Origin of the sequence: Pseudomonas baltica (genome assembly GCF_014235765.1) — a bacterium.
GTDB classification, from domain to species: Bacteria; Pseudomonadota; Gammaproteobacteria; order Pseudomonadales; family Pseudomonadaceae; genus Aquipseudomonas; species Aquipseudomonas baltica.
Window position 1 is genome coordinate 1,087,041 of the sequence record NZ_JACMYH010000001.1, and the last position, 113,220, is coordinate 1,200,260.

Below are 113,220 nucleotides of genomic sequence, written 5' to 3' on the forward strand. Positions count from 1 at the left end.
CCATGGCCTATACCGTCTGGATGTGTGCACTGTGGGGTGTGCTGATGCCAGCGGTGTATATCGCACGTCGTGGCGCGCGCAGCCTGTTCGCCTGGCGGCCTGGAATGGCGACTGCTGCAGCCGGCGGGCTGGTCTCGCTGCTGGCCTACGGTATCGTCATTTATGCCATGACCGATGCTCCCATGGGCATGGTCTCGGCACTGCGTGAAACCAGCGTGCTGTTTGCCGCGTTGATCGGTTATTTTTTCCTCGGTGAAAGCCTGACCGTGCGCAAGGTGCTGGCGTGTACGGTGATCGCGTTGGGTACGGTGATCATCGGCTGAGCGCGCCAGGTCAGCGCCCCTGTGCAGGCCCCTCGAATGGCAACAACTCCACCACCCAATCGATGAACACCCGCAACTTCAAACTGATGTGTCGGTTGGACGGATAGGCGATGTACATCGGCATGGTATCGAGCTGCCAGTCCTGGAACAGCGGAACGAGCTCGCCGCGGGCCAGTCCCGCCCTGGCCATGTACCCCGGTAGCCACAACACCCCCATTCCGGCCAGACCGGCAGCCAGGTAGGCATTGCCGTCGTCGACCGAAAGCACCGGCTGGCCGCGCACCGTGATGCTCTCGGCGGCACGGTGCAGGGTGTAGGCCAGCGCCCTGCCCGTGCGCGCCCAGAGGAAACCGATCACACGGTGATGCGTGGCGTCGAGTTCGCTGGGATGTTGCGGCGTGCCGAGCCGGTGCAAATAACCAGGTGAGGCATAGACCCCCAGTTGCAGATCACCCAGGCGACGCGCCATCAGCGATTGATCGGTCAGCTCACCGCCGCGCACGACGCAGTCGACGTTCTCGCCGATGATATCGACCATGCGGTCGCTGACGCCCATGTCGATCTGGATATCCGGATAGCGCCGATGAAAGTCGGGCATGGCCGGCATCAGCACATGGCTGGCGAACGGGCTCGGTACGTCTACCCGCAGCCTGCCGCGCGGCGCGATCGCGGCGCTGGAAAGGCCGGTTTCGGCATCGTCCAGATCGGCCAGCAGGCGTATCGCCCGCTCGTAGTAGACGGCACCGTCGGCGGTGACGTTGACCCTGCGCGTGGTGCGGTTCAGCAGCTTCACCCTCAGGCGCGCTTCGAGCTGCTGCACCAACTGGGTCACGGTGGTCTTGCTCATGTGCAAGGTCTGCGCCGCGCGGGTGAAGCTACCCGTCTCCACCACTCGCGCGAAGGCCTGCATGGCATCGAAACGGTCCATCGGCACCTCGTCTTGACTGGCCATTGTTTGGAAAACCCAAACAGTCCTGGTCAGACTTGCCCGTTTATGCAGCCCTGGCAAGCCTCTACCGTGGCTGCACGATAGATGACGGGTCACCCGGCCCGCCCCAGGAGGCAATCCCATGACCCAGCGTGACGTCGTTTTTCCAGTCGGCCGCCAGGCGCTTTATGAGCGCAACCGCTACTCCCCCGCCGTTCGCAGCAATGGCCTGCTGTTCGTGTCTGGCCAGGTCGGCAGCCGCGAGGACGGCTCGCCCGAGCCCGACCTGCGGGACCAGGTGCGCCTGGCATTCCAGAACCTCAACGGCGTATTGCAGGCGGCCGACTGCACGTTCGATGACGTGGTGGACGTCACGGTCTTCATCGTCGATCCGCAGTCCAGGTTCGAGACCATCTGGGAAGTGGTGCCCGAATACTGGGGACAGGCGCCCTTCCCCAACATCACCTGCGTGGGCGTTACCTGGTTGTATGGGTTCGATTTCGAGATCAAGGTGATAGCGAAGCTGCCGCCGCAAAGCTAAGTCGCTCGAAAACTCCACACGATTTCCACGACATGCTCGCAGATGACCAGACAGTTCAGGCACAGTGCGGTCGGGTCTGGTCTACCATAGGACGGGCGCAGGCAATGCGCCAGTCGCGAAGCCTGCATCCGCCCACTCATTCGCCCAAGAGAACAGCATGCTGATTTCCGCAGTCCTCAACGGCCAGCCCTTGCTGCTGGCAGAGCACCCTGAGCCGATGCTGCCGTGGTGGAGCTTCACCAAAACGGTGCTTGCCGCCACCGCACTGACCCTGGTCCGTGACGGGAGGCTGGACCTGGACGAGCCGTTGACGGGCAACGACTACACGTTGCGCCAGCTGCTGCGCCATGAGGCGGGATTGGCAGACTATGCCGAGCTGGCCGAATACCATACCGCCGTCGCCAACCATGAGCCGGCCTGGTCGGCACAAGAGATGCTGCAGCGCTTGCAGGCCGATCGGCTTCGCTACAGCCCTGGCTCGGGCTGGCGTTATTCCAACGTCGGCTACCTGATGGTGGCCAGGCTGATCGAACGCACTACCGACCTGCCGCTGGCCGATGCAGTGCACGCGCGCGTGCTGTTGCCATTGGGCATCGCCAACGTGCGTTTCGCCACCGCTCGAGCCGATCTGCAGCAAGCCTGCACCGGCCTCGCCACCTACGACCCAGGCTGGGTGTATCACGGCTTGCTGATCGGCCCGCTGTCACAGGCCGTGCTGTTGCTTCACCGTCTGTTCAGCGAACACCTGCTGCCTGGCGACTTGCTGCAGGCGATGCAGGAAACGCACACCCTGGGCGGCCCGATTGCCGGCAGACCCTGGCGGGCACCGGGCTATGCATTGGGGCTGATGCGCGGTCCGGTGGACGGCGGTGTGGTGTTGGCAGGGCATACCGGCTGCGGGCCCGGCAGCGTCGTCGCGGTGTACCGAGGTTGCCTGGGTGACGTCTGCGCCAGTTATGCAGCGTTCGCCCAGGACACTCGCGAAGGCGCTGTCGAGGCCTGCGTCGTCGAGCACATCTGCCGCCATCTCAACGGCTGAAGCGTGCTCGATCGACGCTCGGCGTCCCCTCAGCTCTTCAGACCTCTTCGTCCTGAAAGGCCTCTTCGCGCTTCTTGCGAAACGCTGGCAGCACCATCATCACCAGCAGAATGGCGGACGCGGCGAAGAGCACGGCACTGATGGGGCGCTCGATCAACACGATGGGGTCACCCTGAGAGATCAACAGCGCGCGGCGCAGGTTGGTCTCCAGCAACGGCCCCAGTACGAAGCCGAGCAACAGCGGCCCGGGCTCGCACTTGGCCTTGCGAAACAGATACCCCAGCAGACCGAAGATGATCACCAGGGCCACGTCGAAACCGCGGTTGTTCACGCTGTACACGCCGACGCAGCAGAACAGCAGGATGGCCGGAAACAACAGACGGTACGGTACCCGCAGCAAACGCACCCAAAGGCCGATCAATGGCAGGTTGATGACCAACAGCATGACGTTGCCGATCCACATGCTCGCGATCAGCCCCCAGAACAGCGCCGGTTGGTTGGTGATGACCGACGGGCCGGGGGTGATGCCGTGGATCATCATGGCCCCGAGCATCATTGCCATGATCGAGTTGGACGGAATGCCCAGGGTCAGCAGCGGAATGAACGAAGACTGCGCGCCGGCGTTGTTGGCGGCTTCCGGTGCGGCCACCCCTTCGACCAGGCCTGTGCCGAACTTCTCCGGGGTCTTCGACATCTTCTTTTCCAGGGAATAGGCACTGAAGGCGCTCAACGTTGCACCGCCGCCCGGCAGTACACCGAGAAACGTCCCCAGCGCCGTGCCCCGCAACGTGGCCGGCCAGGCCCGGCGGAAATCCTCACGGGTGGGCCACAGGCGCGTGATCTTGCCGGCCAGTGAGGTCTTGGCCTCGCCAGACTCCAGGTTGACTGCGATCTCGGCGATGCCGAACAGGCCGACCGCGATGACCACGAAATCGATACCGTCGTACAGGTCGGTGCTGCCGAATGTCAGCCGGGTCGAACCGCTGCTCACGTCGATGCCGATCATGCCCAGCAACAGACCGATGCAGACCATGCCGACGGCCTTGATCACCGAGCCGCTGGCCAGGATGGTCGCCGCCAACAACCCGAACACGGTCAACGCAACATACTCGGCAGGGCCGAATGACAGCGCGAACTTCGACAGCAGCGGCCCTGCAACGGCCAGGGCCACGGTCGCCACGGTGCCAGCGAAGAACGACGCCAGCGCTGCGGTGGCCAGTGCCGCGCCAGCTCTGCCCTGCTTGGCCATGGCATGGCCGTCCAGCGCCGTGACGACCGCCGAGGCTTCACCCGGCAAATTGACCAGAATGGCTGTGGTCGATCCCCCGTATTGAGCGCCGTAGAAAATCCCTGCCAGCATGATCAGCGCGGCTAGCGGCGGCAGGAAGTAGGTAATCGGCAGCAGGATCGCCACGGTCGCTGTCGGGCCGATGCCCGGCAGGACGCCGATCAAGGTACCCAGCAGCGCACCGATCAGGCAGAACGCCAGGTTGGTCGGGCTCAACGCTTCGGAAAAGCCCAGGTACAGCGCGTCGAACATGTCCATCAGAAGGGCCCCACCGGCATTTGGACGTCGAGTCCGTAGATGAATACGAGCAGCCCGAACAGGGTCAGCACGGTACTGGAGATGAGCACCTCGCGGACCCGCCACGCTTTGTCGGCCATGCTGCCGAAAATGATCAACCCTGCCGCGGCGATGACGAACCCGGCCAGCTCGGCGGCCAGGGCGAACCCGCCCACCGCTGCCAGCAGGATCAACAGCGGTCGCAGCTTGACCGGGTCGATCGACTCCACCTGTTTGAACAATCCCATGAGCCCCACGACCAAGCCGAGGATGATGATCAGCGAGCCGATCATCAGCGGCATGAACCCGGGCCCCATCATGGCAGCGCTGCCAGCCGGCAGGTCGCGCGTGGACCACAGCACCAGCCCGCCGAGGCCGATGAAGATCGCGCTGGCCAGCAGATCGGGGCGGTTGCCCCGTGCGGTCAAGCTCATTTCACCCATGGCGACGCGCTCCAGAGCTGCTGGAAACGCTCCGTCTGCGCAGGCATCTGGGCCGCCCAGTCCTCACCGGACAGGTAGGCGATCGGCAACGACAAGTCCTTGGCCTGCTTGAGAAAGGCCGGATCCTCAAGCACCTCCTTGACGGCCACGGACATGCGCGCGGCAATCTCCACCGGGACTTTGGCAGGCGCGGCAATGCCGCGCTCGGAGGTCATCACCAGGTCGACGCCCTGCTCCCTGGCCGTGGGCAGGTCGGGTTCCTGGGGCATGCGTTCGGCGGAAAACTGCGCCAGCACACGGTACTTGGTGTCATCGCTCAGCTCGCTGATGTTCTGGCCGGCCGCGCTGATGTGTCCGCCCATCAAGGCGGTGCTGGACTCCGATGCGCCACCGAAGGGAACGTGGGTCAGCTCGATGCCTGCGAGCTGGTCCAGTTGCACAATCATCAGGTGATCGTCGGTGCCCACGCCGGAGGTACCTACCGACAGCTTGCCGGGTGCGGCCTTGGCAGCCTGGATGAAATCGTTGAGGGTTTTGTAGGGCGAATCGTTGGGCACGGCAAGCACGGTGGGGTCGTCGACGATACGTGCCACCGGGCGAATGGAGTCGGCCGCATAGCCCACCTTGCGCTGCACTCGGGTGCTGAGAAAACCGGGGGTGTTGATGAACGCGAAGGTGTAGCCATCGGGCCGTGCCTTGCTCAATGCGGTGTAGGCGATTTCGCCAGCGGCACCGGGCCGATTGACGATGACGACTTTCGCCCCGAGACGTTTTTCCAGGTACGGCTGCATGGTGCGCGCCATCACGTCGGTGCTGCCACCGGGCGCATAGGCCACGAGAAATTCGATTGGACGGTCTTCCGGCCAGGCCGCGTGAGCACTGAACGAGCTCAGGGCCAAACCCACAAGCGTTGCGGACAAAACGGATGTGCAGTGATTCATGAAGTGTTCCTCTGTTGTTTTTATCTGAGGCAACAAGCGTGTTCGGGGCGTATCTGTCAGCTTTTTCGGTTGATGCACGTAGGCAGGGTTTCGAATCTAGCAGAATAGAACGCCATTTTAAAAGCGATTAATGACTGGCGGACAGCCAGTGCTTCACGCAGGTGAACGCATGCATCATGCCTGACCCGGCAGCACGCAACCCTTGGCCTTGAGCGCCGCGATCACCCACGTGCGGTCATTGCTACCCTGCGCGATCTGCTCCATCTGCTTGTGCTCGGCGGCGTACTTGGCAGCCGCCCGCGCGTACACCTGCTCGACATGCTCGAAGGGCACACACAGCAAGCCGTCCTCATCGCCGATCACCAGATCGCCGGGCTCCACCACCATGCCGTCGATGGCGATCGGAACGTTGACCTCACCGGGGCCATCCTTGTACGGCCCGCGGTGGGACACACCGGCGGCGAACAATGGAAAGTCGCCTGAGGCGATGTTGGCGGCATCACGAATGGCGCCATTGATGACGATTCCCGCCACTCCGCGCTTGATGGCGTAGGCGACCATCATTTCGCCGATCAGCGCATTGGTCAGGTCGCCACCGGCGTCGACCACGATCACGTCGCCCGGCTCGGCGATGTCCAGTGCGTAGTGCAGCATCAGGTTATCGCCAGGCCGCGCCTTGACCGTCAGCGCCGGTCCGGCCAGCACGCCTTGACGGTGCATGGGCCGCAGGCGGGCGCCAGCGGCGGTCATGCGATTCATCGAATCGCTGACGTTGGCCACGGGAAGCTCACGGAAGCGCTCGACCCATTGCGGGCTCACGCGGCGTGAACGTTGCACAACCTGAAAACCGATGCTCATGTGACATACCTCTGCTTGGTGTTATTCGATGTCATGGATAGGTGGCGTTTTTTTAGAATTGCATTTCATAAATGCCAAATCAACACCCAATTCAATCTATCCTGCAGAGGAGCAAGACTTTATTTTCAGAATTATCGCAACGCCGTTTCATTATGATAGATTCGAGTGCCCATCGAGACCTGGTCGCACACCGCGTCCCGGCTGGAACCACTCACACATAAAAACAAGGTATTCACGATGCCCCGCACCGTCTTGCTGACCGGTCCCGAACTTGCCCCCGAGGCCATGCGCCTGGCCGCCGCCGAGGGCCTCAGGATCATCGCCACCCCGCCCTATCTGCCCGAGACCGAGCTGCTGGCGACCATCGCGAGCGAACAACCCGACGCAATCATCGTCCGCCAGGGCCAACTGACTCGGGCAATGATCGACGCTGCGCACTCGCTGAAAATCATCGCCAAGCACGGCGTGGGCTATAACACCATCGACATCCAGGCGGCTGCCGAGCGAGGCATTCCCGTCACCATTGCCGCAGGGGCCAACGCGCAGTCGGTGGCCGAACATGCATTTGCCCTGATGTTCAGCGTCGCGCGGCAGACCGCCCGGCTGGACGCACGCCTGCGCGCCGGCCATTGGGACAAGTCATCGGCCAACGGCATCGAATTGTTCGGCAAAACCCTGGGGCTGATCGGCCTGGGCGCTATCGGCAGCATTCTGATGGACCTGGTGGCGCCGCTACGGATGCGCGTCAAGGTCTACGACCCCTACCTGCGTGAGCTGCCGCAGCGGACCCATGTCGAGCGCGAAGAAAACCTCGACCAGCTGTTGGCCGACAGCGATGTGATCAGCCTTCATTGCCCGCTGACCGACAGCAACCACCACCTGATCGGTGCGGCGCAATTGGCGCGCATGCGCCCGGGCAGCGTGCTGATCAACACCGCGCGCGGCGAGCTGGTGGATACCCAGGCGTTGGTGGAGGCATTGAAACAAGGGCAGATCGCCGGTGCCGGGCTGGACACGTTCAGCCCCGAGCCGCCGCCTGCGGACAGCGCGCTATGGGACCTGCCGACGCTGGTCGCCACGCCCCACGTCGGCGCCAACACCAGCGAAGCACGCGACCGGGTGGGCCTGGTGGCGCTGCAGCAGATTCTGGCCGTCTGGAACGGTGCGCAGCTGGACCCACGCTGCGTGGTCAACCGCCACCTGCTGGGCCATTGATCGTCGTCGGGCGCTGCCGATGAAGGGCGGCCCTGCGAGGAACGCTATTGGGCGGCGGTTGGCTCAGCGCTGGATGCCTGCTCGTCCGCCGGCTTGAAACCCAGACTGCGCATGAGGTCGCGCGCGGTGTCGAAGAGCAGCGCCCAGTGGCTTTCGGCCGCTTCTTCGGTCAGCCGGCTGGCAGGTCCGGAGATCACCAGCGCGCCCATCAGCTCGCGCTGCGCGCCATACACCGGCAAAGCAATCGACGCGGCGTGTGGGTCGGTAGCGCCCTTGGAGAAATAGGGTTTGTCCAGCGACGTGCCGATCTGTACCGGCACGCGCAATGCCTGTGCCCCCGCCGCTTCGTCCATCGGGCGCATGTCGCCGGGCTGCAGGTTGAGCCTGAGCCGATGCGCCGAGTTCACCCGGAACTGGCACATTCGGTAGGCGCCGTGGCGCACGTAGAACGAGGCGGTCTCGCCGGTTTGTTCAGCCAACAGGTGCAGCCGGGGCATCACGTGGCGCTCCAGGTCCAGCGCCTCTTGATACACCGCGTTCAGCCGCATGACTTCGCTGGCGAGCTGATAGCGTCCGTCGGCCATGCGGGTGATGTAGCCATGGTCTTCCAGCGAAACCATCAGCCGCATGATGGTGCTTTTGATCAGCCCGGTACGGTTCACCAACTCGACCAGACTCAGCGCCGTGTCGCCGATGGCGAACGCGGAAAGCACCGTGAGCACCCGATCGGCCGAAGCGACTCCATTTACCGCCGGACGCGGGCGCGCTTTTACCATCAGACAATCCTCAGTGGCGATCCCCCGACCAAGCTGGCGGGGCTGCGCGTCATTATCCGACAACCACCGTATGGCGGCTACAACTGAGCGCTGCGCATTTCGCCGCTGACACAATTCCTTAACCGCCTTGCCTGTAGGGTACCCCTGCAGCCACCGGGACTCACCTCAAGGTGGCTGTGGTGACATGCCGTCTGCATCTGTGCAGTAGCAGCGAATCAGACATTAATCCCCTCAACAAGGAGAGACACCATGAGCACCACTACCCCAGCAGCAAGCACCAGCAGCGCCGACGCAGCGATCGAGAAAATGACCGCTGCCTTCGACTCGGCCATCGAGAAATCGGCCAAGGTGACTGAGATCACCACCGAGAAGAAGTCCGAGCTCGACGCCGCCAAGCAGCGTCCGCAGAACTGATTCGCTGGCGGGTGGCGTGCTGCGCCATCCGCCCGTTCTTGTCGACGCCGAGTGATGAATGCCTGTGATTGCTGCACACCGCTCCCTGCCACTGACTGCCCACCCCCTTCTTCCCGAGCTCAACGTGCTGAGCGGCCCCCATGCCGGTGCGGTCGTCGCGCTCGAAAGCAGTGTCTGTCGCATCGGCGCCCATGAAGACTGCGACATCGTCCTGCGCGACCCCCAGATCCATGCAACCCATCTCACCGTGCACGTACACCGGCGCTTCCTGGCGATCGAGGCCACCGGCGGCGATGTCATGGTTGGCGACGTGCGCGTTGCCCAGGGCCACGGCTACCGCTGCAGCCTGCCGGTGCAACTGAGCGTTGGCCACACCGCCCTGCGCCTCTCGCATCCACCCGGCAGCGAACCACCGCGCTCGGCAGCAACCGCTCGCTGGACGCTGCTCGCCATGGCGTGCCTGCTGATCGTTGTCGGCTACCTGTGGCGGCCATGGACCGAAGCAGCCCCAGCGCTGGCCGTCGACGGCGCTGCGCCGACTGCCGATGCCCGGCCTGCAATCGCCAGCGCACAGCCTCAGGCACTGGCTGCGCTGCGCGAGCGTCTGGATCAAGCCGGCCTGCAACCGTTATCCATCGAAACCCAGGGCAACACGCTGCGGGTCAGTGGCCTGGTCGACAGTGATCAGCGCACCCGCTGGATCGAGGTACAGAGTTGGTATGACCGGACCTGGGGCAATGCGCCGGTGCTGCGCAACGACGTGCTGCCAGCACCGCCGCTGGTGCCGCCGCGGGTGCATTTCCAGGCGGTCTGGCTGGGCCCGCAACCCTATGTGCTAGGCGAGCGCGGCGAACGCCTCTACCCCGGTGCGGCGCTGGCCGATGGCTGGGTTCTGCAGCGTATCGAACACGATCGGCTGATTCTTGCCCGCCAGGGCAAGGAATTCGAGTTGACCCTATGAATCTGCGGGCCAGGCGGGAGCGAGCGGCATGAAAGTCGAGGCGCGCAAAGGGCCCGATCCCACGGCCGGCAGCCTGCGCAGCGAGCCGGTGCAACCAGCCGCCGCCAGTGCCGCGACGGCTACCCGCGAGGCCTTCGAGAAAGCCATTCGCAACCGGCGTGCCGATATCGGCAAGTCGCTGCGCGGACGGCTCGAGCAGCTGACTCAGGTTCAGGTTCAGGACCCGACGATATTCAGCCCGCACCGCACCGCGCAGATTCTCCAGCACCTGATCGACGTCATCGTGCCGCACTTGGGCGCCGATGCGGAAACCGAAACGGTGGCGCTGGCGTTGCTGCACGAAGAGATGCAACTGCAGCGCGACATCGAGGCCCACCTGGAAGCCGGCGCTGACCATGACGGCTGAACGCGAGCTGCCAGGCGAGATGGACATGAGCCCCGCGGCGCCGTCGCCGCGTGACTGCGCCCAGTGGCTGCACAGCCGCGGGCAGTCGTATGCACGCAGCGGCCAGGAGCGACGTGGCCTGACCTACCTGTTGATGGCCTATCGCATCTGCCCGGACGACATCCATATCCTGCGCAGCCTGATCGCCTTGTTCACTCAATCGGGTGACGGACGCCGGGCGCTCAATGCACTCGACTACCTGATCGGCCTGGAAGGCGAGCACCCCTGCCATGCGCTGCTGCGCAGCCGCGCCCTGTGGGTCAGCGGCGATCATGCCGGCGCACGCGAGTGTTTTTCCCGTCACCTGCTGGGGCCTGCCCCGCCAAGGACTTCGAACCCATGAACCTCGCCCCACTCAACCGCCTGGCGCTGTTGGCATCGCAGCGCAGTGACGTGGTCATTGCCGCCTTCATGATGCTGGCCGTGGTGATGATGATCATTCCGTTGCCGACGATCATGGTCGACGCGCTGATTGCGGTGAACATCGCCTTCAGCCTGCTGGTGCTGGTAGTGGCTTTCTACGTTTCGCGTTCGGTGGATTTTTCCGCCTTGCCGCCGATCATCCTGCTCAGCACCCTGTTGCGCCTGTCGCTGTCGATCACCACAACGCGCTTGATCCTGTTGCAGGGCGACGCCGGCGAGATCGTCGCGGCCTTTGGCGAGTTCGTGATTGCCGGAGAGGTGGTGATCGGCCTGGTGGTGTTCCTGATCATTACCGTGGCCCAGTTTCTGGTGATCACCAAGGGCGCCGAGCGGGTCGCCGAGGTGGCCGCACGCTTCACCCTGGACGCCATGCCCGGCAAGCAGATGAGCATCGACAATGATCTGCGCAACGGCGATATAGAGCCGGCGCAGGCCAAACAGCGGCGCTCCCTGTTGGAGCGCGAGAGTCAGCTGTACGGGGCCATGGATGGGGCCATGAAGTTCGTCAAGGGTGACGCGATCGCCAGCCTGGTGATCCTGGTCGTCAATCTGCTCGGCGGCATGGCCATCGGCATGGCCAAACGCGGGCTTTCGTTCAGCGAAGCCAGCCATACCTATTCGCTGTTGACCGTCGGCGATGGTTTGATCGCGCAGATCCCGGCACTGCTTATCGCGGTCGCCGCCGGCATCGTGGTGACCCGCGTTGCCAGCGATGACGACCAGGACCTGGGCAGCGAGATCATCGGCCAGCTGGGCTCGAACCAACGCGCATTGACCCTGACCGCCGTTATCCTGCTGGCAGTGGCGTTCATTCCCGGTTTCCCTGCGCCGGTGTTCGTGGTCATCGCGGCGATCCTGGGCGCCGCCGCATGGGCCCTGCACCGGCGCCAGGCGCGCCATGCCCTGACCCAGAGCGTGCCCGCCACGGCAATCGATCAGTCAGGTGCAGCCGGTGCCGCCGCTTCGGTGGAACGCTTGCCGGAGCCGGTGGAGCCCGAGCGGCGCATCATGCTGCGGGTCGGCCAGACCCTGGCCCTGCACCTTACTGCGGACGAACTGCGCGAGCATGCCGAGGACGCGCGCCAGGCGGTGATGCAGCAACTGGGCATCGAGCTGCCCGAGGTGGGAACGCGGATCGATCCCGGTATGGCCGCCGATCAGTTCGCGGTCCTGCTCGAAGGCATTCCGATCAGCGCCGGTCCGTTGCCTGCCGCCCACCTGTGGGTGCGCGACGATCCGCTGCACGTGCAGTTACTCGACGTGGAGCCGCAGTCCGCCATGGCCTTGGTGGGGCGCAGTGACACGCTGTGGGTCGACCAGGTTCACCGCGAGGCGCTGGAACAGGCCGGCATCGGCTTTCATGGGCTGGAACAGGCGCTGGGGGCGCACCTGCAGACCGTGTTGACGCGCTACGCTGCGGACTTCATCGGCATCCAGGAAACCCGCCGCCTGCTCGACCGTATCGAAGCCGACTATCCGGAGCTGGTACGCGAAGCCCTGCGGCACACTTCGCTCCAGCGTCTGGCGGACATCCTGCGCCGCCTGCTCGACGAGGGTATCGCCTTGCGCAACCTGCGTGGCCTGCTCGAGGCCTTGGTGGAATGGGGCCCGCGCGATCTCGAACTGCATGTACTGAGCGAACACGCCCGCGGCGCGCTGGCACGTCAGATCTGTCATCGCTACGCCGACGAGCACCGGGTCATCGCCGCCTTCGTCCTCGCCCGACCTGCCGAGGACGCGATTCGCCAGGCGCTGCGGCGCACCGAAGCAAGCCGCAGCGCCGGCCTGCCGGAAGCGCTCGGCCAGGCGCTGCTGGAGCAATTGCGTCAAGCGTTCAACCGCACGGACGACGACTTTCAAGTGGTGTTGATGGTGTCGGCCGATCTGCGCCGCTATCTGCGCCAGTGGCTGGTGCGCCACGGCCTGGAAATCCCCGTGCTGTCCTATCAAGACCTGACCCGAGAATTCACCTTGCATACATTGCGCTCCATCGCCCTGCCCGGCAGCCCTGCGGCTGCGCTTGCTGCTCCCGATGCAGGAGTCCTGGCATGAACCAGCTGTCGATGCCCACCCGCCGGCTGCGTGGTCTGCTGCGCCGAGTGCCGTGCGCCGGCGCATGGCTGGCGCTTGCGCTGGCCGGGCCGGCACAGGGGATGAACTTCGATCCGACGCCCAGTGAAACGGTGCAATTGAGCGTGGGTGAAGGCCGCATCCTGCGCTTTGCCGCGCCCGTGGAATCGGTGTTCATCGCCGACAACGCAATAGCCGACATTCGCATCGTTTCGCCCGGCGTAGCCTATGTGTTCGGCAAGACGGACGGCCAGACCAACCTGATTGCCCTGGACGCCCAGCAAGCCTCACAGGGTAGCGTGGGCGTGAGCGTCCGCCCGCCGATCGGCACAGCGCTGCAGCAGCACAACCCGGACAATCAGGTGCAGGTTCGCAGCCAGGGCAAGCGCTTGCTGGCCGACGGTGCGGTGGCCGACATCGACAGCGCCATCGAACTCAACGCCTTGCTGGTCAGCAGCGCAGCGGCGGGCGTGCCGCCGATCAACGCCGCGACCTACAACGGCTCGCCCCAGGTCAATATCCGTGTGCGCTTTGCCGAGGTCTCCCGCGAGCAGTTGCTGCGCTACGGGGTCAACTGGAATGCCCTGATCAACAGCGGCTCGTTTTCCTTCGGCCTGATCACTGGCGGCCCGCTGGCCAGTTCGGCAGTGGCCGGCGCTACCAACCTGTTGTCGGCCGGGTTCAACTCCAGCAGCGCCAGCGTCGATGTACTGCTCGACGCCTTGCAGAGCAACGGCTTCCTGGAAATCCTCGCGGAACCGAACATCACCGCTCTGAGCGGGCAGACCGCCAGCTTCCTGGCCGGTGGAGAGATTCCCGTGCCCGTCCCGGTCGGCAACCAGTTGATCGGCATCGACTACAAGTCGTTCGGCGTTTCCTTGCAGTTCACCCCGACCTTGCTGCCCAACAAACGCATCGGCCTGCAGGTCCGACCGGAAGTCAGCAGCCTGTCGACCACCAGCCAGGTACAGATCAGCGGGTTCAGCGTCCCCAGCTTCCAGGTCCGCCGGGCCGACACCCGGGTCGAAGTCGGCAGCGGGCAAACCTTCGCCATCGCCGGACTGTTCCAGCGCAGCAGTTCGCAGGACATCGACAAGCTGCCGCTGCTGGGCGACGTACCGGTGCTGGGCAATCTGTTCAGGTCCAAACGCTTCCAGCGCAGTGAAACCGAACTGGTCATCCTGATCACCCCCTACATCGTCGAGCCGGTGGCCGACCGCAGCCTGGCCACACCGCTTGACCCTGCCGGCGACAACCCGGCCTGGCGGCTGGCGGGAGGCAACGTTGCGCTCACTGCCCACACGGAGTTCGGCTTCTATGTGGACTGAACCTGTGGGGCGTAAACCTGCGTGGACTCATCGTCGATGGATGGCCTGCTGCAGAACATTGGCCTGTGTCGCGTCCCTGCTGATGCTTGGCGGGTGCGCCACCGACCTGGAAAGCGCGGACGACTCCGTGGATTACTTGCAGCTGCGCGACGATCCGTCGACGGGCGCTGCGCGCACCGTGCCGGCAGCGTGCACGGGTGCCGATAACATCGCAGGCCGCGCGCGCTTGCCGCTGGGGTGTGCCAATGCCTTGAACCTGCAGCGGATGGTGCAAGACACCGGCGACCTGCATCGGGGGCAAGCCATGGGGCCGACCCTGGCGGCGCCCGTTGGCCGCGCCGCGCAACAGTACCTGCTTGGGGAAACGGCCGATCTGGAGCGCAGGCGCGAGCTGGAGCGTGAACGTCTGGCCGCGCCGGCGCCCTGATATTCAGCGCGCCTGGCGCGCGAGAATGCCGAGGGCGCGAGCGCGGTCGGCCGGATCCTGCAGCACCTTGATGGCCCGTGCCTTGCCGATCAACGCCATCCGCTCGCTTTCGCTCAGGTCGGGCAGTTCGGCAGCAATGCGCTGCTCCTGACCGGCCAGGGTCAGCACCAGGAGTTGCTGACGCAGGTGACTGGGACGTGCCAGTGGCGAGCGGACCACCTGTGCCATGCGTTCGACGGCCTCGTTCGGCTGACTACCAAGTGCATGAGCCAAGGCCAGGTTGGTACTGATATCCAGGTTCTGCGGGTCCAGCTCATGGGCCTGGCGCAGCGCGGCGATGCCCTGCGCCTGCCGGCCCGCGAGCATCGCGGCAGTACCCAGGCGATTGTAGGCAGTGGCCGTGCCGATCAGCGGTGCTGCCTGTGCAAGGGTGTCACTGGCGCGACTGACTTCGCCGCTCTGCAGCAACGCGGTGCCCAGGCCCAGCAGCGCCCGCGGCTCCTTGCTCTGGTTGACCAGCACGCCACGGAAAGCCCGCGCCGCGCCTTGAGGATCGCCGCTGGCCAAACGCGCTTCACCCAACTGCAACATGACCTCGGGCGCCTCCTGGGACAGTACGGCGGCACGCTCATAGAGCGCCACTGCCGAAGAAGGATCGCCGCGACGATCGACCTCGGCCGCCAGTTGCATCAATCGCGCGCCGTCATCGCTGGGCGGTGCCTGCGTGGCGCAGCCGCCTAACAGCACGCAGGCCGCCGCCAGTGCCGTGATCGGCAGAGACTTTCCAGGTCTTGAAAAACCCACTACACCCCTCCCCTGAATGCTGACAAAGGGCTGAGTGAACCCTACCCAGATGACAGTCCGGTGACAACACGCACTTGCATGGGGTGCAAGGCTTGCAGTGCGTGGCGCGTTTGCCGACCGTCACAAAAACGCAAAGTGCGCGCGGCTACACTCGGCCCGTTCAAACAATCGGCAGGAACGCACAGCGCATGAGCCAGCACGGCCCAGACATCATTGCCAGATCCCGTCAGCGCTCGCCCGGCACGCCGGGGCTGCTCAGCGTATTGGTGATCCTGGGCATGCTGGCCGGGCCCAGCGCCTGGGCCGCAACCGATGCTGCGCCGGCCTGGGCCGCGCAACCCTATCCGTACCTCATCATCGACCAGGATGTACGGGGCGTGCTGCAGGAGATGGGCAGCAACCTCGGTATCGCGGTGGTCATCGCCGACGCCGTCAAGGGCAAGGTTCGCGGCAAGGTGCGTGGCGACAGCGCCGCCGATTTTCTCGCCGCGTTGAGCACCGCCAACGGGCTTGGCTGGTACTTCGATGGCAGCACGCTGTTCGTCGACAGCGCCAACGACACTGCGGCGCGCACCTTCGACACCGGCACGCTGTCGGCCGCTGCGGTTCAGGGCGCGCTGGCCCCGCTGCTTGCCGGAGGCCCGCGCGCCCGGCTGAGCGTCGATGCCAGCGCGAGCACGGTGCGCGCGGCCGGCTCGCCAGGCTACCTGAGCCTGATCGACGGGCAACTCGCCGCCCTGCGACCGCCCCTGCGCCGCACGGCCGCTGCCCAACCTGCGGCCGGCAGTGTGCGGATCTTTCGTGGCGGCGCCGAGACCCAGGTGGTCTCGGGCCTCAACTGAGTTCACCCCGCCCTCGGGCTCACATGCAAGGAGAACGACCATGGCTACAAACGCTATCGATCCGAACCTCGACCCCTCTGCCGGCACGGACGGCGAAGCGCAATTCAACGCCGCGCTGGACAGCTCCATGGAACTGAGCGACGCCGAGTTCACCGATCAGTTGGTCAGCGGCGCGGTCACCGTGGCCGGCCAGATGATCATCATGCCCAAGGCCAACGAAATGCTGAACGAAGCGATGTCCGACGAGTGATTGCGTCGCGCTGAACCTTCCCATCGTCGAACAGGAGCCTGACCATGCTGCCCATTGCCGCCACCGCCGTACCGGCACAGCCACCCATCGCCGATGCAGTGGGCACCGGCCAGGTATCGCAGAACCTTTTCGAGCACATGGCCCGGCAACCCGCCGTCGCCCCCACCGGCACCAGCCCCGCGCAGTTGGGGGCCGGTGTTCTGGACAACCTCGACGGCTTCTTCAATCGCACCCAGCGCTTCTCCGAGCGCGCCGCCGACCTCGGCGCCAGACAGACCGACCCTGCGGCGGCCGGTCACCCGACCCCGGCGCAGGCCGCTGCCGACCCGCAACTGCAAAAAGTCGTGGAGTCGTTGAGCCTGATGTTCGATCACTCCATCGAGACGCAGATGGTGGTGCGCGGTGCCACCCAGGTGTCCGGCGCCGCCAACACCTTGCTCAAGGGTCAATGATGAACCTTACGCCTTTCTCGATACTGCCTGTCTCGATACTGCCTCTGCCGATACTGCAGCGCACGACACGCCGCCTGCTGGCCATCGTCCTGCTCGCCTGCCTGATGCAGGGCTGCAAGACCCAGCTGTACACCAATCTCAGCGAGCGCGAGGCCAACACCATGGTCGCTGCGCTGTTGCACGAAGGCATCCCCGCCGACCGCGTGGTGCAGAAGGACGGGCGCTTGACCGTCAACGTGGCGCAGGAGCGCTTTGCACAAGCCATGGCGATCCTGGAACAGGCCGGCCTGCCGGAGCAGACCTTCGCCAGCATGGGCGAGGTGTTCAAGAGCAACGGCCTGGTTTCGTCGCCCACCCAGGAGCGCGCCCAGCTGATCTACGCGTTGAGCGAGGAACTGGCGCACACCGTATCGCAGGTCGACGGCGTGGTCTCGGCCCGAGTCCACGTGGTGCTGCCGGACAACGATCTGCTCAAGCGCAACATCACCCCCTCTTCGGCCTCGGTGTTCGTACGCTACGAAGCCGGGCTGGACATCAATGCACTGATACCGCAGATCAAGACGTTGGTCGCCAATGGCATTTCCGGGTTGGGCTACGACGGCGTCTCGGTCATTCCCGTGCAGGCCGCCGCCCGCGAGCGCGCACGCCAGGCACCCGCGTTTTCCTCGGTCATGGGTATCTGGGTGCTGGACAGCAGCCAGACCCGCGCTGCAACCCTGTTCGGCGTGATGCTGCTGGCCATCGTGGCGCTGGCTGGGGTGCTGGGTTATGTGCTGTGGCAGGCACGTCAGCCGCGCAGCTACGCCTTGGTGGACGGCACATGAACGCAGCGGAACGCACGATCGCCGCAGCCGAGCATGAACGCCGCTGGCGAACCTTTACCGCCCGCCCCCTGCACAACGTGCACCGGGCACGTCTGCAGGCCTGCTTCGACAACCTCGACCTGCCCGCCGCCACCCTGGACGCGATGCTGGCCCAACCGCGCCTGCGCGAGCGGCTGACGCGCATGCTGGAGCGACGCTTTGCCTTGCAACCCCTCGAGGCGCTGCACGCCCCGGCGGCCGAGGATGTCCCGGTGGCCACCCTGGACAGCGCGCAACTCAGGCAACTGGCGCGTCGCTGCGGGGTGGTGTTCTGGGCCGAGGCGCTGGTTCGGGAAATTCGCGCACCGGCAGTACGTGCGCTGCGCGAGCACTTCGGTGATGCGCTGTTCGAATTGGCCCTGGCCGAACATGCCTTGGCTTGCCCGCTGGCCAGCCACGAGCTGCCGGCTTCTCTCGAGGAACTGGACGCTGTGGTCGAACGAGATGGCCAGGCCTGCGTCAACGCCTGGCTGGCCGAACAACCTCGCGCACTGGCCGCCTGGTACCGATTGAAAATCGATGACCCGGCCGCCGCCACGCCGATTACTCCGCGCATCGAACAGTACGGGCCAATGATCGTGCGGCGGGTAGTGCGCAGCGATCCGCCGACCCAGGGGGGCATGCATGAGTGAAGCCAGCCCATTGCCAACCCCTGGCAGGCGCATCGTGCGCGCCGACGAAGCTGCGCACTGGATCGACGGCCAACGGTATTTGCAGAACGCCCGCGAGCAGGCCCGACACCTGCTCGAGCTGGCCGAGCGGCAGGCCCAGGACCTGCGCACTGCCGCCCGCGCCGAAGGACTTGCCGAGGGCCAGGCGGCGGCGGGTCGACAGCTGGTCGAGACCGCTGCAGCCGTGGAGCGCTATCTGGCCACGGTGCAGGTGCAGCTGGCCGAGCTGAGCCTGACACTGGTTCGCCAGGTACTCGACGACCTTGACGCCGCGCCCCTGATCGCCCAGCTGTGCCAGCGCGCCCTGCACGACTTCCGCGACCAGCAGCAACTGACCCTGCGCGTGCCGCCGGCTCAATTGGCGCCGGTCACGAGTTTGCTGGACGGGCTGCTCGGCGTGGTACAGGTGCAGATTCAGGTTCAGGGCGATGCCAGCCTGGGGCCGCGACAGGCCACGCTGTCGAGCCCGGCCGCGCTGGTCGACCTGGACGTCGACGAGCAGTTGCGCGGCCTGCGCTTCGCCCTGGGTCTGCCAGCTGCCCCTGCCAGCAGCGGAGCTGCCCGATGAGCGCGGTACTCGACACCGTGCTGCCAGAATTGCTCGCGCGGGCCACGACTGCCATACCAAGACCGATGCGCGGCAAGGTGCGGCGGATTCGCGGAATCATGGTCTACGCCAGCCTGCCAATGGCCCGCATCGGTGAGCTGTGTTACCTGCGCGATCCCCTCGACCAGCGTCTGGTCGCGGCCCAGGTCATCGGTTTCGAAGGCGACGAAGCCCTGCTCACGCCGATCGGCGAGCTGCAAGGCATGTCCACCCGCTGCGAAGTGATCCCCACCGGCGCGCCCCTGAAGGTCAGCGTGGGTGAGCATCTGCTGGGACGGGTCATCGACCCGCTGGGCCACTTTCTCGACGGCCCGGCCCCGCCTCTGGCGCCAGGGCCGGCACGTCACTACCCGGTGCATGGCGAGCCGCCGGCGGCGTTCTCGCGCAGCCTGATCGAGCAGCCGCTGGCCCTGGGTATCCGCGCCATAGACGGCCTGCTGACTGTCGCCCGTGGCCAGCGGGTGGGCATATTCGGCGAGCCGGGGGTGGGCAAATCGTCGCTGCTGACCAGCATCGTGCGCGGCACCGCCGCCGACGTCATCGTGCTGGGATTGATCGGCGAACGTGGACGTGAAGTACGCGAATTGCTCGACGTCCAGCTCGGCGCGCAGGCCCGCGCACGCACCGTCGCCGTGGTCGCTACCTCCGACCGTCCAGCCATGGAGCGGGTCCAGGCGGCCCACGTGGCAACCAGCATCGCCGAATACTTCCGGGACCAGGGCCTGCATGTGCTGCTGTTGATGGACAGCATCACGCGCTTCGCCCGCGCCCAGCGCGAGGTCGGCCTGGCAGCGGGCGAACCGCCGACCCGGCGCGGCTTTCCACCTTCGTTCTTCGCCGCCCTGCCGCGCCTGCTGGAGCGCGCGGGACCGGCCGCGCGCGGCAGCATCACCGGCCTGTACACGGTCCTTACCGAAGGCGACGGCAGCCAGGATCCGGTGGCCGAAGAAGTCACCTCGATCCTGGACGGGCACATCGTGCTCAGCGCCGCCCTGGCGCAGAAGAACCACTTCCCGGCCATCGACATACTGCGCAGTCGCAGCCGCCTGATGGACGCCGTGGTGCGGCCGCTGCAACGCCAGAGCGCGGCGCAGATTCGTCAGTCCATGGCGCTGTACGCCGATGTCCAGCTGTTGTTGCAGGTGGGCGAGTACAGCGCTGGCAGCGATCCGCAGACCGATGCGGCCATCGCGCGGCAGGGGGCTATCGAGCGATTCCTGTGCCAGCAGGCCGACAGTTGCAGCGACTATGAACAAACCGTGCGTGCGCTGCTCGAGTTGCTCGAGTGACCGGCGCCGAGCGCCTGCAGGCGCTGCTGCGACTGCGCGAGTTGCGCGAACGCAAGGCACGGATGGCTGCCGCCCGCCAGGCGCGCAGCCGCGACGAGTTGGAGCAGCGGATAGAAACCCTGACCCAGGCGCACTGCCTGCACAGCGAAGCCCTGGCCCGCCGCGACGCACGCAACGGCGCGGCGCTGCTGGGTGAAGTCGTCGATCATTGGCAGGTCCAGCGCTACCAGCAGCAGGCCTCCGAGCGGGTTCACCTGGATCGGCAATTCGCACAGCAGTTGCAAGCCCTCAGCGAGCAACGGACCCAGGCGCACGCTCACCTGGAAACCCTGCGGCAGCAGCGTCAACAGCACCAGCGACAGTGTCAGGCCATGGCCCAACTGCTGGCACAGGAAGTCCGCCAGATCCGCCTGCGCGTGCAGGGGCACGCCGAAGCGGAAGCAGAAGATCGGCCCGGGCGCTTGCCCCATGGGTGACGTCCGCCCGATCCGCCCCGCGCAGGCATCGCCAGCGCCGGTGTTGCCACAACAGGTGCTTGCGCATTTCCCCCGGGTCGATGCCACTGCCTGGGAACTGATCAATCAATGGTTGCACCCGCGCGCCGTCATCGAGTTCGCGCTGGGCGGTCATGCCTGCCAACTGGCCGTGCGCGCCTGGCCCGAGGCGCTCGACGAGCGCCTCGACGTCGCCTTCAGCCTCGGCCAGGACGCGGGCGCCCTGTACCTGCCCATGGGCTTGCTGGACAGTGCGTTTGGCACCGAAACGAGCACCAGCCTGCAACAGGCCTCCCCGGAACAGCGTTGCCTGCTGCTCGAGTACCTGCTGCTCGACCTCGTCGAAGCCCTGGAAAAACTGACCACCCAGCCCCTGCAGTGCGTCCCTGAACCGCTCGCGGAGAATACGTTGCCGGTGCGCCTGGGATTGGCCGTCAGCCAAGGCGCGTGGCACGCCACCTTGGGTCTGGCGCTCGACCCGGGCGCCGCTCAACGTCTGTTGGCCCTGCTCGATACCCAGGTACCACGCGTGCCGGAGCACCCTGGCTGGCTACCCCTGCCGGTATCGGTCGCCTGCGGCTGGCAGCGGCTGTCCCTGGACGAACTGTACAGCCTGGCGCCGGGCGACGTGGTCATGCTCGATCGACCTTGCGAAGGCGTGCTGGTAAGCATCGCCGAGCGCCTGCACGCGTTTGCCACGCTCATCCCCGGCGGCCTGCGCCTGGACGATTCACCGTCGCCGGCTTCCTTTCCGTTCCTTTCGCCTTCCTCAGGAGAATCCACCATGGCGCAATCCCCCGACCACCTTGCAGCGCATTTGCCCGTCACCCTGGTCTGCGAAGTCGGGCACCTCGAAGTGACGGTGCAGACCCTTGGCGCACTGGTCTGCGGCAGCGTGTTGCCCCTGCCGGACCGAGAGGGTCAGCAGGTCATGCTGCATGCCAATGGCAAAGCCTTCGGCCAAGGCGAACTGGTCACCCTGGGCGAAGGCCTGGGGGTGCGCTTGACGAGCCGTGCAGCCCATGAATGAGCTGCAACCCAACCTGATCGAAATCATCATCGTGGTCTCCACCATCGGCCTGGTGCCGTTGGTGGTGGTCACCATGACCGGCTTCCTGAAGATCTCCGTGGTGCTGTTTCTCATCCGCAACGCTTTGGGCGTGCAGCAGACGCCGCCCAACCTGGTGCTGTACGGCATCGCGCTGATTCTCACCGTCTACATCACCACGCCGCTGGTGGGGGAAATGCTCCACCGCCTCGAAGCCCAGCCCATCAGCCTGCAGAGCGTGGACGGCATTCGCGAAGCCGGCGACGTGCTGCGCGCACCGTTGCAGGCGCACCTGTCGCGCTACGCCAATCCGGATGAGCGCGCGTTCTTTCTGCAGGCGACCGAGAGTATCTGGTCGGAGGAAGCCCGCGCCGATCTTCGCGAAGACGATCTGGTGGTATTGATCCCGGCGTTCGTCAGCTCCGAGCTGACCCGTGCCTTCGAGATCGGCTTTCTGCTCTACATCCCGTTCCTGGTGATCGACCTGATCGTCTCCAACATCCTCATGGCGATGGGCATGATGATGGTATCGCCGACGCTGATCTCGATCCCGTTGAAGATCTTTCTGTTCGTGGCCGTGAGCGGTTGGTCGCGCCTCATGCACGGACTGATCATGAGCTACGGCGCATGAACGTCGACCACCCCCCCTCGCGAGGTAGCAGTCATGGGCCAGGACATCTTCCTGACAGTGATGAAAGACGCGCTGATGACCGTATTGCTGCTGTCGGCGCCAGCGTTGCTGGTGGCCATCGTGGTCGGCTTCGGCGTCGGCCTGGTCCAGGCGCTGACCCAGATCCAGGACCAGACCCTGCCGCAGGCGATCAAGCTGGTCGCGGTCATGCTGGTGCTGCTGGTGCTCGGTCCACTGCTGGCGAGCCAGGTGGTAAACCTGGCCGGGCAGATGCTCGACAACTTTCCCGCGTGGACACGTTGACGGTGGCCCATGCTCGGTGAGCAACTGACAGGTTTCTTCGACCTCGCCTACCCCCTGCTCAGCGCCTTCGGCATGGCCGTGGCCCGCGCCCTGGGCATGATCATCATCACCCCGGCGTTCAATCGGCTGGGCCTGACCGGCATGATCCGCAGCGCGGTCGCGGTGGTGGTGTCGATTCCGATTGCCCCGGACATCTTCATCGCCCTGGCAGGCGAGCAGGCGCCGTCGACCCTGATGTTGATGGCGCTGCTGATCAAGGAAATGGTGATCGGCGTGGTCATCGGGTTGATCTTCGGTATCCCTTTCTGGGCCGCCGAAGTCGCTGGCGAGCTGATCGACCTGCAACGTGGCTCGACCATGGCGCAGCTGCTCGATCCGCTGAGCTCGGGCGAATCGAGCGTCACCTCGACCCTGCTGAGCATCACTTTGATCACGCTGTTCTTCATGTCCGGCGGGTTCACCCTGATGCTCGACGGGCTGTACCGCAGCTACCAGTTGTGGCCGGCACTGGCGGCGGCGCCGGCACTGGGCGAGAACAGTGTCATGGAGATCGTGGGCGTGCTGGACAAGGTCATGCAGACCGGCGTGCTGATGATCGCCCCGGTGGTGATCGCCATCCTCACCGCCGACCTGCTGCTGGCCTACCTGGCACGCATGGCGCCGCAGTTGCACGTGTTCGACCTGTCGCTGTCGGTGAAGAACCTGCTGTTCTCGTTCCTGATGGTCGTCTATGTCAGCTTCATGATTCCCTACATGCTCAGCCAGCTGGGCGCGATGCGCGGCTGGTTCGACGTGGTCGAGTCGACGGTGCAGGCCGGCCTGCAGACAGGTGCGCCGTGAGCGAGCAACCCAGCGAAGAGAAGTCACTGCCCGCCTCGCAGAAAAAACTGCGCGATGCGCGCAACAAAGGCCAACTGCCGAAGAGCCAGGACATGGTTACCGCCATGGTCATCCTGACCTGCAGCCTGTACCTGATCAGCGTCGCCGAAGGCCTGCAGCAACGTTGCATGGCCTTCGTCGAGCTGGTTGCCCAGGTCTGGAGCGAACCGTTCGCCAGCCTCTGGCCGCGGGTGCAGAGCACTGCGGTGGACCTGCTGCTGAGCGTCACCTTGCCGCTGCTGGCGGTGACGGTGGTGACCGTGGTGCTGAGCAACCTGGTGACCATGGGCGGCCCGGTGTTCAGCGCCGACCCGATCAAGCCCGAGTTCGAGCGCATCAGCCCGGTCGCGGGGTTCAAGCGCATTTTTTCGCTGCGCAGCCTCATCGAGTTGCTCAAGGGGCTGTTCAAGCTCGGCGCGTTGACCGTCGCCTTCGTCCTGGTATATCGCGCCGGCATGCAGAGCCTGATGCAGTCCTCTGGCTGCGGCGCCGAATGCGTACGAGCCTCGTTTCTGCAGATGTTCCAGCCGCTGCTAGCCACCCTGATCATCGCCTTCCTGTTGGTGGGCGGGCTGGACGTGCTCATGCAGCGGTGGCTGTTCGGCCGGGAGATGCGCATGACCAAGAGCGACCGCAAGCGCGAGACCAAGGACAGCGACGGCGACCCACTGATCCGCCAGGCACGCCAGCGCCAGCGCAAGCAGATGCATGCGCTGGCCACCAAGCGCGGTCTGCACAACGCCACGCTGGTGATCGGCGAAGCGGGCCAATGGGCGGTGGGCCTGCGCTACATCCGCGGCGAGACACCGGTGCCGGTGATCGTCAGCAGGGCCGATGGGCAGGAATCGGCGGCGATGCTGGAACAGGCACGCGCGCTGGGCATCGCCCATGCCGTGAACGCACCGCTGGCACGCCGCATTGCCGTGCGTGCGGCCGGCGACGCGGTACCGGATGCCACGTTCCAGGAAGTGGCCGACATTCTGGTCGGTGCACGGCTGATCTAGGCGGTGACCCAAAAGTTAAACACTCGGGCTGTACGGTGGACATTCGGCGGCTGTCTCGCTGTCGCGCCGCGCTCATTCACCTCACAAGGAAGCAAGCCGATGACCGATACCCTTCAGCCTGCCACGTCGACCGATCCGGTCGCACCGCAAACCAGTCCCGAGCTGACCTTCGATGCCTTGATCGCGATCGCCAAGAGCATCGCCCAGCAGCAGCCCAAGCCCCTGCCCATCGAGAACCCCGCAACCCGGGAGATGATCGAGCTGCAGGAAAAACTGCACGACGCCAGCGTGCTGCGCACTGAAGAGGCGCCGAGCCTGGATCAGGTACGCACCATCGAACGTGACCCCAGCAACCCGGACGTGCTGATGGTGTACAAGCATGACGACAGCGTGGTGGTGGTTACCCGCGAGTTGACTCCAGAGGCGTTCGATACCCTGGACGACATGGGCAAGACCCTGGACGGCATCAAGACCAGCGAAGACGAAGGTTACCAGCAGGTCAAGGACAACCCGTTCACCGACGCCGACATCGACGGCGCGACCATCGGGGTCAAGGACGAGGTCGGTCCGGGCCTGGTTCGCGCCGAGGTGTTCGATGCCGACGGCGGCAGTCGCAAGGTCATCGTTTCCAAGGAGAGCAATCCGCAGCTGTATGAACGCTTCGTGGCCGTGGATGAAGGCCGCCGCAACGACGACGGCAAGATAGACGATGCGCGCAAGGAAGCCGACCTGCCGGCCATGAGCGAACTGGATGCGGGCAATCTGGAGACCGGCACGGTCGACCCCAACGATGCGAACCGCAAGCTCACCGTCAGTGAGCAGACCTGGCAGAACCTGATCGCGCAATGGAAAACCGGCGTGGAGGACGGCAGCATCGGCAAGGATGACGACCGCGCCAAACTCTACACGGCGTTGCGCGCGCAGGCCGCCAGTGACGGCGGGCTGGACATGGTGGTGCTGGACATGTCCATGGGCCAGAGTACCGCCAAGGTCAGCGGCGACGATCTGTCGTCGATCATCGACCGGGTCAAGGTCGACGAACGCACGGCCGAACTGTTCGGCGCCGAAAGCGTGCAGAAGGATTTCCAGGCGCAGCAGGCCAAGTCCCTCGACGCCCTGCCGGACAAGACTGCGGTGCGTGAAAAGCTTGAAAGCATGGCGTTCTCCGAAGACTACTCGCGCTACATCGCTGACCTGAAGAACAGCGGCAAGGAAGGCCTGGCCGAAGCCGACATCAGCAAGACCTACGCCGCCCTGGCCGCCTTCGATCCAGAAAAGGCCGCACAGTTTTCCCAGCACATGATGATCGACGCGACCACCATGGACCTGGACAAGCTGCTGGCCGATCCGTCGGGAATCAACGACCAGAACACGGCGCTGGCCACCCAGGATACGATCAAGACGCTGCTGACGGCCTTGAAGAAAGGCGGCGTGGACATCCCTCGACGTACCGTGGAAACCGAACGTTTCGTCCAGGAATTTCTCGGCAACAAGCAAACCGCCAAAACCTTCGCCAGTGCCTTGAAGGAACTGGGTGCCACGTTCAGCCAGAACGGCACGGTGACCCAGACCGATATCGAGAAGGTCATGGGCAAGGACGTCTACAAGACCCTCGGCGAAGGCGCCCATGGCAGCATGCTGCGCACCCTGAGCGAGCTCAACGGCAACGGCGTGCTGGGATCGGCCGGCGGACTGATCTCGCTGGCCTCGGGTATCTACCAGCTGGTCGGCAAGGGCGGCAGCCTGGCCGATACCCCGGAAGAGCGGCTAGCCATCGCCAAGGACATGGTCAGTGTGCTCGGCGCCGGCCAGCACTTCGTCAATCTGGGTTCTAATATCGTCGACAGCGTGCGTGGCACTCAGGTCAACCAGATGCTGGGCCTGGACAAGTCGCTGCCGCAGATCTTCGGCAAGGACCAGCCCCAGGGCGGCGGGCGGCCGTTCAGTGTGGTGGAAGGCGACCTGAAGAAGCTGTTCGAGGACTTCAATGCAGCCGTCGATGCAGCGCCGATCGACGACAAGAAGAAGCTGGCGGAAAAGCTCAACCTTTCCGAAGACAACATGAAGACCTTGACCGAGGGCTTCCGCGACGGCTTCGCCAAGAATCCCGGGCTCAATGGCAGCACGCCCAGCACCCGCGCGGTTTCCGCGTTCCTGCGGATCATGGACGCCGGCGCCAATACCTTCACCGGTGTGGCCGATCTGGTGCTGGGCGGCCTGAAGATCAAGAGCGGGCTCAACAGCAACGACCAGACGGTCGTCGCACAGGGCGCGATCACCGTGGCCGCCGGGGCCTTCAACGTAGCCGGCGGGGGTGCGCAGATGGCCGCGCTGGTGGGTTCCAACGTGGCCAGGGCGTTGACCGGGCCACTGTTGTGGGCCGGTGCTGCCCTTACCCTGGCGCTGACGCCGTTCCTGATCGTCGAAGACATCAAGCACAACAACCGCATGGATGACCACCGCGATGACCTGCAAGGGTTGTTTGCCGACCTGTCCGAGCAGGGCTTGCTGACCGAAGACGGCGACAAGCGCTTCGAATTCCTCGACACCTACATGTACAACTACGGCCAGCGCGACGCGCCCGACGATAAAAGCATCTTCGAGTATCGCGACGGTGAGTACGAGTTCTACGCCGAGGAAGGTCATCTGCCGGAAGAAGGCTTCGACGACGTCAAGCATGACGACTACAAGGGCGACGGCGAAAACCTTGACACCCGCCTGGACCGCGTAGGCTGATCGCGCACCGACCGCCCCTGCGCAACCCGTAGGAGCGGTCACCGGCCGCGAAAGCCGTTATGCGGTATGCCTGATGCACCGCAGCACCCCCTTCGCGGCCACGGACCGCTCCTACGTTCGATCGCGTCCCCACTGTAGGAGCGGTCACCGGCCGCGAATGCCGTGACGCGGTATGCCTGATGCAACGCGGTGCGCCTTTCGCGGCCACGGACCGCTCCTACGTTCGATCGCGCCCCACTGTAGGAGCGGTCATCGGCCGCGAAAGCCGTGACGCGGTATGCCTGATGCAACGCGGTGCGCCTTTCGCGGCCACGGACCGCTCCTACGTTCGAGCACGGTCCGTTTTTCTCCAGGCGAACCCCTGAGCGGGATGCTTTTTCGTTGTTGTCTGGGTAACGAACGACGATGCTGCGGTGCTGCTCAGCCAAGTCCCGGCGGCAGCGGATGAAGGTCTGCGTTACGCCCCGCCTTCGCCACCTGCCCCGGCATTTCATGCCCCAGCAGCGCTGGCAAGGTGCGAGAAAGGTCGAGCAGACGGGGCAGATCGATGCCGGTGGGAATGCCCATCTCCTCACACAGGTTCACCAGATCTTCGGTGCAGATGTTGCCCGAGGCGCCCGGCGCGAACGGGCATCCGCCCAACCCCCCGAGCGACGCATCGAAGCGCCGCGCACCGGCTTCGTAGGCAGCCAGGACGTTGCTCAATCCCAGCCCGCGGGTATTGTGGAAATGCAGGGTCAGCGCTTCGGCGGGCAACTGTTCCAGCACCCGCCGGACCAATGCGTAGACCTGGCGCGGGTTGGCCATGCCCGTGGTGTCGGCCAGGGTCACGCCCTGCATGCCGAGCCGCTGATAGGCATCGACCAGGTCCATCACCACGCGTTCATCGATGGCGCCTTCGAACGGGCAGCCGAAGGTCGTGGCGATAGTGCCATTGAGGCTGACCGACGTACCGCGGGCCAGCTCGAGCACTTCGGTGAAGCCTGCCAGGGATTGTTCACGGGTCATGCGCATGTTGGCGCGGTTGTGGCTCTGGCTGGCCGACAACACCAGGTTGAGTTCATCCGCCTTGGCGACGAGCGCGCGCTGCGCCCCCTTGAGATTGGGGATCAGCGCCACGTAGGTCACACCCGGCTGGCGGGCGATGCCATGGAACACCTGTTCGCCATCGCGCAGGGCTGGAATGGCCTTGGGCGAAACGAAGGAACCGGCCTCGATGCGGCTGAAGCCCGCCAGCGAAAGCTGGTCGATCAAGGCAATCTTGTCTGCGGTGGCAACCCAGATCGGCTCGATCTGCAGACCATCACGGGGCGCCACTTCCTGAACGACGAGACGTTGCGAGTAGTCGTTTATCACTGCACGATCCCCTCATCCTTCAGGCGCTGGATAGCGCTCTCGCTCAGGCCCAGCTCGGTCAGCACGGCCTGGGTATGCTGCCCCAGGCTGGGCCCCTGCCAATTGACCACACCCGGCGTGGCGGAGAGCTTGGGCACGATGCCGGGCATTTTCGTTGCCACGCCACCGGGCAGCTGCGCATCGAGAATCATGCCGCGGGCCTGATAATGCGGGTCGGCGACGATATCAGCGACCGAGTAGATACGCCCGGCAGGCACCTCGGCGCTTTCCAGTGCCTGCAACACATCCTCGATAGGGCGCTGGGCGCTCCAGGCGCTGATGGCGCCATCGAGCAGGTCGCTCTGCGCAGCTCGGCCATCGTTGTGAGCGAACGCCGGGTCATCGCCCAGATCGGCTCGACCGATGGCGTTCATCAGGCGCTTGAAAATGGGATCGCTGTTGCCCGCGATCACCACATAACCGCCATCGGCAGTGGGATAGGTATTGGACGGGGCGATACCGGGCAAAGCGCCGCCGCTGCGCTCGCGCACATGGCCGAGCATGGCGTACTCGGGCACCAGGCTTTCCATCACGTTGAAGACGCTTTCGGCCAGGGAGACATCGACCACCTGACCGTCACCCTGACCGGTCTTGACCCGCAGCAACGACATCAGCGCGCCCATCACCGCATGCATGGACGCCAGCGAATCACCCAGGCTGACCCCCACCCGTGCCGGCGGTGAGTCCGGGTGGCCGGTGGTGTAGCGAATGCCGCCCATGGCCTCGCCGATCGCGCCGAAACCTGGCCGGTCGCGGTAAGGGCCGGACTGGCCATAGCCGGAGATGCGCACCAGCGTCAGCTTGGGGTTCAGCGCATGCAAGACGTCCCAGCCCAGGCCGAGTTTCTCCAGGGCGCCGGGACGTAGGTTCTCGATCAGTACGTCGGCGCTTTCGGCCAGTTGCTTGACGATCTCGATGCCTTCGGCAGACTTGAGGTTCAGCGCCAGAGATTTCTTGTTGCGCGATTGCAGGTACCACCACAACGAAGTGCCTTCGTGGAGTTTTCGCCACTTGCGAAGGGGGTCGCCCTGCCCCAGGGTTTCGATCTTGATCACCTCGGCACCGAACTCGCCCATCATGCGCGCAGCGAACGGCGCAGCGATGAGGGTTCCGATCTCGATGACACGGATTCCGCTAAGAGCAGTCATGGGGCAGCCTCGATGTCTGTTGAAAAAAGGATGATCTGCGACGCGGCGCAGGAGACATGGCGCGCCACTCAGTCCTGATTGACGCCCTCGGTCAGTTGCTGGTCCTCGCCGAGGAAACCGCCGCTCTGGTGCTGCCACAGCCGTGCATAGATACCGTTTTTCGCCAGCAGCTGGGCATGGGTGCCCTGTTCGAGAATGCGCCCCTGGTCCATGACGATGAGCCGGTCCATGGCGGCGATGGTCGACAGGCGGTGGGCAATGGCGATCACGGTCTTGCCCTGCATCATGTGATCGAGGCTTTCCTGGATGGCCACTTCGACTTCCGAGTCCAGCGCGCTGGTGGCCTCGTCGAGCAACAGGATCGGCGCGTTCTTGAGCATCACCCGTGCAATCGCCACGCGTTGGCGCTGGCCGCCGGACAGTTTGATGCCCCGCTCGCCTACCAAGGTGTCGTAGCCACTGTGGCCCTGGCGGTCGCTCAGCTGGCTGATGAACTCATCGGCCTGGGCGCTGGCGGCCGCACTGCGCACCTGCTCGTCGGTGGCATCGGGACGCCCATAGGCGATGTTGTCGCGAATGGAGCGGTGCAGCAGCGAGGTGTCCTGGGTCACCATGCCGATGGCGCTGCGCAGGCTGTCCTGGGTTACATGGGCGATGTTCTGCCCATCGATGCGGATCTCGCCACTGTCGACATCGTAAAAACGCAGCAGCAGGTTGATCAGCGTCGATTTGCCCGCACCCGAGCGCCCGACCAGGCCGATCTTCTCGCCCGGGCGGATGTCCAGGCTCAAACCGTCGAGCACCTGGCGTTCGCCGTTGTAGTTGAAGCTCACGTTGTCGAACGTCACCGCCCCGCCGGAAGTCGTCAGAGCACCTGCGTCGGGCGCGTCCTGCACCTTCGCCCCACGGGTCAGCGTGCCCATGCCATCCTGCAGCGTGCCGATGTTTTCGAACAACGAGGTCATCTGCCACATGATCCAGTGCGACATGCCGTTGATACGCAGCGCCATGGCAGTGATCGCCGCGACGGCGCCGGTCCCGATCTCGCCCAGGTGCCACAGCCACAGCGCGTAGCCACCGGCCGCCATCAGCAGGCCGACCACCAGCGCCTGGTTGACGATCTCGAACTGGCTGACCAGACGCATCTGGCGGAAGCCGGTGTTCTTGAAGTCTTCCATGGCCGCACGGGCGAAGTGCGCCTCGCGGTTGGAGTGAGAGAACAGCTTGACCGTGGCGATGTTGGTGTAGGCATCGGAAATGCGTCCGGTCATCGACGAACGGGCGTGGGCCTGCTCTTGCCCGACCTTGCCCAGGCGTGGCACGAAATACAGCATGGCCAGGCCGAACAGCACCAGCCAGGCCACGAACGGCAGCATCAGCTTGGGTGCGAAACCACCGGCCAGAGCGATGATGGCGATGAAATACACGCCGATGCCCGGCAGGATCTCGATCAGGGTGAACAGCACGTCGCGCACGGCCAGGGCGGTCTGCATCACCTTGGTGGTGACCCGCCCGGAAAATTCGTCGGAGAAGAACGACAGGCTTTGCCGCAGCATCAGCCGGTGGAAGTCCCAACGCAGCCTGAGCGGCAGGTTGATCGCCAGAATCTGGTGCTGGACCATGGTGCGCAAGGCGACCAGGGCGATGCTGCCCACCATCACCAGGCCCATGCCCCACAACACGCGGCTTTCCTGGGCAGCGGCATCGCCGCCCTGCTGCCAGGTGGTGAGCAGGTCGACGACCTGGCCAAGAAAGGAAAACAGCCAGGCTTCATAGACCGACACCGCAGCGCTGAGCACCGCAAATGCCAGGATATAGCCGCGCGCACCGCGCGTGCAGGCCCAGAGAAAACGGGCCAGGCCATCGGGTGGCGGCGGTACTTCATCGGGTGGGAAAGGGTCGAGCCTTCGTTCGAATGCACGAAGCATGGGGGTCTCCATCGGAATCAAGTGGCGCAGATTCTGCCACTTAATGGCGCACTCGTGGGTCGCGATGGGCGGCTTTGCGAAGAACGGTGCATTCGGCAAGCGCGCGCGGGGTGCAATCCACTAGCTCGCCAGGGCCTTCAATCCCCAGAGCACGGCCATTCCGACGGCCAGGGTCAGCACCGTGCTCTTGAACTTCCAGGCGACCACCGCGGCTGCGATCGCCGCCGGAATCTGCGGATTGTCCAGCACCGGTGCACCCTGTCCGTTCGGGTAGATCACCGCCGGCAGCACCAGCGCGGCGAGGACGCTGGCTGGCACGTAGCGCAAGGCGCGACTGAGCAGCTCGGGCATGCGCCAGCGGCCGTGCAGCTCGACGAAGCACAGACGCATGGCGAAGGTTCCCACGCCTACGGCAACGAACAGCGCCCACAGGCCCAGGTCGCTCACGAGGCTCGCTCCTCGGGGTCGGCGCCAGCGCGCGAGGCGACCCGGTCGCGCCAGGTTTCGATGGCGAGGCCCGCAGCGATGCCACCCACCGCAGCGATGACCAGTCCAAGGTTGTAAGGCAGGTTCACCGCCAGCACGGCGAGCACCCCGCCTACCACGGCCGCGCCCAAGGTCGCCGGGCTGCGGATGCCAGGCACCAGCAGCGCCAGGAAGGACAAGGGTATGGCGAAGCTCAACGACCAGCTCTGCGGGATGCTCGCGCCCAGGTACACGCCTGCCAGTACCGACACCTGCCACGCCAGCCACATGCCCACTGCGGTGCCAGCGTAGTAATGGTGAGCATGGCGGCCCAGTTCGCCGCTGTCGAACTTCAGCGTGCACAGCGCGTAGGCCTGGTCCGACAGCAAATAGCACAGCGGCCAGGTCCAGCGGCGTGGCAAACCGTGAAAATGCGGCGCCAGCGACGCGCTGTACATGATGAAGCGCAGGTTGATGATCAGTGCCGTAGCGACGATCGCCACGGGCAGGACACCGACGTGCAGCAGCTGCAACGCGACCATCTGCGCTGAACCCGAGTAGAAGAGCAACGTCATGCCGATACTGGTGCCCGGCGACAGACCCAGTTCGACCGCCATCACCCCAGTGACCAGGCCGAACGGAATCACCCCAGGGGTCAACGGCAGCAGTGCACGGATGCCCTGGATGAACGCTTGGCTTGCACTCGGGAAAGGCATTCAGGTTCCTCGGCTGGGTGTGATCTCTGGCCTCAGCAAGACACTTCGCTTGCGGCCTCTGCGACGGCAGCGGCACCGCCTTCGTGCTCGATCCACTCGATCAGTCGTTCGCTGGCCATCGGCGGAGCAATGAAGTAACCCTGCCCCTCGTCGCAACCCCAGCCTTTCACTGCGTCGAAACTGGCCTGGTTCTCGATGCCTTCGGCCACCACCTTGTAGCCCAGACGCTGCGCCAGATCAATGAGTGTGGTGACCAGGCGACGATCCTTTTCCTGGCTTTCGATGTCCTTGAGCAGCGAACGGTCGAGCTTTACCGAGGTGGCAGGCAGTTCGCGCAGGTAGGTCCAGTTACTGTAGCCGGTGCCGAAGTCATCGATGGATATCTCGATGCCCAGCGCACGCAGGCGTGTCAGCTGGTTCCGGCATTCGGCCGGGTTCTTGATCAACGCGCCTTCGGTGAACTCGATCTCCAGGGTCGCAGCCTCGACGCCATAGCGTTCCAGGGTCTGGATCAGCCGGTCGGTGAAAGCCGGCCCCTCCAGATCGCAAGGGCTGATATTGATCGCGACCTTGAAGTCGTAGCCTGCATCCCGCCAATGCCGGGTCTGCTTGATGGCGGCCTCGACCACCCAGACGCTCAGCAGCCGGATCAGGTCGGTCTTCTCCGCCAGCGGGATGAATTCGTCCGGTCCTATCGGCCCCAAAGTCGGGTGGGTCCAACGCAACAGCGCCTCGACCGCGCAGCAGCGTCCGCTGGCGAAGTCGATGCGTGGCTGGAACACCAGGCCCAGTTGCTCGGACTCCTCCAGGGCGTACGACAATGAACTGAGCAGCACGAAGGCACGCTGCTGGGCGATGTCCAGTTCGGCCTGGTACCTGGCCCAGCCGATGCCGCGGTCACGCGCGTAATCGGCGGCACTGACCACCAGACGCACCCAGTCACGGTCGTTGATCGTGTGGCAGTCCAGCTCCAGCGCACCCATGCCGATCTGCGTGCGAATCGGGATCCCGTCATGCTCGACCGGCGTGGAGAAGGCCGTGGAAAACCTCGCGTACAAGGTCGCCAGGCATTCGTCACGCGGCTTGATGAATGCGAAACGGGTGAGACCGATCCGGTACAGCACGCAGTCGTGGCCGATCAAGCCCGCCACCCGACGGCTGATTTCGCTGACCAGACGCTGGGAAAACGAATAGCCCAGCGCCTTGACGATATCGTTGACGAAACTGGGCGAGAGGAAATCGACCGCGACCAGCAACGGCTCTTCCCTAGCGCTCAGATGCCGATGGATGTCGTCTTCCAGGCGAATACGGTTCATCAGGCGGGTCGGCCGGTCGATGAACGAGTCGGCGCGCAGGTCGTGCAGCCTGTGCACCACCAACTGTGCCAGGTGCCGCAGGCTTTCCCGCTGGCCGGCTGACATCGGCGCACGCGGTCGCTTGTCGATGACGCACAGACTGCCCAGGGCGTGACCGTCATCGGTCAGCAGCGGCACCCCGGCGTAGTAGCGTATGCCCGGCGGTCCGGTAACCAGCACGTTGTGTCGAAACCGGGGGTCGTGGTGGGTGTCCGGCACTTCGAAGAAGTCGTCGACCAGAATGGTGTGACCGCAGAAGGACACATCCCGCGGCGTGGATGAAACGGTGATGCCGACTTTCGCCCGAAACCACTGCTGCTGTTCTTCGAGAATGGAAATGAGCGCTATCGGCGTGCCGAAGACTTCAGCGGCCAGCGCCACGATCCGATCCAGCACATCGTCGTCGACCGCGTCGCGGTAGCAGAGCTCGGCTACGCGGGCAACGCGCTCGCGCTCGTTGGCCGGGAAAGGTGGAGCGAAATGGGTCATCACGGTATTCATTGCCCGATGGTCAGTCGCAAAGGGAGTCACTCAAGACAAGGCTGCATCGTTGTATCGGCAGCCTTGCCAGGAACTGTATACAGCTTTGCTCCGAGTGCACCACTGCCCTTCGTCTGCCTAGACAACCCCGAAGAAAGCCACCTTCTGCGAAAGGCGGTCCGCCAGGCGCGCAAGCTCGGTGCTGGCGGTCGCGACCTGCTGCGAGCCGGTCGACGACTGCACCGTCGAGCCATGGATGCGCGTGATGTTCTGCGAGACGTCGTCGGCGACCGCGCTCTGCTGCACGGACGCGCTGGCGATCTGCGCGTTCATCAGGTTGATCGCACCCACCTGCTCGCTGATCTTGGCCAGGGCCTCCTGCGCACTGCGCGTCTGGGTGACGGTCTGCCCCACCAGTTCGCAGCTGTTGCGCATGGTCTGCGCAGCCGCCTCGGTGCCCGATTGCAAGGTGCTGATCATCTCGCGGATTTCTTCGGTCGACTGCTGGGTGCGATTGGCCAGCGAGCGCACTTCGTCGGCGACCACGGCAAAGCCACGGCCGTGCTCGCCGGCGCGGGCGGCCTCGATGGCGGCATTGAGCGCCAGCAGGTTGGTCTGCGCGGCAATCGAGTTGATCACGTCGATGACCGATTCGATCTTTTCGCTGTGGCGCGACACCTGGTCGACGGTGTCGGTGGTCTGCTCCAAGGTGAGCGCCAACTGCTCGATGGCCTGCGTGGTGCTGGCCACCAGCCGATTGCCGCTTTCCACTTCGATATCCGCCAGGCGCGACGCATCCGCAGCCTGGGCAGCGTACCCGGACACTTCGCCCACGGTCGCCGCCATCTGCGTGATGGCGGTGGCCACCTGTTCGGCCTCACGGGTCTGCAGGCGAATATGCGCGTCGTTGGCGGTGGAGGTCGCCGACAGCTGCGCCGAAGAGTGAGTGACTTCCCGCGCCGCCGTACGCACCTGCTCGATGGTCTCGCGCAAATGGCCCAAGGCGGTTTGCAATACCCCCATCACGCTACCGGGGTAATCGGTCACGATGGTCTGGTTCAGGTTGCCTGCGGCGAGTTGCTCGATTGCCAGGGCCACTTCGGCCGGCTCGGCGCCCAGCGTCGACTTGACGAAGCGGATGATCACGATCGACAGCACGATGCTCAGCAGCAGCGCGATACCGGTGGCCACCAGCATCAGCGTGCTGAACTGGCTGGCGGTAGCCTGCACATCACCCAGCTTGGCCTTGATCGCGGCTTCCTCGTAGTCGATCAGTGCGTTGATGCGCTTGAGCCATTCGCTGTAGTCATCCGAAGTCTGGCGCAGCAGCAAAGCCTGGGCACCTTGCACATCACCGCCCCGCCGCAGCTCGATGAGCGTGCGGGTCGATTCCAGGGTCTGCCGCTCGATGCCCTTGATGGCCGCAAGCAACTGACGCTCCTCCCCTGTTACGCCAGCGCTCTGGAACAGCTGCTCCATCGGCGCGGCGGAATCGACATAGTCTTTTTCCAGCGAGGCCACCTGCGCCAGGTGTTTTTCCAGGTCGCGATCGTTGTCCACCAGCACCGCGTCACGAATGGCGATGGCGCGGTTGTGCACGCTGCCGCGAAAATTGATGGCGTAACGCTGGATCTTTGCCGCGTTCTCGCTCACGTCGCTCAACGTGGAATCGATGAACGCAACACGCTGGATGCCGATGGCGGTGATCATTACCAACAAGGCGAGAATGGCCGCAAAGCTCAGGGCTATGCGCGTGGCCAGAGACAAAGGTTTTTTCATGGCAGGCTCGAAAGTTCGCCCGATGAGGACGGAAAAGGCGCGCGATCCGAAGGTGCAGTCGCGCCGAAGCGGCGGACGTTACGGCGCTGCTGGCAAGGAAGCCAATTGGCATTTCGCGGAGCAATGATAGCTAAACGCTATCAAACTAATCCCGCTGTGGGTTGTAGCATTCGGTTGACACGCAAAACGATTGGCGGCTCGCTGTTGGCCATCGTCACAGCGATCCTGACCCTGGCCGCAAGCGAGTTCAGCATCGTCTATGGCTTCGTCGCCATGGGCCTGTTCGGCGCGGCCTACATCATGTCCTCGGGTGCGTACCTGATCCAGGGCACTGCACTGCTGCCGGATCGACCCGACCTGGGCCTGGGTTTTCCGTTCCTCTGTCTGGCTCTCGGGCAGACGGCCGGCGCGCCGTTGTTCGGTGCAGCCATGGGCGCCATGGGTGTCACCGCTGCCCTTTTCGCCTTTGCCCTGCCTGCCTTTCTGGCGATATTTCTCAGGCCCAAAACGCGCTAGCAGAATCTTCATAAGATTGCGCTGTGGAGCCCGGAACTTACGCCCGATCCGCCCACTCAGTTCTGTACCTGCCTGCCCTCATTCGAGACCACTGCCTTGGCCACATCTGCCACTTCGCGGCGTAACGCGCTGTCTCTCGACGGCCTGAATTTCTTCCTGGCCGATGTCCGTGACGGGCTCGGACCCTATCTGGCAATCTACCTGCTGGCGGTGCACAAATGGGACCCCGGCAGTATCGGCTTGGTGATGACCCTGGCCGGGCTGGCGGCGCTGCTCACCCAGACTCCCGCCGGCGCCCTGATCGACAAGACCCGGCACAAACGTGCGGTGGTGGTGGTTGCCGCCTTGCTGGTTACCGCCAGTTGCGTGGTACTGCCTTTCATTACTTCGTTCGGCCTGGTGGCCGCTACCCAGGCGCTCGGCGCCATCGCCGGCTCGGTGTTTGCTCCGGCCATCGCCGCCATCTCCCTGGGCATCACCGGGCCCAAGGCCTTCACCCGGCGTACCGGCCGCAACGAAACCTACAACCATGCCGGCAACGCCTTCGCCGCCCTGCTGGCGGGCGGGTTTGCCTACCTGTTCGGCCCGGTCGCGGTGTTCTACCTGATGGCCGCCATGGCCTTGGCCAGCGTACTGGCAGTGAGCTGCGTGAAGGCCGATGCCATCGACCACGACGTCGCCCGTGGGCTGGAGGCACACCATCAGGACGGTCACGAACAGCCCTCTGGCTTCAAGGTGCTGCTGGGCAACCGCGCGCTGCTGGTGTTCGCGGTGTGCTGCGCGCTGTTCCACCTGGCCAACGCGGCGATGCTGCCGCTGGTAAGCCAAAAGCTTTCGCAGATCGACCTGAGCATGGCTACCCCATTGACCTCGGCCTGCATCGTCGCCGCGCAACTGGTGATGGTGCCCGCCGCCCTGCTGGTGGGTGCGCGTGCCGATCAATGGGGGCGCAAGCCCCTGCTGCTGGCCGGCTTCCTGATCCTGCCGATTCGCGGTGTGCTCTATACGTTTTCCAATGATCCGTACTGGCTGGTGGGCGTGCAATTGCTCGACGGCATTGGCGCCGGCCTGTTCGGTGCACTGTTTCCGCTGGTGGTCAAAGACCTCACCCACGGTACCGGGCGTTTCAACGTCAGCCTGGGCGCCCTGACCACGGCATTCGGCCTGGGCGCTGCGCTGAGCAACGGCCTGGCCGGCCTGGTCGTGCAGGAGGCCGGCTACAGCGCAGCCTTCCTGACCCTGGCCGGGGTTGCTGCGGTGGCCTTCGTCCTGCTGCTCACTGCCATGCCGGAAACCCTGCGCCGCGCCACTGAACAGGATGCCACGCCTTGCCCCACGCCAGCTTGATCATCTGGGGCGTCAGCCTCCTCGCGACGTTGGGCATCATCACCAGGCCATTGCGCATCCCCGAATACGTCTGGGCGCTGGCGGCAGCGATCGGTCTGGTCGCTGGCGGTTTGATCGCCTTGCCTTCGGCACTGGCAGCGGTACTCAAGGGTACCGATGTCTACCTGTTTCTGGTGGGCATGATGCTGCTGGCCGAACTGGCCCGCCGTGAAGGGTTGTTCGATTGGCTGGCGACCGTCGCTGCCCGCCAGGCCCGCGGCAGTGCGCAACGGCTGTTCGATCTGGTGTTCGTGGTGGGCACCGTGGTGACTGTTTTCCTGTCCAACGATGCCACGGCCGTGGTGCTGACCCCGGCCGTGTACGCGGCCACCCGGGCAGCACGCGTCAACCCGCTGCCGTATCTGTTCGTCTGCGCGTTCATTGCCAACGCTGCCAGTTTCGTCCTGCCGATTTCCAACCCGGCCAATCTGGTGATATTCGGCAAGCACATGCCGCCGCTGCTCGATTGGCTGGCCATGTTCAGCCTGCCGTCCGTGGCGGCCATCGCCATGACCTATCTGGTTTTGCGCCTGACCCAGCGTCGGGATCTGCAGCAGCGCCTGCAACTCGTCGAGCAACTGCCCCGCCTGAGCGCAGGTGCTCGACTCACCGCCTGCGGGCTGGCCGTCACGGCGGTGTTGCTGTTGACCGTATCGGCCCTGGACGAAGCGCTGGGCCTGCCGACGTTCCTCGCCGCCGTCAGCACCCTCGCCGTCGTCCACCTGTACCAGAGAAGCAATCCCTGGCCGGTGTGCAAGGGCGTGGCCTGGGGCGTGCTGCCGCTGGTAGCGGGGCTGTTCGTGCTGGTGGAAGGCATTGGCCAGACCGGCGTGACCGGTCAGTTGGCCAACTGGCTGGAACAGGCCGCCAGGCACGCGCCGGCCCAGGCGCACTGGTGGGCAGGAGGCCTGGTGGCCCTGGCCTGCAACATCGGCAACAACCTGCCGATCGGCCTGCTCAGCGGGTCCATCAACGAACTGGCGCACCTGCCGCCCACTGTCACCGGCGCGCTGGTGGTCGGCGTCGACCTGGGCCCCAACCTCTCGGTCACCGGCTCCCTGGCGACCTTGCTGTGGTTGATCGCGGTGCGCCGCGAAGGGGTCGAAATCAGCGCCTGGACGTTCCTCAAGCTCGGCGCAGTGGTCATGCCGCCGGCCCTGATCGCCGCCCTGTGGCTGCTTTGAGGCCGCAGACGCATTCGCGTCTCAGAACTTCACGGTCGCCGTCAGACGTGCCGTGCGCAACGCGCCCTCTTCCACCTGCAGCGTGCTGCTGCCGGTGGTGGCTGGGTAATACTGCTTGTTGAACAGGTTATCGATGTTCAGCTGCAGGCGCGTTTCGTAACCCTGGGTGGGCAGGTCCCAGCGCACGAAAGCGTCGGCCAGGGTGTAGCTGTCCATCCAGAAACTGTTGGCGCTGTCGCCCGGCCGCTCGCCCACGTAGCGCGCGCCTGCGCCCACATGCCACTGGCCGGTCTGCGCGGGCAAGGCCAGATGATGGGTCAGGTACAGGCTGGCCGTGTGCATCGGCGCGTTGGGCAGACGATTGCCTTCCTGCTCGGGCGCTTCGGCGTTCTTCAGCACTTCGGTGTGGCTGTAGGCATAGGTGCCGATCACACTCCAGTTCTCGGCTATCCGCCCGGTGACATCCAGCTCGACACCGCGCGAGCGCGCCTTGCCGACCGCCTCGTCGAGGCTGTCGCCATTGCTCTGCAGCACGCTGTTGACCAGGTTCTTCTTCTCGATGTCATACACCGCCAGGTTCACGTTCAGCGCAGCGGTCGGCGTGTATTTGACCCCGGCTTCGTAGCTGCGACCCTCGGTGGGCTTGAAGCTGTTGCCTGCATCGTCGGCGTCGTTGGGCACGAACGAGCGGCTGTAGTTGGCATACAGTGCCACCGTTTCGCTGGGCTGGTAGACGATCCCGCCAAAGGGAATGAATTCGTCGCCGTTGGAATCGGCACCGGGCGCGTACGAGCGGCCCAGGCCCTGATCGCTGTATTGGTCCCAATGCGCCTGACGCCCACCGAACACCAGGATCCAGCGATCGTTGAGGTGCCAGTTATCCTTGAAGTACAGGGATGTGGTGACCAGGTTGTTCTCGGCATTGCTCTGCGCCGCGCTGACCGTGACCGGCTCGGCCAGACGGCCATAGCCCGGGTTGCGGATGTCGATATTGCCGGCGGCGGTATTGGCGTTGCGGTAGGTCTTGCCGCGGTATTTGTCCAGCGACTCGTTGTCCAGGCCCACCACGATTTCATGCCGCTGGCCGAACAGCTGCTGGTCGCCGATCAGGTCCAGCGCGGTGTAGCGGCTTTCGTAATCGTAGTGACCGCCATTGGCGATGCGCCGCAGCGTGTTGCCGGTGAGCGTGTTGGGTTGAGCGATGGCCAGGCTGTAGCGATCCTGGGTCCAACCGTAGGTCAGGCGACTGCGCCAGGCGTCCCCCAGCTGGTATTCGAACTTCGCTGTGGTGCTCTGGCTGATGCCCACGGTCTTGGCCCAGCGCTCGTCGAGGCGGTCGCGGTAGCTGATGTCGGCGGGTCGCCCAGCGACGAACACGGTGCCACGGTCGAACGGGCTGGCGTAGTCGTTGTAGGTATAGGCCAGCGAAGCACTGGCCCGCTCACCGACCCAGGCAATCGACGGAGCGATCAGGGTGTGCTCGTCGGTCCCATAGTTGCGCCAGTAATCCTCGTGGCTGCGCTCGGCCACCAGCCGGTAGGCCAGATCGGTATCGCCCAGCGGGCCGGTGGTGTCCAGCGACAGCGAACCGCCGCCCTCGCTGAAGCCGGATGCGCCGAGGGTGGTGCTGCGGGTGAACTGCGGCTGCTTGCTGACGACGTTGATGACCCCGCCCGGTTCGAGCGCGCCATACATCAGCGAGGCCGGCCCCTTGAGCACTTCCACATGATCGGTGGTCGCCCCCAGGTTGCGACCGATGGCCGAGCGGATGCCGTCGCGCAGGATCGAGTTGTCGTCGTTGCTGCCAAACCCGCGCTTGATCAGCGCATCCTTGGTGCCGCCCAGGGTGTTGGTCTGGGTCACACCGCTGACGAAGCGCATCGCGTCGTTCAAATCCTTGACCTGGTAGTCATCCAGCGTGCGCGCCGTTACCGAATTGATGGTCTGCGCTTCATCACGGTTCTGCGTGGCGCTCTTGCTGGCGGTTTCGCCGCGCACGCGGGCGTAGCCGTCATCGCCCTCACCTTCGCCGCTGGCCTGGATGACACTGGAGGGCAGCTCGGTGGCCGCCATGGCCAGGCAAGGCAGGACTGAGCACAACAGCACCCAGGAATGGGCCCGATTCAACGACTTGACCACGCGTGTAACTCCGTACTGGATAGAAGACGCGAATGCGTCCCATCTCAATTGTACGGACTATCGTGAGCTTTTGCTGAATCGGTTGTACGATTTTTTACTACTTCGCAGACGAATTCAGAGACGGAAGCGACCCACCAGATCGTTGAACGAGATGGCCAGGCGCGACAGATCCTGGGTAGATGCGCTGGTCTGGTGAGCGCCTGCCGCCGTCTGCGTCGACAGGTCCTGGATGTTGATCAGATTCCGGTCGACCTCACGAGCCACGTGGGCCTGCTCTTCGCAGGCGCTGGCGATGACCAGGTTGCGATCGTTGATCTGCGCGATCCCGGTGGCGATGGATTGCAGCGCATCGCCGGTGGCCTTGGCCAATACCTGAGTGTCCCCTACCAGCCCCTGGCTCTTGCCCATGGCAGCGACTGCCTGGTCTGCCCGCGAACGCACCGCACCGATCATGCTTTCGATCTCGCCCGTGGACGACTGGGTACGCGCCGCCAGTGCCCTGACCTCGTCGGCAACCACCGCGAAACCACGCCCCTGTTCGCCGGCGCGGGCCGCTTCGATGGCCGCGTTGAGGGCCAGCAGATTGGTCTGTTCGGCGATACCGCGAATCACGTCGAGCACCTTGCCGATATCGCGCACCTGAACCGCCAGGTCTTCCACGATGGTGGTCGAGGACTGGATTTCGATGGTGGCATTGTTCACCGCTTCCACGGCATTGCGCGCCTGCGTCAGGCCATCGGTGGCCTGGCTGCTGGCGGTCTTCGAGGCTTCCGAGGTGGAGATGGCGTTGCGCGCGACCTCTTCCACGGCCGACGTCATCTCGGTGACGGCCGTGGCCGCCTGCTGAATCTCGTCGTTCTGACGCAACAGCCCACGGCTGCCGTCTTCAGTGACCGCGTTCAACTCTTCGGCTGCCGAAGCGAGTTGATTCGAGGCGTCGGCAATCTGGTGGATGGTGGCCTTGAGGCCTTCCTGCATTTCGCCGAGCGCGGCGAGCAGCTGCCCGGTCTCGTCACGGGCCGAGCTGCCAATGCTGTGGGTCAGATCACCCTTGGCGATCAATTTCGCGCTGGCCACCGCGGTGGCGATGGGCCTGCTGATAAGGCGGCTCATGAACAGCCCCAGTGCCAGTGCTGCCAGAAAGGCCAGTGCGATACCGATATAAAGCACGGTGATCGCCGCCCGCTCCTGCTCGTCGGCGTCACGCGCGCCTTCTTGGATCTGCCGGTTGTTCGACTCGACCATCACGGTCAACTCGTCCATGACGGTGCGATAGGCCGGCTGGATCTCCCCCGACATGAGCGAGCGCGCCGCTGAAACATCGCCGGTGTCCAGCACCGACAGTACCTTCTGCAGCTGCGCCTGATACAGCGGCCAGTCACGTTCCATCTTGTCGCCGGCGGCACGCTCGTCGTCGGCCTGTGGCGTCTTGCGGTACGCCGCAAAAGCCTTCTCGCTGTCAGCCAAGTTGGTGTTCATACTCTGGCGAATCGAGTCCTTGACGCTTTGCGAATCGTTTTCCGCATGGGCGGCGATCAGGGCGTACAGGTCCTTGAGCTGGGCAATCGCCTTGCTCTTGGCTTCGGCCGTCTTGGCAACCGACACCAGGTTGTTAGAGAACACCCCTTTGAGGCTGTCCGACAGCTGACTGACGCCGCGGCTACCCAGCATGCCGACGCCCAGGGTAATGAACGCACACAACCCGAAGGCCGCAATCAGTTTGGAAGATAACTTTGCATCGCGAAGCCACGTCATACAGGTATCCTGTCAGGTCCACCAAAAAAAGCCCCGGGTTCGGCACTTTCCTTAGCGTCGTGGGCGGTATGAACCCGCTATCGGCATTGCCGCAGGAAGCTTGAATAGTGTTCGCAGGCCGTGTGGCCACTTGGCCCTACCTTCTGTCGTGGCGACCAAATGCACCTGCCATACGATCAGCGGTATGAACGCTTATGAGATGATGGCTGTCTGATATCACTCTATCCGCATGACCTTCCGATGCCGCCCATGAACGACCTCAACCGCCGTAATCCATGCCGCTTGCCGATGCTTCTGTCGCTGACGCTGCTCACGATCGTGGGGCTCTCCATCCTGTGGGAGTTCCACCTCGAAGCCTATGTGATGCACTGGCTGAACCTGCCCTACGACGGTGACTTCGAAGATGCCGAACGGTGGCGTTTCGTGCTGACATCTTCGGGGTTCTCGATGATTTCGCTGATCGTGCCGACCATCGTGCTCAAGCGCATGGTCACCAGTACTCAACTCAGCTACCGGCGTCTGCAGCGGATCCAGTTTCAAACCGAAACCCTGGCCAAGTACGACTCCCTCAGCGCCTTGATCAACCGTCGCGGCTTCATGGACCTGCTGTGCGAACGGCTTGCACAGCACCGTTGCATATCGATCATGCTGATCGACCTGGACCACTTCAAAGCCATAAACGACCAGCATGGCCACTCTGGCGGAGACGGCGTGCTGGTCGAGGTGGCCGACCGGCTCAAGCACATCGCACGCTTGCACGGTGGCACCGCCGCCCGACTGGGTGGGGATGAATTCTGCCTGCTGTTTCTGGACTACAGGGATGAGCGCGAGTTGAGCGACATTGCCGCAACGACCATCCAGCGGGTCAGCGAGGCCTTTGTCGAACCCTCCACCCCCGTGCGGCTGGGCGCGACCATTGGCATATCGCGTTCCTGGATCGATGCCACCGAGGCGTCCGCACTGCTGCACTGCGCCGATACGGCGATGTACCGGGGAAAGAACGCTGGCCGCTCCATGTTCAATTTCTACGACAACGAATACGAGCGGCAGCTGCGGGCCCAAGCCGACCTCGACCAAGCCCTCAGGCACGCGGTGGAGCGCGAAGAAATCGTGCCGTTCTTCCAACCCATCGTCACCCTTCCGTCGCAGACGATCGTAGGCTTCGAGGTGCTCGCACGCTGGGCCCGGCCCGACGGCAGCACCGGCATGCCTACCGACTTCATCCCGATACTGGAGCGCCTTGGCCTGATTCCGGCCATGACCCGCTCACTGGTCAAGCAGGCCTGCAGGGCGGCCAGCTTCTGGGACGACACACTGCACCTGTCGCTCAATGTCAGCGCCACCATGATCACCGACGAGCTGTTCCCCGATCGCCTGGCCGAGCAACTCAGGCATGAACGCTTCCCGTACGAGCGCTTCGAAGTGGAGATCACGGAAGAAGCGCTGGTGGGCAACCTCGACGCCGCCCAGCGGAACCTGAGCAAGCTGCACGCCTACGGCATCAGCGTGGCGCTGGACGACTTCGGCATCGGCTATTCGGGCCTGTACCATCTGACGCGGCTGTCCATCGACAAGATCAAGATAGACCGGTCCTTCTTCGAGGCCGGCAGCATTGACCACCTGCCCATGGTGGAAGCCATCCTGGGGATGGCACGCAGCCTGAAAATGAAAGTCACGGCCGAAGGCATCGAGGACTTCCACCTGCCCTACCTGCCGAAATGGCTGGCGGAAAATGGTTGCCACTATGCCCAGGGCTATCTATATGGCCGCCCACAGGCAGGGAGCACCATCGCCGCCGCCGTCCATGCCCCGTTGACGGTCTGCGCCGCGGCTCAGAACTGAACCCGACGCCCGGTCACCGGGTAGCTCGGGTCGGTGTAGCCAGGCGTCGAGCTATGGCCCGCCACCACCAGGGCGTCGATGAAAGCCTCGTCCTCTGCGGTGAACCGGTACTGCAACGCCGGCACATAGTCGCGCCATTGCTGTTCGGTGCGAGGCCCGGCGATGGCCGAGCTGATCAATAGGTTGTTGAGCACCCAGGCCAGCGCGAACTGCCCCGAGGTGATGCCACGAGCCTGGGCGTGATCCTTGATGCGTTGCGCCAGGTTCAGCGACTCTGGGCGCCACTCGGTCTGCTGCAGGCGCGGGTCGCTGCGCCCCGCCCGCGTGTCGACACCCGGTTCGGCACCGGGGTCGTACTTGGCGGTCAGCACGCCTCGCGCCAGCGGGCTGTAGGACACCACGCCGATGCCATAATGCTCGGCTGCCGGCAGATGCTCGGCTTCGATCTGCCGATTGGCCAGGTTGTACAGTGGCTGGCTCACGGTCGGCCGCTCGACCCCCAGCAGGTCTGCCACCCGGCAGAATTCGGCAAGCTTCCAACTGCTGTGGTTCGACAGCCCGTAGCCGCGGATCTTGCCGGCGCGAATCAGATCGGCCAAGGCGCGCACGGTTTCTTCCACCGGCGTGAAAGGGTCTTCACGGTGCACGTAGTAGAGGTCGAGGTAATCGGTCTGCAAGCGGCGCAGACTGCCTTCCACCGACTCGATCACGCTATGGCGCGAAGCCCCGCGCCCATTCGGCCCTTGCACGCCGGGGTTGGGGTTGACGAACTTGCTCGACAGCACCCAACGCGAGCGCTGGCCGGCGATCAGCTTGCCCACCGCGATTTCCGAAGCGCCGTCGTTGTAATTGTTCGCCGTGTCGATGGCATTGATGCCCTGCTCCAAGGCATCGTCGACGATACGCTTGGCGGTGGCGTCGTCGGTCTGGCCGCCGAACATCATCGTACCCAGGGTGATTTCGGAAACCTGCAGGCCATGGCGGCCCAGGCGGCGGTATCTGACGTCGCTCATCGAAAAGTCCTCTCTTGGCAAAACCGGCGGCCATGCAAGGCCCTGTCCCTCGATGCTGGCGTATCCGATCCAATCCAGCAACATACTGGCCTATAGCCTCTATCGGAAAAGACTATTTAAGCTGCGCGGGCCGTGGCCGATAGACTGATCACACTCAAATGAAACAACGCTCATCCCGTGGCCAGGACGCCAAAACACCGATAGAGCCCTCGGAGCACCGCATGCCCACCACCCACATCACTGAAATGCAGGAAGACGTCCATGACGCGGCACTTCAGTTGGAAATGATCTACCAAATGCTCCGCGGCCACGCCCTGTTTCTGCGCAGCAGAAACATCGACCATCTCATAGATGATGTCTTGCTCGTTGAAAACCAGGCGGGCGCTCTGGCCCTGTCCATTCAAGATCTAAAAGGGGCCGCGTCCAGGATGGCCAAGGCGGCGTAGCTCGAAAAGCCTCGTATCCCACAAAGTCCAGTATACAAGCCTCTTATTCCATTCAGGAATTTACTGAAACCATTTAGTGATTATCCAGGCATAAGCACCAATGCTAGTGTCGACGACATACCGATCAGCATTCGTGTCGTCCTTATGCCCAATTATCTCGATTCCCATCACCGCCAGTCGATCCTGCAACTGCAGAACACCTGGACCGCGCGCAGCGACTGGCCGACCTGGTTACTGCTGCTCGGCACCTATGGCGCCTGGTGGGCGCTGATCGAATTCGGTTCGTTCATCGGGCGACCGCTCACCGTACTGCTGCTGGTGCCGCTGCTTACCCTGTGGATGTCGCTGCAGCATGAACTTCTGCACGGCCACCCTACCCGCTGGCGCAGCGTCAACAAGGTCCTGGGCTATGCCCCGCTGGCCATCTGGTACCCCTACACGCTGTACCGCGACAGCCATCTGGCCCATCACCGCGACGAAACGATCACGCTGCCGCGCGACGACCCGGAAAGCCGATACCTCGATGCCCGGGCCTGGTCAGGCAGCGCGGGGCCCGGCCGGACGCTGCACTGGCTGAACAAGACCCTGCTGGGCCGTCTCTGCGTAGGCCCGGCCCTGGCGCTTGCCGGTTTGATTCACGAGCAGTGCGCGCGCCTGTTGCGCGGCGAGGCGCAAGCGTGGCTGATGTGGGTCACTCATCTGCTCTGCGTGCTGGCGCTGTTCGGGTTCATCAGCGCCCAAGGCGTGGCTGTCTTCGATTACCTGCTGGCGAGCGTTCTGGCGCTGGCGCTGTCCATGGTCCGTTCCTACTACGAACATCGCCCTGCCGAGGCACCCGAGCAGCGCTCGGTGCTCAACGAAGCGGGCTGGCCCTGGCGCTGGCTGTTTCTCAACCTCAACCTGCACCTGGTGCATCACGACCTGCCGGGGTTGCCTTGGTACTACCTGCCCCGCGTGTACCGCGAGCGCCGCACGGACTGGCTGCAACGCAGCGGACATTTTTTGGTCAATGGCTACAGCGAGCTGTTTCGGCGTTATGCCGTGTCCCCCGTCGACAGTCCTCTGCATCCTCTAGGTCGAGGCACCCAGCCATGAGCACCGACGTGATCGCTGCACTGCCCATGTATCCTGCGCCCGCCGTAGTCGGCGAGGCGTACCGCCGCTGGCTGGAGGAAACCCTGCAGTTGCTGGGCACCGACCGCCCCACGCCCTGGCCGGGTTCACTCGCGGAGCTGTGGCTGCATCCACGACTGCTGTTGGCGCAGACCTGCGGCTTGCCTTTGATCACCGAACTCAAGCATCGGGTCCGTATCGTCGGCCGACCTCATTTCGCGCTACCCGAGGCACAGGCCGGACAACATTGCAGCCTGCTGATCGCTCGCCTCGATGACCCACGGCAGACCCTCGCCGAATTCTTCGATTGCCGGGGCGCCTACAACAGCCTCGACTCCAACAGTGGCATGAACCTGCTGCGCCATGCGCTGATCCCCCATGTGCGGGAGGGTCGGTTCTTCAAAAGCGCTCTAGCGACTGGCAGTCATCGCCAGAGCATTGCCCACGTCGCCACAGGCATCGCCGACCTGGCGGCCATCGACAGCGTGACCTTTGCCTACCTGGCTCGCCATGCCCCGAATGAAGTCGCCGGCGTGCGGGTCGTGGAACGTACGGCCAATGCGCCGACATTGCCGTATGTCACCAGCCTCCACGGGCCAGAGCCAGGCTTGCTGCGCGAGGCCATGAATGCGGCACTGGCACATCTGCCAGAGGTTGCGGCAGTGTTGGCTATAACGACCGTGCAGGAAACGGCCTTCGCCGATTACGAAGTATTGCTGGAGTATCGGGACAAGGCGCGGCGGCATATCGGACAAGCCGAGCTGTGGTAGCCTCGCATCGCTTGGGCCGACCCTGGCCGTCAGAAAAAGTACCTTACCGATGCGCCCAGGGTGGTTGATGGCTGAGGCACGATCACCAGGCCGCTGTTGGTGCCATAGGCCACTTCGCTGCCATACCGGTGGGGCTGAAAAGTGCCGTAGACACTGAACTGGTAATCGCTGTAGTCGTAGCTGGCGCGCAGGTCATAGCGCGTGTAGGCAGGCATGGTCTTCCTGCCAGTGCCGACGTAATAGGGAATGCCGCCCAGATGATAAGCATCGGCATTCAATGTAACTTGCCCACCCATGAACCCGTCTCGATACTGAACGCCCGCCTTGTAGGTGTGCTCCGGCACGACCAGTCGCGCACCGATACCCGGCGCCGGGTTGGTGATGACCGCATCGATGATCCGGCCATAACTGATGTAGGTACTGACGGTCGACGTGGCTTGATAGTTGACACTGGTCTCCAGCCCTTTGCGCGTGGTGTCACCTACTTGCTCGTACACACCCGGCGAGGTTTGCACGGTCTCGCTGTCGTTCTGGATGTAATAGAACTCGGTGGTACTGGACAGGCTATCGGTAGGCCGCAGGGTAAAACCCACGTCGTAGGACTTGACCTTGCTGGGGCGTACGCTGCCGTTTATCTGTCCACCCGTGTCCCTGAGCGGAAGCGCACTGCTGCTGCCTGAACTGATGTACTCCGCCGCTGGGGAGCGGAAACCCTGAGCCACATTGGTGAACAGTTCGAGCTGATCGATCGGTGTCCATGCCACGCCGAACCTGGGCGTTGTCACCGAGCTGTTGTAGCCGGTACTGGCGTCTCGAAACTTCAGGTTGTCGATATCGTAGTCGAACCGATCGTGACGGATACCGGCGAGCAACTTGAGCGAATCGATGGGCTTGTACTGGCCCTGCGCGAAGACCCCATAGGTGATGAGGTCCATGTCGAAGTCGTAGTAGAAGTTTTGCGTGGGCTGGAAGTTGCGGTACTGCTGGCGAAAGGCATCGCCTTTGTCGCGACGCACGTCCGTACCGACCATGAGCGATGCCGTGTCTTCATACACGAAGTTATAGGCCAGGCGACCACCGTAGATGTCACGATCGTCCTTGCCATAGTTATGTGTGTTCGTGCCGTTGGAGATGCCGCGTACGCGCCTGAAGTCTTCGTAATAGGCCGTGTAGTACAGGCCCGCCTCGCCCTCGGCCGGCGACCGATTGAACACGTAGGTATTGCGATTGGCGTTGCCGAAGCCATACAGGTTGTCGGTATCGCGGCGGCCGACGGTGCCCGCCTTCAATGCGGGCAGGCTCAGATAGCCGTCATTCCTGAAGTCCGATTCGTAATGGCTGAACCGCGCCGAGTATTTCGCATCGCCAATGACTTTGGAAAGCTTCCAGAAATAGTTGTCGCGCTGGTTTTCGGCGGCCTTGCGGTATCCGTTGGTCCTGTAGAGGTCAGTCACCAACAGTGACGCGAGGCCTTCATGTTCACCGCCTAGTACCACGTTAGTCCGCTGGCCATCGAAGCTGGCGACATCCACCCCGATGCTGGACGCGACGTCACTGCCGTCCAAGGTTTCGATGTTCACGGCGCCTGCCCGATTCTGATCGCCGTACAGTGCCGACACCGGGCCTTTGATGACGTCCACATGCTTGATCATCTGCGGGGTGAGCCATTCCAGAAATACGGGACCATGCCCTGCCCCGCCCTGACTTGAGGGAATGTTCTGCGGCACCCCGTCCACCGACACCGCCACGTCGGCCCCGTGGGTGCCATTGGTGGCGAACCCGCGCATGCGAAAACCGTTACCGGTGTCCCCCTGATCGATGTTGTTGGCTACCACGCCCGGCACCCGTCGGTAGATGTTGGAGATATCGCGATCCACGTTGAGGGTGCGGATCTCTTCTTCGGTTATCGTCGAGACGGCAGTCGGCAGGCTTTGCGAGGCCGTGCTGATCCGATTGCGCACCAGCGGTTGCGCTATACCCGTGCCGTATCGATCGCCAGAAATCTCGACAAGGCCCAACTCGGTAGGCCCTGGTGGTTCCGACTCCTGTGCCGCCAGCGGCGTGTAGAAACCAACGCTGCCAGTCAGCGCCGCGCCAGCGAATGCCAGGCGCCTGAAGTGATTCGCATATCCGTACATGAATAATTCTACCTACGTTATGATATAACGTGACAAGATTACAACCGAAAATGTCCGTTGACCAGAAGCGCCCTACACGATTGCCGTGCTGCACCCGCGATGCCTATCGGCATCGTTCGATGCGCACGGTTCAACCCCTGCAGAACACTAGGGAAAACCCATGAAAATTGCTTTGTCATTGCTTGCCGCTGCAACCCTTCTCAGCGCCCAAGGTGCGTATGCCCATGGTATCTGGACCGAACAACGCTACGGCCAGTTGGACGTCGTCTACGGGCACGGCGCAGAAGACCAGGCCTATGCCGCGGATAAGGTCAAAGGCGCATGGGCCTACGATGAACGCGGACAAATGATCCCGGTGACGGTCGAGAAGCTCGGCGACCACGCGCGCCTGCATCCAGCCGCGCAGCCCGCCGTGCTCGCCGTTGCCCTGGACAACGGTGTCTGGAGCAAGAACGCTCAGGGAGAATCGGTGAACAAGCCCATGGCTGACGTACCTGGCGCCGTCAGCGCCAGTCACAGCTACAAGTACAGCCTGGCGATCCTGAAAGCACACGCGCAGGTGCCCGACGCGCTGAAATTGGCCATGGTCATTCGGCCGTTGAAAGATCCGAGCGAAGTAGGCGTCGGTAATCCATTACCCGTTGAACTGACGATCGATGGCAAGCCGGCCGGTGGCATCGCCCTGCTCGATGACTACCGAGGCATGTCGGACGCCAGTAGCGTCGTCACCGATGCACGAGGTCGCGCCACCGTCACCGTGCGCAACGCCGGGTTGAACGTCATCGCGGCTCAAGCCAAGGTAGCCGCGGTCGATCGCAAGGACGTTTCAGAGCGCAGCCTCTTCACCTCGCTGACCTTTGTCGGCAAGGCACACCAACACTGAGTCCGCGAGCCGCCCTTCATTTCAACCAATCCAGCGTCATGATCAGGCGGCGCTCGCCAGCCCGTGCCTGCGGCGAGCGATGAATGATTCCGCGCCCTTCGTTGCTCATCCATCGCTCACCCTTGAACAAGGCCACGTCAGCCGCCAGCAGCTTGTGCGGTGCATCCACCGGTTCGGACCCGGCCTGCCCCAGCCCCGCCCTGGGCATCGCACCCTCTTCGAGCCATTCGCTGCCCCGGCCAGCGTACGTCGTGATCAAGCGCACGGAGACCCGATCGACGTGATAACGCGGACACATCGCCTTGTCCAGAATGCGCAGACGCAGGCCGATACGCTCGGCGCCCAACAGGCAACCGTAGGCCTGGATCAACCAGGCAACATCCTCGACGAACTCGGCGTAACCCTCACACTGAGCGAAAGCGGCAGCCAGCCCGACCAGATCCGGGGGCTCTTCCCCCTGTAACTCAATCACTCGCGACTCCGATAGTGGATCGTCACGGCACAACAACGCATCAGTGAAACTCGCGATCGCGGGCGAAAATTGCCGCGTCCAGATGGCCAGGTTTATGTCGTCGCGCAGGATCTCCGCCAGCACGGCGGGCTCGGGCGACTGAATGTAATGGGGGGTGGCGGGCATGGCATACATCGCATCAGTGGAGGATATGAATAGATATAACATAACATATCAATAACCACGCCCATGATCCAACGAGATGTGACAGTCGCGCCGTTGTCACAGCTTTATCACCCAAAGAAGGATGAGCCAGTGAAACAGATTCAAGCAGGCGTGCTCAACGTCGCGTACCGGGACCTTGGCCCAGCCGATGGGCCTGCGGTCGTGCTGTTGCATGGCTTCCCCTACGACATCCGCGCCTACGACGCGGTGGCCGAACGGATCACCGCTGCCGGTTGCCGATGCATCGTCCCCTACCTGCGCGGATACGGGGGCACGCATTTCATCGACGCAAACACGCCTCGCTCGGGTGAGCAAGCAGCCTTGGGGTCGGACCTGCTGGCATTATTGGATGCTTTGAAAATTTCCCAGGCCGTACTTGCCGGCTACGACTGGGGTGGCCGCGCAGCGTGCGTGGTGTCCGCCCTGTGGCCCGAGCGCGTCGTGGGAATGGTCAGTTGCGAGCCGGGCTACAACATCCAGGACATTGCCCATGCGACCCGCCCCGCCGCCCCGCAAGCCGAACAGCGCTTGTGGTATCAGTACTACCTGCACGGCGCCCGTGGCTACGCAGGCCTTGAAGCCGACCGGGATGCCTTCTGCAAGCTGCTGTGGCAACTATGGTCGCCGACCTGGGCATTCACCGATGAGGTGTTTTTGGCCTCGGCGCAGTCGTTCCACACTCCCGACTTCGTCGACATGGTCACGCACTCCTATCGCCATCGCTTCGGACTGGTCGACGGCGATGCGCAGTACGCGGCCATCGAACAGAGGCTGGCGAAGCAACCCGTCATTGCCGTGCCAACGGTCATCCTGGCCGGTGCTTGCGACGGTGTCACCCCGGTTCAGGATGAGCAGCAGGCGCTACGCCGATTCAGCGGCCCTGTTCGTCGATCAATCCTCGAAGGCGTGGGCCACAACGTCCCGCAGGAGGCACCGGAGGCATTCGCCCGGGCGGTGCTGAGCCTGTCAGGGCCGTGAGGCCCCTACCATGGTGTGGCCCATCGATTGGTGTCGGGTGTCTATTCACTCAAGAGCGTGCGCAGCAGCTCGATCATAGGCTCGACCGCCGGGCTGCTTCGATTGGGTGCCTGCACCAGATGCAATTGCCTTGATGCCACGGAATCATCCAGATCGCGAACGACTATATCCGCCCTGCAGGTGGTGGTGGACAGTTTCGGTGCAAGCGCCACGCCCAACCCTGCAGCGACCATTGCCTGGGTTTCCTGATAGTCGTTGGCCAACAGGGCGATGCGTGGCGTGAACTTGCACTGGGCAGCGGTGCGGTGCAGCAGCTCGGTGATTTCATGACCATCGGACCGGCACACCCAAGCCTCCTTGGCGAGCTGAGCCAGGTTCAGAGGTCCTGCCTCCTGCGCCATTGCGTGCCCTGCTGGCAGCAATACCACCGTAGGGTCCGTGCGTAGCTGCAAGGTCGACCCAGGTTCGTTCAGCCACGGGTATGTCCAAGTAATGGCCAGATCGAGCTCACCCGAGCCGATGAGTTGACGCAGCGCCACCAGACGAGTGCTGCGCACATCCAAGGTGATGGTCGGATGCCGCGCCCTGAACTGCATGACAATTCGCGGCAACAATGAAGACCCCAGCGTCGGAAACACCCCCAGCGACAGGTGGCCGGCGCGGCCTTCGGCAACACTGCGCAGTTCCGTCTCGAGCTGCGCCATCTGTGCCTCGATCAGGTTGACCCGGCGCATGACCCGCTCCCCGGCATCGGTAAGCGCCATGCCATGGGGTCGACGCTCGAACAGTGGCAGTCCGATGACGCTTTCCACACGCTGTACCGTTTGAGAAACCGCGGAGGGGGTCAGGTGCAAGCTGCGTGCGGCAGCGGTCATCGAGCCGACTCTGCCGACTTGTGCCACCACTCTGAGTTTTTCGATATCGAGCTTCATGGAAAGAGCCTATTAGCTATTAAGCCAGACTTCAATCTGTGTTTAGCATTTGTCGTTAGGCTTAACGACCTGGCGTTGATATCTTTTTATCAAGTGCTGCAATTCTCGTCAGCAGCACTACCCAGACACAATAAAAACAAAAGGCACCGCTCATGAACCCACGACACAACCTGGTCTCGCAGACAGATCACTGCCTGCCCCATCCGCCCGTCCCCTTTATTGTTCCTGTCCCATTCGACGCCTGCTGAGGAGCACCAACATGTTGGCTCTCCTCGGTTTTGCCACCTTGGGTGTGTTCATGCTGTGCGTCATCCGCAAATGGATGACGGCCTTCGTCGCGATCATAGTCGTGCCAGCATTTTTCCTGCTGTTTACCGGCCAGGGCGCACAGCTGGGCGAAATGATCGCCGCCGGCATCAAGACGGTAGCACCCACTGCCGTGTTGCTGTTGTTCGCCGTGCTGTATTTCGGCTTGATGATGGATGCGCGCTTGTTCGATCCGCTATCGCGACTGATCATCCGCATATCCAAAGGTGACCCAGTCAATATCTGCGTGGGCACCGCCGTCCTCGCCTGTCTGGTCGCCCTGGATGGCGACGGAACCACCAGCTACATGATCATCTGCTCGGCTTTCCTGCCGCTCTACAAAAGGCTTCACATCAACCCGTTGATCATCGCGACCATCGCCACCATGGCGCTGGGTACCGTGTCCGGGACGACCCCTTGGGGCGGTGCTGCAACACGGGCCGTCAGTATCCTGCACCTGGACGCCAGCGAGTATTTCGCGGCAATGCTCGGCCCGATGATCCTGTCCTGCGCCTTCGTCTGCCTCATTGCCTACGTGCTGGGGCGCAAAGCGCGCAAGGCAATCGATCCGCAGCACAGTGCGCAGGTTTCAGCGCAGATCATCGCCGAGAGCTGCCAGGTCGAGCACGCCGCCAACTGGCGGACGGCATTGAACGCTGCACTGACCGTCCTGCTGCTGGTGTGCCTGGTCTTGGGCGTAGCCAACCTCATGGTGTTGTTCATCGCCGGTTTCGTCATCGCACTGTTCGTCAATGTGCCACGTGCTGCCGACCAAGGCGCTGTCATTCAGCGGCATGCAGCAAGTGCGGTGCCTGTGGTGATGCTGGTATTAGGCGCAGGGGTCTTCACGGGGATTTTGACTCAAACCGGCATGACCACGGCGATGGCCGAAGCCTTCGTGGGCAGTCTGCCCAGCCACCTCGGCTCCTTGATCCCACTGGCCACCGCGCTGATCGGCATCCCCCTGAGCTTCTTCATGGCCAACGACGCGTACTTCTTTGGCATCGTGCCGGTACTGGCGGAAATGGCCGCGCGCTACGACATCCCCGCCATGGAGATCGCTCGTGCCGCCGTCATCGGCCAGATGGCCCATTCGATAGGCCCGGCCTCGGCGCCCTTGTGGGCCTTGCTCGGCATCATCAAGGCAGACCTGGGCGACTTCCAGAAATTTGCCTGGAAATGGGTGCTGCTGGCATCGCTGGCCTACATGACTTTTGCCGTCCTGACCGGGGCAATCTCCGTCTCCAGGTAGATCCCGCTCTGCATGGCGAATTTGACTCCATCCCGGCAATGCGGCCTTGAACGAGGTACCGACACGCCTGGTCGATACCTCCCTTCACGATTGGACTCACAATGAAACTGACCTCTGCCATCGCAGCACGCACCTGCAGTCTGACCTTCGAGCACTTATCCCCACAGGCCTTATGGAATGCCAAGCTCGCCATCCTCGACACCGTGGGCTGTGCCTTGGCAGGCGCACGTGAACCCGTGGTGCACACGCTGCTGCAGACCGGGGGACTGAACACCCTCGGCGCAGTACCGGTACTGGGCAGACACGAACGACTGGACCCGCTGTGCGCGGCCCTGGTCAACGGTGCTGCAGCCCATGCGCTGGATTTCGACGACGTGAACATCGCCATGGGCGGGCACCCTACCGCGCCGATCCTGCCGGCCTTGTTGGCCTTGGCTGCAGAAGGGGGACACACCGGCCGCCAGCTGTTGCTGGCTTACGTGGCCGGCTTCGAAACGCAGGCACGCCTGGCACAGAGCGTCAATTTTCATCACTACGACAAGGGCTGGCACCCAACTGCCACCTTAGGCGTGTTCGGCGCAGCTGCGGCCAGTGCTCGGTTGCTTGGCCTCGATGAACAGCAGACCTCGATGGCCTTGGCGCTGTGTGTGTCGTTGGCCTCGGGTGTCAAGGCCAACTTCGGCACCATGGCCAAGCCCTACCACGTCGGCCATGCCGCCAGGAACGGCTTGATGGCAGCGCTTTTGACCCGCAACGGTTTCACCGCAAGCCTGGATGCCTTCGAACATCGCCAAGGTTTCTTCGAAGTGTTCAACGGCCCCGGAAACTATACGCCAGCACTGGCATTGCAGAATTGGGCTGCTCCCCTGGACATCGTGGAGCCAGGTATCGGCATCAAGCTCTACCCCTGCTGCGACAGCACACACACCAGCCTCGATGCCTTGTTCACGCTGCGCCGTGACCACCCTTTCGAGGTTCGCGACGTTGCAGGCATCGAGGTTTACCTGCATCCACTGCGTCTGACCCATGTCGACCGCTCTCTGCTACGGACCAGCCTGGATGCCAAATTCAGCGTGCAATATTGCCTGGCCCGCGCCCTGATCGACGGCCGCATCGTACTTGACAGCTTCAGCGAAAACGCCTTCAACGACGCCGAAGCGCTGGCGCTCATGCAACGCATACATGCCCTGCCTCACCCCACTCCCTCTCTAGCCAGACCAGGCAACTACCTGACCGAGTTGCACATTCGATTGCACAACGGGACGCGGCTGACCGTGCGAGCGCACAGTCCGGCCGGCAGGACCGCCGACCAGCCAGCCCCTCTGGAGAGCATCATGACCAAATTCAACCACAACGCGGCCAAGGCCTTGGATACGCAAGCCGTTGCAACCTTGAGCGATACCCTCATGCGCATGGAGCAATTGCCCCGCGCCGAGGTGATCGGCGATCTTTGCGCGACGCGTTGAACGTTGGTAAAACGCCAAGTGCGTCCTGGGGCAGGTAGTGAAGAACACAGGGCCGAATATATGCACTCGCCCATGTGCACTCAAGGGGCATCCACTTGGACACCGCTGCTGCATTCCCTGTATTGACCGCTCAACCAATGCGAAAGAAAATCTTGCCCAGCATCAGCAGGCTTACGCAAACACAGAGCACAGAGAACATCTGCTGCAAGAGCCGTGCAGGTAGGGTCGGCGCCACAAGGCGGCCGCCAATCATGCCGACCAGTGCCGATACGGTGAACACGGCGCCTGCCGAGGAAAACTTCATACCCTGGCTGAACAGATGGCCCAAGGTACCCAGTGACACCAGTGCAACCACCATCAGTGAAGTGGCCACGACGCCATGCATGCGCACGTCGCTGAACGTTCGAAAGGCGGGAACGATGAAAAACCCTCCCCCGACTCCCAGCAAGCCGGTCAGGAACCCCGAAGTCGCGCCAATCGATGCCAGCGTCGCCAGGCAGCGGGCATTCCAGTCGAGTCGGCCCGTGGCAGGATCGAGCATACAGTTGCGCTGCAGTGCGCCTCGGGCCTCGTCGTCGCGTCTGGCCTGCAGGTACATTCGACACGCCACAATCAGCATGACCACGGCGAACACTGCCATCAATGCTGTACCGGGCACCCGTGCGGCCACGTAAATGCCCACAGGAGCCACCACCCATCCGGCGGCTGCCATCGTGGCTGCGGCCTTGTAGCGTACCAGGCCTTGGCGCAGTCCCTGCATCGCGCCGATCAAGGCAGCACTGCCAACCGCGAGCAACGCGATGGGCGTGGCTTGGGTAATCGACCAACCCAATCCAAGGGTCAGGGCCGGAATCGCCAGAATGCCACCACCTGCCCCGGTGAGCCCCAGCACCAGACCGACACAGGCCCCCAATATGAATGTCAGCATCAGGTCACTTCGAAGAGCAGGCGGTGAGCCACTCACGCCCCTTGAGCATGCCGTTCCAATAGAACCATGGCAGCAATCGTGCCTTTAGGAACCAGGCCGACCTGCGCGCGATGGTCGGATCCATCGGGAACGTAGGTAGCAATTTTCCGCCATAGCCAAACTCGGCCAATATGACCTTGCCGTTCTCGACGGTGAGCGGACACGAACCGTAGCCGTCATAACGTCGAGGCAGCTGACGGCCTTTGCGCAGTGCGATGAGGTTGTCTGCGACCACGACTGCCTGCTTGCGCGCAGCCGCTGCGGTTTTGGCGTTGCTGGTGCCGCAGACATCCCCCAGGGCAAATATTTCAGGGTAGCGCGGGTGCTGCAACGTGGCTGGATCGACCTCCAACCATCCGGCCTTGTCGGCGAGCTCGCTGCGGCGAATCACATCCGGCGCTTGCTGCGGTGGCACGACGTGCAGTACATCGAAGCGTTTTTCCACGCGCGTCACGTTTCCGGCCGTGTCTGTCACATCGAACCATGCGGTCTTGCTCGGGCCATCGACCCTGACCAGATTGGACTGGAAGGCGAGTTTCGCGCCGTAGGCTTCGACATACTTCATCAGCGGGGCGACGAACGTGGCAACCCCGAACAGCACGGGAGCTGCCAGGTTGAACTCGACCGAAATCGACTGCAGCACGCCCTCCTTGCGCCAGTGATCACAGGACAGGTACATCGCCTTCTGCGGCGCGCCCGCGCATTTGATCGGCATGGGAGGCTGGCTGAACAAGACCTTCCCGCTGCGCAACGAGCGCACCAGTTCCCAGGTATAGGGGGCCAGGTCGTGACGGTAGTTCGACGTCACGCCATGCTTGCCGAGGGTGTCTTCAAGCCCTTGGATTTCTTCCCAGGCAAGTTGCAGACCCGGGCAGACGATGAGTTGCTGGTAGGCCAGCTCGCTGCCGTCGCTGAGCAACACCAGCTTGCGGTCTGGGGCGAAGGCCGATACCGACGCCTTGATCCAGCATGCACCTTGGGGAATGACGCTTTGCATGGGGCGGACGGTGGCATCGATGGGGTAAGCGCCCCCGCCCACGAGCGTCCAGGCGGGCTGATAGTAATGTTCGGTGCCAGGTTCGACGATCGCAACGCGCAAAGACGAATCTCGCTTGAGCAGACCGGCCGCAACGGTGATACCGGCAGAGCCTGCGCCCATGACCACTACATCGTACTGCCGGGTCAGGGGGCTGCCTTTGGTTGCCGCCTCGTACAGCTTGGCGGACCGATTGCCGGTACGGCAGTAGGCAAGCACCGGCTTGGGCAACTGCTCCAGAAGCGCGTTCAGCGCTTGAGCCTGGGCTGCCGTAGCACCGGAGCTCGCCACCGGTAGATATCGGAACTCCAGCCCCGACGCGACAGCCGCTCGGTGCATGGCCAGGTGGCTGGGTTGCTCAGCCCCACCTTCATCGTCAGGGCGATTGCAGATCAGGCTGGCGAACCCTTGATCTCGCACCTCAGGCACGTCCTGCGGATCGAGTTGGCCCGCCACCGAGAACGATGCGTCTATTCGCTTTATCACTTGCTCCATTACAAACCCCGGGCATAGCCACCGTGTGAGAGTTCCAACACCGCGCCCCGGCCGAGCCACGCGAGGTGCGATGGCCCAGCGACGAGCAACGGATCATGCAGAGGCTTACTTCTTCAGCGCCTGGCCACAGTAAAGTCCCGACAAGGTCTGCATCAGCGAGACCACCTCGAAGCTGGCCAACGAGTAGTAGATGTACTTGCCCATTCTGCGGGTGTTGACCATTCCTTCGTCGCGCAGCACACCCAACTGCTGTGACAACGTCGGCTGCCTGATCCCGGACAGTGCCTCCAATTCCCCTACGTTTCGCTCGCCCTGGGTCAATTGGCACAGCAGCAACAGACGGTCTTCGTTCGCCAAGGCCTTGAGCAAGGCACACGCCTTGGACGCGGAATCGCGCAACAGACCGATTTCTTCGGTGGACAATTGAGCAGTCATGGAAAGCCCCGATGGTTGACCGGTCGACAGTCTACGATTGAATAGTATATGTTTCAATATAGTGTAATGACGTGAATCGAAGAGGTTGCCCGATGACTGCCCAGATAGAAGGTTTCTACGACACCGCCACCTCGACGGTGAGCTATGTCATTTTCGAAGCGTCAGGGGGGGCATGTGCAATCGTGGATCCGGTGCTGGATTACGATGCCAAAGCCGGGCGAATCCGCACCGATAACGCGGACCGCATCATCGCCTTCGTGGACAGCCATGGGTTGCAGGTGCAGTGGCTGCTTGAAACACATGCCCATGCCGATCACCTCTCGGCCAGCGCTTACCTCAAAGCCAAGCTAGGCGGCAAGATCGGCATCGGTGCGCAGATCACCGTCGTGCAGGGCGCGTTTCGGGATATCTACAACCTCGAACCCGACTTCCTGCTGGATGGCTCTCAGTTCGACACGCTGTTCGAAGCGGATGAGATCTTCCACGTCGGCAACATACCGGTGCAGGTTCTGCACGTGCCTGGCCATACGCCTGCGGACGTCGCCTATCGAGTTGGGGATACACAGGTCTTCGTCGGCGATACGCTGTTCATGCCGGATGTCGGCACTGCCCGATGCGATTTCCCCGGCGGGGACGCCGTACAGATGTATGGCTCGATCAAACGGCTGTTGAGCCTACCCCCCCAGACCACACTGTTCATGTGCCACGACTATCCTCCTGTCGACAGGGAAGCGTCCTGGATCACCACCGTTGCCGAGCAGCGCGCGAACAACATTCATGTCGGTGACGCGTCCGATCTTGAATCGTTCGTACGCATGCGCACAGCCCGCGATGTCAGCCTGTCGGTCCCGGCGCTGTTGCTGCCGGCGATCCAGGTGAATATCCGCGCCGGGAATCTGCCCCCTGCCGATGAAAGCGGGTTGTGCAGCTTGAAGATTCCTTTGAACAGGTTTTGAGAGCGTTTGTCGTGGTTAGGTAATGGCCTCAGTGAGCATGAGCGGAGCTGTTTCATCGCCACCTCGCTAGAAAGTATCGCCGAGACCCATCTCGAAATAGTTGCTCGAATGAGTGCCGTACACCCAGTTCAACAATGAGTTGAATACGGCTTTGAAAGGCGTATGCTTGCTCTTAACGAATAACGTTAAGCGTTCAATCCATGATTCGAAGCTTTGCATGCGCCGATACGGAAGCACTTTTCACCACCGGCAGGACAAGGCGCTGGGCAGACATCAAGTCAGTCGCGGAGCGTAAACTGGCCGCACTGCATGCTGCGAAGAAGCTTCGAGACTTGCGCTCACCGCCCGGAAACCGGCTTCACACCTTGGAAGGTGACAGAGCCGGCCAGCATAGCATCAGCATCAGCATCAGCATCAGCATCAGCATCAACATGCAGTGGCGGGTATGCTTCATATGGACCCAGAACGGCCCTGAACACGTTGAGATTGTCGACTATCACTGAGGTGCATCATGTTCAAGAATGGCATGCGTCCCATACATCCCGGCGAGATTCTTCGCGAGGATTTCCAGCACGAAATGGGCTTCAGTGCCGCTGCTCTGGCCCGTGCTTTAGGCGTATCTACGCCGACCGTGAATAACATTCTGCTTAAGCGTGGTGGCGTATCGGCTGACATGGCCTTGCGCTTGGCCGTCTGCCTGGATACCACTGCAGAGTTCTGGCTCAACCTGCAAACAGCGTACGAGTTACGCAAGGCAGAGCTGGAGCATGGAGATGCGATTGCAGCGGTACAGCGCCTGGTTGCTTGAAATGAATCCAGATGCCCGCCAAGGGCGGGCTTCAGACAGGCGCAGGCTCTGGCGCTCCTGTTGCGCCGCTGAAAACTCCTGACCCACTCGCCTGCAAACGCTCGGGGATCATCAGTCGCTGCACGGCAGGGATAATGGCTCAGAGCGAGTCCCGGGAGATCCCATTACTCACACGAACGATGTCAGCCATTACAGCCAGGGCAATCTCCGCCGGTGTCTTGCTTCCCAGGCTCAAGCCTACCGGTGCGCTGATACGGCTAATTGCCCGATCGTCCAGAGCGCCGATGCGGCGAACGCGTTCAAGGCGCTTTTCACTGGTACGTCGTGAGCCCATGGCGCCGATATAGAACGCGGGCGTTCGCACCGCTTCAAGTAACGTCAGATCATCCAGGCGTGGGTCGTGGGTGAGCGCGACAACGGCGGTGCCCGCGTGGCAGCCACCCTTGGCGATGAAGACCGCGGGTAGTTGCTCGATGACTTTCACCCCTTCCACGTGAAACCTGTGGAGCAGCTCGGTGCGCTGATCACAGACAATGACTTCATAGCCCAATGACACGGCGAAACTTGCGCAAAATTCTGCCACAGGCGACAGCCCCGCTATCAATAACCGCCGTGCTGCGCCAATGCGAATGGCGACCTGCTGGTCGAATACTTCGACGGTTTGACCCTGCGCAGAAGAGGTGTCGAGTGCACGGTCGTCGCTGACCAGAGAAACGTTACGGATGATCCGTTGCTGGCCTTGCAGCGCGTGCAACATCGAGGAAAAGTGCTCGAGTGACTGACAGCCGGGGCCGAACTGCTCAACGAGTACGTCAAGGACGCCTCCACACGGCAGCTCCATTGAAGGCGCCAGACCTCCTTCGCCATATCGAACGATTTGGTTGTCGGGCCCGAACTCGTCACGCGCAAGACGCTCGAGGAAGTCGTCCTCGACACAACCGCCTGAAAGGGACCCGCAAAAACTTCCACTGGCCAGCGCAACCAGCATTGCCCCTGGCCCCCGTGGCGCAGAGCCAAACGTAGAAAGAACAGTGCAAAGCCACACGCACTGCCCCTGTTCAAGCCACTGCTGCCCTTGCTGGACTACTTGGAGGTCAAGGTTGTTCATGGGGCTTACGGTCCACTGTGTTTGCAGAAACCCGAGCGATGAGGTGGGCTGCGAATACCCGATTCAGTATGTGTTGGAGCGACTTTCCAAAGTTGCCCGATCCGCGCGGGTTATTGCCTATTTCTTGCGACCTCGAGGCTAAACCAAGCGCGATGCTGCGAGCTCGTCGAACCGGGCAATCATTGCCGCGAACCCGGAAGGTACTGACCTGACGATCAGATGAGGATGGATGACACACTCATCCGGTGATAGTGGCGAAGTTCGCCGACCACCTCGCGCCCAAAGGCGCGCGCCAGCAGGCTTTGCTCATCTACTCTGAAATCATCCAGGTAGTCTTCGAATGCTGCCAAAGCGCGCATCAGTTCGATCAGTACAGGGACATCGGTCGCAGCGGCTGCGCGAACTGCCGAGCCTGAGGTCAGCACGCGCAGGAGATCGAAGTGGAGGTGCTCTGCACAATGTCGGTATTCGAGAGGCTAAGGCCTTCATCGAGCCAGCCGGTGACACCACCGATCATTTCCTTCACCGCATAACCGAGCTGAGCTATTCGTGCAGCTGCCCGGTGCACACCGTTACAGTGAGGGCCGGCACAGTAGACGACAAACAGGCTATCGGCAGGAAACTCGGCCAGGCGCTCGGTGGTGATGGTTTTTGTAGGTAGATTGACGGCGCCTGGAACGTGGCCATTGGCGAAGGCAGCGGTACCGCGCACATCAACCAATACGTAGTCGACCTGGCCGTTCTGCTGGCTGTAGTGGACGTCGGAACAGTCGGTTTCAAAGCGCAAGCGGTTACTGAAATGGGCAACGGCTTCGTCGGCACTGGCGGGTGGGATTTGGCTGATCAAGCTGGTCATCGTCGTTCCTCGCAGAATTGAGTTTGGTCACTTTAGGCGCTTCGATGAGTGCGCTACAGTGGCCAACTCGACAGCCAGTGGGAATTTTCCGCCAAATGAATGAGTTTCCTGGTTTGGTAGCCATTTTGGCTTACGACGGGCTTTGTACGTTTGAATTCGGCATTGCCATCGAGATCTTCGCGCTCCCACGGCCGGAGTTCGACTTCGCCTGGTATCGACACTGCGTAGTCGCGGTAGACCAAGGCCCAATGCGCGCGCTGGGCGGCATTGCAGTTACCGCAGATGCGGGCCATGAAGCGCTTGGCGAGGCGGGCACTATCATCATCCCCGGATGGCGAAATCGCGATGAACCTCCACCCCAGGCGTTGCTGGATGTACTTTGCAAGGCGCATGCACGCGGAGCGCGGCTGTTGTCTATCTGCTCCGGCGTTTTCGTGCTGGCAGCTGCCGGGCTCCTTGACGGGAAGCGCGCGACGACTCATTGGCGCTACTGCGACGAGCTTGCAACCCGTTTCCCGGCCATAGAAGTGGATTCAGCCGTACTCTACGTCGACAGCGGGCAGGTCATCACCTCAGCAGGCAGTGCTGCCGGTATTGACGCTTGCCTGCATCTGGTCGAGCGGGACTTCGGCGCCCATACCTCGAATACGGTAGCCAGACGCCTGGTCATGGCGCCGCTGCGTTCCGGAGGCCAGGCTCAGTTCATTCCCGCTCCGGTCGCCAGGGCATCCAGGCATGATCTGGCCCCGGTGCTGGACTGGGCGCGCGAGCATCTGAGTGAATCGCTGACAATTCCCGAGATGGCCGCCAAAGCATTGATGAGCGACCGAACGTTCCTGCGTCGCTTCAGTGAGGCAACGGGCATGACACCCAAAGGCTGGCTGCAACATGCACGCATGACTCAGGCTCGCTCGCTGCTTGAGAGCACAGTTCTCAATACCGAGCAAATCGCCGAGCGATGCGGATTTGCCTCGGCGGAAAGCTTCAGGGTGGCCTTTCGCAAGGCAGTCGGGCTTGCGCCATCGCTCTATCGAGACGGTTTTGGCCAGCGTTGAATCAGCTCACCCATGCGCTTTGGCGGCGATCCTGAAAGGTAATCACAGCTTTCTAAACATGCGCGCCCATCATCTCCGCAGGGTCAATCCGAAGAATTGGCGGCTACTGTATTGCGGCTGTGCAGCCCTGCATCCAGCTTTGTCGTTGGTACTAGTCTTTCAGAGGACGATGGTCTCACCGCTCAATAGCTACTGTGCACTCACAGATGCTTAGAGTGTCGAGCTGCAAGGCCGCGCATGCTACCTACCGGCGCACGGTTTGAGCTTCGTAACACCTTGCTACCTATGGCTTTGCTCTCTCTACCTACCCTTGGAATAGGCAACAAAGTCGTTTATTCAGGCAATTTACCCGCCGATTGCGTCTGCGATACTGACCTTCGGTGAAAGCCGATCGAGCAGCGTGCACAGCCTGCAAGCGCACCTCTGGCCTGATCCCCAAGACGCTTTTGAAACACCTACACTGGCTGGGGCGCCCTGGCGCTTTCTTGCGCATCTTTCCAGACGAAGCATGGAGGAAGAGCTTGTGGCTCGCCTTGAACACAGTAGCGATGCGGTCAACCCGCGCAACAGTTCTTCCGGCAATGCCGCCCCGCTCGTGGCCAACGATACCCGCAGGCTGGCCCAGGCCTTGAGCCGATGGGCGCGCAGCGACGGTGATCACGAAACGCCCGTAGCCGGCCTGACACTGCACCGCCGTCACAAACTGACCATGCCATTGCACTGCATCTACGGCCTTGGCATCGGCCTGACCGTGCAAGGGCGCAAGCAGGTGATCGTCGGTGATGAACTGATGACTTATTCGCCCGGGCAGTCGATGGTCACCAGCATCGATATGCCGGTGATTTCCAATGTCATCCAGGCAAGCGTTGCACAGCCTTTTCTGGGCATGATGTTGACTTTCGAGAACGCTTTGGTCGTGGAAATTGCCGAGCGGCTTCAGTTGTCACAGCGGCTCAAGGACGAGGCGTTCAAGCCCTTGTCCGTGAATGAACTGGACAGTGGTGTTCTGGAGGCACTAGAGCGTTTGATAGCACTGTTCGATCAACCCGAGCTGCTCAAGTCCCTGGCCCCGCTGATCAAGGAAGAAATCATCATCAGACTGATGAATGGTGCCCATGGTCCGCACATTCTGCATGTTGTCAGCGCTGGGTCGCCGAGCCAGAATATCGCCAAGGCAGTGGCCTGGCTCAAGCTTCATTACACCCAGGCACTGCGCATGGATGACTTGGCTGCAACAGCCCACATGAGCCCGTCCACGTTTCGTCAGCACTTTCGCACCGTCACGGGGATGAGCCCGTTGCAGTATCAGAAGCAGTTACGTCTGCAGGCTGCGCGCCACTTGATGTACAGCGAGAACATCGACGCCAGCAGTGCCGGTGGTTTGGTAGGTTATGAAAGCTCTTCACAGTTCAGCCGCGAATACAGCCGCCTGTTCGGTCATCCGCCGCAGCGCGATATCAAGCGCATGCGGGTGCAGTAAGCCCGCCATGTCCGCGCCGGCTTATCTTCTCCGGCACGGACTTCTGCTACTCCTGCGGCCTTACAGTTCGCGCAACGCCTGCTCGCTTGAGTCGACATAGCGCTCACGCTGCAGCATGCCAAAACGCCCATACGGGTAATCATCGGGGGTTGGAGCGCTGGCGTCGCCGAGGCATTGCAGTGCTGCGGCATCGAGCACGACATCCACTGCCCCGAGGTTGTCCCGCAACTGCTCGATCGTGCGTGCACCGATGACGGGGGCGGTCACCGAAGGCTGATAGCCCAGCCAGCTGAGCGCCACCTGGCTGGGTGTAGCGCCGAGTTGTCGGGCGATGTCCTTGACCACTTCGAGAGTCGCCCACTTCTGCTCGCTCACATGCAGATGCCTGGCTATATACTGATTCATGGGGTTATCGGAAGTCAGCCGGCCGCCAGCCCCGGATTCACTATGGCGTACGTATTTGCCCGTCAAGAATCCTGCGGCCAATGGCGACCAAGGAAGCAGGCCCACGTCGTTGTGGATGGCGGCCGGAATGATCTCGTATTCGAGTTCACGGTAGGCCAGGCTGTACTGCTGCTGCATCGTCACAGGTACGGGCACGCCCATGGCTTTGGCGGTGGAGATGAAAAGCTGTAGTTGCCAACCGGTGAAGTTGGATACGCCCACGTAATGGATCTTGCCTGCGCGGAGGGCTGCATCCAGAAAAGACAAGGTTTCCTCGACAGGTGTAAGTGGATCCCAGCCATGCAGCTGGTACAGATCGATGCTTTGCGTACCCAGTCGGGCGAGTGATTTGTCGAGTGAACGCTGCAGGTGGCGGCGTGACAATCCAACATCGTTGGCATCCGGCCCGTTGCCGAAGCGAGCCTTGGTGGCAATGATCGTGCGGTCGGCAATGTCGCCGGTCCGGCTCTTTCTCCATCGACCGATCAGCTCTTCGGAAGCACCTTTACCATAGACGTCGGACGTATCCAGGGTATTGCCACCGGCATCGAGATACGCATCCAGTATGGCAAATGCCTCTTTCTCATTTGTTTCTGTACCAAAACCCATGGTGCCCAGAATGAGGCTGGATACGGACAGTCCGGAATGACCCAGCGTTCGATAGTTCATGTGATCCTGCTCCATTGAGGCCGCCGCCATCGCTATTCATGCGACGAGAGGGCGCCGGTTTTCGAGGACAACCTGAAGTAGCCGCGAGCAATCGCGCTGACGGCGTCAGATCCCACCCTCAGTGTCCATTCGCAGCGCTGGCGAGGGTTGCCGGATCAAAGCCGATGATTGCCCATACTGATGACTCGTACTGCGTTGCTTGAAGGGAGCAGCACGCGCAGAGCATCCCCGGGGCGGTAAAAAATCATTTTAGGCAATCATGACCATGGATAGGGCAACCCTGGTTCCACGTTTGCTTTTAACGTGGGCTACCACTTTTCTGGAGCCTCAGTCATGGCCTCTCTTTTTGATCCTCTCGCCGTCAAAGGCATCACGCTGCGTAACCGTATCGTCGCCTCGCCCATGTGCCAGTACCAGGCGCAGGATGGAATACTCAATGAATGGCACCAAGCCCACTACACCATGCTGGCACGCGGGGGTGCCGGGCTGGTAATCGTCGAAGCCACCGCCGTCGCCCCCGAAGGTCGAATCACGCCGGGCGATGCGGGTTTGTGGAGCAGCGAGCACGTGGCAGGTTTCGCAGCCGTGGCCGCGTCCATCAAGGCCGCCGGCAGCGTCCCTGGCATACAGATCGGGCATGCTGGTCGCAAAGCAGGCTGCACGCCGCCATGGGAAGGCGGTGCGCCTCTGGAACGGTCCGACCCACGCGCCTGGACACCTGTTGGCCCAAGCCCTTTGCCCTATGTGCCTGGATCGGACTATGTGCCGGTCGAAATGACCGCAGAGCAAATTCTGATAACCCAACAGGACTTCGTTGACGCCGCCAGCCGTGCTCTACAAGCTGGCTTCGAGTGGCTTGAGCTTCATTTCGCGCACGGATTTCTCGGGCAAACATTTTTGTCGCCACAATCTAACGTCCGCGAAGATCAATACGGCGGTTCATTGGAAAACCGTGCCCGGTTCCTTCTGGAGACCCTGGAGGCAGTGCGGGAAGTATGGCCGGAGCATCTGCCACTGACCATGCGCCTGGGCGTGACCGAGTTCGGCGAAAACACCAACCGGTCTTTCTCCGAATCCCTGCAGCTATTGAAGTGGGCAAAAGAAGCCGGGCTGGACCTGGTCGACGTAGGCCTGGCCCTCACCAGCGCCAATGACCCAGTACCTTGGGGCCCTAACTTCATGGTCCCGTTCGCTGAACGCGTGCGACTGGAAACAGGGCTGCCGGTTGCGACGAGCTGGATGATCACAGACCCGAAAGAGGCCGACGCTTTCGTCCGTGAGGACAAACTGGACTTGGTGTTCTTTGCCCGTACGCTATTGGACAATCCCCACTGGGTGTTCCACGCCGCTCAGGAACTGGGGATAGACAAGCCCGAAGCGGTGCTGCCCACGCCCTATGCTTTCTGGCTGCAGAACTGGTCGGCCTGAATGCCAACGAAAAGCCCTGATACCGCGGGTATCAGGCTTTTTTGTTCAACGGCGGCAATGAACCGGACGCCATTTCATTGTGCCTTGGGCGTAATCACCACGGTTGCGCTCCGTGCCTGCTCACCGATGATGCCTTGCAGATAAGGGCTGCTACTGTATTTCTGCGAGTAGGCCTCATCGATTCTCTGATTGACAGAGCCTTGCTCTGGGGCAAACGTCACCTCACGCGTCATGCCTGCGGCAATGATGCGCCCTGCTTTTTCCCTCACCGCCGCGTTGTACCAAGACGATGATGTTCCGGAATAGGCACGCACATAGAGTTTGCCGTCGACTTCTACGCACCAGATCCAGGTGGGGGTCCCGTACGTTACGCCATCCTCCCGAAACGGTGATACCTTGAGGTCGTCTGCCTTGATGATCCGTTGCAACTCGTCCGCCTTCCAGGCCGGATGCTGAACACCCGGCGCAGGTTGACTGGCCGCCTGCTGCAAGCGCGTGACGGGCTCCGCCGCAAACGCATTGGGTGCACATCCAAGCACAGCCAGAAAAACGACTGCGACGCTTGTTTTGGATAGCGACTTGTTCATGATCAAACTCCTGTTAACTAAACATGATGGACGCTTGCGAGCTCCGGATACCGACATGGGCATCGCGCGAGCGGTGGTGCGTTAGCGCGTGGCCGGAAACCTCACCTCTGCTGCCAGCTGATACGTTCTGAAGACGATGCTCCTGGTGCGGTGCTTGAGCGCAATCTGAAATAGATCCGGCTCATTTGCACGTGGCGACTGCAGCGCCAACCGGGCGTCAGCAGTGGAGTTCCACTTGAGCTGCATCTGCACCTCCCCGACCTGGTGCCCCGCTTGACCGCTGAAATGCAGACACCCCGCCAGAAAACCCGGATAAGCGCGGCTATGAAGCTCTATGCGCTCAGCGAGCGCGCCAACCAGCCCCGACAAACAGTCCGACGGAACGATAAAGTCTACTGATTGCACGAATGGAGCCGATGCAGCCAAATCACTCAGGGAGCTCATAGGGGGGCCACTGACGCAGATGGGAGTGAGACCAGTATGCAGATCTCCCCTAACCCAGAAGTGCCTGATCAGAGCGACTACTTGCATGATCTGACGATTTGGAGCTAACGGAAAACCCATGTAGCCATGTATTACTGAATATTTCGGTCTATCCTGCTGCCTGATTCAGCGATCAACGTAATTAAAGCGGATAGAAAATGAAGCCCCTGTCGCCGCCGGAATCAAAAGCAAAGCCTTGGTCGGCAATTACCCGGCGCAGTGAAGGATCATCGACTCGCAGGGTCCATTTACTCGCGCCAGGTAATGCGGCGTCAGCGGCGGCTTCGCGCATCGCGGTCAGCAACTGTTCGCGATCAGGCAGATAGATCGCCAAGGCATTGTCTTTCCAAGCCGCCGTGATCAGGCCCATGAATTCACAAATAGCAATCTTGACGTCAGCGTCGTGCCGATCTGCCGTCCGAGATTGCTCGATCAGCCTTGGCAGAACACCCGTCGGACCGCCATCGGAATGAATAAGCTCACCGATCCCCCACACCTCTGGGGGGCAGATCTTGTCCGCAGGATTCATCTTGATGAACGGAGAAATTTCCGCAGGATAGATCCGGCAAACCAAAGGTCGCTGTTCGTAGATACCGCAAAGATTATCTGGCTTCAGATTCGGGCACTGTGTCAGCGCGTTACCAGCGAAAATGGCGATCACGTATACCGTGCTCGAACCGCAATCAACCTGCGCACCACGAACAACATTGTGAGCGTACTGAGCCGGATTCACTGGATGTTCTTCAGCCGCAAACGCTTCGAGCATGACCGCCACGTGGCCGCCACGCTCAAGCCACTGTCGAGCCTCCTCCAGCGTCAGGGGGATCAATCTTTGCTTGCAGCAGGCACCGCAGCCATTGCACGCAAAATGCACCTTATCTGTCGCCACGTTAACCCTCCCCTCTTCCCCCTCTTGATGGGCTCGGCAGCCGCATCGCAGGGTGAGAAAAAGGAAGAATTATGTCGGGGCACGTGCGTTTGGATTTGCCGTTTCCAGTTATAAAGTTGCCTGTTCCAAGGCAATGCCTACTGGTTACAACTCGGCCTCGGGCGAACGTCAGGCCAATAGCTTGTCCAGGGTGAACGGTAGATCGCGTATGCGTTTTCCCGTCGCGTGATAAACCGCATTGCCAATGGCTGCGGCCACCCCCACAATCCCGAGCTCGCCGACCGCTTTGCCGCCCAGTGCGCTGGCTTGCAGGTCGGGCAAGCCGACATCGATGGTGATGATCTCAGGCACGTCAGCGTTTACCGGTACAACGTAATCGGCAAAACTGGCGTTGACGACACGACCGTCACGGCGGTCGATATGGCCCTCCTCGAAAAGCGCCTGGCCAATACCCATGATCATGCCGCCCATCCATTGGCTTTCCGCGAGTTTGGGGTTATAGACTCGCCCGCTGTCGAACGCCGCCACCATGCGCTTGACCCTGATCGTGCCGAAGTCCTCGTCGACCCGCACCTCAACGAAGTGTGCGCCCCAGCTGTGCGCCGATACCCCCCCGGTAGTGGGCAACTGCATCTGGCTGAAGCCATGGGCTGCCGCGTGGCGGTCTGCCTCCGTGGCACCCGCCTTGAATGTATCAGCGGAAATTTCGAAGCGCTCCTTGCCCAACGCTGCCAGCAAATCGCCGAAGCTGATGCCCTTCCCCGGTCTCTGTGAAGGTTTGATACGCCCATTCTTGAAAACCAGGTTCGCGGCGACCATGCCATGCAGCGGCGATTTCGGATCCCTGGTCGCTACCCTGATCAGCTCGCTGCGGGCCAGTTTCGCCGCTGCGTAGACAGCACCGGTGAGGTTATTGGCAAGTTGCGAGCCCCCCGCGATCGGCGCACGTGGCAAGTCGGTATCACCCAGGCTGACCTTGACCGAGCGTGTAGGCACGTCGAGTACCTCGGCAGCGGTCTGTGCGAGGATGGTGTAGGTGCCCGTGCCCAGATCGGTGCCCGCGCTCAGCACTTCGATACGCCCGTCTCGATGGATGACGATCTTGGCTTCTCCAGGCGTCCGCCATACTGGATAGGTGCCTGCCGCCATGCCCCAACCAATCAATTCACGGCCTTGGCGCATCGAGCGAGGCTTGGGATTGCGCTCACTCCAACCGAATGCGTTGGCCCCTGCGGCGTAGGCTTCGCGCAGCCGTCGGCTGGTCCAGGGAATATTAGCCTTTGGGTCCTGCGCTGCCCAGTTGCGGAGCCGGAGCTCAATGGGATCCAGATCGAGCTTGACCGCCAGCTCATCCATGCCGGTTTCGAGCGCATAGGTACTGATGTTCTCGCCCGGAGCGCGCATCCAGCCAGGATTAACGGTGTTGACCGGGATAATGCTGTGGCGGGCGAGCATGTTGGGCGTTGCATACATCAACGCGGTCACCGAGGTGGAAGGCTCCAGATGAGTGTCATCGATGGCCGTCTCATTCCAGCCGTCATGCACGACCGACACCAACATACCTTCTCGAGTTGCCCCCAGCGCTAGTCGCTGCCCAGTGCGCGGGCGCCCGCCGTAGCTGGTGAACGTCTGCGCCCGAGTCAGTGCAACCTTCAGTGGCCGGCCGAGCAACCTGGCGGCCGAGCACGCCATGGCGACATGGGGATGGGGAGCGACCTTGCAGCCGAAACCGCCGCCGACGAAGGGCGAGACGACTCGCACGCTGCCCATCTCCAGTCCCATCCACTGGGCGATCACGTTGCGCGCGCCACCCACCCATTGGCTGGATTCGTACACAGTCAGCTTCTCGTTCTGCCAGTGGGCGATACACGCATGGGGCTCCATGGGGACGTTGTATTCACGCGGCGTGGTATAGACACCCTCGACCCTGACCGCCGCCGAGGCCAGGGCCGCCGGTGCATCGCCCCATCTCGCCTGGAGATCGTCGATAGGTTGTGCTTTAGCGCGGCTGTCATCGGGATCGATGATGGCCGGGGTCGCGGCGTAACTGACTTTCACCAGATTGGCCGCTTCGGTGGCCTGCTCGAAAGTCTGCGCGACTACCAACGCGATGTGCTGGCCGTTCCAGCGCACGACGTCATCCTGCAAGGGCGTGAAGTTTTCGGTGGCAGCGCCACCTTTGATGAACGGCGTTGCCGGGTTGATCGCCAGCGGGTTCAGATGCGTGTAGATGGCGACCACGCCCGGCGCATTACTGGCGGCTTGCGTATCAATGGCTGTGATGCGGCCAGCGGGTATTGTTGACTGCACGGCAACACCGTAGAGCATCCCCTCGATTGCGTGTTCTATCGCGTAACGCGCCTGACCGCTGACTTTCAGCCCGCCATCCTGGCGCACCGCTGGCTCGCCGACGGAGCCATTGAGGTCCTTTGCAACCAAAGGCGCGGCCTCACCGGTCAGCGGGTTGAATGCCAGACCCGCGTAGGCTACTGCGGAGCCAGCGGCAGCGGTTTTCAATAACGTACGCCGCTGCAGTTTGGGATTGAAAACATCGTTCATGCCAGACCTCCGACGGTCATCAATGCGCGCGCCACTACCCGAGGGGCAAGCGTGATTTTGAAGCCGTTGTGTTCGCGTGCCTGGGCACCTTCGACGGCCAGCGTCGAGGCCTTGCGAATGACGTCTTCGTCGAATACCTTCCCGACCAGCGCCTCCTCCACCGCACGAGCACGCCACGGCTTGGTGCCCACTCCGCCCATTGCGATGCGAACAGCCTTGAGCGTACGACCATCTTTTTCGAGTTCGATACCCACCGCAGCGCTGGCAGCGGCAAATTCGTAAGAGGCTCGGTCACGTACCTTGAGATAGTGCGACCGCTCGAGCGATGCCGATTGCGGAATCTGTATCCCCACGATCATTTCACCCGGTGCGAGATCGTGCTCGATATCCGGGCGCGTGCCGGGCAGTCGATAGAAGTCATCGGCCAGCACCTGACGTTGCGTAGCCCCACCGATGAGAATAGTGGCGTCGAACGCGACCAGCGCGATCGCCAAATCACCGGGATAAATAGCAATGCAGTCGGGGCTGGTGCCCAGCACCGCATGGTTGCGATTGATACCTTCCAGTGCCGCGCAACCTGAGCCCGGTGCCCGCTTGTTGCACTGGGGATAAGCGGTGGGGTCGCGGAAATAGGTGCAGCGGGTGCGCTGCATGAGGTTGCCGCCAATCGATGCCATATTACGCAGCTGCGGCGACGCCGCTCGCCAGAGCGCCTCGCTGATCACAGGTGCGTGCTGCTGGATACGGACGTCGGCGGCGACTTGGCTCATCTTCGCCAGGGCGCCGATATCGATCTGCCCGGAGGCCACGTCGATTTCACTCAAGCCTTGCAAGTGGGTGACATCAACCAGCCGCGACGGACGTTCCACAGAGCACTTCATCAGGTCCAGCAAGGTGGTACCGCCGGCCAGGAACCGGGTATCAGGCTGACCTGCTTGCTGGCGAGCATGCGCCACATCGGTGGCGCGAACGTAGTCGAATGCCTTCATACCTTGCTCCCCTGCAGACGCGCCGCCGCAGTGCGCACGGCGGTAACGATGTGTGGGTAAGCGCCACAGCGGCAGAGATTGCCGCTCATATACTCGCGAATATCCTCATCGCTGCCCGTGTGACCCTCGCGTATGCACGCCACCGCTGACATGATCTGCCCTGGCGTGCAATAGCCGCACTGGAACGCATCGAACTCGACAAAGGCGGCCTGCACGGCGTGCAACGTTCCGTCTGGCTGAGTCAACCCTTCAATGGTGGTCACCTCGCGGCCCTCGACCTGGGCTGCCAACGTCAGGCAACTCAACACGCGCAGCCCATCGACATGCACGGTGCAGGCACCGCATTGCCCCTGGTCACACCCTTTTTTGGTGCCTGTCAGCAGCGTGTGCTCACGCAGCGCATCGAGCAACGTGGTTCGGGGGTCGAGATCAAGCTCGATGCGTCCACCGTTGAAGGAAAGATGAAGGTTCAGTCGGTCTGCCATGCGTGCTCTCCAGGATGACCCAGGGCTGCCGAGCTCACTGACCGGCAGTATCATGAGCAAGAGTATCTGCGGCCCTTGGTGTTTTGGTTTGCCTTTTCAGCGCCGTTTTTTGCCCAATCCAATTGCTCATCCTTACGGCCATGGCCGCCGGTGACAACCGCAGTGAATAACAGGATAAGTCGATTGATTTAGGCAAAATGTCGGCCGAACCCTGCAAACACTGCGCTCGCATAAAGCCCAGAATATTTAATCCTGCAGCCAGGCAAACGCACCTCTCCTCGGAAGGCGATGGTTGAACTCGCGTGCATGAGTGAGCGGCCGACACGCCTCACTTACGACTGAACATAAGATGTGGAGGCATTACAGTGAAAGCGATTGCCATCAGTCATCACGGTGACTGCAATTCGTTCATGGAGATCAACGTGCCAGCGCCCTTCGCGCGGCCAGGCCATGTGGTCATAGATGTACGCGCAACCAGCGTGAACCCCGTGGACACAAAGATTCGTCGTGGTAGCGAAGGCACTCAAGGGCTGACCTTTCCCGCGGTTCTGCATATCGACGTTGCGGGCGTCGTGAGCTCTGTTGGTGACGGAGTGACTCGCTTCAAACCTGGAGACGAAGTCTACGGCGCGTTCGGCGGCATCGTTGGCATTCCAGGTGCGCTGGCAGATCAGTTGGAAGCTGACGCCGACATGCTTGCGATCAAACCTCGCTCGCTGTCGTTCGGTGATGCAGCGAGCCTGCCGTTGGTAGGCATAACAGCCTGGGAAGCGTTGATCGACAGAGCGTCGATAAAGCCCGGCGACCACGTGCTGGTGCACGGCGGGACCGGCGGCGTCGGACATATTGGCATTCAGCTCGCCAAAGTCATGGGTGCCCAGGTTGCAACAACCATTTCAACAGAAGCCAAAGCAGTGATTGCACGGGGTCTCGGCGCCGACAGCATCATTTTCTACCGTAATGAATCCACGCAGGACTATGTCCAGCGCATCACCCAAGGCAACGGCTTCGACACGGTGTTCGACACATTGGGAGGCGATGTTCTGCAACATTCCTTCAGCGCCGCCAAACGCAAAGGCCACGTTGTATCGCTCATCGGTTACGACACGTATGACCTGAGCGAGATGCACTTCAAGGCATTGCGGCTCGATTTCGTCTTCATGGCCATCTCGATCATCCACAACGAAGGCCGCAAGCTCCATGGCAATATCCTCGAAAGACTGGCGATCCTGGTCGATAGAGGCTTGGTAAAAACGCTTATCGACGAGCGTCATGAATTCTCGGTTGCCGGGACCAGCGCCGCACATGCGCGGCTGGAGTCGGGCGAAGCAATCGGCAAAGTCATCATCGAACGCTAAAATACATAACCCACCTGAATCCATGCCCAGTTCACGAGTGAGAGCCAAACCATGAAACACCCCGAACCCTTAGTCGCGCCCATCCACATCATCGCGACCGTGAATGCTGAACTCGGTAAGGAAGCCGAGTTGCTCGAAGCATTGACGCAACTGGTCCGTGCTTCGGTAGAAGAGTCGGGTTGCCTGCAATATGCGCTGCATATCGATCCAGACCTTCCAGGCGTTTTCGTTTTCTATGAAGGGTGGGCAAGCCAAGCTGCACTGGACGAGCACATGGCTTCGCCGCACTTCCTGTCGTTCGTGGCGGCATCTGATTTCCTGATGACCGGACCAACCGACATCCGCAAGCTCATGCGCGTTATATGAATCAAGCACAACCAGCAGCCCTGCCGTTGGGGCTGCCCTCGATATAACGGCTCGTGTGAAAATGCAGACAAAAAAAAGCCACTTTCGAGAAGTGGCTTTCTTGTCTGATTTTACTCAGGAATAAATGGTCGGGACGGAGTGATTCGAACACTCGACCCCTTGCACCCCATGCAAGTGCGCTACCGGGCTGCGCTACGCCCCGACCGAGCGTAAAGCTGTTCCAGAACCTCTGAGAACGTCGAGGAATATACCTTAAGCATTTGAATTATGGAAGTATTCTTTTCCAGAAATTCACTTCTTGAGGACACTCAGCACATCTTCGAGCTCGGAGATCGTCTGGCGGATCAGTTGCTTGTACTGCGTAGTGTCATCCTTGGCCTCGTCGCCGGACAGGCGCAGACGCGCGCCGCCGATGGTGAAGCCCTGGTCATACAGCAGCGCGCGGATCTGGCGAATCATCAGCACATCCTGGCGCTGGTAATACCGACGGTTTCCGCGACGCTTCACGGGGTTGAGCTGAGGAAACTCCTGCTCCCAATACCGCAGCACATGTGGCTTGACGGCACACAAGTCGCTCACTTCACCGATGGTGAAGTAGCGCTTGCCGGGAATGGGCGGGAGTTCGTCGTTATGACTTGGTTCCAGCATAGGCCTCAACTCGGGCTTTCAACTTCTGCCCTGGACGAAAGGTGACCACGCGGCGAGCCGTGATCGGGATTTCTTCACCGGTTTTCGGATTGCGGCCAGGCCGCTGGCGTTTGTCCCGAAGGTCGAAATTGCCGAAACCGGACAATTTGACCTGCTCGTTGTCTTCAAGAGCGTGCCTGATTTCTTCGAAGAAAAGCTCGACCAATTCCTTGGCCTCTCGTTTGTTCAGGCCCAACTCTTCATAAAGACGTTCCGCCATTTCAGCTTTCGTCAAAGCCCCCATGCGCTACTTCCTTAACGTGGCGTTCAACCTTTGTTCGAGCGAGGTGAGGATTGTTTGAGTCGTGGCATTCACCTCATCGTCATTAAGAGTGCGCGATGGATGCTGCCAGGTCAAGCCAACAGCCAGGCTTTTTCTATGAGGATCAATGCCTTTACCCTGGTAGACGTCAAACAGCCTGAGGTCCGTGAGCCATTCCCCTGCATTCTCGCGAATGACCGCGAGCACTGCGCTGGCAGCCACATCACGATCGGCCAGCAGTGCCAGGTCGCGGCGCACTTCGGGGAAGCGCGACAACTCCTGGAACTTCGGCAGACGGCCTTCGGACACCTGCGCAAGCACCAGCTCGAAAACGAAGACAGCGCGATCCAGACCCAGCGACTTCACCAGTTCCGGGTGCAATGCGCCCAGATAACCGACCAGCTGACCCTCGCGCTCGATACGCGCGGTCTGGCCTGGATGCAGAGCAGGATGCTGCCCCGGAACGAAGGTGAAGGCATCCAGCGCACCGGCGAAGCCAAGCACGGCTTCCACGTCGGCCTTGACGTCGAAGAAGTCCACCGTCTCGCGACCCTGCGCCCAGCCTTCGGGCAGACGACTGCCGCAGACCACGCCAGCCAGCATGGGCTCTTGCTTCAAGCCATCGAGCTGACCGACGAAACGCAGGCCGCTCTCGAACAGGCGTACGCGATCCTGCTGGCGATTGAGGTTGTGCTGCAGAGCCTTGACCAGGCCTGGCCACAGCGACGAGCGCATGGCCGCCATGTCGGCCGAGATCGGGTTGGCCAGCAGCAGCGGCTCGACGCCGGGGCTGAACAGTTCGAACAGCTTGGGATCGATGAAGCTGTAGGTGATAGCCTCCTGGTAACCACGTGCAACCAACAGGCGGCGCAGGGCCGGCAAGTCGGAACGTGCCTCCGGGGCGGCCTGTGGCGCCAGCCGCGCTTGCGGGTAGCGCACGGGCAGGCGGTTGTAGCCATAGAGCCGTGCCAGCTCTTCGATCAGATCGACTTCCAGGCTGATATCGAAGCGATGGCTCGGCACCTCCACGGACCACTGCCCTTCCCCGCTGGCCGTGACACCCAGGCCCAAGCCGGTCAGCAACCCTTCAATTTCGCTGGCGCCCATTTCCAGGCCCAGCATCTGGCTGACCCGATCGGCTCGCAAGGTGATCGGCGCAATCTGCGGAAGATGCTCCTGGCTGACGTGTTCGACGATCGGACCCGGTTCGCCGCCGGCGATTTCCAGCAACAGTGCGGTCGCACGCTCCATGGCTTCACGGGCCAGATTCGAATCGACACCGCGCTCGAAACGGTGCGACGCATCGGTGTGCAGCCCGTACGAGCGGGCCTTGCCGGCCACCGAGATCGGTTCGAAAAACGCCGCCTCAAGGAACACGTCGCGGGTCTTGGCGGTCACGCCGCTGTTCTCGCCACCCATCACGCCAGCGATGCCCAGCAGGCGCGCGTGGTCGGCAATGACCAGCGTGTCGCCGCGCAGTGCTACTTCCTGACCGTCGAGCAGGGTGATCTTCTCGCCCTCCTCGGCCATGCGCACGCGGATGCCGCCGTCGATTTCGGCAAGGTCGTAGGCATGCATCGGCTGGCCCAGCTCGATCATCACGTAGTTGGTGATATCTACCGCGGCATCGATACTGCGCACTTCGCTGCGACGCAGACGCTCGACCATCCATAACGGAGTGGCCCTGGACAGGTCGACGTTGCGCACCACTCGGCCGAGGAAGCGCGGACAGGCGGCAGGCGCCAACACGTCCACTGGCAGCACGTCGTCGCTGACCGGGGCTACCGCAGCGATGACCGGACGGGTCACTGGGGCTGCATACAGCGCGCCCACTTCCCGCGCCAGGCCTGCCAGCGACAGGCAGTCGCCGCGGTTGGGCGTCAGGTCGACCTCGATGCTGGCATCGTCCAAGCCCAGGTACACCCGGAAATCCTCACCCGCAGGGGCATCGGCCGGCAGCTCCATCAGGCCGTCGTTGCCCTCGCCGACCTGCAGCTCGGACTGCGAGCAGAGCATGCCGTTGGACTCGACGCCGCGCAGCTTGGCTTTCTTGATCTTGAAATCGCCTGGCAACTGGGCGCCGATCTTGGCGAACGGAATCTTCAGGCCGGGGCGCACGTTTGGCGCACCGCAAACCACCTGAAAGGTTTCGCTGCCATCGCTGACCTGACACACACGCAGTTTGTCGGCGTCCGGGTGCTGCTCGGTGGCAAGCACTTCACCCACCACCACGCCGCTGAACTCACCTGCGGCCAGGGTCACACTGTCCACTTCCAGACCTGCCATCGACAGACGCGCAACCAGCTCGTCTCGCGAGGCCTGCGGGCTTACCCAGCCGCGCAGCCATTGTTCACTGAATTTCATCCTGCTCTCCTGAAAGATTCGTTACGGCTAGCGAAATTGCGCGAGGAACCGCAAGTCGTTGTCGAAGAACAGGCGCAAGTCGTTTACGCCGTAACGCAGCATGGCCAGACGTTCTGCGCCCATGCCGAAAGCAAAACCCTGGAACTCTTCGGGGTCGATACCCGACATGCGCAGCACGTTCGGGTGCACCATGCCGCAGCCCAGCACTTCCAGCCAGCCGGTCTGCTTGCAGACCCGGCAGCCCTTGCCGCTGCACATCACGCATTGGATATCGACTTCAGCCGAAGGCTCGGTGAAGGGGAAGAACGAGGGCCGGAAACGTACTGCCAGCTCTTTTTCGAAGAACACCCGCAGGAATTCCTCGATGGTGCCTTTCAGGTCCGCGAAATTGATGTCGCGGTCGATCAGCAACCCCTCGACCTGATGAAACATCGGCGAGTGGGTGATATCCGAGTCGCAGCGATAGACCCGTCCCGGGCAGACGACCCGGATCGGCGGCTGTTGCGACTCCATGGTCCGCGCCTGCACCGGTGAGGTGTGGGTACGCAGCAACATGTTGGCATTGAAATAGAAGGTGTCATGCATCGCACGGGCCGGGTGATGGCCTGGGATGTTGAGCGCTTCGAAGTTGTGGTAGTCGTCTTCCACCTCGGGGCCTTCGGCGATGCCGTAGCCTATGTGGGTGAAAAACTGCTCGATACGCTCCAGCGTCCGGGTAACCGGATGCAGGCCGCCAGTGGTCTGGCCACGGCCAGGCAAGGTGACGTCGATCTGCTCGGCGGCGAGCTTGGCGCTCAGTTCGGCTTCTTCGAATGCCGTCTTGCGCGCATTGAGGACATCTGTGACACGTTCCTTGGCTTCGTTGATCAGCGCGCCCACCTTGGGCCGCTCATCTGCAGGCATGTTGCCCAAGGTCTTCATCACCTGGGTCAGTTCGCCTTTCTTGCCAAGGAATTGAACCCGGATCTGCTCCAGGGCATTGATGTCTTCAGCGTGTTGCACGGCCTCCAAAGCTTGAGAGACCAGCGCATCCAGGTTTTCCATGTACAGACTCCAGATACGAAATAGGGGAAGAGCTTGAAGGCTCTTCCCCTATTCATGACGTTTAACACCCAAGCCCGCCGACGGCAGGCTGGAGTGATTGTCGGGGTACTTAGGCCAGCGAGGCTTTAGCTTTCTCGACAATCGCAGCAAACGCCGCTTTTTCGTTCACTGCCAGATCAGCCAGAACCTTACGGTCGATCTCGATGGACGCTTTCTTCAGGCCAGCAATGAAACGGCTGTAGGACAGACCGTTTACACGAGCACCGGCGTTGATACGAGCGATCCACAGGGCGCGGAACTGACGTTTTTTCTGACGACGGTCACGGTAGGCGTATTGGCCTGCCTTGATTACCGCTTGCTTGGCAACACGGAATACGCGCGAACGAGCGCCGTAGTAGCCTTTAGCCAGTTTCAGAATTTTCTTGTGACGCTTACGGGCAATGACGCCACGCTTAACACGAGCCATGAGTTAGTCCTCTATCTTTGACCGAAATTAACGAAGGCGCAGCATGCGCTCGACTTTTGCCACGTCAGACGGATGCAGCAAGCTGCTACCGCGCAGTTGACGCTTACGCTTGGTCGACATTTTGGTCAGGATGTGGCTCTTGAAAGCGTGCTTGTGCTTGATGCCGTTAGCGGTTTTCAAGAACCGCTTAGCTGCACCACTTTTGGTTTTCATCTTTGGCATGTTCGGGTACTCCACATTCAATTGATAAACATAACCGCAAGGCCTGCCGTGCCCTGGTGGTTACTTCTTTTTCTTGGGGGCGATGACCATGATCAGCTGGCGTCCTTCCATCTTCGGATGCTGTTCTACGGAACCGTATTCGAGCAGGTCACCTTCGACCCGCTTCAACAGCTCCATACCCAGCTCCTGATGCGCCATCTCACGGCCGCGGAATCGCAAGGATACCTTGGCCCTGTCCCCATCACTCAGGAAACGTACCAGGTTGCGGAGTTTTACCTGGTAATCCCCTTCTTCCGTCCCTGGACGAAACTTGATTTCTTTAACCTGAATCTGTTTCTGGTTCTTCTTCGCTGCGGCAACCTGCTTCTTCTTCTCGAAGATCGATTTGCCGTAGTCCATCACCCGGCATACGGGCGGGATGGCGTCAGCGGAGATTTCCACCAGATCCAGCTTCGATTCTTCAGCGATACGAAGCGCTTCATCGATAGAGACGATGCCAATCTGCTCGCCGTCAGCGCCAATTAACCGAACCTCGCGTGCCGAGATATTCTCGTTGATCGGGGCTTTCGGTGCAGCTCGTTTATCTTGTCTCATTTCACGCTTAATAATAATTACTCCGAATCTGGGCGACCACGCCGGGAAACCGCTTGTGCAAGGTACTCGGTGAATTGCGCGATGGGCATGGAGCCCAGGTCAGCGCCTTCACGGGTACGCACAGCGACAGTTTGCGTTTCAACTTCCTTGTCCCCGATGACCAGGAGATAAGGAACCTTGAGCAAAGTATGCTCACGGATTTTAAAGCCGATCTTTTCATTTCTCAAGTCGGACTTGGCACGAAACCCGCTTTCCGTCAGATTTTTTTCGACAAGCTGTACAAAATCGGCTTGTTTATCAGTGATATTCATCACCACTGCCTGTGTCGGCGCCAGCCAGGCCGGGAACGCGCCCTCGTAGTGCTCGATCAGGATCCCGACGAATCGCTCGAACGAACCCAGGATCGCCCGGTGCAACATCACGGGATGCTTGCGACCGTTGTCTTCGGTGACGTATTCGGCGCCCAGGCGGATCGGCAGGTTGAAATCGAGCTGCAGTGTACCGCATTGCCAGACGCGACCCAGACAATCCTTCAACGAGAATTCGATCTTGGGGCCGTAGAAGGCGCCCTCGCCCGGCTGCAGATCGTAGGGAAGCCCGGCCGCGTCGAGTGCCGCAGCCAGGGCTGACTCGGCGCGATCCCACAGCTCGTCGGAACCGACACGCTTTTCAGGACGCGTCGACAGCTTGAGCTGGATGTCCTTGAAGCCGAAGTCGGCGTAGACGTCCATGGTCAGCTTGATGAAGGCCGCCGACTCGGACTGCATCTGCTCTTCGGTGCAGAAGATGTGCGCATCGTCCTGCACGAAGCCACGCACGCGCATGATGCCGTGCAGCGCGCCCGAAGGCTCGTTGCGATGGCAGGCACCGAACTCGGCCAGGCGCAGCGGCAACTCGCGGTAGCTTTTCAAGCCCTGGTTGAACACCTGCACATGGCACGGGCAGTTCATCGGCTTGATGGCGTAGTCGCGGTTTTCCGACTCGGTGGTGAACATGTTCTCGGCGTAGTTGGCCCAGTGCCCTGATTTCTCCCAGAGGCTGCGATCGACCACCTGGGGCGTCTTGATTTCCAGGTAGCCGTTCTGCTGCTGGATCTTGCGCATGTACTGCTCGAGCACCTGGTACACGGTCCAGCCGTTGGGGTGCCAGAAGACCATGCCCGGAGCTTCTTCCTGGAGATGGAACAGGCCCAGGCGCTTGCCGATCTTGCGGTGATCGCGCTTCTCGGCTTCCTCGATGCGCTTGACGTAGGCCGCCAGTTGCTTCTTGTCGGCCCACGCGGTGCCATAGACGCGCTGCAGCTGCTCGTTCTTGGCATCGCCGCGCCAGTAGGCACCCGACAGCTTGGTGAGCTTGAAGGATTTCAGGAAACGCGTGTTCGGCACGTGCGGACCACGGCACATGTCGACGTATTCTTCGTGATAGTACAGGCCCATGGCCTGTTCATCCGGCATGTCTTCGACCAGACGCAGCTTGTAGTCTTCACCGCGAGCGGTGAACACGTCGATGACTTCGGCACGCGGCGTGACCTTCTTGACCACGTCGTATTCGGTGTCGATCAGCTGCTGCATGCGCTGCTCGATCGCCCCCATGTCGTCTGGCGTGAAAGGCCGCTCGTAGGCGATGTCGTAGTAGAAGCCTTCTTCGATGACCGGACCGATCACCATGCGGGCAGTGGGGTACAGCTGCTTGACCGCATGGCCGACGAGGTGGGCGCAGGAGTGACGGATGATCTCCAGCCCCTCTTCGTCCTTTGGCGTGATGATCTGCAAGGTGGCGTCGGCAGTGATCAGGTCACAGGCATCGACCAGCTGGCCGTTGACCTTGCCGGCAACGGTGGCCTTGGCCAGACCGGCGCCGATGGACGCGGCGACCTCGGCGACGGAAACCGGGTGATCGAACGAACGCTGACTGCCGTCGGGAAGAGTAATGGTGGGCATGGCGCCTCCTCTCCTAGTGGTGACCCCTACCAAAGGTCACATGGGTTGGGATGAGCCAGTACGCGATTCGCCCGGTATGCCCGCCTTACATTGGCAGGAGCCTTGCGGCCGACCGGAGCACGAACCAGAGTGACTGGAGCAATCGAAAAAGGTGAATCCCGCGCCTCGGCGCCTACTCAAGGCAGTGCCGAACGCAGGGCCGAACATCCTAGCACAGAAGATGCGTCGACTTGCTGCGTCATATGCACGATACGGCAACTGGGCCCGTCGCTGAACTTGCTGCCCTCTTCACCCCTCAGATGACATGAGTCAAAACCGCCTGAGAACAAGGAGCTATTCATTATGGGTCTCAAACGACTTCTTCCCCTGAGTGCCTGCCTGGCCCTGGTGCTTCCATTCGCGGCCCAGGCTGCCGCGCTGTCCGCCGATGCCAAGGCCGAATATACCGCGCAGTGCCAGGCCGCAGCCGTGCAGCAAGGCGTGGACGCCGCCAAGGCGCAGGCGCACTGCAGCTGTGGCGCGAAAGTGATCGAGGAGAAATTCAGCAAGGCCGAGATCGACCAGCTCACCAACAAGCAGGTCGAACCGCCAATGGCGCTGCGCCAGAAGCTGATGAAGGAAGTGCTGGTTTGCAATAACCAGTAGCGCTTTCAGCAGCACCGCAGGACGGCCCCGAGAGACGCCAACGGCGCTACTGGGGGTCGACGGCTGCGGTCAATCGAATCAAGTGCGACTTGATGCGGTTTTTTTTTAAAACATTTTTCAGCTGCAAACCTCAATGAAATAAGGGGCTTAGCAGTTTTGGACAGGCCAATTTGCGACAACTTTGGTTCTTGCGCCAATCAAAGGGGGTTCACAGTCCAGGTTTTGGACTATGATAGGCCCCGTGTGCCCAGTTGGCCTGAGCAGCACAGCACTACTGAATATTATGTTTCTTGGAGATTCACCATGTCTAATCGCCAGACCGGCACCGTAAAATGGTTCAACGATGAGAAAGGCTTCGGCTTCATCACTCCTTCAGGTGGCGGTGACGACCTGTTCGTACACTTCAAAGCTATCGAATCCGACGGTTTCAAAAGCCTGAAAGAAGGCCAGACCGTTTCGTTCGTGGCTGAGAAAGGCCAAAAGGGCATGCAAGCTGCTCAAGTTCGCCCAGAGTAATCTCGGCAACTGAAAAAAACCCGTCCATGTGACGGGTTTTTTTTCGCCTGCGATTCGTGTCGAGTGCGACGATTACTCAGCCACAGTTGACACGGGTGATCTGGCCGCTGTCATCGGCGTTGAGGTTGAGACGGTCGGAACGGTATTCCAGGGTCACCATGTCGTGCGGGCGCAGGACGCGGGCGACCTGTGCGCCTGCCTTGACCCTCGCCTGCTCGAGCAGGTCTGCGGAAACCGGCTTGCCAACGGTGTAGCGTGCGCCGTCGGCGTTGCAGCGCCCATCGAATGCAGGGGCGGCAGCGGCAGACTGTCCGGTCGAGGTTCCGGATGTAGAACAGCCAGTTACAGCCAGGGCTGCCATCAGGATCAACAAGGTCTTGCGCGGGAAAGGCATGCAGCCTCCTCTTTTCAGTGGGTTTTTCTGGTAGGTAAGGTTGTGCGACCGCCTCTGGCCGATTTGGTTGCACATTGGCCTAGTCTGCCCGAGCGCATCGTTACGCGGTGTCAGAGAAATCGTCACTGGATGTGTGTCTGCGGATCAGTACAAGTCAATGTAGTCGGATAGGGGCATGGGCCAGTGTGTCTGCAGGGCCGTGTGGATCTGCTTCACCCAGGTGGCGTCGGATGCCGCAGCAGCGCCAACGTAACCGGATCCGGCGGCCCAGGTTTCCAGACGGAAGCACAGGCCCTGGATATCCGTGCCGCCGACCGCCTCGGTGGAGAGGAAGGCGATGCCGTCGCGGGTCACGCGCAGCTGGGTATGGATGGCCGGATTGCCCGAGGCGATCAGCGCACGGACCGCATCCAGGGTGAGTGAATCGTTTTGCTTGAGATCGATGTGCACATGAGCCTCCATGGCGAAGATTTGACCAAAGTTTGACACGCGCCCTGCCATCTGCCCAAGGGCCGGTGTAAAGCGCTGGCGAAAATGCTTTACTTGGCCACGTGGAGCGAACGTCGTTCGCTCGTGACCGTTGGCGAGAGCAACATGGCAAACGTATCAATCAAGGCGGACATCAAGGTCCAGTGGCCTCAGGGCCAGAGCTCCTTCAGCCCCGGTACGCCCGAGGAGCTGGCGATCATCGGCGTCGACGTGCTGGTCAAGGCATTGGGCACCGATGCGGCGCGCAGCTTCGTCATGCAGGTGTTCGAGCGTTACGCCCACGAACACGTGGCAGCGACGGGCAATACCGTGGCACATCCCTTGAAGAACATGCCCACGCCATAGCCCATGATGCACCGGCGCTTCGGCCGGTCAGGGCAGACGCTGCAGACGTTGGGTCAGCAGATCGAAAAAGCCCTGTGCATTCCCCTCGTTCACCCAGAACACGTTGGCCGGCTGCTCGAGCGTACCGTACCAGTCGGCCACGGTCTGGCCGAAGCTCGGGCCTTCCCGGCTGTCGATGGTCAGGTTGACCTTGCGCCCGCTGAACAGCTCTGGCGCCAGCAGATAGGCAATCACGCTGGCATCGTGAACCGGGCCGCCGGGCAGTCCGTAGTGCTCCATGTCGGCCTTGACGTACGCCTGCAGGATATCCACCACCCGCGGCCCGGCCTTGTTCTGCAAGGCAGCCAACTGCTGCAGGCGCGCCGGGCTGGTCAGAACCTTGTGAGTGACATCCAGTGGCACGTAGGTGAGCTTGACGCCGCTGGCCAGTACCACCTGGGCGGCGTGAGGGTCTGCGAACAGGTTGAACTCGGCCACCGGGGTGATATTGCCGCCATTGAAGTGCGCGCCCCCCATGACGATCACTTCCTTGATGCCCTGGGTGATGCCGGGCGCCTGGATCAGTGCCAGCGCCAGGTTGGTCTGTGGCCCCAACATTGCCAGGGTGATGCTGTGGGGTTCGGCATTGCTCAGGGTGTCGATCAAATACTGCACCGCGTTGCCCTGGGCCAGCCCTTTGCTCGGCTCATGCACGGCGATACCAGGCACGCCCTCCTCGCCATGCACGTTGGCGGCATAGATCGGTTCGCGGACCAGCGGCTTGGGGGCACCGGCATAGACCGGCACATCTTCGCGACCCGCCCACTCACGGGCCAGGCGTGCGTTTCGCGAGGTCTTGTCGAGGCGCACGTTGCCGGCCACGGTCGTGAGGGCGCGGACGTTGATCTCCTCGGGCGAAGCCAGGGCCAGCAGCAAGGCGACGACATCGTCGGCGCCGGGGTCGGTGTCGATGATCAGATCGATCTTGTCGGCCGCCGTGGCGGCAGCGCTGGTCAGCAGGGCCATCAATGAAAATCCTCGAAGCAGGGTCAGCAGGGAACGTTGCATGTTGCACTCCTTGTGCTCAGTGGTAAGTCTAGAAAGTGACGCCCGCCAACAGGGCGATATTGCTGTAGGGCTGGCATTCGCCAGTGCGCACGATGGCGCGAGCGTTCCGCGACAGCTCCTTGAACCGCGCATGGCTGACCGACTGGCGCACACCGAGGGCGCCCTGCTCGTGCAATTGCTGGATTCGCGCCAACGCCGGCGGCAGCACCTGCAGCATCTCCTCGGCGATCACGTGGCTTTCCACCTGCATTTCGCTGAGCAGCACGTCCAGCGTGCTGATGAAGCTGGGAATGCCTGGCGTCAAGGCCAGATCGATCAAGGGCACGCCCGGTGGTACCGGCAAACCGGCATCGCCGATCACGACGATATCGCCATGGCCCAGGGACGCAACCAGTTGCGAAAGCGATATGTTCAACAAGGCGGTCTTTTTCACGATGCAACCTGCTCTACTTGCGCCAGGGTCGGGATGGAAGGCTGGGCGCCGGCGCGGGTGACTGACAGTGCAGCGGCGGCCTGGCCGAACGCAATGGCCTGTGACTCGTCCAGGCCTCTGGCCAGCGCCGCGGCAAAGCCACCGACGAACGTATCGCCAGCCGCCGTGGTATCCACCGCCTGCACCTTGCGTCCAGGATAATGCCGGGGCTGCGCGCCGTCGGCAAACAGCAGGCCCTGCTCACCCAGGGTGATGAGCACCTTGCCGGCGCCGGCCTGGCGCAGAACACTGGCCGCCTGCTCGGCCTCGGCCACCGAGCTGACGCTCAGGCCGGTGAGCGCCTGAGTTTCGGTTTCGTTGGGGATCAAATAATCGACCCAGCCCAGCCATTGCTGCGGTAACGGCCCGCTGACCGGCGCCGGATTGAGAATGACCGTCTTGCCAGCCTGGTGAGCGCGCTGCAAGGCGAAAGCCACCACCGCATGAGGAATTTCCAGCTGGCACACCACCACATCGGCGGCCAGCAGCAGGCGGTCGAAACGCTCGATGTCGGCGCATTCGAGCTGGCCATTGCCGCCCGCCACGATGACGATCGCATTCTGGCTGTTGGCATCGACCACGATCATCGCGATCCCGGTCGCTACCGCTTCAGCCACCCGTACGCCCTGGCAGTCGATGCCTTCATCGGCCAACGCCTGGCGCAGCGCCTGGCCATAGGCGTCGGCGCCGACGCAGCCGATCATCGCCACTTGCCCGCCCAGCCGCGCGGCAGCGACCGCCTGGTTGGCGCCCTTGCCGCCCGGCACGGTCGCGAAGGACTGGCCCAGCAGGGTTTCTCCCGCCTGCGGCAAACGCTCGGCCTGTGCCACCAGGTCCATGTTCAGACTGCCTATTACCAATACGTTTGCTTGCATCATCTACCACTCTCAGCGCAATTCATGGGAAAGACCGGCGTATCGCGCCGTGGACTCGCGCACCACGATCTGTGGCGCGATGATGTGTTGCGTGGCGGCTGTGCCGGCCGCTCCGGCGATGCGCGCCAGAAGCCGCTCGGCAGCCACTTCACCCAACTCGCCGATGCGCTGGCCGACGGTGGTCAGGGCCGGGTACACATAGCGGCTGAGCTGGATATCGTCGAAACCGATGACCGACAGCTGTTCGGGCACGCGGACGCCACGCTCGGCGGCCGCGCGCAGCACGCCCAGGCCGATCATGTCGTTGGCCGCAAAGATCGCCGTGGGCACCGGCCCCGCGAGCAGCTCGACCGCTGCACGGTAGCCACCCGGACTGGTGAAATCGCTGTGCAGGACATGCTCGGGCGCGGGCTGCACGGCGTACTCGGCGAGCGCACGACGATAGCCGTCCAGGCGCAGCTGCGCCACGTGGGTATGTTGCGGGCCACTGATGCAGGCGATGGCGCGATGGCCCAGTTCGAGCAGATGCCGGGTGGCCAGGTAGCCACCCTGTTCGTGATCGATGCACACCAGGTCGGCTGCCACCTGCTGCAGGCCGCGGTCGACGATAACCATGGGCGTGCGCACCGCCGCGAGCATGTCGGTCAGCGCGGCATCGCCACCCACCGAGGCGAATACGATACCGTCGACGCGCTTCTCCAGCAGCACGCGCAGGTAGTTGCGCTGCTTCTGCGGGTCGTCGTCGCAGTTGCAGAGGATCACGCAGTAGCCGTTGCGCTCGCAGCAGTCTTCGATACCACGCGCCAGCTCGGCGAAATACGGGTTGACGCTGTTGGGCACCAACAAGCCGATGGTCGCTGTGCTGCGCGCTTTCAAGGAGCGCGCCACCGCACTGGGAACGTAGTTGAGCTCGGCGATCGCCGACTCGACCTTGCGCCGCACGTGCGCGCTGACCGGCCGGCTGTTGTTCACGACGTGCGAGACGGTGGTGTAGGAGATACCGGCTCGCGCCGCCACGTCCTTGATGGTCGCCATGCTAGCCCCGCTTGCGTGCGCGTTGGCTGCGGTAGGTGTCGAGCACCACGGCGATGACGATCACCGCGCCGGTGATGATACGCTTGGTCGGCTCGGTTGCGCCGATCTGCGCCAGGCCGGCCGCCAGCACGGAAATGATCAGCACGCCAAAGAAGGTGCTGATGACCGAGCCGCGCCCGCCCATCAGGCTGGTGCCGCCGATCACCACGGCGGCGATCACCTGCAGTTCCAGGCCAGCACCGGCATTCGGGTCGGCCGCCTCCAGCCGGGATATCTGGAACAGCGCGGCCACGCCCGCCAGCAGGCCCATGAGGGAGAACACCAGCACCTTGTAGGGCTTGGGGTTGATGCCGGCCAGGCGCACGGCTTCTTCGTTGGTACCGATGCCGATCAGGTAGCGGCCAAACACGGTGCGAGTCAGGGTCAGGTGGGCAATGGCGATGACGCCGAGGGCGATCAGGAACGAGGGCGCGATGCCGAACGCTACCGGGTCGGACAGCCAGGCGAAGGCATCGCCGATATAAGCGGTGCGCGAATCGGTCATCTGGTAGGCAACCCCGCGGGCCATTTCCAGCACACCCAGGGAGACGATGAACGAAGGAATCCGCCAGGCCACGGTGATCGAGCCGGTGATGGTGCCGGCGAGCGCTGCGCAACCCATGCCGAGCAGGGCTGCGGGCAATACGCTCCAGCCCCAGCCGAGGATCGCGACACTGACCGCCGAGGCCGCCAGCGCCAGCACCGAACCCACCGACAGGTCGATGCCGCCGATGATCAGCACAAAGGTCATGCCGACGGCCAGCACCATGAGGTCGGGGATCTGGTTGGCGATGGTGCTGAACGTGCTGTACGAAAGGAAATGGCTGCTGAGCAGGGAGAACAGGACGATCATGGCCAGCAATGCGCCAGCCAGACCCAGATAGGTGCCGAGGCCCAGGTAAGTGCCGCCGGTTTTTGCGCCGGGAGTATCTTTGGGCAGTGTCGAAGTTTTCATGCAGGGGTCCTTGCTGCAGGCTCGGCCAGCAGCGCATCGCGTTTTTGATAACCGGCGAACGCGGCTGCCAGCAGTTCATCCTGGCTCCAGTGTTCGCGCTCGAAGGTGTCGATCAGTCGGCCGGCCGAGAGCACCGCGATACGATCGCAGATCAGCATCAGCTCGCGCAGGTCGCTGGACACCACCACCAGCGCCTTGCCCTGGCGGGTGAGCTCGCCCAGCAGGGCATAGATGTCGAATTTGGCGCCCACGTCGATGCCACGGGTGGGCTCGTCGAACAGCAGCACGTTGCAGTCACGCTCCAGCCAGCGGCCGATCACCACCTTCTGCTGATTGCCGCCGGAAAGCTCGGCCACCGTCTGCGCCGGGCTGGAACTGCGAATGCGCATGGCCTCGATCTGGCGCTGGGCCAAGGCTCGCTCGGCCTTGTTGTCGACGATGCCGGCCGCGGAAATGGCCGGCATGTTGCCCAGGGCGATATTGGCGCTGATCGACTGCGACAGCAGCAGGCCCTCGCCCTTGCGGTCTTCGGTGATCAGGGCGATACCATGAGCAACGGCGTCGGCCGGGCTGCGAATGCTCACCGGTTTGGGTGGTTGACCGATCGCAACGGTACCGGCATCGCTGGTATCGGCGCCGAAGATCAGCCGCAGCAGCTCGGTACGCCCAGCCCCGATCAATCCGGAAATACCGAAAATTTCACCCTGGCGCACCTCGAAGGACACGTCCTTGACCTTGTCGCCACGGGTCATGCCCTGCACCTTGAACATCGGCGCGCCGATGCGTCGCTCGCCCAGGTCGATACGCTCGCCCAGTTCGCGCCCGACCATGAGGTTCACCAGCTGTTCGCTGTCGTAGCGCGCCATCGGTTCGACGCACACCAGGCGTCCGTCGCGCAGCACGGCGATGCGTTGTGCGACCTGCGCCAGTTCTTCCAGCCGGTGGGAAATGTAGATGATCGACACCCCGCGTTCGCGCAGCCGCAGGATCTGCGCGAACAGCATGTCGACCTCGCGTGCGGTGAGCATGGCGGTAGGTTCGTCGAGCACCAGCACCTGACAGTCGCCGATCAGGTTGCGGGCGATTTCGACCATCTGCTGATGGCCGATGCCAAGGTCGCTGACCAGGGTATCCGGGTCGATGGCATCCAGGCCCACCTGCGCCATGGCCTGGCGGGCCTGTTCGCGCAGGCGGCGACGGTCGATCCAGCCAGCACGGCTGGGCAGATCATGGAGGAACAGGTTTTCCGCGACGGTCAGGGTAGGCAACAGGTTGAGTTCCTGCATGACCATGCGCACCCCGCCGCGCTCGGCTGCGGTGCGACTGCCCGGCAGCCATGGCTGGCCCTGGAACTGCATCTGGCCGGTGGTGGGTGCTTCCAGGCCACCGATTATCTTCGACAGCGTGCTTTTGCCCGCGCCGTTCTCGCCGGTCAAGGCCAGCACTTCGCCGCGGTGCAACTCAAGGTCGATGTCCCACAGCACCGGCTGGGCATAGGTCTTGCCGATGCCACTTACCGACAGCACAACGTTGGATGTCATAGGTTTCTCCAGGCACACCTGCGGGCGACAGGCCGGCACTGGCCAGACCTGCCGCGAGGTGCACTGCATCAAGGCTTGGTGACGAGCTCGACCGGGGTCTGGATGACACCGTTGGCGTCGACGTCGAGCTTGTCGCCCTTGACCAGGGCCAAGGCGTTCTGGATGCCGAACACTGCCTGGCGGGCGGCGAACTGGTCGGCCGTGGCCAGTATGCGGCCGTCCTTGAGCATCGGCTTGATGGCATTGATGTTGTCGTAGCCGACCACCTGGACCTTGCCCGCCTTGCCGGCGGCGCGCACTGCAGACACTGCGCCCAGCGCCATGCTGTCGTTGCCGGCCAGCAGCGCCTTGAGGTCCGGGTACTCGTTGAGCATGGCCGAAGCGACGGCATTGCCCTTGTCGATTTCCCAGTTACCCGACTGCACCGAGACGATGTTCATCTGCGCCGCTTGCATGGCGTCCTTGAAACCGGCAGTGCGCATCTGCGCGTTGGTGGTGGTCGGTACGCCTTCGATGATGCCGACCTGGTCGCCGGCGCTCAGGCGCGTAGCCAGGTAGTCACCCACCAGCTTGGCGCCCTTGCGGTTGTCGGGGCCCACGAACGGCACCTGGATTCCTTTGCTCTTAAGCACCCCGGCATCGAGCTGGTTGTCGATATTGACGACCTTGATGCCTGCATCCATGGCTTTCTTGATGATGGGTACCAGTGCCTTGGAGTCCGCCGGAGCAATGACCAGCGCGTCGACCTTGGCGACGATCATCTGCTCGACGATACGGATCTGGTTGGCAGTGTCGGACTCGTCCTTGATGCCGTTGGACACCAGATCGAAATCGGCAGCGTGCTCTTTCTGGTAACTTTTGGCGCCGTCTTCCATGGTCAGGAAGAATTCGTTGGCCAGGGACTTCATGACCAGCGCGACCTTGGGCTTCTGGGTATCGGCGAAAGAGGATTGCAACGGGGCGATGGCGCCGATGGCAGCCATCAGGGAGACAGCGAGCAGGCGTCCGGCGAAGGGCAGCTTCATGGGTTTACTCCGATCTTATGATTGTTATCGAGCGCAGCTTGCGGAAACCCGCAAACGTTTGCGTGACAGGAACTATGGTCAGGGATCGGAGAATTGTCAATCGGTGCCGAGGGCTGTAGCACGGGTCATCACAGCGCCCACTCGAGGCGGGCCGAAACACGGCAGGTCACAACAGCGGGAAACCTATCCCTGATTCCTGTTTATCGGTACTGCCATGACTGACGCTGCTGCTCACACCATCCATGCTGCAACCCCTGCCCTGCGCTGCTTCGACGGCCGGGCGCGGGTGCTGCGCGAGATTGCCTACCACCGCGACCAAGCGGGTCCTGCGCAGGCCCGCATCACCCGCTACGGCCATGACGCCAGCGGGCAATTGATCAGCAGTATCGATCCGCGCCTTCACGCGGCCCAGGCCGAGCGTCCCGAAGTGGCCGCCAACCTGGTACAGGTGCGCAGCTTGAGCGGTCGATGCCTGTACACCCGCAGTGTCGATGCCGGTAACACGCGAACGCTGTACGACGCCTGTGGCCGCGAGGCGATGACATGGCTGGCGAACGGTGTCGAGCAGACGCGCTGCTACGAACCTGCGGCGCTGCCCGGTCGGCTGCTGTCGATCCGGGAACGCTCTGCCCAACGTGCCTTTCGCACCGCCGAGCGCTGGCAATGGGCGGGCGTTGACGCAGAGGCCAAAGCGTTCAACCTGGCCGGCCATTGCCAGACACGTTTCGACAGCGCCGGCAGACACGTCGTGCAAGCGCGCAGCCTGCTCGGTGCAATCGCCGGCGAGACCCTGCAACTGCTAGCTGGCCACACCGAATGCGACTGGGCGCAGGATGATGCCCAAGGCGAGGCGCGGTGCCTGGAATCGCAAAGCCTGACCAGTACGGTGAGCTTCGATGCCTGCTGCGCAATCATCGCAAGCGAGGATGCCAGGGGCCATCGGCAACGCCATGGCCATGACCGTTGCGGGCAGTACCGGGCCAGTTGGGTCACTCGCAATGGCGGCTTGGAGACGCCGGTGGTGCTGGACGTGACCTACACAGCCGGGGGGGCAGAAAGAAGTCGAGCGGCATGCCAACGGTGTCGTCATCACCCATACCTATGCAGCCGACACCCAAAGCCTGGTCGGCATGCGTACCCAGCGCGCCAGCGACCGCCAGACCTTGCAGGACCTGCGCTACCGCTATGACCCGACCGGTCGAATGACTCAGGTGCGTAACCAAGCGGAGCAGACACGCTTCTGGCGCAATCAGAAAATCGATCCGCAGCAGGACTACCGTTACGACTCGCTGTCGCAGTTGATCCTGGCCAGCGGCCGGCAGATGGCTGCACTCGGCCAGATGAGCAGCAGCCTGCCATCTGCACTCCCCATCGATACCCACGCCCATGCGCTGTACCAGCGTCGCTACGCGTACGACGAGGCCGGCAACCTGCAGAGCATTCGGCACACCGTGCCAGCCACTGATTCCGGCTACACGGTCAGGCTGACGACCTCGGCGTGCAGCAACCGGGCGGTGTTGAGCAGCGTGTGCGATGACCCTGCACTGGTCGACCGCCAGTTCGATACCGCCGGGCAACAACGCGGGCTGGACGGCTCACAATCTGTCGCCTGGAACAGTCGCATGCAGCTGGCCAGCGTGACTCGCGCCGGGGCCGGCACCGAGCACTACCTCTACGGCCAGCAGCACCAGCGACTGCGCAAGACCCACGCGCAGGGAAGCACTTGCTACCTGCCGGGGCTGGAGTTGCGCCAGCATGACGGCCAGACCCTGCATTGCCTCAAGGTAGCCGAACATATTCGCCTGTTGCACTGGCCAGACGGCAGTCCCGAGGGACTGGCCAACGATCAGTTGCGCTACAGCTACACCGACCTGCTGGGCAGTCATGGCCTGGAACTCGACGGCGACGGTCAAGTCATCAGCCGCGAGGAATTCTTTCCGTTCGGCGCCACCTCGGTCTGGGCCTGCCGCCACCAGGTCGAAGCGAGCTACAAGACCGTCCGTTACTCGGGCAAGGAACGCGACGACACCGGGCTCTACTACTATGGCTACCGCTACTATCAGCCCTGGGCCGGACGCTGGCTGAGCGCCGATCCGGCGGGGACGGTGGATGGGCTCAATCTGTATGCCATGGTGCGCAACTCGCCGTCGTCTGCAGTGGATGACGATGGCCGGATGATGCGTGCCTTGTTCAAGGGCGGCGTCGGCGCAGCGGGTATTGGCTACGAGGCGTACAAGTACCACGAACGTCAGTCGCAAGCGCCAGCGCAGCCAGCTGCTGCTCCAACCAGCACCTCGATGGGCGACCAGCGGGCGGACAACGCCATGGGCAAAGTTCAGCGCATGAAGGACCAATTCAGCCCGGGGCAGCAGATTCTGAACAGTGCCAAGGGCCGTGCGCAGACGGCAGATCACCTCGCGCATGGGCAAGTGCCGGGCGTCGGTGCAGTGCTCAAGGGTGCTGAAAGCGTTGGCACCGTGGTCGAGTTCAGCCAGACCGGCGATCTCTCGCAGATCAACAAAGCACCTCTGGCGGGGGCTATTGCCACGGATGCGGTGAACGGCGTTGCGCACAGCATCAAGGCCACTATCAAAAACACCCAGAAAGCCGTGCAAGGCACTGCCGAGCTGGCAACCCTGTCCGAAACCAAGGCCGAGGAACTGCAAGCGTCACTGCACGACCTGCAGGAGCTGACGCAAGACAAGCTGATCACCGGCCTGTCGTTCGGCGCTACGGTCAAGGCAGGCCTGGACGGCGCTGCTACGGTGGTGCCACATCCAGTAGCGAAGTTCGGACTCAAGGTGTTGTCGACGGCGTGGACCGTGACCGGTGTGGTGCATGGCGCGGAGGAGCTTGGAGAGATTGCCAAGACTCATGAGGATCTGCTTGCGAGCAAGACCGGTGAAAACCTCATGGGGCAGATGAAGACAGTCAATGCGTCGAATCGCACGGGCATCATGGACCGCGTCAAGCAGAGTTATGGTCTCTCGGGCAATCCATAACGCCAGCTCGCCGCCTGTGCCAGTAGCCACTGGCCGCGACGTTTTGCCACTCAACTAACGCTCTGCCTGGCAGTCACAGCTGAAGCGGTTACATTTTGTAGCCATTTCATGGGCGCAAGCCCGGCGAGGCCTGATGAGCTTTATTTTGTGGATGGCCGTTCTTGGCGTCCTGCTGTTGATGCTGGCGCTGACGGCGTCTTACTTGCGCTGGCTGCCGGTGACGACCTCTGCGGTGTGCCTGGCATTCGGCGTGGCCATCGGTCCCATGGGGCTGGGTCTGTTCACCACCGATTTCAAGGACACCGCCTCGTGGCTCGAGCGCCTGGCGGAGGCTGCCGTGCTGTTCTCGCTGTTCAGCACCGGGATCAAGCTGCGACTTGGCCTGGGGCGCAGCGCGTGGCGAGCGGCCTATATGCTGTCGGGTCCGGTCATGCTGGTGTCGATTCTGGGCGTGTGCCTGGTGGCGCACTACGGCCTGGGCTTGTCCTGGGGCGTGAGTACCTTGCTCGGGGCCATGCTGGCGCCGACCGATCCGGTGCTGGCATCCATGGTCCAGGTGAATAGCGCGCAGGACTTCGACCGTGTGCGCTTCGGGCTGTCGGGTGAGGCCGGGCTCAACGACGGTACGGCCTTTCCCTTCGTGATCCTCAGCCTGCTGATGCTGCACCATGGCAGCCTGGACAGCCACTGGCTGGGCCAGTGGGCCTTGGAGAATCTGCTGTGGGGCGTGCCGGTCGGGCTCTTGGTCGGTTACGGGATGGGCCGGGCCATCGGTCACCTGATGATCTACCTGCGCGTGCGCAATGCCGACAGTACCAACTCGCCCAACGACTTTCTGGCGTTGGCGCTGATTGCCCTGTCGTACTTTGGCGCCGCATCCCTGGGCGCTTTCGGATTTCTCGCAGTGTTCGCGGCCGGCCTGGGGCTGCGTCAGGCAGAAGTGCGTACGTCGAGATCCGAGGTGCCTTCGGAGCATCTGGCCAAGCCGGTCGTGGGGCACCGCGACCTGGCGCCCGAGGAAGGTACCGTCACCCATCCCAAGGATCTGGAGGACGGGCAATTGGCCGCTGGGGTGATGATGGGTGACATCCTGGTGTTCGGCAATCTGGTGGAACGGTCCATGGAAGTGCTGCTGATCACCATTCTGGGGGCAACGCTGTCTGCCTACTGGGACTGGCGTGCGGTCGGCCTGGCGGCGGCACTGTTCTGCGTGATCCGCCCGCTGAGCGTATGGCTGCTGGTCAGCCGCCGCCTGCTCGATGGTCATCAGCGGGCGTTGCTGGGCTGGTTCGGCATCCGCGGGATTGGCTCGATCTACTACCTGTGCTACGCCCTGGCTCACGAACTGCCGGAGTCGGTCGAGCAGGTGTGCATCAGCCTGACGTTGTCGGTGGTGGCCTTGAGCATTCTGGTGCATGGCATCAGCACCCAGCCATTGCTGGAGCATTACGAACGTCGGCGGAAATCCGTCTAGCGGTGGTTGAGGTGGATCAGGGGCTCCGCGGTGCTGCCGGACGCGGCTTGCGCCGCTGCTACAGGGAGTGCGAACACCTGCCATACCGTTGGCGCAAGCCGCGTCGACGGTGTATGCGATGTATCTGAATGGATGCAGTGACACCTGACGCGGCTTGCGCCGCTGCTACAGGGGCATGGGTTTGGATGCACTGGCTTGGTCAAAAAGGTATAGAATCCCCAGCATTTGATGGATCGGTCACTGTCGTGCAGACATGGCCGATCGCGTACAACCCATACAGGCAGATCGGATATTGGAACAGCTAAAGCGCCTCGCAAGCGGGATTGAAGGGCTCGATTTGTTGCTCAAGGGTGGGCTGGTGGCCGGTGCGTCATACATCGTGCAGGGCCGTCCGGGTTCGGGCAAGACCATCCTGGCCAACCAGTTGGGCTTCAATCACGTGAGCCAGGGTGGCCGCGTACTGGTCGCCACCCTGCTTGCGGAATCCCATGAGCGGCTGTTCCAGTACCTGTCCACGCTGAGCTTTTTCGATGCCTCGAAAATCGGCAACGAGATCCAGTTCGTCAGCGCATTCGACACCCTGGAAAACGAAGGCCTGGACGAAGTGGTCAAGCTGCTGCGCCGCGAAATCAGTCGGCAGAAAGCGACGGTATTGATCGTTGATGGCGTGCTCAATGCCCGCTCCAAGGCCGACTCGCAGATCGACACCAAGAAATTCATCTCCGAGCTGCAGGGCCATGCGGCGTTCGCCGGGTGTACGGTGCTGTTCCTGACCAGCTCGCGACTGGACGACGGCAGCCCCGAGCACACCATGGTCGATGGCGTGATCGAACTGGGCGAGGAGCTGTTCAACACCCGTTCGGTGCGCCGCATCCAGCTGCGCAAGACCCGTGGCAGCGGCGCGCTGTCAGGGTTGCATGAATGCGAGATCACCGACGATGGGCTGGTGGTCTACCCGCGCCTGGAAAGCCTGTACAGCCACCCCTCGTGCCCCGACCCCACCGATCTTACCCGCATATCCAGCGGCATTCCGGCGCTGGACAACCTGATTGGCGGCGGTCTGCCGCGTTCCTCGGTGACGCTGGTAATGGGCCCGTCGGGCATCGGCAAGACCAGCATGGGAATCAGCTTCCTGTCGGCGTCCACGCCCGAACAGCCGGGCATGCTGTTTGGCATGTACGAGTCCGAGCGCCGCCTGCAGGTCAAGGCGCGATCGCTTGGCCATGATTTCGAGGCGCTGCAAGCCAGCGGCGCTTTGCACGTGTGTTGGCAGCCAACTACCGAAGGGCTGCTCGACGGTCTGGGGGCAAGGCTGCTGCGCCATGTCGAGGTCCATGGCATCAAGCGCCTGCTCATCGACAGCCTGGGCGGCATGGCCCGCACGGCGACCAGCACCGTACGCCTGACCGAGTTCTTCAGTACCCTGATGAGCGAGCTGCGCGCCCGTGGCGTCACGGTGTTCGCCACGTGGGAGGTTCGCGGCCTGTTCGGTCCGGAGATCACCTCGCCGGCGCCAGACCTCTCCAGCATCGTCGACAACATCCTGCTGACGCGATTCGTCGAACATGAGTCTGAACTAAAACGGCTGCTTTCCATTCTTAAAATCAGAGACAGTTATTATGATCCGTCGCTATTGGAGCTGGTCATCCATGGTCATGGAATCGACCTGAGAAAGGCGTTCACAAATGCAGAGGCAGTGTTATCGGGTAGTGCCTCCACGATTTCGAATCCGTGATGTTGCCGGGGTCGAACTGACATGCCCACTATCCTGATCGTCGACGATGAGTATCTCATCGCCGACATTCTTGGTTACGCGTTGGAAGACGAAGGCTATATGGCCGTCAAGGCCGGTAATGGCAAGCGTGCGCTTGAGATCCTCGATCGCGAGCGTCCGGCATTGGTCATTACCGACTTCATGATGCCTGGGATGAACGGCCTCGAACTGGCGCAGAAGATCCGTAGTCACGCTTCGTTCGAGTCTGTGCCCATTCTTTTGATGAGTGGCGCCCAAGGCAACGTCGGCCGGGCAACGCCCGAACTTTTCAACGCCGTATACGACAAGCCCTTCGACATCAACGAAGTGGTAGCACGCGTGCGCGAATTGGTGCCGCTGGATCCGGCCTAGGCGCAAAAGCCGCCGCTCGCGCGTTTTAGAGCGTGAGGATTTCGTAGCCATCGGCAGTCACTGCCACCATATGCTCCCATTGCGCGGACAACGACCGATCGCGGGTCACCACGGTCCAGCCATCGGCCAACTGGCGGGTTCCAGCCTTGCCGGCGTTGATCATGGGCTCGATGGTGAAAATCATGCCCTGGCTCAAACGCATCCCCTCGCCCTTGCGGCCGTAGTGCAGCACTTGCGGATCGTCATGGTAGATCTGTCCGATGCCATGCCCGCAGTACTCGCGCACTACGCTGAAACCTTCACGGTGCGCCACGCTCTGGATGGCGTGGCCGATGTCGCCCAAGGTCGCACCCGGCTTGACCACTTCGATACCAGCCAGCATTGCCTCGTAAGTAGTGTCCACCAGCCGTTTTGCCAGCGCGCTGGGTTCACCGACGTAGTACATGCGGCTGGTGTCGCCGAACCAGCCGTCTTTTATGACGGCCACATCGATGTTGACGATGTCGCCGTCGGCCAGCACCACTTCGTTGCTGGGCACACCGTGGCAAACCACTTCGTTGACCGATATGCACACCGTCTTGGTAAACCCGTGATAGCCAACGTTGGCCGGGATTACTTTCAATTCGTTCACGATGTAGGCATTGCACAGCTTATCCAGGTACTGGGTGGTGACGCCGGCCTGTACGTGCGGTGCAATCATCCGCAGTACGTCAGCGGCAAGCGCCCCTGCGCGGCGGGCCAAGGCGACTTGCTCGGGGGTGCGGTTCAGATTCTTGCGGCTCACGGGTTTCTCCTGGGATTCAAGCCTCTATGCTAGCAGAGCGCCGCTGCCGTGCCTGGGCGGCGCACGCCGACATCATTTAATTTCAAACGATACAAAACTTTTTGTAACCACTTCGTTCATAAGACTCACAGCCCAGCGCCATACCGGCAGATGGTCGCGAAAAGCGCACAGGCAGTGTCTTCGGCAGCATGATCGAATGCGGCCCGAAGACTTCAAAATTCAAGCAGTTCGACATAATCATAATATCCGCTGGAGCCGACGGCCTTAGGGAGTGTTCCCTTCTCGGGCCGGCATCGCAACACCGAACGCTGATACCTGCCTTGCCCCTTTCGTGCGCGATCCTGCGTGGCGCATCACGACGCATTGCCTGCGCGCAATGAAAGGAATGAGCCTTGTCCAGTTCCAACACCACAACACCCGACACTTCGCCTGCAGGCGAGGAAAATGACGCCACACGCACCTCTCCCGGCCAGATAGTGGTGCGTGTGGCGATCATCGCCACCATGGGCGCGCTGGCCTTCGGCTACGACACGGGGGTGATTTCCGGCGCCCTGCCCTTCATGACCCAGGGGCCGGATCAAGGTGGCCTGGGCCTCACTCCGTTCACCGAGGGCCTGGTGGCTTCCTCGCTGATTCTGGGTGCCGCCTTCGGCTCATTGTTCGCCGGCCATCTGGCTGACAAATACGGACGCCTGACGGCGCTCAAAGGCCTGGCCATCCTGTTCATGATCGGCGCCCTGGGTTCCGCCCTCGCGCCGACGGTGGCGATCATGATCGCCACTCGCTTCGTGCTGGGGTTGGCAGTCGGTGGGGCATCGGCGATCGTGCCGATGTTCATTGCCGAAATCGCCGGCCCCAACAAGCGGGCGCGGCTGGTCAGCCAGAATGAGTTGATGATCGTCACCGGGCAGTTGGTGGCCTACGTCTCCAACGCCCTGCTCGCGCATTTCGCCCACACCCCGGATGTATGGCGCTGGATGCTCGCCATCGCAGTGATCCCGGCGGCCCTGCTGTGGATCGGCATGCACTTCGTGCCCACCTCACCGCGCTGGCTCGCCAGCAAGGGACGCATGGACGAGGCACGCGAAGTGCTGGAAAGGCTGCGTTCGAGCAAGAAGCAGGTCGACAAGGAAATGAAGGAAATCATTGCCCAGAACGAAGAGCAGCGCGCCGATGTCAGTTGGTCCTCGATCTGGGCCGAGCCCTGGCTGCGTCGCCTGCTGCTGGTGGGCATGGGGCTGGGCTTCGTGGCTCAGCTGACGGGGGTGAATGCGTTCATGTATTTCACGCCGGTCATCCTCAAGTCCACCGGGCTGGGAACCAACGCGGCACTCACCGCCACCATCGGCAACGGCGTGGCTTCGGTGATCGCCACGTTGATCGGTATCTGGCTGGTCGGGCGCCATGGCCGGCGGCCGATGCTGATGACCGGCCTGTGCTTCGTGATCCTCGCGCAGGTGCTGCTCTGCTGTGTGCTGACCATGCTGCCGGCCTCGCTGCTGCAGAGCTACCTGGCGCTGGCCTGTATCCTGATGTTCCTGCTGTTCATGCAGACCTTCATCGCCCCGGTCTACTGGCTGCTGATGTCCGAGCTGTTTCCTTCGCACCTGCGTGGCCTGATGACCGGCACGGCAGTGTGCTTCCAGTGGCTGTGCAATGCGTCGGTGGCGTTCATGTTCCCGATCGCGCTGGCCGGCTTCGGCCCTTACACCTTCATGTTGTTCGCGGTGATCAACGTCATGTCGCTGATCTTCGTGATGACTTGCGTGCCGGAAACCCGGGGCAAGTCGCTGGAGCAGATCGAACGGCACATGGAGAAGGAATTCACTCCGGACGAGGCCGCCAGCACCTGAGCCGGCACGGGTCGATATGTCCAGTGCGAGACGTTGCAGGTAACATGGCTGAAGTTGTTTTCATATTCGCCATGTTGCCTGCAAGGACGAACGCCCTCCATGACCCATCCCGACGACGTCATCGCCAGCCGCGTCCTGCAATTGCTGGAACAGCGCGCTCCCGGCGCTTCGATCTGCCCCTCCGAGGTGGCTCGCTCGCTGGAGCAGGATGAACCGCAGTGGCGCGCGCTGATGCCCGAGGTTCGCCGGGTGGCCAGGGCCCTGGCCGCCGCTCGCATCATCGACGTGACTCAAGGCGATGTGCGGCTCGACCCGGACACTGAAGCCGAAGGGCCGATCCGGCTGCGCCGTGGCGCGCACTTCAAGCACCCCTGATGCATAGCTGGCCGCCGCTGCTGACGGGCGTCCGGCCAAATGCCACCGACGGGTACTCCGACTGCCTTCTCCGATCTGGCTGAAACCGATGACTCGAACACCTGCGCAAGACCCTGGCGTCACCGACGACACCTGCAACGACCGGCGTGCCCGGACTCGTTTCTGGCTGATCGCCCTGGCGTTTCTGATCACCATGATCGGCACCACTCTGCCAACGCCGCTGTATGCCTTGTATCAACAGCACCTGGGTTTCGGTCCAACCTGGGTGACCTTGATTTTCGCCATCTATGCCGCCGGCGTGATCTTTGCGCTGCTGGCGGTCGGCAGCTGGTCCGATCAACTGGGCCGGCGACCGATGCTGCTGGCCGGCCTGGCCATGGGCGCGCTCAGTGCGCTGATCTTCCTCTGCACCGACTCCATCGGCGGGCTGCTGGTCGGTCGGCTGATCTCGGGCTTCTCGGCCGGCATCATGACCGGTACCGGCACGGTGGCGGTGATCGAGGCGGCGCCCAAGCGCTGGCAGGGCAATGCCACCCTGGTCGCCACCGCGGCCAACATGCTGGGCCTGGGCCTCGGGCCATTGCTGGCCGGGCTGACTTCACAATTCCTGCCATGGCCCGTACACCTGGCGTTCGTCGTCCACCTGGTGCTGCTGCTGGCGGCTACCGCAGCCATTCTGTCTGTCGGTGAAACCGTCCAACGCCCGGCCAAGCCGCGGCTTGCCTTCCAGCGTCCCAGCCTGCCAGCGGCGGTGCGCGGGCCGTTCATTCCTGCGGCCATTGCCGGCCTCGCCGGTTTCAGCGTGACGGGGCTGTTCACCTCGCTGGTGCCGTCGATCATGCGTCAGGTCATGGGTCACGACGGAGGGGTCGTGATCGGCGCGGTGATCTTCGTGCTGTTCGCAGGCTCGGTCGTCGGCCAGGCATGGGTCCGGCGGATCCGCGACAGTGCACAGATGAGCATCGGTTGCAGCGTGCTGATCGTGGGCGTGGCCTGTTTGGGCATGAGTATCGCCAGCGCGCAGCTGTGGCTATTGGTACTGGGCGGCGCCTTGAGCGGCATCGGCCAGGGCCTGACCTTCCGCGCCGGCATGGGCGCGGTGGCCAACGCCGCGCCGGCCGGCCAGAAAGCCGGGGTGACCTCGGCACTGTTCATCGTCTACTACCTGTCCATGTCGGTGCCGGTGATTGCCGTCGGCGTGAGCATTCCACAGTTCGGCCTGCATCATTCGGCGGAATTTTTCAGCGTACTGGTTGCCTTGGTTGCGGTGGTGGCCATGGTCAGCATGAACGTCGTGCGTGCCCGAGCGTCCAACGTCTGAGGCGACCCGTGCAGGTCGCGACGTATTTCTTCTACAGGAGAATGACCATGACACCGGAAACCGAAGGTACTGAAGAGAAAGGCCCGAACGGCGTGCCTTTCATCAACGATCCAGGCAACGAAGACCCCGGATCGGGCACGAGCAATGCCCCCGTGCCGCTTGAAGACGAAGATGATCAAGATGACGCCTATGAATAGGTCGAATCGGCCACAAGCATGACTGTAAGGGCCAGTGCTCCCCACGACGGAACACTGGCCGCTATGCTGGATGCCTCCTGCATCCCCTAGCGAGGCATTGGTACAGATGGAGCCCCTTACTCCCGCTGCAAACAGCTGGTTGACCCTTCCCGCCCACCGGCACTGGCTGGCCCTGCAGGGGCAGCGATTGCTGGAGTTTGCCAAGGCCGCGCGGATCGAGAACGGTTTCGCCGACCTCGACCACCGTGGCCGACCGCTGCTGTCCAGTGGCGCATTGACCATTCAGACCGCGCGCATGACCCACAGCTTCGCCCTTGCCTGCCTCCAGGGGATCCCGGGCAGCGCAGCCATGGTCGACCACGGCATTCGCACGCTGCAAGGCCCACTGCGTGATGCACGAAATGGCGGCTGGCATGCCAGCGAGAAACCCGTGGCTGCAGAGCGCAAGCAAGCCTACCTGCATGCCTTCGTTGCCCTGGCGGCGAGCTCGGCGGTTGCCGCCGGACGGCCCGGCGCGACAGCGTTGCTGACGGATGCGGTCGATGTGCTGGAACGACGCTTCTGGTGCGAGGAGGAGCAGGCATTCCTGGAGTCCTTCGCCCAGGACTGGAGCGATCCGGAAAGCTACCGCGGTGGCAACAGCAACATGCACGGCGTGGAAGCGTGCCTGGCGCTGGCCGACGTCTGCAACGACGACAAATGGCTGGATCGCGCGCTGGCAATCAGTGAACGGCTGATTCACCACCACGCGGCTGCGGCCAGCTACCTGCCGGTCGAACATTTCGACGCCTGCTGGCAACCCCTGGCGGACTACAACCACGAGCGCCCCGCCGACGAATTTCGCCCATACGGGCAAACCCCAGGGCACGCATTCGAGTGGGCGCGATTGCTCCTGCACCTGGAGGCCGCCAGGCACCGCATCGGCCTGACCAACCCAAGCTGGCTGGCCGATGACGCCCAGCGTCTGTTCGCCGCAGCCTGCGACCTGGGCTGGGCTGTGGACGGGCAGCCGGGAATCGTCTACACCATCGACTGGCAGCAACGCCCAGTGGTCGCGCAGCGCCTGCATTGGACGCTGGCCGAGGCAGTGGCCGCCGCCGCGGCGTTGCACCAGCGCACCGCGGATGCCGCTTACGAGCGCTGGTATCGCGAGTTCTGGGACTACATCGACCTCTACCTGATCGACCGCGAGCACGGCAGCTGGTACCACGAACTCGACGCTCGCAATCGACCAGCAGGGACCATCTGGCCGGGCAAGCCTGATCTCTACCATGCCTACCAGGCAACTTTGTTACCGACCTTGCCGCTGGCTCCGAGCCTGGCAACCGCGCTGGCCCGCCAGGCCGGCCTGGGCTGAGCTGAGCGAGCTACCAGGCAATCTGCGGATTGGCGCGGACGCGCCAATCCAACGGAATTTTTCTGGCGGGCCATACTCCGACGCACATCACGCCGCTCATCACATGGAAGAACCTCGGCCCCATGAACAACGCGAAACTGTTCGTCATCGACTATACCCTTCACGGCGATCCCAAATCCTTCGTCATCAGAGCCGAGAAAATGGACAACAGCGAAGCCTGGCATTGGGCGAGCTGCGATGCTGGCGTTGGCCGCATCGGTCGATTCGGCCGCGAGCACGTGACCAAGACCAGCCAGCCCTCGGCCGAGAAATTCGGCATTCACGCGGTGAGCTGGCGCCCTGCCTGAGCAGGCTCGGCGCTCGGATTACCCACGCGGCAACGTGGCTGGAAAAACTTAGCTAGCGAACGAATTCACTTTACCTGAGGTTGATCTGGAACATATTGTTACAAGATATGTTCCCGGAGTCGGACAGCTGTGCCCGATCGGCCAGCTGTTCGAATCCATGGGTCATCAACAAGATCAAGTAGAGTGAGCACGGCCATGACGTCTGAGGTGGGTAAAGGCAAGGCGATTTTTCGCGTTGTCAGCGGTAATTTTCTCGAAATGTTCGATTTCATGGTCTATGGCTTCTATGCCACGGCAATCGCCAAGACTTTCTTTCCGACCGACAGCGCCTTCGCTTCATTGATGCTATCGCTGGCCACCTTTGGTGCCGGGTTTCTCATGCGCCCGCTCGGGGCAATCTTTCTGGGTGCCTACATCGACCGGCACGGGCGCCGCAAAGGGCTGATCGTGACCCTGGCGTTGATGGCCATGGGCACGGTGTTGATTGCCTGCGTACCCGGCTATGCGACCCTGGGCGTTGCGGCGCCTTTACTGGTGTTGCTCGGCCGGCTGCTGCAGGGCTTTTCCGCAGGCGTCGAACTGGGCGGGGTGTCGGTGTATCTGGCGGAAATCGCCACACCAGGGCGCAAGGGCTTTTTTGTCAGTTGGCAGTCTGCCAGTCAGCAGGTCGCCGTGGTCTTCGCCGGCCTGCTGGGGGTACTGCTCAATCACTTCCTGGATGCACGACAGATGGGCGAATGGGGCTGGCGGGTGCCGTTCCTGGTGGGTTGCATGATCGTACCCGTGATCTTTTTCATCCGCCGCTCGCTGGAGGAGACGCCGGAGTTCGAGGCTCGTACCCACCGCCCAACCCTCAAGCAGGTGGTGCACTCGGTGGCGCAGAATTTCCGTCTGGTGCTGGCGGGCATGGCGCTGGTCGTGATGACCACCGTGTCGTTCTACCTGATTACTGCCTACACGCCGACGTTCGGCAAGAACGAGCTGCACCTGTCGGACATGGATGCGTTGCTGGTGACCATGGCGGTGGGCATTTCCAACTTCATCTGGTTGCCGATCATGGGCGCGCTGTCGGACCGCATCGGGCGCAAACCGTTGCTGCTTGCGGCCACGGTGCTGGCGATTCTGACGGCCTATCCGACCTTGTCATGGCTGGTGGCTGACCCCAGCTTCGCGCGTTTGCTGACGGTCGAGTTGTGGCTGTCGTTCCTGTATGGCTCGTACAACGGTGCCATGGTGGTGGCGCTGACCGAGATCATGCCGCTGGACGTGCGCACCACCGGGTTTTCCCTGGCCTACAGCCTGGCCACGGCGACGTTTGGCGGGTTCACCCCGGTCGCCTGCACCTACCTGATTCATGCCCTGGACAACAAGGCGGCACCGGGCATCTGGCTCAGTGGCGCGGCGGTGTTGGGGTTGGTGGCGACTTTGGTGCTGTTTCGTGGCGACCGCCATGCGCAGCGGACTGCGTTGGCGGCGCAGGCGTGAAACGGTGGCGCGGCCTTCGCGGGCAGAGACCCGCTCCCACAAAAGCACGCGGGCTCTGCCCGTGACGGGGTCCTGACTGACACCCACACACAAAAACGCCCCGAACCAGTCGGGGCGTTTTCATTCAGCGGTCAGGCTCAGTGAGGGAAAGCTGGAGGGTTGACGCCCGCCATGTCTTCCATCACGCGCACGACCTGGCAGCTGTAGCCGAACTCGTTGTCGTACCAGACGTACAACACGACGCGGTTGTCGTTGCAGATGGTGGCTTCGGCATCGACCACACCGGCGTAGCGCGAGCCGACGAAGTCGGTCGATACCACTTCCTGCGAGTTGACGAAGTCGATCTGCCGGGACAGGTCCGAATGCAGCGCCATGTAGCGCAGGTACTCGTTCATTTCTTCGCGAGTGCTGGCCTTCTCCAGGTTCAGGTTGAGGATGGCCATGGAGACGTTCGGCGTCGGTACGCGGATCGCGTTGCCGGTCAGCTTGCCGGCCAGTTCAGGCAAGGCTTTGGCAGCGGCAGTGGCAGCACCGGTTTCGGTGATGACCATGTTCAACGCCGCGGAACGGCCGCGACGGTCGCCCTTGTGGAAGTTGTCGATCAGGTTCTGGTCGTTGGTGTACGAGTGAACGGTTTCGACGTGGCCGTTGACGATGCCGAACTTGTCGTTGACCGCCTTGAGCACCGGCACGATGGCATTGGTGGTGCAGGACGCCGCCGAAACGATCTTGTCGTCAGCGGTGATCTGGCCGTGGTTGATGCCGTGCACGATGTTCTTCAGCTTGCCCTTGCCCGGTGCGGTCAGCACCACGCGGTCGATGCCGGGGCAGGCCAGGTGCTGGCCGAGGCCGTCGGCATCGCGCCACACGCCAGTGTTGTCGACCAGCAGGGCATTCTTGATGCCGTACTGGGTGTAGTCGACTTCGCTCGGGTTCTTGGCGTAGATGACCTGAATCAGGTTGCCGTTGACCGTCAGGGTGCTGTTGGCTTCGTCGACATGAATGATGCCGTCGAACGAACCGTGCACCGAGTCGCGACGCAGCAGGCTGGCGCGCTTGACCAGATCGTTGTCGGCGCCCTTGCGCACGACGATGGCGCGCAGACGCAGACCATCGCCAGCACCTGCCTTCTCGACCAGAATCCGCGCCAGCAGGCGGCCGATGCGGCCGAAACCGTACAGCACCACGTCGGTACCGGTACGCTCGCCTTCGTTCTGCTTGCCGACCACGTCTGCCAGTTCTTCACGCACGAACTGTTCGGCACTGCGCCCGTTCCCGCTTTCCTTGAACTTGACCGCGAGTTTGCCCAGATCGACGGAGGCGGCGCCCAGCTTGAGTTCGCTCATCGCCTTGATCAGCGGGAACGTCTCGTGCACCGACAGCTCCGAGGAATCGGACTGGCGGTGGCGAGCGAAGCGGTGCGCCTTGAGCAGTTCGATCACCGAACGGTTGATCAGGCTGCGGCCGTAGATGGAGGTGACTACGTTGTTATTGCGGTAGAGCTGGCCGATCAACGGAATCATCGCTTCGGCGAGTGCTTCACGATCGATCCATTCACCAAGACACTGGTCGGGCTTCTGAGTCACGGTAACCTTCCACATGTAGGGGCTGAGAAAACGGGCTACATTATGACTTCGCCGCGCGGCTGGAGCAATCCGCGCTTATCGGCGTCGTGAAGTTTGGCGAATCGGGCCGTCAAAAAAACCGAGGTGTACCAATGAGGTAGGCGACACCCGGCGGTTTTATGGCGAGGGACCATGGCGCGCCCTCTGCGGGCCGATTCCTCCGCGATCGAACAAGAAAATCAATGCCCGGATCCTTCAGGGTCTGCTTGTAGAAGCCGCACAATGGCACAACCCCATCACAGCACCTGACAGCCCCCCGCCGCCCCGGTACAATCCCGGTTTTCCGCCGCAACGCTTGGAGCTCAACCTCCCGTGCCTGTTCTGCGCCTTCCGCAACTCCCTGCCTCGGCAGGCAAACATGCCTGGGGCAACCTGCCCGGGGCCGCCCTGAGCCTGGCGATCGCCGAAGCGGCCAACGCTGCCAAGCGCTTCACCCTGCTGCTGACCGCCGACAGCCAGAGCGCCGATCGGCTGGAACAGGAACTGCGCTTTTTCGCCCCGCAGTTGCCGGTGCTGCATTTCCCCGACTGGGAAACCCTGCCCTACGACCTGTTCTCGCCGCACCAGGACATCATCTCGCAGCGCATCGCCGCCCTTTACCGCCTGCCCGAGCTGGCACACGGGGTTTTGGTAGTGCCTATCACCACTGCCCTACACAGGCTGGCACCGACCCAGTTTCTGCTCGGCAGCAGCCTGGTGCTGGATGTTGGCCAGCGCCTGGACGTGGAGCAGATGCGCACGCGCCTGGAAGCCAGCGGCTATCGCTATGTCGACACCGTCTATGAACACGGCGAGTTCGCCGTGCGCGGCGCCCTGATCGATCTGTTCCCCATGGGCAGCAAACTGCCCTACCGGATCGACCTGTTCGACGACGAGATCGAGACCCTGCGCACCTTCGATCCGGAGACCCAGCGTTCCATCGACAAGGTCGAATCGATCCGCCTGCTGCCGGCACGCGAGTTCCCCTTGCAGAAGGAGGCGGTAACCCGCTTCAAAGCGCGCTTTCGCGAACGCTTCGACGTCGACTTCCGGCGCTGCCCGATCTTCCAGGACCTGAGCAGCGGCATCACGCCTGCTGGCATCGAGTACTACCTGCCGCTGTTCTTCGAAGAAACCTCGACCCTGTTCGACTACCTGCCCCAGGACACCCAGGTGTTTTCGCTGCCCGGCATCGAACAGGCCGCCGAGCATTTCTGGAGCGATGTGCGCAACCGCTATGAAGAGCGCCGGGTCGATCCCGCGCGGCCCTTGCTGCCGCCCGCCGAACTGTTCATGCCGGTGGAAGACTGCTTTGCGCAACTCAAGACCTGGCCGCGGGTGATCGTCAGCCAGGACGATCTGGAACCGGGGCCGGGCCGCGAGCGCTTTGCCGCAGCCAAACTGCCGGACCTGGCCATCGAGGCCAAGGCCAGCCAGCCCCTCGCCGCGCTGGCCGGATTCCTCGACCAGTTCCCCGGGCGGGTACTGTTCACCGCCGAATCGGCTGGCCGTCGCGAAGTACTGCTGGAGTTGCTCGAGCGGCTCAAGGTTCGCCCGAGGACCGTGGACGGCTGGGAAGAGTTTGCCCAGGGCAAGGAGCGCCTGGCGATCACCATCGCGCCACTGGACGAGGGCCTGCAGATTCTCGACCCGGCCCTGGCCCTGATCGCCGAAAGCCCGCTGTTCGGCCAGCGCGTCATGCAGCGCCGGCGCCGCGACAAGCGTGCCGACGCCGCCAACGACAACGTCATCAAGAACCTCACCGAATTGCGTGAAGGCGCGCCGGTGGTGCACATCGACCACGGCGTGGGCCGGTACCTGGGCCTGGCGACGCTGGAGATCGACAATCAGGTTGCCGAGTTCCTGACCCTGGCCTACGCCGAGAACGCCAAGCTGTACGTGCCGGTGGCCAACCTGCACCTGATCGCCCGCTACACCGGTAGCGACGATGCACTGGCGCCGCTGCACCGGCTCGGCTCGGAAACCTGGCAGAAGGCCAAGCGCAAGGCGGCCGAGCAGGTCCGCGACGTGGCCGCCGAGTTGCTCGACATCTATGCGCGCCGTGCTGCCCGCAAAGGCTATGCCTTCGCCGACCCGGCGCTGGACTACGCCACGTTCAGTGCCGGCTTCGCCTTCGAGGAAACCCCGGACCAGCAATCGGCCATCGACGCGGTGCGCCACGACATGCTGGCGCCCAAGCCGATGGACCGCCTGGTGTGCGGCGACGTCGGCTTCGGCAAGACCGAAGTGGCCATGCGCGCCGCTTTCATCGCCGTGCACGGTGGTCGCCAGGTGGCCATTCTGGTGCCGACCACGCTGCTCGCCCAGCAGCACTACAACAGCTTCCGTGACCGCTTCGCCGACTGGCCGGTCAGCGTCGAGGTGATGAGCCGCTTCAAGTCGACCAAAGAGGTCAACAGCGCGGTGGCGCAACTGGCCGAGGGCAAGATCGACATCGTCATCGGTACCCACAAGCTGCTCCAGGACGACGTCAAGATCAAGAACCTGGGCCTGGTGATCATCGACGAGGAGCACCGCTTCGGGGTGCGCCAGAAAGAAGCGCTCAAGGCCCTGCGCAGCGAAGTCGACATCCTGACCCTGACCGCCACGCCGATCCCGCGCACCCTGAACATGGCCGTGGCCGGCATGCGCGACCTGTCGATCATCGCCACGCCGCCGGCACGGCGGCTGTCGGTGCGCACGTTCGTCATGGAGCAGAACAAGAGCACCGTGAAGGAAGCACTGCTGCGCGAGCTGTTGCGCGGTGGCCAGGTGTACTACCTGCACAACGATGTGAAGACCATCGAGAAATGCGCCGCCGACCTCGCCGAACTGGTGCCCGAGGCACGCATCGGCATCGGCCACGGGCAGATGCGCGAGCGCGAGCTCGAACAGGTGATGAGCGACTTCTACCACAAGCGCTTCAACGTGCTGATTGCCTCGACCATCATCGAGACCGGCATCGACGTGCCCAGCGCCAACACCATCATCATCGAGCGTGCCGACAAGTTCGGCCTGGCCCAGCTGCACCAGCTGCGCGGCCGCGTGGGGCGCAGTCACCACCAGGCTTACGCCTACCTGCTGACCCCGCCGCGCCAGCAGATCACCCCGGACGCGGAAAAGCGCCTGGAAGCGATCGCCAATACCCAGGACCTAGGGGCGGGTTTCGTTCTGGCTACCAACGACCTGGAGATCCGCGGTGCCGGCGAGCTGCTCGGCGAAGGCCAGAGCGGGCAGATCCAGGCAGTCGGCTTTA

General features: G+C 62.6%; 112 protein-coding genes, 1 tRNA gene and 2 pseudogenes (2 of these 115 running past the window's edge). 60 read left to right on the top strand and 55 right to left on the bottom strand.

What is annotated here, in order from left to right; all coding sequences use genetic code 11:
- On the top strand, positions 1–323 hold the end of the coding sequence (locus H7993_RS04735) for an EamA family transporter (RefSeq protein ID WP_185793626.1). It extends 505 nt beyond the left edge of the window; 323 of the gene's 828 nt are visible here — the last part of the coding sequence; its start codon lies beyond the left edge, outside the window; its stop codon occupies positions 321–323.
- 10 nt (positions 324–333) lie between these two features.
- Here the strand turns inward: H7993_RS04735 and H7993_RS04740 are convergent, their stop codons facing one another.
- Positions 334–1,251, bottom strand: coding sequence for a LysR family transcriptional regulator (locus tag H7993_RS04740; RefSeq protein ID WP_185794176.1), 918 nt, complete (start codon positions 1,249–1,251; stop codon positions 334–336).
- Between the two features lie 142 nt (positions 1,252–1,393).
- Between H7993_RS04740 and H7993_RS04745 the strand changes: the two genes are divergently transcribed.
- Entirely contained in the window at positions 1,394–1,792 is a 399-nt protein-coding gene (locus H7993_RS04745; RefSeq protein WP_185793627.1) for a RidA family protein, read from the top strand.
- Between the two features lie 157 nt (positions 1,793–1,949).
- Positions 1,950–2,831, top strand: a complete 882-nt coding sequence (locus H7993_RS04750) for a serine hydrolase domain-containing protein (RefSeq protein ID WP_185793628.1) — start codon at positions 1,950–1,952, stop codon at positions 2,829–2,831.
- A gap of 37 nt (positions 2,832–2,868) precedes the next feature.
- On the opposite strand, the gene H7993_RS04755 is transcribed toward H7993_RS04750, so the two are convergent.
- The 4 genes from H7993_RS04755 to H7993_RS04770 form a co-directional block, all read right to left on the bottom strand.
- Positions 2,869–4,377: a tripartite tricarboxylate transporter permease gene (locus H7993_RS04755; protein ID WP_185793629.1), complete on the bottom strand. Its 1,509-nt coding sequence runs from the start codon at positions 4,375–4,377 to the stop codon at positions 2,869–2,871.
- The gene (locus tag H7993_RS04760) at positions 4,377–4,838 is read right to left on the bottom strand and encodes a tripartite tricarboxylate transporter TctB family protein (protein WP_185793630.1); all 462 of its coding nucleotides are present in this window, start codon (positions 4,836–4,838) and stop codon (positions 4,377–4,379) included. The genes H7993_RS04755 and H7993_RS04760 overlap by 1 nt, the downstream gene beginning before the upstream one ends.
- Positions 4,826–5,779 carry a tripartite tricarboxylate transporter substrate binding protein gene (locus H7993_RS04765; RefSeq protein ID WP_185793631.1) on the bottom strand — a complete coding sequence of 318 codons (954 nt, stop codon included), beginning with the start codon at positions 5,777–5,779 and terminating at the stop codon, positions 4,826–4,828. Before H7993_RS04765 ends, H7993_RS04760 begins: the two co-directional genes overlap by 13 nt.
- A gap of 174 nt (positions 5,780–5,953) precedes the next feature.
- Positions 5,954–6,637 (bottom strand): RraA family protein, encoded by a 684-nt coding sequence (locus H7993_RS04770; RefSeq protein ID WP_185793632.1) that lies wholly within the window; start codon positions 6,635–6,637, stop codon positions 5,954–5,956.
- A gap of 237 nt (positions 6,638–6,874) precedes the next feature.
- Here H7993_RS04770 and H7993_RS04775 point away from each other — a divergent pair, with 237 nt between their 5' ends.
- Positions 6,875–7,852: a hydroxyacid dehydrogenase gene (locus H7993_RS04775; RefSeq protein ID WP_185793633.1), complete on the top strand. Its 978-nt coding sequence runs from the start codon at positions 6,875–6,877 to the stop codon at positions 7,850–7,852.
- A 44-nt stretch (positions 7,853–7,896) separates the two neighbouring features.
- Here H7993_RS04775 and H7993_RS04780 read toward each other — a convergent pair whose 3' ends face one another.
- A complete protein-coding gene (locus tag H7993_RS04780; RefSeq protein WP_185793634.1) occupies positions 7,897–8,628 on the bottom strand; it encodes an IclR family transcriptional regulator in 732 nt (243 codons plus the stop codon).
- Between the two features lie 249 nt (positions 8,629–8,877).
- On the opposite strand from H7993_RS04780, the gene H7993_RS04785 reads away from it, so the two are divergent.
- From H7993_RS04785 to H7993_RS04815, 7 genes are all read left to right on the top strand, one after another.
- Positions 8,878–9,042, top strand: a complete 165-nt coding sequence (locus tag H7993_RS04785) for a hypothetical protein (protein WP_167335519.1) — start codon at positions 8,878–8,880, stop codon at positions 9,040–9,042.
- Positions 9,043–9,100: 58 nt separating this feature from the next.
- Entirely contained in the window at positions 9,101–10,003 is a 903-nt protein-coding gene (locus H7993_RS04790; protein ID WP_185793635.1) for a SctD/MshK family protein, read from the top strand.
- A gap of 28 nt (positions 10,004–10,031) precedes the next feature.
- The gene (locus H7993_RS04795) at positions 10,032–10,409 is read left to right on the top strand and encodes a hypothetical protein (protein WP_185793636.1); all 378 of its coding nucleotides are present in this window, start codon (positions 10,032–10,034) and stop codon (positions 10,407–10,409) included.
- Positions 10,399–10,791 (top strand): tetratricopeptide repeat protein, encoded by a 393-nt coding sequence (locus H7993_RS04800; RefSeq protein WP_244646849.1) that lies wholly within the window; start codon positions 10,399–10,401, stop codon positions 10,789–10,791. The genes H7993_RS04795 and H7993_RS04800 overlap by 11 nt, the downstream gene beginning before the upstream one ends.
- On the top strand, positions 10,788–12,923 hold the full coding sequence (gene sctV / locus H7993_RS04805) for a type III secretion system export apparatus subunit SctV (protein ID WP_185793637.1): 2,136 nt from the start codon (positions 10,788–10,790) through the stop codon (positions 12,921–12,923). Before H7993_RS04800 ends, sctV begins: the two co-directional genes overlap by 4 nt.
- Positions 12,924–13,024: 101 nt before the next feature.
- Positions 13,025–14,269, top strand: a complete 1,245-nt coding sequence (locus H7993_RS04810) for a type II and III secretion system protein family protein (RefSeq protein ID WP_185794178.1) — start codon at positions 13,025–13,027, stop codon at positions 14,267–14,269.
- Between the two features lie 127 nt (positions 14,270–14,396).
- On the top strand, positions 14,397–14,696 hold the full coding sequence (locus tag H7993_RS04815) for a hypothetical protein (RefSeq protein WP_185793638.1): 300 nt from the start codon (positions 14,397–14,399) through the stop codon (positions 14,694–14,696).
- Positions 14,697–14,699: 3 nt separating this feature from the next.
- Here H7993_RS04815 and H7993_RS04820 read toward each other — a convergent pair whose 3' ends face one another.
- On the bottom strand, positions 14,700–15,500 hold the full coding sequence (locus H7993_RS04820; protein ID WP_185793639.1) for a tetratricopeptide repeat protein: 801 nt from the start codon (positions 15,498–15,500) through the stop codon (positions 14,700–14,702).
- A 188-nt stretch (positions 15,501–15,688) separates the two neighbouring features.
- On the opposite strand from H7993_RS04820, the gene H7993_RS04825 reads away from it, so the two are divergent.
- The 14 genes from H7993_RS04825 to H7993_RS04890 all read left to right on the top strand — a co-directional run bounded on the left by H7993_RS04825 (position 15,689) and on the right by H7993_RS04890 (position 27,569).
- Positions 15,689–16,342 (top strand): hypothetical protein, encoded by a 654-nt coding sequence (locus H7993_RS04825; protein ID WP_185793640.1) that lies wholly within the window; start codon positions 15,689–15,691, stop codon positions 16,340–16,342.
- Between the two features lie 40 nt (positions 16,343–16,382).
- Positions 16,383–16,592, top strand: coding sequence for a hypothetical protein (locus H7993_RS04830; protein WP_185793641.1), 210 nt, complete (start codon positions 16,383–16,385; stop codon positions 16,590–16,592).
- Positions 16,593–16,636: 44 nt separating this feature from the next.
- Positions 16,637–17,044: a hypothetical protein gene (locus H7993_RS04835; RefSeq protein WP_244646851.1), complete on the top strand. Its 408-nt coding sequence runs from the start codon at positions 16,637–16,639 to the stop codon at positions 17,042–17,044.
- A gap of 104 nt (positions 17,045–17,148) precedes the next feature.
- Positions 17,149–17,868 carry a type III secretion system inner membrane ring lipoprotein SctJ gene (sctJ, locus tag H7993_RS04840; protein WP_244646927.1) on the top strand — a complete coding sequence of 240 codons (720 nt, stop codon included), beginning with the start codon at positions 17,149–17,151 and terminating at the stop codon, positions 17,866–17,868.
- Positions 17,865–18,539: a type III secretion protein gene (locus H7993_RS04845; RefSeq protein WP_185793643.1), complete on the top strand. Its 675-nt coding sequence runs from the start codon at positions 17,865–17,867 to the stop codon at positions 18,537–18,539. Before sctJ ends, H7993_RS04845 begins: the two co-directional genes overlap by 4 nt.
- Positions 18,532–19,146: a FliH/SctL family protein gene (locus H7993_RS04850; protein WP_185793644.1), complete on the top strand. Its 615-nt coding sequence runs from the start codon at positions 18,532–18,534 to the stop codon at positions 19,144–19,146. The genes H7993_RS04845 and H7993_RS04850 overlap by 8 nt, the downstream gene beginning before the upstream one ends.
- The gene (locus H7993_RS04855; RefSeq protein ID WP_185793645.1) at positions 19,143–20,474 is read left to right on the top strand and encodes a FliI/YscN family ATPase; all 1,332 of its coding nucleotides are present in this window, start codon (positions 19,143–19,145) and stop codon (positions 20,472–20,474) included. The genes H7993_RS04850 and H7993_RS04855 overlap by 4 nt, the downstream gene beginning before the upstream one ends.
- Entirely contained in the window at positions 20,471–20,950 is a 480-nt protein-coding gene (locus tag H7993_RS04860) for a hypothetical protein (protein ID WP_185793646.1), read from the top strand. The genes H7993_RS04855 and H7993_RS04860 overlap by 4 nt, the downstream gene beginning before the upstream one ends.
- Positions 20,943–21,998: a type III secretion system cytoplasmic ring protein SctQ gene (gene sctQ, locus H7993_RS04865; protein WP_185793647.1), complete on the top strand. Its 1,056-nt coding sequence runs from the start codon at positions 20,943–20,945 to the stop codon at positions 21,996–21,998. The genes H7993_RS04860 and sctQ overlap by 8 nt, the downstream gene beginning before the upstream one ends.
- Positions 21,991–22,647 (top strand): type III secretion system export apparatus subunit SctR, encoded by a 657-nt coding sequence (sctR, locus tag H7993_RS04870; protein WP_122796795.1) that lies wholly within the window; start codon positions 21,991–21,993, stop codon positions 22,645–22,647. Before sctQ ends, sctR begins: the two co-directional genes overlap by 8 nt.
- Before the next feature lie 33 nt (positions 22,648–22,680).
- Positions 22,681–22,950, top strand: coding sequence for an EscS/YscS/HrcS family type III secretion system export apparatus protein (locus tag H7993_RS04875; protein WP_122741901.1), 270 nt, complete (start codon positions 22,681–22,683; stop codon positions 22,948–22,950).
- A 9-nt stretch (positions 22,951–22,959) separates the two neighbouring features.
- Positions 22,960–23,790: a type III secretion system export apparatus subunit SctT gene (sctT, locus tag H7993_RS04880; RefSeq protein ID WP_185793648.1), complete on the top strand. Its 831-nt coding sequence runs from the start codon at positions 22,960–22,962 to the stop codon at positions 23,788–23,790.
- On the top strand, positions 23,787–24,833 hold the full coding sequence (locus H7993_RS04885; protein WP_185793649.1) for an EscU/YscU/HrcU family type III secretion system export apparatus switch protein: 1,047 nt from the start codon (positions 23,787–23,789) through the stop codon (positions 24,831–24,833). The genes sctT and H7993_RS04885 overlap by 4 nt, the downstream gene beginning before the upstream one ends.
- 99 nt (positions 24,834–24,932) lie before the next feature.
- Positions 24,933–27,569, top strand: a complete 2,637-nt coding sequence (locus H7993_RS04890) for a hypothetical protein (RefSeq protein WP_185793650.1) — start codon at positions 24,933–24,935, stop codon at positions 27,567–27,569.
- 420 nt (positions 27,570–27,989) lie between these two features.
- Here H7993_RS04890 and H7993_RS04895 read toward each other — a convergent pair whose 3' ends face one another.
- The 8 genes and pseudogenes from H7993_RS04895 to H7993_RS20885 all read right to left on the bottom strand — a co-directional run.
- Entirely contained in the window at positions 27,990–28,925 is a 936-nt protein-coding gene (locus tag H7993_RS04895) for a hydroxymethylglutaryl-CoA lyase (RefSeq protein WP_185793651.1), read from the bottom strand.
- The gene (locus tag H7993_RS04900; protein ID WP_185793652.1) at positions 28,922–30,112 is read right to left on the bottom strand and encodes a CaiB/BaiF CoA transferase family protein; all 1,191 of its coding nucleotides are present in this window, start codon (positions 30,110–30,112) and stop codon (positions 28,922–28,924) included. The genes H7993_RS04895 and H7993_RS04900 overlap by 4 nt, the downstream gene beginning before the upstream one ends.
- A gap of 68 nt (positions 30,113–30,180) precedes the next feature.
- Positions 30,181–32,040, bottom strand: a complete 1,860-nt coding sequence (locus tag H7993_RS04905) for an ABC transporter ATP-binding protein (protein ID WP_122478667.1) — start codon at positions 32,038–32,040, stop codon at positions 30,181–30,183.
- Between the two features lie 120 nt (positions 32,041–32,160).
- Entirely contained in the window at positions 32,161–32,487 is a 327-nt protein-coding gene (locus tag H7993_RS04910; protein WP_185793653.1) for an AzlD domain-containing protein, read from the bottom strand.
- A complete protein-coding gene (locus H7993_RS04915) occupies positions 32,484–33,221 on the bottom strand; it encodes an AzlC family ABC transporter permease (protein WP_185793654.1) in 738 nt (245 codons plus the stop codon). Before H7993_RS04915 ends, H7993_RS04910 begins: the two co-directional genes overlap by 4 nt.
- 32 nt (positions 33,222–33,253) lie before the next feature.
- Positions 33,254–35,065, bottom strand: coding sequence for a putative bifunctional diguanylate cyclase/phosphodiesterase (locus H7993_RS04920; protein ID WP_185793655.1), 1,812 nt, complete (start codon positions 35,063–35,065; stop codon positions 33,254–33,256).
- A 129-nt stretch (positions 35,066–35,194) separates the two neighbouring features.
- A complete protein-coding gene (locus H7993_RS20880) occupies positions 35,195–36,253 on the bottom strand; it encodes a methyl-accepting chemotaxis protein (RefSeq protein ID WP_425311989.1) in 1,059 nt (352 codons plus the stop codon).
- 72 nt (positions 36,254–36,325) lie between these two features.
- Positions 36,326–36,835, bottom strand: a pseudogene (locus tag H7993_RS20885) (MCP four helix bundle domain-containing protein); the annotation flags it as partial.
- Positions 36,836–37,009: 174 nt separating this feature from the next.
- Between H7993_RS20885 and H7993_RS04930 the strand changes: the two are divergent.
- The 3 genes from H7993_RS04930 to H7993_RS04940 all read left to right on the top strand — a co-directional run bounded on the left by H7993_RS04930 (position 37,010) and on the right by H7993_RS04940 (position 39,921).
- On the top strand, positions 37,010–37,351 hold the full coding sequence (locus H7993_RS04930; protein WP_185793657.1) for a hypothetical protein: 342 nt from the start codon (positions 37,010–37,012) through the stop codon (positions 37,349–37,351).
- 96 nt (positions 37,352–37,447) lie between these two features.
- Positions 37,448–38,698 (top strand): MFS transporter, encoded by a 1,251-nt coding sequence (locus tag H7993_RS04935; protein WP_185793658.1) that lies wholly within the window; start codon positions 37,448–37,450, stop codon positions 38,696–38,698.
- Complete coding sequence (locus H7993_RS04940; RefSeq protein WP_185793659.1) at positions 38,680–39,921, top strand: arsenic transporter; 1,242 nt, start codon at positions 38,680–38,682, stop codon at positions 39,919–39,921. The genes H7993_RS04935 and H7993_RS04940 overlap by 19 nt, the downstream gene beginning before the upstream one ends.
- A gap of 21 nt (positions 39,922–39,942) precedes the next feature.
- On the opposite strand, the gene H7993_RS04945 is transcribed toward H7993_RS04940, so the two are convergent.
- From H7993_RS04945 to H7993_RS20895, 3 genes and pseudogenes are all read right to left on the bottom strand, one after another.
- Positions 39,943–41,994, bottom strand: a complete 2,052-nt coding sequence (locus tag H7993_RS04945) for a TonB-dependent siderophore receptor (protein ID WP_185794180.1) — start codon at positions 41,992–41,994, stop codon at positions 39,943–39,945.
- 180 nt (positions 41,995–42,174) lie between these two features.
- Entirely contained in the window at positions 42,175–43,038 is an 864-nt protein-coding gene (locus H7993_RS20890) for a methyl-accepting chemotaxis protein (protein ID WP_425311990.1), read from the bottom strand.
- Positions 43,033–43,815, bottom strand: a pseudogene (locus H7993_RS20895) (MCP four helix bundle domain-containing protein); the annotation flags it as partial. The gene H7993_RS20890 and the pseudogene H7993_RS20895, both read right to left, overlap by 6 nt.
- 249 nt (positions 43,816–44,064) lie before the next feature.
- Here H7993_RS20895 and H7993_RS04955 point away from each other — a divergent pair.
- Positions 44,065–45,657 carry a putative bifunctional diguanylate cyclase/phosphodiesterase gene (locus tag H7993_RS04955; RefSeq protein ID WP_185793661.1) on the top strand — a complete coding sequence of 531 codons (1,593 nt, stop codon included), beginning with the start codon at positions 44,065–44,067 and terminating at the stop codon, positions 45,655–45,657.
- Here H7993_RS04955 and H7993_RS04960 read toward each other — a convergent pair.
- Complete coding sequence (locus tag H7993_RS04960) at positions 45,648–46,670, bottom strand: aldo/keto reductase (RefSeq protein ID WP_185793662.1); 1,023 nt, start codon at positions 46,668–46,670, stop codon at positions 45,648–45,650. The two genes, H7993_RS04955 and H7993_RS04960, sit on opposite strands and share 10 nt — an antisense overlap.
- A 221-nt stretch (positions 46,671–46,891) precedes the next feature.
- On the opposite strand from H7993_RS04960, the gene H7993_RS04965 reads away from it, so the two are divergent.
- From H7993_RS04965 to H7993_RS04975, 3 genes are all read left to right on the top strand, one after another.
- Complete coding sequence (locus H7993_RS04965; protein ID WP_185793663.1) at positions 46,892–47,116, top strand: hypothetical protein; 225 nt, start codon at positions 46,892–46,894, stop codon at positions 47,114–47,116.
- 144 nt (positions 47,117–47,260) lie between these two features.
- The gene (locus tag H7993_RS04970; RefSeq protein WP_185793664.1) at positions 47,261–48,211 is read left to right on the top strand and encodes a fatty acid desaturase; all 951 of its coding nucleotides are present in this window, start codon (positions 47,261–47,263) and stop codon (positions 48,209–48,211) included.
- Positions 48,208–48,999 (top strand): phosphate/phosphite/phosphonate ABC transporter substrate-binding protein, encoded by a 792-nt coding sequence (locus H7993_RS04975; protein ID WP_185793665.1) that lies wholly within the window; start codon positions 48,208–48,210, stop codon positions 48,997–48,999. The genes H7993_RS04970 and H7993_RS04975 overlap by 4 nt, the downstream gene beginning before the upstream one ends.
- Before the next feature lie 29 nt (positions 49,000–49,028).
- Here the strand turns inward: H7993_RS04975 and H7993_RS04980 are convergent, their stop codons facing one another.
- Positions 49,029–51,137 (bottom strand): TonB-dependent receptor, encoded by a 2,109-nt coding sequence (locus H7993_RS04980; RefSeq protein WP_185793666.1) that lies wholly within the window; start codon positions 51,135–51,137, stop codon positions 49,029–49,031.
- A 160-nt stretch (positions 51,138–51,297) separates the two neighbouring features.
- On the opposite strand from H7993_RS04980, the gene H7993_RS04985 reads away from it, so the two are divergent.
- Entirely contained in the window at positions 51,298–52,020 is a 723-nt protein-coding gene (locus H7993_RS04985; RefSeq protein WP_122712924.1) for a DUF4198 domain-containing protein, read from the top strand.
- A gap of 16 nt (positions 52,021–52,036) precedes the next feature.
- Here the strand turns inward: H7993_RS04985 and H7993_RS04990 are convergent, their stop codons facing one another.
- Entirely contained in the window at positions 52,037–52,666 is a 630-nt protein-coding gene (locus H7993_RS04990) for a DUF1826 domain-containing protein (protein WP_122713585.1), read from the bottom strand.
- Between the two features lie 120 nt (positions 52,667–52,786).
- On the opposite strand from H7993_RS04990, the gene H7993_RS04995 reads away from it, so the two are divergent.
- Entirely contained in the window at positions 52,787–53,674 is an 888-nt protein-coding gene (locus H7993_RS04995) for an alpha/beta fold hydrolase (protein WP_185793667.1), read from the top strand.
- Positions 53,675–53,715: 41 nt separating this feature from the next.
- On the opposite strand, the gene H7993_RS05000 is transcribed toward H7993_RS04995, so the two are convergent.
- A complete protein-coding gene (locus H7993_RS05000; protein WP_122712926.1) occupies positions 53,716–54,606 on the bottom strand; it encodes a LysR family transcriptional regulator in 891 nt (296 codons plus the stop codon).
- 259 nt (positions 54,607–54,865) lie between these two features.
- Between H7993_RS05000 and H7993_RS05005 the strand changes: the two genes are divergently transcribed.
- Positions 54,866–56,164: a CitMHS family transporter gene (locus H7993_RS05005; protein ID WP_122712927.1), complete on the top strand. Its 1,299-nt coding sequence runs from the start codon at positions 54,866–54,868 to the stop codon at positions 56,162–56,164.
- A gap of 101 nt (positions 56,165–56,265) precedes the next feature.
- Positions 56,266–57,630: an MmgE/PrpD family protein gene (locus tag H7993_RS05010; protein WP_185793668.1), complete on the top strand. Its 1,365-nt coding sequence runs from the start codon at positions 56,266–56,268 to the stop codon at positions 57,628–57,630.
- Positions 57,631–57,760: 130 nt separating this feature from the next.
- On the opposite strand, the gene H7993_RS05015 is transcribed toward H7993_RS05010, so the two are convergent.
- The 3 genes from H7993_RS05015 to H7993_RS05025 form a co-directional block, all read right to left on the bottom strand.
- Positions 57,761–58,558, bottom strand: coding sequence for a sulfite exporter TauE/SafE family protein (locus tag H7993_RS05015; protein ID WP_185793669.1), 798 nt, complete (start codon positions 58,556–58,558; stop codon positions 57,761–57,763).
- A gap of 4 nt (positions 58,559–58,562) precedes the next feature.
- A complete protein-coding gene (locus tag H7993_RS05020; RefSeq protein WP_185793670.1) occupies positions 58,563–60,128 on the bottom strand; it encodes a bifunctional protein tyrosine phosphatase family protein/NAD(P)/FAD-dependent oxidoreductase in 1,566 nt (521 codons plus the stop codon).
- Between the two features lie 105 nt (positions 60,129–60,233).
- Positions 60,234–60,563, bottom strand: coding sequence for an ArsR/SmtB family transcription factor (locus H7993_RS05025; RefSeq protein ID WP_122478691.1), 330 nt, complete (start codon positions 60,561–60,563; stop codon positions 60,234–60,236).
- Between the two features lie 92 nt (positions 60,564–60,655).
- Between H7993_RS05025 and H7993_RS05030 the strand changes: the two genes are divergently transcribed.
- The 3 genes from H7993_RS05030 to H7993_RS05040 all read left to right on the top strand — a co-directional run bounded on the left by H7993_RS05030 (position 60,656) and on the right by H7993_RS05040 (position 62,327).
- On the top strand, positions 60,656–61,519 hold the full coding sequence (locus H7993_RS05030; RefSeq protein ID WP_185793671.1) for an MBL fold metallo-hydrolase: 864 nt from the start codon (positions 60,656–60,658) through the stop codon (positions 61,517–61,519).
- 200 nt (positions 61,520–61,719) lie between these two features.
- A complete protein-coding gene (locus H7993_RS05035; protein WP_185793672.1) occupies positions 61,720–62,022 on the top strand; it encodes a type II toxin-antitoxin system RelE/ParE family toxin in 303 nt (100 codons plus the stop codon).
- An 8-nt stretch (positions 62,023–62,030) separates the two neighbouring features.
- A complete protein-coding gene (locus H7993_RS05040; protein ID WP_185793673.1) occupies positions 62,031–62,327 on the top strand; it encodes a HigA family addiction module antitoxin in 297 nt (98 codons plus the stop codon).
- A 139-nt stretch (positions 62,328–62,466) separates the two neighbouring features.
- Here the strand turns inward: H7993_RS05040 and H7993_RS05045 are convergent, their stop codons facing one another.
- The 3 genes from H7993_RS05045 to H7993_RS05055 all read right to left on the bottom strand — a co-directional run bounded on the left by H7993_RS05045 (position 62,467) and on the right by H7993_RS05055 (position 64,291).
- On the bottom strand, positions 62,467–63,435 hold the full coding sequence (locus tag H7993_RS05045; RefSeq protein ID WP_185793674.1) for an XdhC family protein: 969 nt from the start codon (positions 63,433–63,435) through the stop codon (positions 62,467–62,469).
- 215 nt (positions 63,436–63,650) lie between these two features.
- Positions 63,651–63,860, bottom strand: a complete 210-nt coding sequence (locus tag H7993_RS05050) for a hypothetical protein (RefSeq protein WP_185793675.1) — start codon at positions 63,858–63,860, stop codon at positions 63,651–63,653.
- Positions 63,854–64,291, bottom strand: a complete 438-nt coding sequence (locus tag H7993_RS05055) for a rhodanese-like domain-containing protein (RefSeq protein ID WP_185793676.1) — start codon at positions 64,289–64,291, stop codon at positions 63,854–63,856. The genes H7993_RS05050 and H7993_RS05055 overlap by 7 nt, the downstream gene beginning before the upstream one ends.
- Before the next feature lie 95 nt (positions 64,292–64,386).
- On the opposite strand from H7993_RS05055, the gene ftrA reads away from it, so the two are divergent.
- On the top strand, positions 64,387–65,346 hold the full coding sequence (gene ftrA / locus H7993_RS05060; protein WP_185793677.1) for a transcriptional regulator FtrA: 960 nt from the start codon (positions 64,387–64,389) through the stop codon (positions 65,344–65,346).
- 595 nt (positions 65,347–65,941) lie between these two features.
- On the top strand, positions 65,942–66,826 hold the full coding sequence (locus H7993_RS05065; RefSeq protein ID WP_240998817.1) for an AraC family transcriptional regulator: 885 nt from the start codon (positions 65,942–65,944) through the stop codon (positions 66,824–66,826).
- Positions 66,827–66,886: 60 nt separating this feature from the next.
- Here the strand turns inward: H7993_RS05065 and H7993_RS05070 are convergent, their stop codons facing one another.
- Complete coding sequence (locus H7993_RS05070; RefSeq protein WP_185793678.1) at positions 66,887–67,939, bottom strand: aldo/keto reductase; 1,053 nt, start codon at positions 67,937–67,939, stop codon at positions 66,887–66,889.
- A gap of 333 nt (positions 67,940–68,272) precedes the next feature.
- Between H7993_RS05070 and H7993_RS05075 the strand changes: the two genes are divergently transcribed.
- On the top strand, positions 68,273–69,367 hold the full coding sequence (locus H7993_RS05075) for an NADH:flavin oxidoreductase/NADH oxidase (RefSeq protein WP_185793679.1): 1,095 nt from the start codon (positions 68,273–68,275) through the stop codon (positions 69,365–69,367).
- 74 nt (positions 69,368–69,441) lie between these two features.
- Here H7993_RS05075 and H7993_RS05080 read toward each other — a convergent pair whose 3' ends face one another.
- The 6 genes from H7993_RS05080 to H7993_RS05105 form a co-directional block, all read right to left on the bottom strand.
- On the bottom strand, positions 69,442–69,954 hold the full coding sequence (locus H7993_RS05080) for a DUF2255 family protein (RefSeq protein WP_122478708.1): 513 nt from the start codon (positions 69,952–69,954) through the stop codon (positions 69,442–69,444).
- Positions 69,955–70,035: 81 nt separating this feature from the next.
- Complete coding sequence (locus H7993_RS05085) at positions 70,036–70,398, bottom strand: hypothetical protein (protein ID WP_163007596.1); 363 nt, start codon at positions 70,396–70,398, stop codon at positions 70,036–70,038.
- 181 nt (positions 70,399–70,579) lie between these two features.
- Positions 70,580–71,326: a YkgJ family cysteine cluster protein gene (locus H7993_RS05090; RefSeq protein WP_185793680.1), complete on the bottom strand. Its 747-nt coding sequence runs from the start codon at positions 71,324–71,326 to the stop codon at positions 70,580–70,582.
- Positions 71,327–71,494: 168 nt separating this feature from the next.
- Entirely contained in the window at positions 71,495–73,885 is a 2,391-nt protein-coding gene (locus tag H7993_RS05095) for a xanthine dehydrogenase family protein molybdopterin-binding subunit (protein WP_185793681.1), read from the bottom strand.
- On the bottom strand, positions 73,882–74,874 hold the full coding sequence (locus tag H7993_RS05100; protein ID WP_185793682.1) for an FAD binding domain-containing protein: 993 nt from the start codon (positions 74,872–74,874) through the stop codon (positions 73,882–73,884). Before H7993_RS05100 ends, H7993_RS05095 begins: the two co-directional genes overlap by 4 nt.
- Positions 74,871–75,359 carry a (2Fe-2S)-binding protein gene (locus H7993_RS05105; RefSeq protein ID WP_185793683.1) on the bottom strand — a complete coding sequence of 163 codons (489 nt, stop codon included), beginning with the start codon at positions 75,357–75,359 and terminating at the stop codon, positions 74,871–74,873. The genes H7993_RS05100 and H7993_RS05105 overlap by 4 nt, the downstream gene beginning before the upstream one ends.
- Before the next feature lie 365 nt (positions 75,360–75,724).
- Between H7993_RS05105 and H7993_RS05110 the strand changes: the two genes are divergently transcribed.
- Together H7993_RS05110 and H7993_RS05115 are read left to right on the top strand one after the other, a co-directional pair.
- Positions 75,725–76,717: a zinc-binding dehydrogenase gene (locus H7993_RS05110; RefSeq protein ID WP_185793684.1), complete on the top strand. Its 993-nt coding sequence runs from the start codon at positions 75,725–75,727 to the stop codon at positions 76,715–76,717.
- A 51-nt stretch (positions 76,718–76,768) separates the two neighbouring features.
- Positions 76,769–77,083, top strand: a complete 315-nt coding sequence (locus H7993_RS05115) for a putative quinol monooxygenase (protein WP_185793685.1) — start codon at positions 76,769–76,771, stop codon at positions 77,081–77,083.
- Between the two features lie 125 nt (positions 77,084–77,208).
- Here H7993_RS05115 and H7993_RS05120 read toward each other — a convergent pair.
- The 9 genes from H7993_RS05120 to thrS all read right to left on the bottom strand — a co-directional run bounded on the left by H7993_RS05120 (position 77,209) and on the right by thrS (position 84,662).
- Positions 77,209–77,285, bottom strand: a tRNA-Pro gene (locus H7993_RS05120).
- Positions 77,286–77,374: 89 nt separating this feature from the next.
- On the bottom strand, positions 77,375–77,731 hold the full coding sequence (locus H7993_RS05125) for a MerR family transcriptional regulator (RefSeq protein WP_043188397.1): 357 nt from the start codon (positions 77,729–77,731) through the stop codon (positions 77,375–77,377).
- Positions 77,712–78,014: an integration host factor subunit alpha gene (gene ihfA, locus H7993_RS05130; protein ID WP_002553164.1), complete on the bottom strand. Its 303-nt coding sequence runs from the start codon at positions 78,012–78,014 to the stop codon at positions 77,712–77,714. The genes H7993_RS05125 and ihfA overlap by 20 nt, the downstream gene beginning before the upstream one ends.
- Positions 78,015–78,017: 3 nt before the next feature.
- Positions 78,018–80,396: a phenylalanine--tRNA ligase subunit beta gene (gene pheT, locus H7993_RS05135; RefSeq protein ID WP_185793686.1), complete on the bottom strand. Its 2,379-nt coding sequence runs from the start codon at positions 80,394–80,396 to the stop codon at positions 78,018–78,020.
- Between the two features lie 27 nt (positions 80,397–80,423).
- Entirely contained in the window at positions 80,424–81,440 is a 1,017-nt protein-coding gene (gene pheS, locus H7993_RS05140) for a phenylalanine--tRNA ligase subunit alpha (protein WP_122478722.1), read from the bottom strand.
- 109 nt (positions 81,441–81,549) lie between these two features.
- Positions 81,550–81,906: a 50S ribosomal protein L20 gene (gene rplT, locus H7993_RS05145; protein WP_043188388.1), complete on the bottom strand. Its 357-nt coding sequence runs from the start codon at positions 81,904–81,906 to the stop codon at positions 81,550–81,552.
- 27 nt (positions 81,907–81,933) lie between these two features.
- On the bottom strand, positions 81,934–82,128 hold the full coding sequence (gene rpmI, locus H7993_RS05150) for a 50S ribosomal protein L35 (RefSeq protein ID WP_002553160.1): 195 nt from the start codon (positions 82,126–82,128) through the stop codon (positions 81,934–81,936).
- 60 nt (positions 82,129–82,188) lie between these two features.
- A complete protein-coding gene (gene infC, locus H7993_RS05155) occupies positions 82,189–82,740 on the bottom strand; it encodes a translation initiation factor IF-3 (RefSeq protein WP_172979313.1) in 552 nt (183 codons plus the stop codon).
- On the bottom strand, positions 82,740–84,662 hold the full coding sequence (thrS, locus tag H7993_RS05160; protein WP_185793687.1) for a threonine--tRNA ligase: 1,923 nt from the start codon (positions 84,660–84,662) through the stop codon (positions 82,740–82,742). Before thrS ends, infC begins: the two co-directional genes overlap by 1 nt.
- Before the next feature lie 342 nt (positions 84,663–85,004).
- On the opposite strand from thrS, the gene H7993_RS05165 reads away from it, so the two are divergent.
- On the top strand, positions 85,005–85,307 hold the full coding sequence (locus H7993_RS05165; RefSeq protein WP_122478725.1) for a hypothetical protein: 303 nt from the start codon (positions 85,005–85,007) through the stop codon (positions 85,305–85,307).
- Between the two features lie 303 nt (positions 85,308–85,610).
- Positions 85,611–85,823 carry a cold-shock protein gene (locus tag H7993_RS05170; RefSeq protein WP_122478726.1) on the top strand — a complete coding sequence of 71 codons (213 nt, stop codon included), beginning with the start codon at positions 85,611–85,613 and terminating at the stop codon, positions 85,821–85,823.
- A 76-nt stretch (positions 85,824–85,899) separates the two neighbouring features.
- On the opposite strand, the gene H7993_RS05175 is transcribed toward H7993_RS05170, so the two are convergent.
- The gene (locus H7993_RS05175; RefSeq protein WP_122478728.1) at positions 85,900–86,217 is read right to left on the bottom strand and encodes an I78 family peptidase inhibitor; all 318 of its coding nucleotides are present in this window, start codon (positions 86,215–86,217) and stop codon (positions 85,900–85,902) included.
- Positions 86,218–86,361: 144 nt separating this feature from the next.
- Positions 86,362–86,667 carry a hypothetical protein gene (locus H7993_RS05180; RefSeq protein WP_185794181.1) on the bottom strand — a complete coding sequence of 102 codons (306 nt, stop codon included), beginning with the start codon at positions 86,665–86,667 and terminating at the stop codon, positions 86,362–86,364.
- A gap of 144 nt (positions 86,668–86,811) precedes the next feature.
- Between H7993_RS05180 and H7993_RS05185 the strand changes: the two genes are divergently transcribed.
- Entirely contained in the window at positions 86,812–87,051 is a 240-nt protein-coding gene (locus H7993_RS05185) for a hypothetical protein (protein ID WP_185793688.1), read from the top strand.
- Between the two features lie 27 nt (positions 87,052–87,078).
- On the opposite strand, the gene H7993_RS05190 is transcribed toward H7993_RS05185, so the two are convergent.
- The 7 genes from H7993_RS05190 to H7993_RS05220 all read right to left on the bottom strand — a co-directional run bounded on the left by H7993_RS05190 (position 87,079) and on the right by H7993_RS05220 (position 94,040).
- A complete protein-coding gene (locus H7993_RS05190; RefSeq protein WP_122478732.1) occupies positions 87,079–88,098 on the bottom strand; it encodes a nucleoside hydrolase in 1,020 nt (339 codons plus the stop codon).
- Positions 88,099–88,126: 28 nt separating this feature from the next.
- On the bottom strand, positions 88,127–88,531 hold the full coding sequence (gene rbsD, locus H7993_RS05195) for a D-ribose pyranase (protein WP_122478734.1): 405 nt from the start codon (positions 88,529–88,531) through the stop codon (positions 88,127–88,129).
- Positions 88,528–89,445 (bottom strand): ribokinase, encoded by a 918-nt coding sequence (gene rbsK, locus H7993_RS05200; protein WP_185794182.1) that lies wholly within the window; start codon positions 89,443–89,445, stop codon positions 88,528–88,530. The genes rbsD and rbsK overlap by 4 nt, the downstream gene beginning before the upstream one ends.
- Positions 89,446–89,457: 12 nt before the next feature.
- A complete protein-coding gene (locus H7993_RS05205; protein WP_185793689.1) occupies positions 89,458–90,480 on the bottom strand; it encodes a LacI family DNA-binding transcriptional regulator in 1,023 nt (340 codons plus the stop codon).
- A gap of 1 nt (position 90,481) precedes the next feature.
- Positions 90,482–91,474: an ABC transporter permease gene (locus tag H7993_RS05210; protein WP_185793690.1), complete on the bottom strand. Its 993-nt coding sequence runs from the start codon at positions 91,472–91,474 to the stop codon at positions 90,482–90,484.
- The gene (locus H7993_RS05215) at positions 91,471–93,015 is read right to left on the bottom strand and encodes a sugar ABC transporter ATP-binding protein (protein WP_185793691.1); all 1,545 of its coding nucleotides are present in this window, start codon (positions 93,013–93,015) and stop codon (positions 91,471–91,473) included. Before H7993_RS05215 ends, H7993_RS05210 begins: the two co-directional genes overlap by 4 nt.
- A 68-nt stretch (positions 93,016–93,083) precedes the next feature.
- On the bottom strand, positions 93,084–94,040 hold the full coding sequence (locus H7993_RS05220) for a sugar ABC transporter substrate-binding protein (RefSeq protein WP_122478742.1): 957 nt from the start codon (positions 94,038–94,040) through the stop codon (positions 93,084–93,086).
- A gap of 214 nt (positions 94,041–94,254) precedes the next feature.
- Between H7993_RS05220 and H7993_RS05225 the strand changes: the two genes are divergently transcribed.
- The 5 genes from H7993_RS05225 (at position 94,255) to H7993_RS05245 (ending at position 100,641) form a co-directional block, all read left to right on the top strand.
- Positions 94,255–95,229 carry a hypothetical protein gene (locus H7993_RS05225; protein WP_185793692.1) on the top strand — a complete coding sequence of 325 codons (975 nt, stop codon included), beginning with the start codon at positions 94,255–94,257 and terminating at the stop codon, positions 95,227–95,229.
- Complete coding sequence (locus tag H7993_RS05230) at positions 95,171–97,042, top strand: RHS repeat domain-containing protein (RefSeq protein WP_185793693.1); 1,872 nt, start codon at positions 95,171–95,173, stop codon at positions 97,040–97,042. Before H7993_RS05225 ends, H7993_RS05230 begins: the two co-directional genes overlap by 59 nt.
- 133 nt (positions 97,043–97,175) lie before the next feature.
- Positions 97,176–98,516 carry a cation:proton antiporter gene (locus tag H7993_RS05235; RefSeq protein WP_185793694.1) on the top strand — a complete coding sequence of 447 codons (1,341 nt, stop codon included), beginning with the start codon at positions 97,176–97,178 and terminating at the stop codon, positions 98,514–98,516.
- A gap of 289 nt (positions 98,517–98,805) precedes the next feature.
- A complete protein-coding gene (locus H7993_RS05240) occupies positions 98,806–100,251 on the top strand; it encodes an ATPase domain-containing protein (protein ID WP_185794183.1) in 1,446 nt (481 codons plus the stop codon).
- A gap of 21 nt (positions 100,252–100,272) precedes the next feature.
- Positions 100,273–100,641, top strand: a complete 369-nt coding sequence (locus H7993_RS05245; protein ID WP_122478751.1) for a response regulator — start codon at positions 100,273–100,275, stop codon at positions 100,639–100,641.
- Positions 100,642–100,666: 25 nt separating this feature from the next.
- On the opposite strand, the gene map is transcribed toward H7993_RS05245, so the two are convergent.
- A complete protein-coding gene (gene map / locus H7993_RS05250; RefSeq protein WP_185793695.1) occupies positions 100,667–101,425 on the bottom strand; it encodes a type I methionyl aminopeptidase in 759 nt (252 codons plus the stop codon).
- A 392-nt stretch (positions 101,426–101,817) separates the two neighbouring features.
- Here map and H7993_RS05255 point away from each other — a divergent pair, with 392 nt between their 5' ends.
- From H7993_RS05255 to tcuC, 7 genes are all read left to right on the top strand, one after another.
- On the top strand, positions 101,818–103,278 hold the full coding sequence (locus H7993_RS05255; protein WP_280517398.1) for a sugar porter family MFS transporter: 1,461 nt from the start codon (positions 101,818–101,820) through the stop codon (positions 103,276–103,278).
- Positions 103,279–103,377: 99 nt separating this feature from the next.
- The gene (locus H7993_RS05260; RefSeq protein ID WP_122478754.1) at positions 103,378–103,653 is read left to right on the top strand and encodes a DUF3253 domain-containing protein; all 276 of its coding nucleotides are present in this window, start codon (positions 103,378–103,380) and stop codon (positions 103,651–103,653) included.
- An 88-nt stretch (positions 103,654–103,741) separates the two neighbouring features.
- The gene (locus H7993_RS05265; RefSeq protein WP_122478756.1) at positions 103,742–104,974 is read left to right on the top strand and encodes an MFS transporter; all 1,233 of its coding nucleotides are present in this window, start codon (positions 103,742–103,744) and stop codon (positions 104,972–104,974) included.
- Between the two features lie 47 nt (positions 104,975–105,021).
- On the top strand, positions 105,022–105,171 hold the full coding sequence (locus H7993_RS05270; RefSeq protein WP_163007597.1) for a hypothetical protein: 150 nt from the start codon (positions 105,022–105,024) through the stop codon (positions 105,169–105,171).
- A 106-nt stretch (positions 105,172–105,277) separates the two neighbouring features.
- Positions 105,278–106,528, top strand: coding sequence for a D-mannose isomerase (locus H7993_RS05275; protein WP_185793696.1), 1,251 nt, complete (start codon positions 105,278–105,280; stop codon positions 106,526–106,528).
- 122 nt (positions 106,529–106,650) lie between these two features.
- A complete protein-coding gene (locus H7993_RS05280; protein ID WP_185793697.1) occupies positions 106,651–106,875 on the top strand; it encodes a DUF6555 family protein in 225 nt (74 codons plus the stop codon).
- Between the two features lie 195 nt (positions 106,876–107,070).
- Complete coding sequence (gene tcuC / locus H7993_RS05285) at positions 107,071–108,360, top strand: MFS transporter (RefSeq protein WP_185793698.1); 1,290 nt, start codon at positions 107,071–107,073, stop codon at positions 108,358–108,360.
- 137 nt (positions 108,361–108,497) lie between these two features.
- Here the strand turns inward: tcuC and H7993_RS05290 are convergent, their stop codons facing one another.
- A complete protein-coding gene (locus tag H7993_RS05290) occupies positions 108,498–109,961 on the bottom strand; it encodes a glyceraldehyde-3-phosphate dehydrogenase (RefSeq protein WP_122712953.1) in 1,464 nt (487 codons plus the stop codon).
- 336 nt (positions 109,962–110,297) lie between these two features.
- Here H7993_RS05290 and mfd point away from each other — a divergent pair, with 336 nt between their 5' ends.
- A protein-coding gene (mfd, locus tag H7993_RS05295) for a transcription-repair coupling factor (protein ID WP_122478766.1) crosses the window boundary here: on the top strand, positions 110,298–113,220 show its 5' portion. The gene runs 527 nt beyond the window's last position; 2,923 of the gene's 3,450 nt are visible here — the first part of the coding sequence; its start codon is at positions 110,298–110,300; its stop codon lies beyond the right edge, outside the window.

Coding starts and splice junctions, on each gene's coding strand:
- H7993_RS04825 (WP_185793640.1), top strand. CDS start 15,689: ATGAGCCAGCACGGCCCAGACATCATTGCCAGATCCCGTCAGCGCTCG.
- H7993_RS05220 (WP_122478742.1), bottom strand. CDS start 94,040: ATGAAGCTGCCCTTCGCCGGACGCCTGCTCGCTGTCTCCCTGATGGCT.
- sctT (WP_185793648.1), top strand. CDS start 22,960: ATGCTCGGTGAGCAACTGACAGGTTTCTTCGACCTCGCCTACCCCCTG.
- H7993_RS04795 (WP_185793636.1), top strand. CDS start 10,032: ATGAAAGTCGAGGCGCGCAAAGGGCCCGATCCCACGGCCGGCAGCCTG.
- H7993_RS05025 (WP_122478691.1), bottom strand. CDS start 60,563: ATGACTGCTCAATTGTCCACCGAAGAAATCGGTCTGTTGCGCGATTCC.
- H7993_RS04955 (WP_185793661.1), top strand. CDS start 44,065: ATGAACGACCTCAACCGCCGTAATCCATGCCGCTTGCCGATGCTTCTG.
- H7993_RS05095 (WP_185793681.1), bottom strand. CDS start 73,885: ATGAACGATGTTTTCAATCCCAAACTGCAGCGGCGTACGTTATTGAAA.
- rpmI (WP_002553160.1), bottom strand. CDS start 82,128: ATGCCAAAGATGAAAACCAAAAGTGGTGCAGCTAAGCGGTTCTTGAAA.
- H7993_RS04855 (WP_185793645.1), top strand. CDS start 19,143: ATGAGCGCGGTACTCGACACCGTGCTGCCAGAATTGCTCGCGCGGGCC.
- H7993_RS04875 (WP_122741901.1), top strand. CDS start 22,681: ATGGGCCAGGACATCTTCCTGACAGTGATGAAAGACGCGCTGATGACC.
- sctR (WP_122796795.1), top strand. CDS start 21,991: ATGAATGAGCTGCAACCCAACCTGATCGAAATCATCATCGTGGTCTCC.
- rbsK (WP_185794182.1), bottom strand. CDS start 89,445: ATGCAAGCAAACGTATTGGTAATAGGCAGTCTGAACATGGACCTGGTG.
- H7993_RS05045 (WP_185793674.1), bottom strand. CDS start 63,435: ATGAACAACCTTGACCTCCAAGTAGTCCAGCAAGGGCAGCAGTGGCTT.
- H7993_RS05190 (WP_122478732.1), bottom strand. CDS start 88,098: ATGCAACGTTCCCTGCTGACCCTGCTTCGAGGATTTTCATTGATGGCC.
- rplT (WP_043188388.1), bottom strand. CDS start 81,906: ATGGCTCGTGTTAAGCGTGGCGTCATTGCCCGTAAGCGTCACAAGAAA.
- H7993_RS05205 (WP_185793689.1), bottom strand. CDS start 90,480: ATGGCGACCATCAAGGACGTGGCGGCGCGAGCCGGTATCTCCTACACC.
- H7993_RS05100 (WP_185793682.1), bottom strand. CDS start 74,874: ATGAAGGCATTCGACTACGTTCGCGCCACCGATGTGGCGCATGCTCGC.
- H7993_RS04850 (WP_185793644.1), top strand. CDS start 18,532: ATGAGTGAAGCCAGCCCATTGCCAACCCCTGGCAGGCGCATCGTGCGC.
- H7993_RS05290 (WP_122712953.1), bottom strand. CDS start 109,961: ATGTGGAAGGTTACCGTGACTCAGAAGCCCGACCAGTGTCTTGGTGAA.
- pheT (WP_185793686.1), bottom strand. CDS start 80,396: ATGAAATTCAGTGAACAATGGCTGCGCGGCTGGGTAAGCCCGCAGGCC.
- H7993_RS04770 (WP_185793632.1), bottom strand. CDS start 6,637: ATGAGCATCGGTTTTCAGGTTGTGCAACGTTCACGCCGCGTGAGCCCG.
- H7993_RS04990 (WP_122713585.1), bottom strand. CDS start 52,666: ATGTATGCCATGCCCGCCACCCCCCATTACATTCAGTCGCCCGAGCCC.
- H7993_RS04745 (WP_185793627.1), top strand. CDS start 1,394: ATGACCCAGCGTGACGTCGTTTTTCCAGTCGGCCGCCAGGCGCTTTAT.
- H7993_RS05215 (WP_185793691.1), bottom strand. CDS start 93,015: ATGACATCCAACGTTGTGCTGTCGGTAAGTGGCATCGGCAAGACCTAT.
- H7993_RS04790 (WP_185793635.1), top strand. CDS start 9,101: ATGCCTGTGATTGCTGCACACCGCTCCCTGCCACTGACTGCCCACCCC.
- H7993_RS05175 (WP_122478728.1), bottom strand. CDS start 86,217: ATGCCTTTCCCGCGCAAGACCTTGTTGATCCTGATGGCAGCCCTGGCT.
- H7993_RS05270 (WP_163007597.1), top strand. CDS start 105,022: ATGACACCGGAAACCGAAGGTACTGAAGAGAAAGGCCCGAACGGCGTG.
- H7993_RS05230 (WP_185793693.1), top strand. CDS start 95,171: ATGCGTACCCAGCGCGCCAGCGACCGCCAGACCTTGCAGGACCTGCGC.
- ftrA (WP_185793677.1), top strand. CDS start 64,387: ATGAATGAGTTTCCTGGTTTGGTAGCCATTTTGGCTTACGACGGGCTT.
- H7993_RS05125 (WP_043188397.1), bottom strand. CDS start 77,731: ATGCTGGAACCAAGTCATAACGACGAACTCCCGCCCATTCCCGGCAAG.
- H7993_RS04740 (WP_185794176.1), bottom strand. CDS start 1,251: ATGGACCGTTTCGATGCCATGCAGGCCTTCGCGCGAGTGGTGGAGACG.
- H7993_RS05015 (WP_185793669.1), bottom strand. CDS start 58,558: ATGCTGACATTCATATTGGGGGCCTGTGTCGGTCTGGTGCTGGGGCTC.
- H7993_RS05185 (WP_185793688.1), top strand. CDS start 86,812: ATGGCAAACGTATCAATCAAGGCGGACATCAAGGTCCAGTGGCCTCAG.
- H7993_RS04920 (WP_185793655.1), bottom strand. CDS start 35,065: ATGACCCATTTCGCTCCACCTTTCCCGGCCAACGAGCGCGAGCGCGTT.
- H7993_RS05210 (WP_185793690.1), bottom strand. CDS start 91,474: ATGAAAACTTCGACACTGCCCAAAGATACTCCCGGCGCAAAAACCGGC.
- H7993_RS05170 (WP_122478726.1), top strand. CDS start 85,611: ATGTCTAATCGCCAGACCGGCACCGTAAAATGGTTCAACGATGAGAAA.
- H7993_RS04970 (WP_185793664.1), top strand. CDS start 47,261: ATGCCCAATTATCTCGATTCCCATCACCGCCAGTCGATCCTGCAACTG.
- H7993_RS04755 (WP_185793629.1), bottom strand. CDS start 4,377: ATGGACATGTTCGACGCGCTGTACCTGGGCTTTTCCGAAGCGTTGAGC.
- H7993_RS05000 (WP_122712926.1), bottom strand. CDS start 54,606: ATGAAGCTCGATATCGAAAAACTCAGAGTGGTGGCACAAGTCGGCAGA.
- H7993_RS04780 (WP_185793634.1), bottom strand. CDS start 8,628: ATGGTAAAAGCGCGCCCGCGTCCGGCGGTAAATGGAGTCGCTTCGGCC.
- H7993_RS05070 (WP_185793678.1), bottom strand. CDS start 67,939: ATGAACTATCGAACGCTGGGTCATTCCGGACTGTCCGTATCCAGCCTC.
- H7993_RS05235 (WP_185793694.1), top strand. CDS start 97,176: ATGAGCTTTATTTTGTGGATGGCCGTTCTTGGCGTCCTGCTGTTGATG.
- H7993_RS04945 (WP_185794180.1), bottom strand. CDS start 41,994: ATGGCGGCCACCGAGCTGCCCTCCAGTGTCATCCAGGCCAGCGGCGAA.
- H7993_RS05055 (WP_185793676.1), bottom strand. CDS start 64,291: ATGACCAGCTTGATCAGCCAAATCCCACCCGCCAGTGCCGACGAAGCC.
- H7993_RS05225 (WP_185793692.1), top strand. CDS start 94,255: ATGACTGACGCTGCTGCTCACACCATCCATGCTGCAACCCCTGCCCTG.
- H7993_RS04900 (WP_185793652.1), bottom strand. CDS start 30,112: ATGACTGCTCTTAGCGGAATCCGTGTCATCGAGATCGGAACCCTCATC.
- H7993_RS05080 (WP_122478708.1), bottom strand. CDS start 69,954: ATGAACAAGTCGCTATCCAAAACAAGCGTCGCAGTCGTTTTTCTGGCT.
- H7993_RS05040 (WP_185793673.1), top strand. CDS start 62,031: ATGTTCAAGAATGGCATGCGTCCCATACATCCCGGCGAGATTCTTCGC.
- H7993_RS04965 (WP_185793663.1), top strand. CDS start 46,892: ATGCCCACCACCCACATCACTGAAATGCAGGAAGACGTCCATGACGCG.
- H7993_RS04975 (WP_185793665.1), top strand. CDS start 48,208: ATGAGCACCGACGTGATCGCTGCACTGCCCATGTATCCTGCGCCCGCC.
- H7993_RS05005 (WP_122712927.1), top strand. CDS start 54,866: ATGTTGGCTCTCCTCGGTTTTGCCACCTTGGGTGTGTTCATGCTGTGC.
- H7993_RS04985 (WP_122712924.1), top strand. CDS start 51,298: ATGAAAATTGCTTTGTCATTGCTTGCCGCTGCAACCCTTCTCAGCGCC.
- H7993_RS04785 (WP_167335519.1), top strand. CDS start 8,878: ATGAGCACCACTACCCCAGCAGCAAGCACCAGCAGCGCCGACGCAGCG.
- pheS (WP_122478722.1), bottom strand. CDS start 81,440: ATGGAAAACCTGGATGCGCTGGTCTCTCAAGCTTTGGAGGCCGTGCAA.
- tcuC (WP_185793698.1), top strand. CDS start 107,071: ATGACGTCTGAGGTGGGTAAAGGCAAGGCGATTTTTCGCGTTGTCAGC.
- H7993_RS05105 (WP_185793683.1), bottom strand. CDS start 75,359: ATGGCAGACCGACTGAACCTTCATCTTTCCTTCAACGGTGGACGCATC.
- sctJ (WP_244646927.1), top strand. CDS start 17,149: ATGCAGGGCTGCAAGACCCAGCTGTACACCAATCTCAGCGAGCGCGAG.
- H7993_RS04890 (WP_185793650.1), top strand. CDS start 24,933: ATGACCGATACCCTTCAGCCTGCCACGTCGACCGATCCGGTCGCACCG.
- ihfA (WP_002553164.1), bottom strand. CDS start 78,014: ATGGGGGCTTTGACGAAAGCTGAAATGGCGGAACGTCTTTATGAAGAG.
- H7993_RS05085 (WP_163007596.1), bottom strand. CDS start 70,398: ATGAGCTCCCTGAGTGATTTGGCTGCATCGGCTCCATTCGTGCAATCA.
- H7993_RS05165 (WP_122478725.1), top strand. CDS start 85,005: ATGGGTCTCAAACGACTTCTTCCCCTGAGTGCCTGCCTGGCCCTGGTG.
- H7993_RS05245 (WP_122478751.1), top strand. CDS start 100,273: ATGCCCACTATCCTGATCGTCGACGATGAGTATCTCATCGCCGACATT.
- H7993_RS04915 (WP_185793654.1), bottom strand. CDS start 33,221: ATGCCTTTCCCGAGTGCAAGCCAAGCGTTCATCCAGGGCATCCGTGCA.
- H7993_RS05265 (WP_122478756.1), top strand. CDS start 103,742: ATGACTCGAACACCTGCGCAAGACCCTGGCGTCACCGACGACACCTGC.
- H7993_RS04845 (WP_185793643.1), top strand. CDS start 17,865: ATGAACGCAGCGGAACGCACGATCGCCGCAGCCGAGCATGAACGCCGC.
- H7993_RS05075 (WP_185793679.1), top strand. CDS start 68,273: ATGGCCTCTCTTTTTGATCCTCTCGCCGTCAAAGGCATCACGCTGCGT.
- thrS (WP_185793687.1), bottom strand. CDS start 84,662: ATGCCCACCATTACTCTTCCCGACGGCAGTCAGCGTTCGTTCGATCAC.
- H7993_RS04765 (WP_185793631.1), bottom strand. CDS start 5,779: ATGAATCACTGCACATCCGTTTTGTCCGCAACGCTTGTGGGTTTGGCC.
- sctV (WP_185793637.1), top strand. CDS start 10,788: ATGAACCTCGCCCCACTCAACCGCCTGGCGCTGTTGGCATCGCAGCGC.
- H7993_RS05020 (WP_185793670.1), bottom strand. CDS start 60,128: ATGGAGCAAGTGATAAAGCGAATAGACGCATCGTTCTCGGTGGCGGGC.
- H7993_RS04760 (WP_185793630.1), bottom strand. CDS start 4,838: ATGGGTGAAATGAGCTTGACCGCACGGGGCAACCGCCCCGATCTGCTG.
- H7993_RS05010 (WP_185793668.1), top strand. CDS start 56,266: ATGAAACTGACCTCTGCCATCGCAGCACGCACCTGCAGTCTGACCTTC.
- H7993_RS05260 (WP_122478754.1), top strand. CDS start 103,378: ATGACCCATCCCGACGACGTCATCGCCAGCCGCGTCCTGCAATTGCTG.
- H7993_RS04800 (WP_244646849.1), top strand. CDS start 10,399: ATGACGGCTGAACGCGAGCTGCCAGGCGAGATGGACATGAGCCCCGCG.
- H7993_RS04905 (WP_122478667.1), bottom strand. CDS start 32,040: ATGCTTCGTGCATTCGAACGAAGGCTCGACCCTTTCCCACCCGATGAA.
- H7993_RS04980 (WP_185793666.1), bottom strand. CDS start 51,137: ATGTACGGATATGCGAATCACTTCAGGCGCCTGGCATTCGCTGGCGCG.
- H7993_RS04830 (WP_185793641.1), top strand. CDS start 16,383: ATGGCTACAAACGCTATCGATCCGAACCTCGACCCCTCTGCCGGCACG.
- H7993_RS04750 (WP_185793628.1), top strand. CDS start 1,950: ATGCTGATTTCCGCAGTCCTCAACGGCCAGCCCTTGCTGCTGGCAGAG.
- H7993_RS05280 (WP_185793697.1), top strand. CDS start 106,651: ATGAACAACGCGAAACTGTTCGTCATCGACTATACCCTTCACGGCGAT.
- H7993_RS04775 (WP_185793633.1), top strand. CDS start 6,875: ATGCCCCGCACCGTCTTGCTGACCGGTCCCGAACTTGCCCCCGAGGCC.
- H7993_RS04810 (WP_185794178.1), top strand. CDS start 13,025: ATGAACTTCGATCCGACGCCCAGTGAAACGGTGCAATTGAGCGTGGGT.
- H7993_RS20890 (WP_425311990.1), bottom strand. CDS start 43,038: ATGCAGGAAGGCCTCAAGGCCACCATCCACCAGATTGCCGACGCCTCG.
- H7993_RS04835 (WP_244646851.1), top strand. CDS start 16,637: ATGCTGCCCATTGCCGCCACCGCCGTACCGGCACAGCCACCCATCGCC.
- H7993_RS05115 (WP_185793685.1), top strand. CDS start 76,769: ATGAAACACCCCGAACCCTTAGTCGCGCCCATCCACATCATCGCGACC.
- H7993_RS05035 (WP_185793672.1), top strand. CDS start 61,720: ATGATTCGAAGCTTTGCATGCGCCGATACGGAAGCACTTTTCACCACC.
- H7993_RS20880 (WP_425311989.1), bottom strand. CDS start 36,253: ATGCTGGTGGCCACCGGTATCGCGCTGCTGCTGAGCATCGTGCTGTCG.
- H7993_RS05030 (WP_185793671.1), top strand. CDS start 60,656: ATGACTGCCCAGATAGAAGGTTTCTACGACACCGCCACCTCGACGGTG.
- H7993_RS04960 (WP_185793662.1), bottom strand. CDS start 46,670: ATGAGCGACGTCAGATACCGCCGCCTGGGCCGCCATGGCCTGCAGGTT.
- sctQ (WP_185793647.1), top strand. CDS start 20,943: ATGGGTGACGTCCGCCCGATCCGCCCCGCGCAGGCATCGCCAGCGCCG.
- H7993_RS05275 (WP_185793696.1), top strand. CDS start 105,278: ATGGAGCCCCTTACTCCCGCTGCAAACAGCTGGTTGACCCTTCCCGCC.